General features: G+C 37.2%; 97 protein-coding genes, 2 tRNA genes and 1 riboswitch (2 of these 100 cut by a window edge). Of the genes, 80 read left to right on the top strand and 19 right to left on the bottom strand.

Translation table 11 applies throughout. The annotated features are described in order from the left end of the window. On the bottom strand, positions 1–364 hold the 5' end (the start) of the coding sequence (locus tag F5ESL0260_RS07985) for an AraC family transcriptional regulator (protein WP_122026509.1). 473 nt of this gene lie to the left of the window's left edge; the window shows 364 of its 837 coding nt (coding positions 1–364); the start codon lies at positions 362–364; its stop codon lies beyond the left edge, outside the window. A gap of 138 nt (positions 365–502) precedes the next feature. Between F5ESL0260_RS07985 and F5ESL0260_RS07980 the strand changes: the two genes are divergently transcribed. From F5ESL0260_RS07980 to F5ESL0260_RS07970, 3 genes are read left to right on the top strand one after another with little or no spacing between them, the layout of a single operon-like run. Further along, positions 503–1,759: a PTS sugar transporter subunit IIC gene (locus tag F5ESL0260_RS07980; RefSeq protein ID WP_122026508.1), complete on the top strand. Its 1,257-nt coding sequence runs from the start codon at positions 503–505 to the stop codon at positions 1,757–1,759. Between the two features lie 55 nt (positions 1,760–1,814). Next, positions 1,815–4,034, top strand: coding sequence for a beta-glucosidase BglX (bglX, locus tag F5ESL0260_RS07975; RefSeq protein WP_122026507.1), 2,220 nt, complete (start codon positions 1,815–1,817; stop codon positions 4,032–4,034). A 27-nt stretch (positions 4,035–4,061) separates the two neighbouring features. After that, positions 4,062–5,552, top strand: a complete 1,491-nt coding sequence (locus F5ESL0260_RS07970; protein ID WP_122026506.1) for a glycoside hydrolase family 43 protein — start codon at positions 4,062–4,064, stop codon at positions 5,550–5,552. Positions 5,553–5,594: 42 nt separating this feature from the next. Here the strand turns inward: F5ESL0260_RS07970 and add are convergent, their stop codons facing one another. After that, complete coding sequence (gene add / locus F5ESL0260_RS07965) at positions 5,595–6,614, bottom strand: adenosine deaminase (RefSeq protein ID WP_122026505.1); 1,020 nt, start codon at positions 6,612–6,614, stop codon at positions 5,595–5,597. A 179-nt stretch (positions 6,615–6,793) separates the two neighbouring features. Further along, a complete protein-coding gene (locus F5ESL0260_RS07960) occupies positions 6,794–8,149 on the bottom strand; it encodes a threonine/serine exporter ThrE family protein (protein ID WP_122026504.1) in 1,356 nt (451 codons plus the stop codon). A 168-nt stretch (positions 8,150–8,317) separates the two neighbouring features. On the opposite strand from F5ESL0260_RS07960, the gene F5ESL0260_RS07955 reads away from it, so the two are divergent. From F5ESL0260_RS07955 to F5ESL0260_RS07895, 13 genes are all read left to right on the top strand, one after another. Beyond that, positions 8,318–8,767 carry a MarR family winged helix-turn-helix transcriptional regulator gene (locus tag F5ESL0260_RS07955; protein WP_122026503.1) on the top strand — a complete coding sequence of 150 codons (450 nt, stop codon included), beginning with the start codon at positions 8,318–8,320 and terminating at the stop codon, positions 8,765–8,767. 47 nt (positions 8,768–8,814) lie between these two features. Next, the gene (locus F5ESL0260_RS07950; RefSeq protein WP_122026502.1) at positions 8,815–10,191 is read left to right on the top strand and encodes an MDR family MFS transporter; all 1,377 of its coding nucleotides are present in this window, start codon (positions 8,815–8,817) and stop codon (positions 10,189–10,191) included. Between the two features lie 228 nt (positions 10,192–10,419). After that, the gene (gene eis, locus F5ESL0260_RS07945; RefSeq protein WP_122026501.1) at positions 10,420–11,583 is read left to right on the top strand and encodes an enhanced intracellular survival protein Eis; all 1,164 of its coding nucleotides are present in this window, start codon (positions 10,420–10,422) and stop codon (positions 11,581–11,583) included. A 162-nt stretch (positions 11,584–11,745) separates the two neighbouring features. Next, positions 11,746–12,501, top strand: coding sequence for a DeoR/GlpR family DNA-binding transcription regulator (locus F5ESL0260_RS07940; protein WP_122026500.1), 756 nt, complete (start codon positions 11,746–11,748; stop codon positions 12,499–12,501). Next, positions 12,501–13,415 carry a 1-phosphofructokinase gene (gene pfkB, locus F5ESL0260_RS07935; RefSeq protein WP_122026499.1) on the top strand — a complete coding sequence of 305 codons (915 nt, stop codon included), beginning with the start codon at positions 12,501–12,503 and terminating at the stop codon, positions 13,413–13,415. Before F5ESL0260_RS07940 ends, pfkB begins: the two co-directional genes overlap by 1 nt. 16 nt (positions 13,416–13,431) lie before the next feature. Beyond that, a complete protein-coding gene (locus F5ESL0260_RS07930; protein WP_122026498.1) occupies positions 13,432–15,402 on the top strand; it encodes a fructose-specific PTS transporter subunit EIIC in 1,971 nt (656 codons plus the stop codon). A gap of 313 nt (positions 15,403–15,715) precedes the next feature. After that, positions 15,716–16,603 (top strand): metal ABC transporter solute-binding protein, Zn/Mn family, encoded by an 888-nt coding sequence (locus F5ESL0260_RS07925; RefSeq protein WP_370448591.1) that lies wholly within the window; start codon positions 15,716–15,718, stop codon positions 16,601–16,603. A 13-nt stretch (positions 16,604–16,616) separates the two neighbouring features. Then, a complete protein-coding gene (locus F5ESL0260_RS07920) occupies positions 16,617–17,765 on the top strand; it encodes an SLAP domain-containing protein (RefSeq protein WP_122026497.1) in 1,149 nt (382 codons plus the stop codon). 57 nt (positions 17,766–17,822) lie between these two features. Next, the gene (locus tag F5ESL0260_RS07915) at positions 17,823–18,443 is read left to right on the top strand and encodes a metal ABC transporter ATP-binding protein (protein WP_122026714.1); all 621 of its coding nucleotides are present in this window, start codon (positions 17,823–17,825) and stop codon (positions 18,441–18,443) included. After that, positions 18,443–19,240 carry a metal ABC transporter permease gene (locus F5ESL0260_RS07910; protein ID WP_122026496.1) on the top strand — a complete coding sequence of 266 codons (798 nt, stop codon included), beginning with the start codon at positions 18,443–18,445 and terminating at the stop codon, positions 19,238–19,240. The genes F5ESL0260_RS07915 and F5ESL0260_RS07910 overlap by 1 nt, the downstream gene beginning before the upstream one ends. Positions 19,241–19,398: 158 nt before the next feature. Continuing rightward, positions 19,399–20,628, top strand: a complete 1,230-nt coding sequence (locus F5ESL0260_RS07905) for a lactate oxidase (RefSeq protein ID WP_110446577.1) — start codon at positions 19,399–19,401, stop codon at positions 20,626–20,628. Positions 20,629–20,797: 169 nt separating this feature from the next. Further along, positions 20,798–22,291, top strand: coding sequence for an ABC transporter substrate-binding protein/permease (locus F5ESL0260_RS07900; RefSeq protein WP_122026495.1), 1,494 nt, complete (start codon positions 20,798–20,800; stop codon positions 22,289–22,291). After that, positions 22,284–23,033, top strand: coding sequence for an amino acid ABC transporter ATP-binding protein (locus tag F5ESL0260_RS07895; RefSeq protein WP_110446575.1), 750 nt, complete (start codon positions 22,284–22,286; stop codon positions 23,031–23,033). Before F5ESL0260_RS07900 ends, F5ESL0260_RS07895 begins: the two co-directional genes overlap by 8 nt. 177 nt (positions 23,034–23,210) lie before the next feature. On the opposite strand, the gene pepF is transcribed toward F5ESL0260_RS07895, so the two are convergent. Further along, on the bottom strand, positions 23,211–25,016 hold the full coding sequence (gene pepF, locus F5ESL0260_RS07890; RefSeq protein WP_122026494.1) for an oligoendopeptidase F: 1,806 nt from the start codon (positions 25,014–25,016) through the stop codon (positions 23,211–23,213). A 149-nt stretch (positions 25,017–25,165) separates the two neighbouring features. On the opposite strand from pepF, the gene F5ESL0260_RS07885 reads away from it, so the two are divergent. The 5 genes from F5ESL0260_RS07885 (at position 25,166) to F5ESL0260_RS07865 (ending at position 29,660) form a co-directional block, all read left to right on the top strand. Further along, positions 25,166–26,347, top strand: coding sequence for an LCP family protein (locus F5ESL0260_RS07885; RefSeq protein WP_122026493.1), 1,182 nt, complete (start codon positions 25,166–25,168; stop codon positions 26,345–26,347). 25 nt (positions 26,348–26,372) lie between these two features. Further along, positions 26,373–26,732 (top strand): hypothetical protein, encoded by a 360-nt coding sequence (locus F5ESL0260_RS07880; RefSeq protein ID WP_046325509.1) that lies wholly within the window; start codon positions 26,373–26,375, stop codon positions 26,730–26,732. Between the two features lie 114 nt (positions 26,733–26,846). Continuing rightward, positions 26,847–28,394, top strand: coding sequence for an ABC-F family ATP-binding cassette domain-containing protein (locus F5ESL0260_RS07875; protein ID WP_122026492.1), 1,548 nt, complete (start codon positions 26,847–26,849; stop codon positions 28,392–28,394). 8 nt (positions 28,395–28,402) lie between these two features. Next, positions 28,403–29,179 carry a threonine/serine exporter family protein gene (locus F5ESL0260_RS07870; protein ID WP_122026491.1) on the top strand — a complete coding sequence of 259 codons (777 nt, stop codon included), beginning with the start codon at positions 28,403–28,405 and terminating at the stop codon, positions 29,177–29,179. A gap of 4 nt (positions 29,180–29,183) precedes the next feature. After that, complete coding sequence (locus F5ESL0260_RS07865; protein WP_046325506.1) at positions 29,184–29,660, top strand: threonine/serine exporter family protein; 477 nt, start codon at positions 29,184–29,186, stop codon at positions 29,658–29,660. Between the two features lie 175 nt (positions 29,661–29,835). On the opposite strand, the gene F5ESL0260_RS07860 is transcribed toward F5ESL0260_RS07865, so the two are convergent. Both F5ESL0260_RS07860 and F5ESL0260_RS07855 read right to left on the bottom strand, forming a co-directional pair. Further along, on the bottom strand, positions 29,836–30,546 hold the full coding sequence (locus F5ESL0260_RS07860) for a C39 family peptidase (protein ID WP_122026490.1): 711 nt from the start codon (positions 30,544–30,546) through the stop codon (positions 29,836–29,838). A gap of 99 nt (positions 30,547–30,645) precedes the next feature. Further along, positions 30,646–32,223: a multicopper oxidase family protein gene (locus F5ESL0260_RS07855; protein WP_122026489.1), complete on the bottom strand. Its 1,578-nt coding sequence runs from the start codon at positions 32,221–32,223 to the stop codon at positions 30,646–30,648. A 357-nt stretch (positions 32,224–32,580) separates the two neighbouring features. On the opposite strand from F5ESL0260_RS07855, the gene F5ESL0260_RS07850 reads away from it, so the two are divergent. The 6 genes from F5ESL0260_RS07850 to lacG all read left to right on the top strand — a co-directional run bounded on the left by F5ESL0260_RS07850 (position 32,581) and on the right by lacG (position 38,448). Continuing rightward, entirely contained in the window at positions 32,581–33,126 is a 546-nt protein-coding gene (locus tag F5ESL0260_RS07850) for a hypothetical protein (protein ID WP_122026488.1), read from the top strand. Positions 33,127–33,227: 101 nt separating this feature from the next. After that, entirely contained in the window at positions 33,228–33,854 is a 627-nt protein-coding gene (locus F5ESL0260_RS07845; RefSeq protein WP_110446566.1) for an LVIS_2131 family protein, read from the top strand. A gap of 171 nt (positions 33,855–34,025) precedes the next feature. Next, positions 34,026–34,904 (top strand): PRD domain-containing protein, encoded by an 879-nt coding sequence (locus F5ESL0260_RS07840; RefSeq protein ID WP_122026487.1) that lies wholly within the window; start codon positions 34,026–34,028, stop codon positions 34,902–34,904. Continuing rightward, the gene (locus F5ESL0260_RS07835; RefSeq protein ID WP_122026486.1) at positions 34,894–35,247 is read left to right on the top strand and encodes a PTS lactose/cellobiose transporter subunit IIA; all 354 of its coding nucleotides are present in this window, start codon (positions 34,894–34,896) and stop codon (positions 35,245–35,247) included. Before F5ESL0260_RS07840 ends, F5ESL0260_RS07835 begins: the two co-directional genes overlap by 11 nt. A gap of 19 nt (positions 35,248–35,266) precedes the next feature. Next, complete coding sequence (locus tag F5ESL0260_RS07830; protein WP_122026485.1) at positions 35,267–37,012, top strand: PTS lactose transporter subunit IIBC; 1,746 nt, start codon at positions 35,267–35,269, stop codon at positions 37,010–37,012. A gap of 11 nt (positions 37,013–37,023) precedes the next feature. Continuing rightward, positions 37,024–38,448 carry a 6-phospho-beta-galactosidase gene (lacG, locus tag F5ESL0260_RS07825; protein WP_122026484.1) on the top strand — a complete coding sequence of 475 codons (1,425 nt, stop codon included), beginning with the start codon at positions 37,024–37,026 and terminating at the stop codon, positions 38,446–38,448. Positions 38,449–38,603: 155 nt separating this feature from the next. Here lacG and F5ESL0260_RS07820 read toward each other — a convergent pair whose 3' ends face one another. Together F5ESL0260_RS07820 and F5ESL0260_RS07815 are read right to left on the bottom strand one after the other, a co-directional pair. Next, a complete protein-coding gene (locus F5ESL0260_RS07820; RefSeq protein WP_122026483.1) occupies positions 38,604–40,127 on the bottom strand; it encodes an O-antigen ligase family protein in 1,524 nt (507 codons plus the stop codon). A 108-nt stretch (positions 40,128–40,235) separates the two neighbouring features. After that, positions 40,236–40,550: a DUF2187 domain-containing protein gene (locus F5ESL0260_RS07815; protein ID WP_122026482.1), complete on the bottom strand. Its 315-nt coding sequence runs from the start codon at positions 40,548–40,550 to the stop codon at positions 40,236–40,238. Positions 40,551–40,644: 94 nt separating this feature from the next. Between F5ESL0260_RS07815 and F5ESL0260_RS07810 the strand changes: the two genes are divergently transcribed. The 4 genes from F5ESL0260_RS07810 to F5ESL0260_RS07795 all read left to right on the top strand — a co-directional run bounded on the left by F5ESL0260_RS07810 (position 40,645) and on the right by F5ESL0260_RS07795 (position 43,870). After that, complete coding sequence (locus F5ESL0260_RS07810; RefSeq protein WP_122026481.1) at positions 40,645–41,190, top strand: guanylate kinase; 546 nt, start codon at positions 40,645–40,647, stop codon at positions 41,188–41,190. Positions 41,191–41,371: 181 nt separating this feature from the next. Continuing rightward, complete coding sequence (locus F5ESL0260_RS07805) at positions 41,372–41,863, top strand: C40 family peptidase (protein ID WP_122026480.1); 492 nt, start codon at positions 41,372–41,374, stop codon at positions 41,861–41,863. Positions 41,864–42,073: 210 nt separating this feature from the next. Beyond that, positions 42,074–42,793 carry a C40 family peptidase gene (locus F5ESL0260_RS07800; RefSeq protein ID WP_122026479.1) on the top strand — a complete coding sequence of 240 codons (720 nt, stop codon included), beginning with the start codon at positions 42,074–42,076 and terminating at the stop codon, positions 42,791–42,793. A gap of 153 nt (positions 42,794–42,946) precedes the next feature. Then, positions 42,947–43,870: a C40 family peptidase gene (locus F5ESL0260_RS07795; RefSeq protein WP_122026478.1), complete on the top strand. Its 924-nt coding sequence runs from the start codon at positions 42,947–42,949 to the stop codon at positions 43,868–43,870. A gap of 82 nt (positions 43,871–43,952) precedes the next feature. Here F5ESL0260_RS07795 and hflX read toward each other — a convergent pair whose 3' ends face one another. Then, positions 43,953–45,233: a GTPase HflX gene (gene hflX / locus F5ESL0260_RS07790; protein WP_122026477.1), complete on the bottom strand. Its 1,281-nt coding sequence runs from the start codon at positions 45,231–45,233 to the stop codon at positions 43,953–43,955. 345 nt (positions 45,234–45,578) lie between these two features. Between hflX and F5ESL0260_RS07785 the strand changes: the two genes are divergently transcribed. The 13 genes from F5ESL0260_RS07785 to F5ESL0260_RS07730 all read left to right on the top strand — a co-directional run bounded on the left by F5ESL0260_RS07785 (position 45,579) and on the right by F5ESL0260_RS07730 (position 57,680). Beyond that, positions 45,579–47,012, top strand: a complete 1,434-nt coding sequence (locus F5ESL0260_RS07785; protein WP_122026476.1) for an MFS transporter — start codon at positions 45,579–45,581, stop codon at positions 47,010–47,012. Positions 47,013–47,151: 139 nt separating this feature from the next. After that, positions 47,152–47,439, top strand: a complete 288-nt coding sequence (locus tag F5ESL0260_RS07780; protein WP_046325489.1) for a type II toxin-antitoxin system HicB family antitoxin — start codon at positions 47,152–47,154, stop codon at positions 47,437–47,439. Positions 47,440–47,703: 264 nt separating this feature from the next. Beyond that, positions 47,704–48,270, top strand: coding sequence for an aldose epimerase (locus tag F5ESL0260_RS07775; protein WP_122026475.1), 567 nt, complete (start codon positions 47,704–47,706; stop codon positions 48,268–48,270). Positions 48,271–48,373: 103 nt separating this feature from the next. After that, complete coding sequence (locus F5ESL0260_RS07770; RefSeq protein ID WP_122026474.1) at positions 48,374–49,498, top strand: LCP family protein; 1,125 nt, start codon at positions 48,374–48,376, stop codon at positions 49,496–49,498. Further along, positions 49,498–50,130 (top strand): glycerol-3-phosphate acyltransferase, encoded by a 633-nt coding sequence (locus F5ESL0260_RS07765; protein WP_122026473.1) that lies wholly within the window; start codon positions 49,498–49,500, stop codon positions 50,128–50,130. Before F5ESL0260_RS07770 ends, F5ESL0260_RS07765 begins: the two co-directional genes overlap by 1 nt. Before the next feature lie 21 nt (positions 50,131–50,151). Next, the gene (locus F5ESL0260_RS07760) at positions 50,152–53,124 is read left to right on the top strand and encodes an LTA synthase family protein (RefSeq protein WP_122026472.1); all 2,973 of its coding nucleotides are present in this window, start codon (positions 50,152–50,154) and stop codon (positions 53,122–53,124) included. Between the two features lie 270 nt (positions 53,125–53,394). Further along, positions 53,395–54,660 carry a tyrosine--tRNA ligase gene (gene tyrS, locus F5ESL0260_RS07755; RefSeq protein ID WP_122026471.1) on the top strand — a complete coding sequence of 422 codons (1,266 nt, stop codon included), beginning with the start codon at positions 53,395–53,397 and terminating at the stop codon, positions 54,658–54,660. 100 nt (positions 54,661–54,760) lie between these two features. Then, positions 54,761–54,883, top strand: coding sequence for a hypothetical protein (locus F5ESL0260_RS09575; protein WP_255410403.1), 123 nt, complete (start codon positions 54,761–54,763; stop codon positions 54,881–54,883). Beyond that, on the top strand, positions 54,858–55,172 hold the full coding sequence (locus tag F5ESL0260_RS07750; RefSeq protein ID WP_158593827.1) for an NUDIX domain-containing protein: 315 nt from the start codon (positions 54,858–54,860) through the stop codon (positions 55,170–55,172). The genes F5ESL0260_RS09575 and F5ESL0260_RS07750 overlap by 26 nt, the downstream gene beginning before the upstream one ends. A 75-nt stretch (positions 55,173–55,247) precedes the next feature. Further along, positions 55,248–55,586 carry a heavy metal-binding domain-containing protein gene (locus F5ESL0260_RS07745; protein ID WP_122026469.1) on the top strand — a complete coding sequence of 113 codons (339 nt, stop codon included), beginning with the start codon at positions 55,248–55,250 and terminating at the stop codon, positions 55,584–55,586. 63 nt (positions 55,587–55,649) lie between these two features. Beyond that, a tRNA-Thr gene (locus F5ESL0260_RS07740) sits at positions 55,650–55,722 on the top strand. Positions 55,723–55,962: 240 nt separating this feature from the next. Further along, positions 55,963–56,799: a hypothetical protein gene (locus F5ESL0260_RS07735; RefSeq protein ID WP_122026468.1), complete on the top strand. Its 837-nt coding sequence runs from the start codon at positions 55,963–55,965 to the stop codon at positions 56,797–56,799. A gap of 227 nt (positions 56,800–57,026) precedes the next feature. Next, positions 57,027–57,680 carry an HD domain-containing protein gene (locus F5ESL0260_RS07730; protein ID WP_122026467.1) on the top strand — a complete coding sequence of 218 codons (654 nt, stop codon included), beginning with the start codon at positions 57,027–57,029 and terminating at the stop codon, positions 57,678–57,680. Positions 57,681–57,737: 57 nt separating this feature from the next. Here F5ESL0260_RS07730 and F5ESL0260_RS07725 read toward each other — a convergent pair whose 3' ends face one another. Further along, entirely contained in the window at positions 57,738–58,271 is a 534-nt protein-coding gene (locus tag F5ESL0260_RS07725) for a methylated-DNA--[protein]-cysteine S-methyltransferase (protein WP_122026466.1), read from the bottom strand. Between the two features lie 405 nt (positions 58,272–58,676). Between F5ESL0260_RS07725 and F5ESL0260_RS07720 the strand changes: the two genes are divergently transcribed. The 15 genes from F5ESL0260_RS07720 to F5ESL0260_RS07650 all read left to right on the top strand — a co-directional run bounded on the left by F5ESL0260_RS07720 (position 58,677) and on the right by F5ESL0260_RS07650 (position 73,750). Continuing rightward, on the top strand, positions 58,677–59,357 hold the full coding sequence (locus F5ESL0260_RS07720) for a TIR domain-containing protein (protein ID WP_122026465.1): 681 nt from the start codon (positions 58,677–58,679) through the stop codon (positions 59,355–59,357). A gap of 13 nt (positions 59,358–59,370) precedes the next feature. Further along, the gene (locus F5ESL0260_RS07715) at positions 59,371–59,787 is read left to right on the top strand and encodes a hypothetical protein (protein WP_122026464.1); all 417 of its coding nucleotides are present in this window, start codon (positions 59,371–59,373) and stop codon (positions 59,785–59,787) included. Between the two features lie 205 nt (positions 59,788–59,992). After that, positions 59,993–61,084, top strand: coding sequence for a BMP family protein (locus F5ESL0260_RS07710; RefSeq protein ID WP_122026463.1), 1,092 nt, complete (start codon positions 59,993–59,995; stop codon positions 61,082–61,084). Between the two features lie 119 nt (positions 61,085–61,203). Then, a complete protein-coding gene (locus tag F5ESL0260_RS07705; RefSeq protein ID WP_122026462.1) occupies positions 61,204–62,274 on the top strand; it encodes a BMP family protein in 1,071 nt (356 codons plus the stop codon). A 74-nt stretch (positions 62,275–62,348) separates the two neighbouring features. Further along, positions 62,349–63,884, top strand: a complete 1,536-nt coding sequence (locus tag F5ESL0260_RS07700; RefSeq protein ID WP_122026461.1) for an ABC transporter ATP-binding protein — start codon at positions 62,349–62,351, stop codon at positions 63,882–63,884. Continuing rightward, complete coding sequence (locus tag F5ESL0260_RS07695) at positions 63,877–65,022, top strand: ABC transporter permease (RefSeq protein ID WP_046325477.1); 1,146 nt, start codon at positions 63,877–63,879, stop codon at positions 65,020–65,022. Before F5ESL0260_RS07700 ends, F5ESL0260_RS07695 begins: the two co-directional genes overlap by 8 nt. Continuing rightward, on the top strand, positions 65,022–65,978 hold the full coding sequence (locus tag F5ESL0260_RS07690; RefSeq protein WP_046325476.1) for an ABC transporter permease: 957 nt from the start codon (positions 65,022–65,024) through the stop codon (positions 65,976–65,978). Before F5ESL0260_RS07695 ends, F5ESL0260_RS07690 begins: the two co-directional genes overlap by 1 nt. Before the next feature lie 9 nt (positions 65,979–65,987). Next, positions 65,988–66,923 carry a nucleoside hydrolase gene (locus F5ESL0260_RS07685; protein WP_122026460.1) on the top strand — a complete coding sequence of 312 codons (936 nt, stop codon included), beginning with the start codon at positions 65,988–65,990 and terminating at the stop codon, positions 66,921–66,923. 72 nt (positions 66,924–66,995) lie between these two features. Next, on the top strand, positions 66,996–68,699 hold the full coding sequence (locus tag F5ESL0260_RS07680; RefSeq protein ID WP_122026459.1) for a glucose PTS transporter subunit IIA: 1,704 nt from the start codon (positions 66,996–66,998) through the stop codon (positions 68,697–68,699). After that, the gene (locus tag F5ESL0260_RS07675) at positions 68,686–69,681 is read left to right on the top strand and encodes an ADP-ribosylglycohydrolase family protein (RefSeq protein WP_122026458.1); all 996 of its coding nucleotides are present in this window, start codon (positions 68,686–68,688) and stop codon (positions 69,679–69,681) included. The genes F5ESL0260_RS07680 and F5ESL0260_RS07675 overlap by 14 nt, the downstream gene beginning before the upstream one ends. Before the next feature lie 159 nt (positions 69,682–69,840). Beyond that, positions 69,841–70,452, top strand: a complete 612-nt coding sequence (locus F5ESL0260_RS07670; RefSeq protein ID WP_046325472.1) for a hypothetical protein — start codon at positions 69,841–69,843, stop codon at positions 70,450–70,452. Beyond that, positions 70,445–71,188, top strand: coding sequence for an energy-coupling factor transporter transmembrane component T (locus F5ESL0260_RS07665; RefSeq protein WP_122026457.1), 744 nt, complete (start codon positions 70,445–70,447; stop codon positions 71,186–71,188). Before F5ESL0260_RS07670 ends, F5ESL0260_RS07665 begins: the two co-directional genes overlap by 8 nt. Continuing rightward, a complete protein-coding gene (locus F5ESL0260_RS07660; RefSeq protein ID WP_122026456.1) occupies positions 71,185–72,021 on the top strand; it encodes an energy-coupling factor ABC transporter ATP-binding protein in 837 nt (278 codons plus the stop codon). Before F5ESL0260_RS07665 ends, F5ESL0260_RS07660 begins: the two co-directional genes overlap by 4 nt. Further along, positions 72,018–72,812, top strand: a complete 795-nt coding sequence (locus F5ESL0260_RS07655) for an energy-coupling factor ABC transporter ATP-binding protein (RefSeq protein WP_122026455.1) — start codon at positions 72,018–72,020, stop codon at positions 72,810–72,812. The genes F5ESL0260_RS07660 and F5ESL0260_RS07655 overlap by 4 nt, the downstream gene beginning before the upstream one ends. After that, entirely contained in the window at positions 72,812–73,750 is a 939-nt protein-coding gene (locus F5ESL0260_RS07650; RefSeq protein ID WP_122026454.1) for a nucleoside hydrolase, read from the top strand. The genes F5ESL0260_RS07655 and F5ESL0260_RS07650 overlap by 1 nt, the downstream gene beginning before the upstream one ends. 98 nt (positions 73,751–73,848) lie before the next feature. Here F5ESL0260_RS07650 and F5ESL0260_RS07645 read toward each other — a convergent pair whose 3' ends face one another. Continuing rightward, on the bottom strand, positions 73,849–75,165 hold the full coding sequence (locus tag F5ESL0260_RS07645; protein ID WP_122026453.1) for a C1 family peptidase: 1,317 nt from the start codon (positions 75,163–75,165) through the stop codon (positions 73,849–73,851). A gap of 138 nt (positions 75,166–75,303) precedes the next feature. Then, entirely contained in the window at positions 75,304–75,726 is a 423-nt protein-coding gene (locus tag F5ESL0260_RS07640; protein WP_046325466.1) for an Hsp20/alpha crystallin family protein, read from the bottom strand. A 209-nt stretch (positions 75,727–75,935) separates the two neighbouring features. Here F5ESL0260_RS07640 and greA point away from each other — a divergent pair, with 209 nt between their 5' ends. From greA to F5ESL0260_RS07620, 4 genes are all read left to right on the top strand, one after another. Next, on the top strand, positions 75,936–76,397 hold the full coding sequence (gene greA, locus F5ESL0260_RS07635) for a transcription elongation factor GreA (protein WP_122026452.1): 462 nt from the start codon (positions 75,936–75,938) through the stop codon (positions 76,395–76,397). A 78-nt stretch (positions 76,398–76,475) separates the two neighbouring features. Beyond that, positions 76,476–77,789 carry a Y-family DNA polymerase gene (locus tag F5ESL0260_RS07630; protein ID WP_122026451.1) on the top strand — a complete coding sequence of 438 codons (1,314 nt, stop codon included), beginning with the start codon at positions 76,476–76,478 and terminating at the stop codon, positions 77,787–77,789. After that, positions 77,782–78,138 carry a hypothetical protein gene (locus tag F5ESL0260_RS07625; protein WP_122026450.1) on the top strand — a complete coding sequence of 119 codons (357 nt, stop codon included), beginning with the start codon at positions 77,782–77,784 and terminating at the stop codon, positions 78,136–78,138. The genes F5ESL0260_RS07630 and F5ESL0260_RS07625 overlap by 8 nt, the downstream gene beginning before the upstream one ends. An 88-nt stretch (positions 78,139–78,226) precedes the next feature. Then, on the top strand, positions 78,227–78,889 hold the full coding sequence (locus F5ESL0260_RS07620) for a CPBP family intramembrane glutamic endopeptidase (protein ID WP_122026449.1): 663 nt from the start codon (positions 78,227–78,229) through the stop codon (positions 78,887–78,889). 124 nt (positions 78,890–79,013) lie between these two features. Here the strand turns inward: F5ESL0260_RS07620 and F5ESL0260_RS07615 are convergent. Continuing rightward, positions 79,014–79,084 (bottom strand) — tRNA-Gly (locus F5ESL0260_RS07615). A gap of 156 nt (positions 79,085–79,240) precedes the next feature. Further along, a complete protein-coding gene (locus tag F5ESL0260_RS07610; protein ID WP_122026448.1) occupies positions 79,241–79,846 on the bottom strand; it encodes an SOS response-associated peptidase family protein in 606 nt (201 codons plus the stop codon). Between the two features lie 97 nt (positions 79,847–79,943). Here F5ESL0260_RS07610 and trpS point away from each other — a divergent pair, with 97 nt between their 5' ends. The 11 genes from trpS to glmU all read left to right on the top strand — a co-directional run bounded on the left by trpS (position 79,944) and on the right by glmU (position 92,068). Further along, positions 79,944–80,963, top strand: coding sequence for a tryptophan--tRNA ligase (gene trpS / locus F5ESL0260_RS07605; protein WP_122026447.1), 1,020 nt, complete (start codon positions 79,944–79,946; stop codon positions 80,961–80,963). A gap of 5 nt (positions 80,964–80,968) precedes the next feature. After that, positions 80,969–81,448 carry a deaminase gene (locus F5ESL0260_RS07600; RefSeq protein WP_045928576.1) on the top strand — a complete coding sequence of 160 codons (480 nt, stop codon included), beginning with the start codon at positions 80,969–80,971 and terminating at the stop codon, positions 81,446–81,448. After that, complete coding sequence (locus tag F5ESL0260_RS07595; RefSeq protein ID WP_370448590.1) at positions 81,378–82,034, top strand: TPM domain-containing protein; 657 nt, start codon at positions 81,378–81,380, stop codon at positions 82,032–82,034. Before F5ESL0260_RS07600 ends, F5ESL0260_RS07595 begins: the two co-directional genes overlap by 71 nt. A gap of 57 nt (positions 82,035–82,091) precedes the next feature. Then, positions 82,092–82,258, top strand: a riboswitch (M-box (ykoK) riboswitch). A 91-nt stretch (positions 82,259–82,349) separates the two neighbouring features. Continuing rightward, the gene (gene mgtA / locus F5ESL0260_RS07590) at positions 82,350–85,040 is read left to right on the top strand and encodes a magnesium-translocating P-type ATPase (protein ID WP_122026445.1); all 2,691 of its coding nucleotides are present in this window, start codon (positions 82,350–82,352) and stop codon (positions 85,038–85,040) included. A gap of 116 nt (positions 85,041–85,156) precedes the next feature. Continuing rightward, positions 85,157–87,133 (top strand): methionine--tRNA ligase, encoded by a 1,977-nt coding sequence (gene metG, locus F5ESL0260_RS07585; RefSeq protein WP_122026444.1) that lies wholly within the window; start codon positions 85,157–85,159, stop codon positions 87,131–87,133. Continuing rightward, complete coding sequence (locus F5ESL0260_RS07580; RefSeq protein ID WP_122026443.1) at positions 87,133–87,900, top strand: TatD family hydrolase; 768 nt, start codon at positions 87,133–87,135, stop codon at positions 87,898–87,900. Before metG ends, F5ESL0260_RS07580 begins: the two co-directional genes overlap by 1 nt. Further along, positions 87,887–88,453 (top strand): ribonuclease M5, encoded by a 567-nt coding sequence (gene rnmV, locus F5ESL0260_RS07575; protein WP_122026442.1) that lies wholly within the window; start codon positions 87,887–87,889, stop codon positions 88,451–88,453. Before F5ESL0260_RS07580 ends, rnmV begins: the two co-directional genes overlap by 14 nt. Then, positions 88,443–89,336 (top strand): 16S rRNA (adenine(1518)-N(6)/adenine(1519)-N(6))-dimethyltransferase RsmA, encoded by an 894-nt coding sequence (rsmA, locus tag F5ESL0260_RS07570; RefSeq protein WP_122026441.1) that lies wholly within the window; start codon positions 88,443–88,445, stop codon positions 89,334–89,336. Before rnmV ends, rsmA begins: the two co-directional genes overlap by 11 nt. Before the next feature lie 84 nt (positions 89,337–89,420). Then, entirely contained in the window at positions 89,421–89,666 is a 246-nt protein-coding gene (locus F5ESL0260_RS07565) for a Veg family protein (protein WP_034978009.1), read from the top strand. Between the two features lie 122 nt (positions 89,667–89,788). Beyond that, a complete protein-coding gene (gene purR / locus F5ESL0260_RS07560) occupies positions 89,789–90,619 on the top strand; it encodes a pur operon repressor (protein WP_122026440.1) in 831 nt (276 codons plus the stop codon). A 63-nt stretch (positions 90,620–90,682) separates the two neighbouring features. Further along, positions 90,683–92,068: a bifunctional UDP-N-acetylglucosamine diphosphorylase/glucosamine-1-phosphate N-acetyltransferase GlmU gene (gene glmU / locus F5ESL0260_RS07555; RefSeq protein WP_122026439.1), complete on the top strand. Its 1,386-nt coding sequence runs from the start codon at positions 90,683–90,685 to the stop codon at positions 92,066–92,068. A gap of 107 nt (positions 92,069–92,175) precedes the next feature. On the opposite strand, the gene F5ESL0260_RS07550 is transcribed toward glmU, so the two are convergent. Then, positions 92,176–103,101, bottom strand: coding sequence for an SLAP domain-containing protein (locus F5ESL0260_RS07550; RefSeq protein WP_158593826.1), 10,926 nt, complete (start codon positions 103,099–103,101; stop codon positions 92,176–92,178). A gap of 410 nt (positions 103,102–103,511) precedes the next feature. On the opposite strand from F5ESL0260_RS07550, the gene F5ESL0260_RS07545 reads away from it, so the two are divergent. Then, a complete protein-coding gene (locus F5ESL0260_RS07545) occupies positions 103,512–104,864 on the top strand; it encodes an MFS transporter (RefSeq protein WP_122026437.1) in 1,353 nt (450 codons plus the stop codon). A 145-nt stretch (positions 104,865–105,009) separates the two neighbouring features. Continuing rightward, on the top strand, positions 105,010–106,566 hold the full coding sequence (locus F5ESL0260_RS07540) for an SLAP domain-containing protein (RefSeq protein ID WP_122026436.1): 1,557 nt from the start codon (positions 105,010–105,012) through the stop codon (positions 106,564–106,566). 193 nt (positions 106,567–106,759) lie between these two features. Here the strand turns inward: F5ESL0260_RS07540 and F5ESL0260_RS07535 are convergent, their stop codons facing one another. Genes F5ESL0260_RS07535 through F5ESL0260_RS07520 form a run of 4 tightly spaced genes read right to left on the bottom strand, consistent with a single transcriptional unit; the run spans position 106,760 to position 111,181 of the window. Continuing rightward, positions 106,760–107,731, bottom strand: coding sequence for an aldo/keto reductase (locus F5ESL0260_RS07535; protein WP_122026435.1), 972 nt, complete (start codon positions 107,729–107,731; stop codon positions 106,760–106,762). Continuing rightward, positions 107,715–108,689: a carbohydrate kinase family protein gene (locus F5ESL0260_RS07530; RefSeq protein WP_122026434.1), complete on the bottom strand. Its 975-nt coding sequence runs from the start codon at positions 108,687–108,689 to the stop codon at positions 107,715–107,717. The genes F5ESL0260_RS07535 and F5ESL0260_RS07530 overlap by 17 nt, the downstream gene beginning before the upstream one ends. A gap of 10 nt (positions 108,690–108,699) precedes the next feature. Then, positions 108,700–109,752, bottom strand: a complete 1,053-nt coding sequence (locus F5ESL0260_RS07525) for an NAD(P)-dependent alcohol dehydrogenase (RefSeq protein WP_122026433.1) — start codon at positions 109,750–109,752, stop codon at positions 108,700–108,702. Then, on the bottom strand, positions 109,745–111,181 hold the full coding sequence (locus tag F5ESL0260_RS07520; protein ID WP_158593825.1) for an MFS transporter: 1,437 nt from the start codon (positions 111,179–111,181) through the stop codon (positions 109,745–109,747). The genes F5ESL0260_RS07525 and F5ESL0260_RS07520 overlap by 8 nt, the downstream gene beginning before the upstream one ends. A 239-nt stretch (positions 111,182–111,420) precedes the next feature. Here F5ESL0260_RS07520 and F5ESL0260_RS09500 point away from each other — a divergent pair, with 239 nt between their 5' ends. The 4 genes from F5ESL0260_RS09500 to F5ESL0260_RS07505 form a co-directional block, all read left to right on the top strand. Continuing rightward, a complete protein-coding gene (locus F5ESL0260_RS09500) occupies positions 111,421–112,797 on the top strand; it encodes an MFS transporter (RefSeq protein WP_199700512.1) in 1,377 nt (458 codons plus the stop codon). Between the two features lie 15 nt (positions 112,798–112,812). Next, positions 112,813–113,889: a zinc-binding dehydrogenase gene (locus tag F5ESL0260_RS09495; protein WP_187156730.1), complete on the top strand. Its 1,077-nt coding sequence runs from the start codon at positions 112,813–112,815 to the stop codon at positions 113,887–113,889. 18 nt (positions 113,890–113,907) lie between these two features. Then, a complete protein-coding gene (locus tag F5ESL0260_RS07510; RefSeq protein WP_122026431.1) occupies positions 113,908–114,762 on the top strand; it encodes a class II fructose-bisphosphate aldolase in 855 nt (284 codons plus the stop codon). A 163-nt stretch (positions 114,763–114,925) separates the two neighbouring features. Beyond that, on the top strand, positions 114,926–115,343 hold the 5' portion of the coding sequence (locus tag F5ESL0260_RS07505; RefSeq protein ID WP_046325443.1) for a DeoR/GlpR family DNA-binding transcription regulator. Its footprint extends 335 nt past the window's final position; the window shows 418 of its 753 coding nt (coding positions 1–418); it begins with the start codon at positions 114,926–114,928; its stop codon lies beyond the right edge, outside the window.

Genomic DNA, 115,343 nt, shown 5'->3' with positions numbered 1-115,343 from the left:
CCTGGTCATTTCTTGATTTTTTAGTACATGAATTGGCGTTAAACACATATTCATGTAAAAACTTGCTATTAGTCATTTCAGTTAAAAATGGTAATGGTAATTGAATGCACAATACCCAGTTCTTTTGCGGGCTTTGCGTAGAATGAATCTGATAGGGATTAATTACCATAAAATCATTTTTGCCTAACAAGTAACTTCGATCTTTTAGTTTTACTTCCAGTTTACCTTGAGCACAGTATAGTAATTCGGTACTTTGATGCCAATGTAAGGGAATCACCCTGTTTAAATTATGAGCATGAAAATTAAAAATTTTGAATGGTAGTTTTTCGGAATTGCTGATTTTTTCATGTTGGATATAAGACATTGTCCTCTCCCTTCCTTACAAAATATTACTTCAAGGTCATTATTTTACAGCTTTTTCCTTTAAAAAATGTATTTTATCATAACTGAAATCGCTTTACTATAGTTATTGAAATAACGGGAGCAAAAAGGAGGAGTTTTTATGAAAGAGAAGATGACAAAGTTTTTTCAGAAAATGCAACCGTGGTTTGACCGGGTAGGAAATAATAAGTATCTGCAAGCAGTTATGGGAGCAATGATGGCTACTTTAGGGCCGATGATTATCGGATCCTTTGCTACTTTGATTGCGGTTTACGCTAGCAAGTGGAAAATGTTACAGCTGGCAAAAATTATGGGTTTTGTTAACTCAGTCACTATTGGTGCTATTGCTTTATATGTTGCCTTTTTAATGGCTAAACATATTGCAGAGATGTTTCTTAAAGATGATGACGGCACCAGCGCAGGTATTATTTCTTTAATGTCATTTTTGATCATTACGCCACTTGGAAGTATCAAAAATGTCACAGCAATTCCAGTTACCTGGATTGGCGCAGATGGTCTTTTTTCAGCAATTATAGTTGGTATTGTTGTAGGTAGATCATATGTTTACATGAAGCAGCACAAATGGACTATTAAAATGCCAGCTGGGGTTCCGCCGATGGTATCTGATACTTTTGCCGCTTTAATACCTACTTTACTATTAGGTGTATTCTTTGCAATTGTTGCCTTAGGCTTTAGTGTTACTCCATTTGGCAGTTTTCACCAACTAATTTTTACTATTATTCAAGCACCTTTACAACATATTGGTGGTTCATTCTGGGCCATGGTTCTAATCTGTTTGATTGAACAATTAGTCTGGTTCTTTGGTATTCACGGTACAAATGTAATTACACCTATTGTTGTTCCTATCTGGATGGCACTTGATATGCAAAACTTAACAGCATATAAAGCAGGTCGTCCTGTTCCTAACATTTATGGCTATGCTTTCTTCAATTTCTACACTTGGGGTGGTACGGCTTTAGGTCTGGTTTTATTGATGCTTTTTATTGCTAAGAGTCAGAGGTACAAGACTTTGGGTAAAATTTCAATTGTTCCTGCTTTGTTTGGAATTACTGAACCTGTAATTTTTGGTACTCCATTAGTTCTTAATTTTGATTTCTTTGTACCATTTGTTACTAATAATGCTATTGTTGTCATGATAGCTGGCTTATTAACCAAAGTAGGCATAGTTGCCAGATGTACGGGTGCTCAGGCAGTATTTGGATTACCACTGGGCGTTCACGCATTATTAGGGGGACACATTTCAATTGTTATTTTAGTTCTGCTGATCCAGTTAGTAATTTCACCTATTCTGTGGTATCCATGGTTTAGAAGAGCTGACAAGAAAGCTTTAGCACAGGAACAAAATGCAGCTAAATAGACTATATAATAGAAGAGGTTGCAATAAACCTCTTTTTCATTAGAAGGTATATATTATGGAAGAAAAACAATTAAAACTGTTGCTGAAGGATATGAGCCTTGACGAAAAAATTGGTCAGTTGATCCAATTATCAGGTGAATTTTTCCAAGCAAACGATATTTCTTATGGTCCAAGAGATAAATTAGGTATTTCACAGGAAATGGTCGACTTAACCGGCTCGGTTCTCAATGTTGCGGGAGCTGAGGCTACTCGGAAAGTACAAGAGCAACAGATGGCAAGGCAACCACATCATATTCCTGTGATGTTTATGTCTGATGTGATTTATGGTTATAAAACAATTTATCCTATTCCCTTAGGCTTAGGCGCAACGTGGAATCCGGAAATTATAAAGAAGGCGTTTGCTACAGCAGCGGATGAAGCTTCAGCTGCTGGTATTCAAGTTGCTTATGCTCCTATGCTTGATACCGTGCATGATGCTAGATGGGGCAGGGTTTTAGAATCACCCGGTGAGGATCCATACCTTAATTCTAGATATGCTGAGGCCATGGTTGAAGGCTTTCAGGAAAAAATAAAGGACAATAAAGGAGTAGCTGCTTGCTTTAAGCACTTTGCCGGTTATGGCGGAGTTGAGTCTGGCAGGGAATACAATACCGTTGATATGTCAATTAGCAATCTTTGTCAGAATTATTTGCCTGCTTATAAAGCAGCGGTAAAAGCTGGTGCCAAATTAGCAATGACTTCCTTGACGGCTTTAAACGGTGTTCCGTCAACTGCAGATAAGAAATTGTTAGATAACTTGCTTAGAAAAGTTTGGGGCTTTAAGGGCATCATTATCTCCGATTATGCTTCAATTTATGAACTGGTTAAACATGGATTTGCTGCAGATGCTGTTGATGCATCCTATAAGGCTTTGGATGCTACTGTCGATATAGATATGAAATCGCCTTGTTATGCTAACGGTTTAAAGCAGTTGGTAACTAATGGTCAATTAGACGAAAAGAAAATTGATGCAGCAGTTTGGCGAGTTCTATCATTGAAAAATGACTTTGGTTTGTTTGAAGATCCTTATCGGGGTACATCGCTAGCTAGAGAAAAGGCTAGTGTTTTATCGGTAGATAAACGGAATCTAGCCAGAAAAATTGCTACAGAAGCCGTGGTATTACTCCAAAATAAAAATAATGTTTTACCACTTAACAAAAATGAGAAATTTGCGTTAATAGGACCATACAGCACTGAACATTCTTTGCTGGGAATGTGGGCTGTACATGGTGAGCCTAAAGACAGTGTTTCAATCTATGAGGGACTGAAACGTTATGTGCCCGATATTAAAACCGCTAAGGGAACAGATATTAATCGTAATCGCCAGATGCTAAAAGAAATGGGCTTTCCGTCTGATGAAGCAATTTCTCAAGTCATTTCAACTGAAGCGGAAGAAAAGAATAATAACAAATTGGCACTTCAAGCAGCCCAAGAATCAGATGTTGTGATCTTGGCAATGGGAGAGAGTACTCTTGAAGCTGGAGAAGCGGGTTCAAAAACGAATCTTTCTTTACCGGCTAATCAGTTAGATTTGATTGATAAAATTTCTGCTTTAGGTAAAAAAGTAGTCCTACTAATTATTAGTGGCCGCCCACTAATGTTAACAAACGTTAAAGACAAAGTTGACAGTATTCTTGAATGCTGGTTCCCCGGTACCGAAGGTGGAGCAGCAATTGCTGATATTTTATTCGGCAAAGCCAATCCTTCTGGAAGACTGACAATGTCGTTTCCGTACAGTTCTGGTCAAGAACCGCTTTATTACAATCACTTGTCCACCGGCCGTCCTGTTCATGATTCACAACATGTTGGCCGCTTTTTATCAAAATATTTGGATGCTCCTGCTGAACCTCTGTATCCATTTGGTTATGGCCTATCTTATGGTCATATCAGCTATGAAAAGATGACATTAGATAACAAAGAACTGCGTCATGATGAACAAATTGAAGCTAAAGTAGTGCTTAAAAATGACAGTGACTGGGATTGTGAGGAAACAGTTCAGCTTTATATGCACGACAAAGTAGCCACGATTGTGCAGCCGGTAAAAAGGTTAATTGATTTTAAGAGGGTAGATATCAAAGCGCACACAGAAAAAACTGTCAGCTTTAATATTAGTTCTAAGCAATTGACTTTCTTTGATAATACAGGTGAAAAAATTTTAGAAAACGGAGAATTTACTCTATATATCGGCAGTAATTCACAGGACTGTCTGGCACAGGATTTTACCTTAGTTGATTAGTAAAAAGTTAATTAAGAAAGAATAACTATGAAATACCAAAATCCAGTTTTAAGAGGTTTCCATCCTGACCCCAGTATTTGTAAAGTTAATGATACCTACTATTTGGTCACCTCAACATTTGAGTTTCTTCCCGGTTTACCTGTTTATCAAAGCAAGGATTTGCTAAATTGGCGATTGGTAAGTCATGTGATAGATAAAAGTACTGCCAGACATTATCCGTATAATAATCTTAAAAACTCTCTTGGTGTTTTTGCTCCTACTATTCGTTTTCATGATGGTGTTTTTTATATCGTTTGTACTTTTGTACCGAGAGGCACTTTTATTGTCAAAACCAGGAATCCCAGTCAAGGCTGGTCGCAGCCTATTTGGATAAAAGGGGGAACGGGCATTGATCCTTCCTTAACCTTCTTGAATGATAAGTGTTATCTACAAATGACAGAAGATGGTAAAATAATGCAATTTTTGCTAGATCCGGACTCTGGAAAAATATTAAGTGAGGAAAAAATAATTAGTTATGGCACTGGTGGCCGCGATCCTGAAGGTCCGCATATCTATTATCAATATGGCAAATTCTGGCTTCTTTTAGCAGAAGGAGGAACTCGTTCAGGTCATATGGTAACAATGCAAGTTGCTGATAACATTGATGGGCCTTACCACAGCGTCCTAAATAATCCCATTTTGACAAACCGCGATTACAAAAATGAGCTTCAGTGCGTTGGTCACGCGGATATAGTTCAAATAGATGAAGAAAGATTCTGTCTGGTTGCTCTTGCTACCAGACAGCCGCCTCATATTCACCGCACCTTACTAGGACGTGAGACGATTTTATTGCCTGTGAATTGGGATGCCAACAAAATTGAGGTTAATAAAAAAGAAAAAGTTGGCAAGGCGACAGTTAATGTGGACGCTCCATTTAAAACTAATTTGCAAGTGCACAGTGAAGAAAACTTTAGTGCAGATAATTTGCTTTCTGTGGCGGGATTACCTGATTACCAGCTTGTAAGAAACAAATTAACATTAAAGGCCAGTATGCTACCGCTTAAATTACCTCAGGTGAGCCGACTTGCACCTTCTTTTATGGGGTTTGCGCAAACAGAATTTAACGGTGAATTCTCCTTTTGCTTAAAAGTTGAAGAGCTGAGAGCGAGTTTAGCCGGATTAACTGTGTATAAAGATGACACACATTATTTTGCAGTTTTGTATAATAATGAGCAAAATACAATTCAAATAGGCAAACGAGATAGCGACCTGAAAATTGAGCAGAAGCTAAAGGTAAAACTAAAAGGCAAAATAATCAGATTTATTTTAAAAATGAGGCAAGAAAATTATTGTGTGATTTTAAAGGATGATGAAACTGAAATTGCTAAAACCAGTATGCTAACCAGACATTTTACTAATGAAATTAGTGATTCTCCTTTTACAGGTGTAGTAATCGGTTTAAGAGCAATTGGTCAAACTGACGTTAAATTTAATTCAATTAATTTAAGGTATGAAAATCGTAGTAGCAAAAAAAGGTAGAAAAAACTCTACCTTTTTTTGTGTGATATTTACAGTCGAAACTTAATTAAATTGTGCTACAAATTGGTCTACTTCAGCTAAATATAATTGCTTTTGGCGCTGACTGATCCAAGAGGTCTCAAAAGAATTTTTAGCAAGTTGCACGATTTGATCTTGTGACAGATCAAATTTTTGTGCTAAAGCATAATAATTATCACTGATGTAGCCTTTGAAGTAAGCAGGGTCATCTGAATTAATGGAAACTTTTACTCCCGCATTCAAAAGATCGATTACTTCTTTACCCTTCATTTCCGGTGAAACAAAGCTGTTAGATAACGGACAAGAAGTTAAGCCAATCTGTCTTTTGGCAGCTAATTCAACCAGGTCTGGGTCTTCCACAATGTTCGTGCCATGGTCAAGCCGCTCAACTTCCATAATTTCTAAAGCCTGACGAATATGTTCAATTGAATCTTTTTGATCAATGTCACAGTGAGTAGTGATGTGCAGTCCAGCAGCAACTGCGTCTTCAAACTGGCGGGCAAATTTTAGTGGCGGATTGTTATGCTCATCAGAGTCAAGTCCAATGCCAATTATCTTATCACGGTACTTGAGACCTTCCTGTAGGGTCTTTCTAGCAGATTCTTTAGAAAAATCACGTAAAAAGCACATGATCAGATGAGCATCAACGTTTAATGCCCGTGCATCAATAGTAGCTTGATAAAGACCATTGAGTACAACTTCGAATGGGATGCCGCGGCTAGTGTGAGCTTGGGGGTCAAAAAATAGTTCTACATGTCGAACATTGTTGGCAGCAGCCTTAGTTAAATAAGCCCAGGCCAAGTCGTAAAAGTCTTCTTCAGTTTGTAGAACATTCATTGCTGGATAATAGACAGCTAGAAATGATGCTAAATCATGGTAATTATAAGTCTTTTGGACATCTTCGATTGTAGTTTGTCCTATATCCACATGATTACGTTTGGCTAACTTTAACTTCAATTCCGGTTCTAATGTTCCTTCGATATGCAAATGCAATTCGGCTTTAGGCAAGCCCCGGGTAAATTCTGGTGTGATGACTGAACTCATGTAATCCTCCTTAGACAATGTTCTTAATTTTTGCTTGTTATTTTAGTTTAGCACAATTTTTATAATAAAAATAGAGTAAAAAACGAACAAATTAAGTAATATTAGCTTATATGTTCCTAATAAAATACCTAACTAAGAATCTAGTTAGGTAAAATAATTAAAAATTCCAATTAAGTATTTTAGTCGCAATGGCGCCATTTTGCATCTGTTAAAATGCGGGCTGTTAATAAGCCGATTGGCAGGGCAGTAATAATCATCAAAGCATCCATAATCCAATAAGCACCGACATTAATGTTAGTAATGCCAAAATTAAAGACAGCGCGGTACATGTATAAGCCGGGAACCATTATGACAATTGCGGGAACAGTGATCGCAATACGGGGAAAGCCAACTTTATCGCGGACAAAACTGGCAATTAGTCCTGCTAATAATGCCCCAATGAATGCTGCTAGAGCGGCCGGAACATGGTTGAATTCAACTAGACTTAAACGCAGGGTATTTGCCAGAGCACCAATCACGGCAGCAACTGTTGCCATTGATAATTTAGCATTAAACATAATTGAAAAGCCAAAAACGCCACAAAAACTGGCAATTATTCTAAGCACTGTCAGTAAAGCAGGATTAAGATTTAGTTTTGGCATAGCACCCGGTGATAAGTTGAGCATGGTAGCCGTACCCCAGCCTACCATGGCAGCAATCATAACGACTAAGATAGCATAGGCCAGTCTTTCAAGGCCTGAACGCATATCAAGTTTCGACATATCAAGACCAGATGTGATAAAAGGAAAGCCGGGAATGACGTAGAGCATTGAGCCGATATAGCCATAAGCATGATTACTACTCCAACCGCAAACTATTTTTCCTAATTTAAAGCAAAGGAAATATACAGCACAGGAAATCGCCACACCGACAGTTATTTTGGCAACAAGTGTAATTTTCTTTTTACCCATTAGTTGACGTAAATAGTTACCAACAAAAGCACCTAAAAATGTACAAAACATTTCTGGCAAGCCACCACCAAGTAAAAAAATAAAACTAGCACAGGCCAGGCCGGCACTCAAAGCGGAAATGATTAAAGGATAATTTTGAGTGTGGCGCTCAATTTGATTCAATTTATGGTGAACTGCTCCAATTGTCCAGTGACCATTTTCAGCTTCAAATTTACGGACAAATTCTTCCATTTCATTTAACTTATTCATATTGACTTCTGTAGTTGGTAAGGAAAGAGTCTGTGAGTATGACTTGTTGTCAACGTCAAAGCAGGTATAGCTGATAGTTACTAAACCAATGTCGGCTGAACAAGTGATTTTGAGTGCTCTTGCAATGGTATTCATTGAATCGCGCACACGCCAGGCTCCAGTGCCACATTGCAGCAGCATTATACCTATTCTGCCGACTAAAGATCCTTTTTCTACCAGGGTAATATCCTTGACTAAAGTATCATCTGAACTTTTAAAAAACTGTTTCCAGTGAATTCTCATGTGATGCTTACTAGAAATCTTGGAATATGATGCTGGAGCTTGTTCGTCTGTCATAACTGCTTTTTGACCTTTCTTTTATTAATATAGTGTTTTAATTTTACCACACTCGTGGTTGGACCAATTTTATAGAATTGAGTTTAAAAAAGATGTTAATTACAAAAAAGTGTAGTATACTACAGTATGATAAAATATTAGTATGAGATTTACTTCTAAGGAAATTATATGACAGCTTTTTTGAACCGAATTGGTCCCAAAATTAAAATTGCGAATACTTTGATTGAAAAGGAATTAAACAAAGAGTTCGGTGAAATTTTCAGGGATTATTCTTTAACAGGTGCCCAAATTTCTCTGATGATTTATTTATATGAATCAAAAGCACGGCAAATTACCCAAAAAGAAGTGGCAGATGCATTTGTGCTAAGTCATCCTACAATTCGAGGAATAGTTAAACGATTAGAAGCAAATAAATTAATTGTTACTTCACGTCTTGAAAATGATCAAAGACAAATTGTGTTAGAACTTTCAAATGAAGGCTTTAATTTAATTGACAAAAATATTTTTAAGATCCGGACAATTATGACAAACATTAATAAGCGCATTACTAAGGACTTGTCAAAGCAAGAAATTTCAGAACTTGAACAAGTCTTAAATAAAATTTCTGCAAATTTCTAATTATTATTAGCAAAAATGTAGCATGCTACATTAAGGAAGGAACTAAAATGATCAAAAATATTTCTAATAAAAAAAGAGCTTTAATGATGGCCGTTTTACTATTTGGAGCATTTGTTTCGCTACTAGCGGAAACTTTTCTCAATAACGCGCTCCCCACAATAATGGCTACGTTTAAAGTTAATCAGGTAACGGCTCAATGGCTTACTACCTCTTATTTATTGGTCGTGGGATTGATGATTCCCATGTCAGCTTGGGTCTTTGAATCCTTTAAGTTGAAACAGAACTTTCTAACAATGATGCTAATCTTTTTTACGGGATCAGTCATTTGTATTTTTGCTCCTAATTTTGCCACATTACTAGTCGGCAGAATTATTGAAGCTGTGGCGGCCGGTAGTTTAATGCCATTTATTCAAAACGTCATTTTGATTATGTTTCCTCCTGCAAAAAGAGGCATGGCAATGGGAATCACTGGCTTGGTAATTGGATTTGGTCCAGCTGTTGGTCCCACGATTTCGGGATTAATCTTAAAGTATGCAGACTGGCAAATGCTTTTTATTATTTTAAGTATTGCCAGTGGGTTGGTAGCTATTTGTACTGTATTTTGTATTCAAAATATCACTCAACCGCGCAAAAGCAATACTGATTTAATATCGTTTATTGAATCTATTTTGGGCTTTGGCTTAATCTTGTATTCCCTGTCTGATATCGGGAACACTGGCAAAATTACAATTGCAATAGCAGTTCTTTTTACACTTGGTATACTAATTATTTTGTTATTTTGTCGACGTCAGTTACATATGAAGAAACCTTTACTTAATATTAGAGTTTTTCAAAATTTACAGTTTGACTTGGATACTTTACTAAGTACTATCAGCAATATTTCAATGGTAGGAATTGAATTAGTTTTACCATTATATTTACAAACTACTAGACAAGAGAGTGCATTAACTTCTGGTTTAGTAATGATGCCAGGGGCTCTATTAATGATCATTTGCAATCCGGTTTCAGGAACGTTATTTGATAAGTTTGGTATTAAAAAATTGGCACTTTTTGGTTTTACTATGCTTTTATTAGGCACATTACCAATGGTTGTTTTTAATAGCAATACTAGTCTTGTTTTAATTAGTTTATGTTACGCGCTACGTATGGTGGGAATATCATTTACCATGATGACCACTTTTACTGCGGGTATAAATGTTGTAGAACCTCACATGACGGCACATGCAAATGCGGGTTCATCTACAGTCAGACAAATAGGTGGCTCACTTGGCACAGCATTATCAATGCTGGTAATTAGTTTGTGTGCAGGTGGTACATCGACTGCGAATCTAGCAACTGGATACCGTTGGGGCTTTGTTTTAATGCTGGCTTTTGCAATTATTGGCTTTTGCAGTTCGCTATTTTTGCCTCAAAAAGAAAATTAAATAGTTTTTATTAGTTCAAGTGATAAGCCGTTTAAAATAATATTATTCTGCTTAGATAATTATGTGTATAGTTAAAGTGACATTGACCAATTAATTTAAGCTAGATCAATTTTTATGAAAACGGTATTATAAAACTGCTGGTTACTTATAGTTAGGAATTGACTGGCAAACATTGAACTGTTCTATAAAGCACGTAAAAATAAATATTAGCTGAGGAAATGAAAACTAATGAAACTAGATAAAACTAATGAAATATTAGATGAGGTTGTCCCTTTAACTCAATATGCTTTTTTAAAAACTAATGATCTGAAAAAAGATAATAATTTTATGAGTTGTTATCAGCACAGTGACAGTTATGGCATTTTTCATGATGGTAAACTTGCAAGTTATATTATGGCAATCCATTTTGCAAGTCAGATTTTTGATCATCAAATTAAAATGTCAGGAATTGGTTATGTCTCCTCATATCCGGAAAATCGCGGCCATGGAGATATTTCCAGGCTAATGAAAGAAATACTGGAAGATCTTCATGACGAAGGTGTTTCGCTATCTAATTTGGCACCATGGTCAGAAACGTTTTATCGGCAATATGGCTATGAAAATACTATTTATCAAAAAACCTATAGTATTGAACCTACAATGTTTAAGTATTTCAAGCTACCCCAGGCTGGTAAAATTTTAAGAGGCAATTGGAGTAATCCGACATTAAGTAGTTTGATAATAAAGCTATACCAAAAGCAAATTGATGCAGGTGAGGAGCGTAATACGATTGTTAGAGCAAAATGGTGGTGGCACAGACTCGAAACATATTATCCTGGCAGATATGTTGCTATTTATGTTGATGAAAATCAGGCTCCTCAGGCCTATATGTTTTATCGTTTTGTAAATAAAAAATTTCAGGTTGACGAAATCTATTATACAAACGCGACTGCTATTACTGCATTACTTAATTTTATTGGTGGTCATATATCTTCCTGTACTGAGTTTGAAATTACAGCACCAGAAGAATCATTGCTTGAGGAATATTTTCCTGATCAAAGCGGCTTAGGCATTAGTGTCCGGCCTTACATGATGTCGAGAATTATTGACTTTAGGAAAATTGCGTCTAGCGTAAAGTTTGCTGGTGAAAAAACTGCCAATTTAGAAGTTACAAAGGATGAGATTTGTCCGTGGAACTGCGGTGTCTGGCATCTGATGAATAATTCTGGTGAAATCAGTTGCGCTAAAACCAGTGCCAAACCTGATTTTACTGGGTCAATAACTAACTGGACGAAGGTTTTACTAGGCCATTTAACTTTAAGGCAAGCAGTAAAGTTAGGGCTAATTAAAAAATTGAGTTCCAGTAAATTGGAATTTTTATCTGGTAAAGTGAGTTTTTATGACTATTTTTAACTGAAAATTGTTTCTAATTAACAAAGTAGCAGCTGCATAAATTATGCGACTGCTATTTTTTTTGCTTAAAATGAATGATTTTGCAGGAAAGTGACAAATTATGATTGAAAATGATTGCTTTTAATTATCAAAGCGCATAAAATACTCGCTGGGGTGAAATATATGTTAACGCCTGAAAGGCAAAAAGTGATTGAGGATTTCGTGAACCAGCATGGTTTATGCCGTGTTAGTGATCTCTGCTCAATAACTTCAACTTCAGAGTCAACCATTAGACGAGATCTTAATCAAATGGCAGAAAAAGGTTTGATTAAACGGGTGCATGGCGGTGCCCAGTCAGTCAAAAGTTTTACTCATGATGTGTCGCAACATATTCGGTTTTCAATGAATCATAATGATAAAAAGCTGATTGCTCAATATGCTGCTGCAAATTTTGTGCATCAAGATGACTATATTTTTATTGATGCAGGAACAACAACATATGAGATGGTTCCTTTTATTGCTGATATTCCACAAGTAACCGTTGTGACTAATGGCTTAGAAACCGCACTTTGTGCTATTAGCCATGGAATTGAGACTATACTTTTGGGTGGTCGAATCAAAGAAAATACTCATGCGGTAGTGGGACAAACTGCTCTGAAGCAACTGCAGGGGATGAACTTTTCTGCCGGTTTTGTAGGCACAAATGGACTTGATTACCATGGCAATCTAACCACACCCGATACTGAAGAAGCCGCAATTAAAAAAATAGCAATTGCTCAGGCTAATCAGACATATATTTTGGCCGATACTTCTAAAATTGGCGAGTGTAGTTTTGCCACTTTTGCCCAAGTCAAAAACGTCACAGTTCTTACTACTGCGTTAGGTGCAAAAGAAAAAGAATTACTGCCTACCAAAATTAAACTGAAGGAGATTTGCTAATGATTTATACGGTTACCGTTAATCCTGCCTTGGATTATGTAATTCAATTAAAGCAGGTTAACCGTGGTGAAGTTAATCGCGCTCATAACTGCTCGTTTTTGGCGGGTGGTAAAGGGATTAACGTTTCACAAATACTTAATCAGCTGGATATTGATAATACTGCCTGGGGCTTTGTGGGTGGCTTTACTGGCAAAGAGCTGGTACGCCAACTTAATCAGCGCCGCATTGTTAACGATTTTGTTACTATTTCTGATGTGACCCGCGTCAATGTGAAGGTGCACGCGGAGGAGGAATCGGAAATTAATGCCGCTGGGCCTAATATTACAGAGCAGGAAATAACTGCTTTTAAAGCGCGGCTAAATGACTTGCAAAAAGGCGACATAGTAATTTTAAGTGGTTCATTAGCTCCTAGCTTACCAGTAGATTTTTACAAAGAACTTTTGCCTACTATTAAAGAAGCACAGGCAGATTTTGTGATTGATACTACCGGTCAGGCTTTGCTCGATACTTTGAGCTACAAACCACTGGTAATTAAACCCAACCATCATGAACTGGCTGATTTGTTTAATACTACTTTTAATTCTGATAAAGAGATGCTTGAGTGTGCGCGCAAATTGCTTGACATGGGTGCGCAAAATGTTATGGTCTCCATGGCCGGCAAGGGCGGTTATTTGATAACCCCTAAGCATTTTTATCATGCTAAAGCAGCTGTTGGAACAGCAGTCAATTCGGTTGGTGCAGGAGACTCCATGATAGCCGGCTTTGTTGGCACTTATGTGAAAACAAATGATCCGGCCGCAAGTTTCCGTATCGGTATGGCCTGTGGTGCAGCCACAGCCTTTACTAAAGATATTGCCGTTAAAAGTCAGATTGATGCTGTGCTGCCGCAAATTAATGTTGAAGAAATTTCGTAAATTGAGGAGAATTTAAATGAAAATTAAAGATATTTTGGCTCCTGAATCCATGATTATGGCGCTTAAAGCGACTAACAAAGAAGATGCCGTTAAAGAAATGGCTGACTTAGAGGTCAAAACCGACATCGTCAATGACGAAGATGAATTCATTAAGTCAATTTGGGCTCGTGAAAACGAATCTACCACCGGTATTGGTGATGGAATTGCGATGCCACATGCTCGGAATAAGACAATTAACAAAGCGCGTGTACTTTTTGCTAAAAGCGAAAAGGGGATTGACTACAATTCGCTTGATGGTCAACCGGTTCATTTATTCTTTATGATTACTGCACCAGATGGCGCCGACAATACTCACTTACAAGCTTTAGCTAAATTGTCCGGGTTGTTAATTGATCCTGATCTGGTTAATGCTCTCAAAAAAGCCCAAACTCCGGAAGAAGTGATCCAGCTTTTTGAAAACGCAGAGCAACAAAAGGATGAGGCTAAAAAAGCCGAAAAAGAACAAGCTGCAAGTACCAGTGAAATTAAGAAGGAAGAAAAGCCTTTAATTGTCGGCGTTACTGCATGTATTAATGGTATTGCCCACACTTATATGGCCCAAGAAGCTTTAATCAAAGCCGGTAAAAAACGTGGCGTTGATGTGCGCATCGAAACCAATGGTTCAGAAGGTGTCAAGGACAAATTGACCGCCGCTGAAATTAGCCGTGCTCAAGGGGTTGTTATTGCGTCTGACAAGAAAGTTGACATGCCTCGTTTTGATGGTAAACCGTTGATTTCTCGTCCAGTAGTTGACGGTATCAACAAGCCTGATGAATTGATTGATGACATTTTGAATTCTAAAGCCAGCGTTTACCATTCAAACGGTGAAAAGAGCAGTGATGATAGTGACAATGCTAAAGAAGGCGTCTGGGGTTCAATTTACAAGAACCTCATGAACGGTGTTTCCCACATGTTGCCATTTGTTATCGGTGGCGGTATCTTAATGGCAATTTCCTTTATTGTGGAAAACTATGCCGGTGGTCCTAAATCTCCTGCATTTATTTTCTTGAATAATGCCGGTAACATGGCCTTTGCCTTCATGGTGCCAATTTTGTCAGGTTACATTGCTGAATCAATTGGGGATCTGCCTGCCTTAATGCCCGGTTTTGTCGGTGGGTTTATGGCCACAGTTTATAGTGGCGCCTACGGCGGTGCTTATGTTGCTAATGTGGTAACTAATGCTAAGTCACCTGCCGGTTTCTTAGGCGGACTTGCTTCTGGATTTATTGCTGGTTATTTAGTAGTCGGCTTAAAGAAACTGTTTGCCAAGTTGCCGAAGTCTCTTGAAGGGATGAAGCCAATGCTCATTTACCCAATCTTGAGCCTGCTCTTCATAGCCCTGATTATGTACTACATTGTTAACCCAATCTTTAGTGCCGTTAACTTTGCCATTACTAACTTCTTAAACCAAATGGGTACGGGCAACTTAGCTGTTTTGACCACTATTTTAGCTGCCATGATGTCAATTGATATGGGTGGACCTTTCAACAAGGCTGCTTACGTCTTTGCCTCTGGTGCTTTTGCCAATGATCCTCATTCAACGGTTGCTGCTGTAATGATGGCTGCCGTAATGGTTGGCGGTATGGTACCACCATTTGCGACTGCAATTGGTACGACTTTCTTTAAGAATAAATATACTTTAGATGAACGCCGTGCAGGTTTAACCAACTGGATTTTAGGTTTTTCCTTCATTACTGAAGGTGCAATTCCGTTTGCTGCAGCTGATCCTGGACACGTTCTGCCTTCATGTATTATTGGTTCGGCTGTCGGTGGCGCTCTAGTCGGCTTATGGCGCATTGGTGTTCCCGCACCTCACGGTGGACTATGGGTATCTCCGCTTGCTAACCACATTCTACTGTACTTTGTTGCTACTATCATTGGCTCCATTGTTGCAGGTGTCATTTTAGGTTTGTGGAAAAAGCCTGTTGACAAACAAGATCAAAAATAAATTCGACTTCAGATATTATTGAGAAATAAAAAATATGCACTAAGCTGTTAATTGGCCTAGTGCTTTTTTTCTGGCTAAATTATCTACTTACTCTAAAAGCGCATGCTTTTTAGAGTAACGGGAACAGCAATACTATCTGCTGCTAGCAATAAAACTGTAATATAACTATAATGGTACGCTATTTTAAAGCAATTCGTTTTTAGTGTATAATGGTTATTAATTGTAAGTAAGTTTGGCTTTTTACTGCAATTAATTAAAAAGTTGCCGTGTTAATTAAAATAACACTTCAAAATGAAAAGGAATGACAACATTAGTGAAATTTACTAGATTAAAAAAGATATTTGCTGCAATTACCTTATTCGGTTTAGTTCTTTTGACGTTAGGTGCTTGTTCTCAGAAACCACATAAAAGTAATAAAATTACTATTATGACCACTACAAATATTTATTCTGACATTGCTCAAAATGTAGTGGGCAAGTACGGTAAGGCAGAAGCAATAATTACTAAGTCATCTGTTGATCCCCATGACTTTCAACCTACCACAAATGATGCTAAAGCATTATCTAATGCTGACATAGTAGTGGAAAATGGGTTAGGTTATGACAGCTGGATGGACAAATTGGCTTCTTCAGTTGATAAAAAGCCGGTGCGCGTTGGTGAAGACCTAATGGGCTTAAAAAAAGGTGATAATCCTCATATCTGGTTTGATTTGACTATGCCGACTAAGTATGTTAATTACTTAGTTAAGCGGCTCAGTAAAAAAGATCCGCAGCATGCTCGTTATTATCGTAAAAACGGGAAAAAGTATTTAGCCCAGATTGCTCAAATTCAGAGATCAGCGGCTAAATTAAATCATCAGGTTAAAAAACCAATTTATGTTAGTGAGCCTGTTTTTGATTATGCCTTAGAATCTGTTAATATTAAAGTGGCAAACAAGGATTTTGAGAAGGCAATTCAAAACAATACTGACCCTAGTCCAGCTTCCGTTCAAAAAATGACTGAAGGGATCAAAAAACAAAAAATTGCATTTTTTGTGGACAATGAACAGACATCTAGTTCAACTGTTACTAACTTTTTGAAATTGGCTCAAAAACAAAATATTCCTGTTTTAAAAGTAAGAGAAACAATTCCGGATAATACAAATTATTTAGATTGGATGAAGGATAATTATCAAAACTTGGCTGAAGTAGCCCGAAAGTAGTTATTATGAGGCGATGAAAATGAAGAAATTAATTGCTGTTTTGGCATTGGGAGCAACTGTTACAACCATGGCAGTGCCACAGCCGGTGACAGTTCAGGCTGGTACAATTAATGACACTGCAAAACAAAATAGTTATAGCGGTGTAACATTTGCGGAACAAATATTGGCGCAAGAAGGTATTAAATATAATGACTTTACTGCTGCCAATCCAATTAATTATCGTAACGGCAAGCCCGAAGGTGTGGTTATTCACGAGACTGCTACGCCTAATGCTACAGCACGCAATGAAGCTATTTATTTTAATCGTGAGTGGATGAATATTTATTCCTATGTTCATGCTTTTGTGGATAAGACTGGCGTTATTCAGATGACAACTCCTGATTATGGTGTTTGGGGTGCAGGCCCTGTAGCTAATAATCGTTTTATTCAAGTGGAATTATGTGAGGAAAATAATCTTGCTGATTTTGCCAAAGGTGTCAACAATGATGCTGTTTATGTGGCGCAGCTTTTGCACAAATATAACTTGGTACCGGATAATGCCGTTCATGATGGTAAAGGTACAATTTGGTCTCATCATGCTGTATCTACATTTTTAGGCGGAACTGATCATACTGATCCAGATGGTTATTTTGCCAAATGGGGTTACTCAATGGATGACTTCTTTGAGCTGGTTAAATATTATTATGATCAAGGGGCATCAGCAATACCAACTGCTCCTATTGGTAGTAGTCCGGTAGCTACACAGGTTCCAGCACCGACAACACCTGTTGCCCCCGCTAAAAAACCTGCAGTTTTGCCTAAGCCGGTTGCTACCAGGACTTTGATGCATAATGCGCTTATTTATGATGAAAACGGGGTAGCAACGGATTTACCAACTAAAAAAGCCGGTTCCAAGCTAATTATTTATGGTAATCTAACAATTAATAAACGGAAATATTTACAAATAGGTATTAATGAATACGTTGTAGCCAGCAATGTAGAAGGTAAACTTCGACTCTTAGGGCATAATGCCTATATTTATGACGGTAATGGCCAGCGAGTTGGCACAAATAAACTATATCGTGGAAACTATGTCCGCACGTACGGCGGCCGTGTAAAAATTATGGGTCGTAAATATTACCCCGTTGATGTTAATCAATTCGTCAAGGTGGGCAATTTTTAATAATAAAAGTGGGAATAATGCAAATTGTCTGATATTTTAGAAGTCACTAATCTCTCAATGAGATTTGACAAAAATACTGTTTTCAATAATTTGAATTTTAAATTAGAAAAGGGTTCACTTACTGCCCTTTTAGGCCCAAACGGCACAGGAAAAACGACTCTAATTAATATTTTAATGGCTATTTTGACACCTAGCGCAGGTAAATTTAAGTTTGCGGATGGTGTTCGGCTGGGGTATGTGCCTCAGTTTCGCAACATAGATGCAGAATATCCGTTATCAATTGAAGCTTTTGTGGGTCTAAATGCCCCTGTTATCAAAAATAGTGCAACTAAGAAGGCAATAAAAAAGCAACTAGAGGAAACTAATCTGTATCAAATTAAAGATACTCGGATGGGTGAGGCTTCTGGTGGTCAAAAGCAAAGAGCTTATTTAGCACAAGCTCTGCTAGATAATCCGAACATGATTATTTTAGATGAAGCTACAGCAAGTCTTGATCCCGTTGCTAAGGATGAATTGATGAAATTAATCAAGCATTTGAATGCAAAACATAAAATAACTGTCTTGTTTGTGACGCATGATGTGTCATTAGCTCACAGGTATATGCAAAATTATTTATATTTAAACCATGGTCAAATTGAGCATGGCGAGATGTCTCAATTTAAGGAGGCATATGAATAATGTTTGCCTATGGCTTTATGCGTAATGCCTTTCTGGCGAGCACCTTTATTGCCATAACTTGTGGTACGGTTGGTGTCTATGTGGTTGCGCGCAATTTTAGTTTTTTAGCACATACGCTGTCTGAAATTGGTTTTGCTGGAGCTGCGTTTGCAGTTTGGCTTGGAATTGGCCCTTTGTGGGGCATGCTGTTATTTACTCTGTTGGGTTCAATTAGCGTAGGGGAACTGTCGCTTCACAGCGAGCAAAAAGAATCCTCAATCAGTGCAATTTCAGCTTTATTTACTGGCTTGGGAGTTCTTTTTCTGGCAATATCCGGTGCAAACAGCAATTATGCTACTAACATTTTGTTTGGTAGCATTATCGGAGTTGACCATCAAGGCGTAATTCAACTAATAGTCTTATCCGTAATAGTGCTACTAATGATTTTTAGTATTCAGCGCCCGCTGAACTTTGATTCCTTTGATCACATTGGTGCTCTTGCTCATGGGGTAAAAACCGGAGCAATCAGCGTGATTTTTTTAATAGCTTTAGCAATGTCCGTTTCAATTGGCGCACAAATAGTGGGGTCTCTTTTAGTATTTATTTTATTGACTTTGCCACCTGCTACTGCTAATTATTTGGGCAAAACTATCCCGTCAATGATCGCTTGGTCTGTCTTTTTTGCTTTAATTGGCGTTTGGCTCGGGTTATATCTGGGTTATATTACTAATTTGCCTGTAACCTTCTTTATAGCTGTGATTGAAGTAGCAATTTATCTTGTTACTTACTTCACTCACATCATTAAGCATAAATTATAGTAAAACTGGTTAAAAGGATAAAACAGCTATTATTTTTGTGAAAAAATTATAGTATAATCCCTGTTATTTAAACTTTTCTTTTAAAAATTCACTAACTTTTGTATGCATTTACATGTATAATAAAAAGCGGAAATAATAATAAAGAAGGAGTCTTAATAATGACATACTATTATAATGGTTTTCCACAAAGCGAACGTAATGAAGCTTTAAATATGGTCAACCTCGATGAACTTGAGGAACGGGCAAAGGAAGTTATGCCTGAAGGAGCATATTACTATATTGCTTCGGGATCTGAAAATGAATGGACTTGGCGTAACAACACTACTGCTTTCAACCATTTTCAAATTGTACCACGTGCTTTAACTAATATGGATCATCCGCAGTTAGATACTGAATTTATGGGCATGAAACTAAAAACACCGGTGATGATCTCACCTATTGCTTGTCACGGTATTGCTCATAAGGATGCAGAAATTGCTACCCAAAAGGGTGCTGCAGCTGCTGGTGCACTCTTTTCATCCAGTACATATGCAAATAAGAGCGTTGAAGATATTGCTGCTGCAGCTCCAGATGCACCGCGCTTTTTCCAGCTTTACCTCAGTAAAGACTGGGACTTTAACCAAATGGTCTTTGATGCGGTTAAGAAAGCCGGCTATAAAGGAATTTTCCTGACAGTTGATGCGCTGATCTCTGGCTTCCGTGAAGCTAACCTTAGAACTAACTTTGCTTATCCTGTACCCTTAGATTTCTTTACTCGTTATCAAGGTGCTAAAGGCGAAGGTCAAACTGTTGCTCAAATGTATGCTTCTTCGGCGCAAAAAATTGGCCCGCAGGATGTTAGACGCATCAAGGAAATGTCTGGCTTACCTGTATTTGTTAAAGGTGTTGTTTGTGCTGAGGATGCTTATATCGCTATGGGTGCTGGTGCTGATGGTATTTATGTTACCAACCATGGTGGTCGTGAGGTAGATTGTGGCCCTGCAACAATTGACATGCTGCCAGGAATTGCGAAAGCTGTTAATCATCGGGTTCCGATTGTCTTTGACTCCGGTGTTCGTCGTGGTTCGCACGTCTTTAAGGCTTTGGCACTTGGAGCTGATATGGTGGGTATTGGCCGGCCATATCTATATGGTCTAGCACTTGGTGGTGCCAAGGGTGTTCAATCAGTTATTGAACAACTTAATCAAGAACTGTTAATTGACATGCAATTAACTGGCTGCAAGACAATCGACGATGTTAAACATGCTAAGATTACTCATATTAATTATACGGCTGATAACTTAAAGTCAAATACTGATCCTTCAAGAGTTAAGCCATATCCTGTAACTGCTGAAAACCAATTGAAGAATAATGGTTCAGATGCTGTAACTGGTGCTTCTCAAGCTTAATTAATTTGGAAATTTAAATAGTAAAATCGCTCTATATACTAGTTGCTCTTACTAATAAATAGAGCCTTTTTTTATTACTTAAAAAAATATTATTATTAAGTAATAGTTGTAATTCTATTTTTATATCTTTATAATTGTCATAATAAAAATAAAATTTAGGAGGAAAATTATGAAGAAAGCGTGGAAATTGCTTGAAACTTTGTTGATAGCAGTCATAATGCTAACCCTGTTACCCCAAACTGCAGTAGCTGCTAAAGGACAAACTGAACAAAGAACTGACAATTATCTACGAAAAGTCCGACAAAAAGGTGAGCTAGTCATGGGGACTAGTCCGGATTATCCTCCTTATGAATTTGTCAAAAATATTAACGGCAAATCTAAAATAGTAGGTATGGATGTTGAAGTAGGGCAAAAAATTGCCCATGATATGGGTGTTAAACTCGTAGTGCGGTCAATGGACTTCGACTCTCTTTTGGTCGGACTTGAAACTGGAAAAGTTGACATGGTCATTGCCGGAATGAATGCAACACCTAAAAGGGCTCAAAGTGTTGCCTTTAGTCAACCATATTATAGAAGTGATCAAAAATTACTGATAAGAACAGAAGATAAGGGCAAATATCATAATTATAAGTCTTTTGCCGGCAAGTCAATTGGCGCTCAAACTGGTAGCATGCAAGCGACAATGCTTAAAAAGCAGGCCAAAAATGTCAAACTTAAAACTATGGATAAAGATAACGACTTGGTTTTAGGATTAAAAACGCATAAGGTTGATGCTGTGTCTGTTGACAAAGCAACGGCTGAGGCTTTTGCTCAAAACACTGACGGCGTGATGGTAATTCCCGCAGGTCTAAAGACCGAGTCATCTGCAACCTCTATTGCTTTTCATAAAGGAGCTAATAGTTTAGTCAAAGCTGCTAATAAATCAATTGCGGAGATTAAGCAGAAAGATTTAATCAATAAGAAGTATTTGCCAAAAGCCGGCAATTACTTAACAGGTGGTAAGACGAAAAAAGAAGTTAAAGCCTCCAATTCAATGTGGGCATATAAAGACTTCTTTATTGCGGGAGTTGGCTATACCTTACTTATTTCCGCCATTTCTGTCTTTTTCGGTTTCTTATTAGGTGCGATACTGGCGTTTATGCGGCTAGGACACAATCAAATTGCCCGTTCGCTTGCGACAGCGTATGTGGAATTTATCCGTGGTACACCGTTAATGGTGCAATTACTCTTTATTTATTTTGGCTTAGGGGTAGTGATCAATATTCCGGCTTTACTGTCCGGTATAATTGCAGTTTCTCTTAACTCTGCAGCTTATGTAGCGGAGGTAATTCGCTCGGGTATTAATTCGATTGCAGTTGGCCAGACAGAGGCTTCTCGTTCTTTGGGTTTGTCACGGACAGCGACGATGCGTTACGTTATTATGCCGCAAGCAATGAAAAATATTTGGCCGGCTCTGGGAAACGAATTTGTTTCTCTAATCAAGGAAAGTTCTATAGTTTCGGTAATAGGCGTCAAAGATTTGATTTATCAGTCACGGGTAGTCCAGGCTGATACCTATCGTGGAGTTATGCCATTGGTAATCACAATGATCTTATACTTTATCATTACTTTTGGTTTATCCAGCCTAATGAAAGTATTTGAAAGGAAAATGAATCATGACTAACGCAAAACCCGTAATTAAAGTTGAACACTTGCAGAAAAAGTTTGGCAGTAATGAAGTCCTAAAAGATATTAATGCCCAAGTAAATGAAGGCCAGGTTATCTGTTTAATTGGTCCTTCAGGAGCTGGTAAAAGTACGTTTTTACGGTGCTTAAATTTGCTAGATCAGCCATCTTCCGGCAAAGTGATTTTTGAAGATAAAGAATTAACTGCTTTAAGTGAAGACCAACTTGATAAATTGCGTGAGAGAATGGGCATGGTTTTTCAGCAGTTTAACTTGTTTCCTCATATGAGCATTATTGAAAATATCAAGTTGGCACCTATGAAGGTAAAAGGAATGAGTGACAGTGATGCTAAAGCTAAAGGACTTGAGCTATTAGATCAAGTAGGCTTGGCTGACAAGGCAGATGCTTTTCCCACCAGCCTTTCTGGTGGTCAGCAACAAAGGGTTGCTATTGCCCGTGCCTTGGCAATGGATCCTGAAGTAATGCTCTTTGACGAACCAACTTCGGCGCTTGATCCAGAAATGGTAGGCGAGGTATTAAAGGTAATGCAGGATTTGGCCCAAAAAGGGATGACAATGGTCGTTGTAACTCACGAAATGGGCTTTGCCAAAAATGTTGCGGATGAAGTATGGTTTATGGCAGACGGCTATATTCAGGAAAAAGCTGCACCACAACAATTCTTTGCGCAGCCACAAACTCCGCGTGCCCAGGACTTTTTAGCCAGAGTATTGGAAGCATAAACATTTAAAAATTAACCTACCTGCTGGCAATTTAGCCAAATAAGGTAGTATCAAAGGTAAAGCGTAAAAATTTTTACAATTTAAAACCCACTTTCAGTTAAAGAGAAAGTGGGTTTTGATGTAAGAAATTATGATTTACATATCAGTTATATTATTTGTCAGCGAAACTTGCAAGTGTTATTTAAAATTATTTTGGACAATTTCCTTAAATTCAGCTAGCCGCTTGGCAAAAGTGGCGAAAGCGTCTTCCAAATAATCAGGCTTAGTCATGTCAACTCCTGCTTTTTTCATGATTTCAACCGGGTAGTCGCTGGAACCTGCTTGCAAAAAGCTGATGTATGCTTTTCTTTGCTCAGCAGTACCATGCACAACATTATTGGCCAGAGCAGTGGCAGCAGCAAAGCCTGTAGCATACTGGTAAACGTAGAAATTATAATAGAAATGAGGAATTCTGGCCCATTCTTTAGCAATTGCTCCTCCTGGCTCAACTGCATCACCATAATAGCGCTCATTTAATTTACCGTACATATCGTCTAAACGGTCGGCAGTTAAAGGTTCACCTTCAGCATCCAGTTCATGAATGCGCTGTTCAAACTCAGCAAACTGCGTTTGTCTAAATAAAGTTCCTTTGAAAGAGTCCAAATAATAATTTAGAACAAAAGCGCGGGTTTTAGGGTCAGTGATATGTGCTAAAAAGTATTCTGTTAGAATATTTTCGTTCGTAGTTGACGCAATTTCAGCAACAAAGATAGGATAATCACCATAAACATATGGCTGGCTTTGTCTGGTATACATACTGTGAACGGAATGACCAGTTTCATGAACCAGTGTATATAAGGAATCAACGTTATCTTCCCAGTTGAGTAGTTCATATGCATCAGTATCATAGCAGCCGCCAGAATATGCACCTGTAGCCTTGTTCTGTGATTCAACTACATCGATTACCCGATTGTTGAAAATGTAGTCAACCTGCTTTAAATAATCCTCACCTAATGGCCGTAAAGCTTTTTTAGCTTCTTTTTTGGCTTCATCAAAGGTGTAAGTTAAAGCCGGTTTGCCAGTTAACGGAACATATATATCCCACATTTGCAAATCGTTCAAGCCTAAAATTTGTTTGCGTAAAGCTACATAGTCATGAAGAAGGCTTAAATGCTGGTCTACCTCATTAATTAAAGTATCGTAAACAACTGTTGGTACACCATTTTCGTTCATTGCACATTCACGTGCTGATTGATAATGATGAACACGGGCATTATAGTTATGTTCCTTTACTGCACCAGAAAGGGTAGCAGCCAGAGAATTTTCAAACTGGCCGTATGTGGCGTACATTGAATCAAATGCATCTTTTCTTACTGTACGCTTTTGAGATTGAATCAATAAAGAATACAAGCCGTCAGAAAGCTGCACCATTTCCCCGTCATCATTTTGGGTGTAACCATACTCCATGTCCGAATTGGTCAACACGTTATAAGTGTTGTCAGAAGCAGACAATGCATCTCCAGCATCTGCAATCAGTTTTTCTTCTTTGGCGGACAAAGTATAAGGCCGCATTCTGGTAATCTGATCAAGTAAATGATTATAATTGACCAATCTTGGTTCTTCTTGCTTAAAGGCCGCTAATTTTGCGGCAGAAACACTTAAAATTGCAGGATTCATAAAAGCGGTGGCTGCTTCAAATTGACTGGCTAATCCTTGTACTTGAGCAACATAACCTAAATAGTGTGCGTTTCCAGTGTCAACATCACTGGCTAAAGTAGCATAAGAGTAAACTTTTTCCAGTCTTCTGCTAAGTGCTAAAATTTTAGTTATCCCATTATATAATGATGTACCTGATGTAACAAAATTTTCTTTCAAGGTGCTTAAAACTGGTATTTCTTTTTTAAGACGTGTATATTCATCTTCCCAGTCAGCATCTGATTTAAATATTCTAGTTAGGTCCCATTTTAGATTTGCGGGAACTTCACTTCGTTTAGGAATTGACATTTAAAATCTCCTTTTTTGATATATATAATTAAATTATACTAAAGAATAAAAAATAAGATATTATTAATTATAATTGATATTATTTTAATTCAAGTTTGAAAGTGTTAAAAATAATAGATGGAAAAATACGAAAGGGATTAAATAGAGGAATGGATCCAAATTCAAAACGCAGAGAAGATTACCATAAAGGACATTCTTCTCTAAATCTTCATCGTAATCATGCTTTAGCAGAACCAACTAAAGTATTCAAGGGCAGCGTTTTCGCACGGATTTGTGGTATTGTGGCTGTTTTGGGTGTTTGCCTGGGTCTGGCTTGGGCAGCTCACATGTATTTTGCTTTGCACAGCGCAATTGATGGTGATAGTGGTAACTATGCCACATCTGCTCGTATTGCTAATAGGCAGCCAATCTCAGTTTTGATTCTTGGGGTTGATCAAGGACTTGAAGGAAGACATGATAAGGGCAACTCGGATACTCTGATTTTGGCTACTGCTAACCCGGCTAAGAATAAAGCAACAATGACTTCTATTCCTCGTGATACCCTTGCTAATATTTTAGGTGATCCGGGAAACAAGTACAATATGTTTCGGGTTAATTCAGCCTATGGAATTGGCGGCAGTTCTGCTTCTATGAAAACTGTATCGGCTTTAATTGGTGTTCCCATTCATTATTATGTAGAAGTTAACATGAAGGCGTTAAAAAGCTTAGTTGATGCTGTTGGCGGTGTTGATGTTAAAGTACCGTTTAAGTTTTCGTATGATTGGTGTGATTTCCATAAAGGAAAGCAACACCTAAACGGACGTCATGCTGTGGCTTATGTTAGAATGCGCCATGATGATCCGCGAGGCGATTACGGCAGGCAAATGCGCCAAAGACAAGTAATTACCGCAGTTGTCCACAAGGCTATCTCCGTCGATTCAATAGCTAATTACCGCAAGCTGGTTAAGATCTTTTCGAAGTATGTTAAAACCAATCTTACCTTTAATGATATGTTAGCCTTAGCTTTGACATATCGCGGTTGCTCCCAAAATATTTCAAGCGGTTATATTCAAGGACATGATGCTTGGATTAACGGTTCTTCTATTCAGGTGGCGTCTACCAAAGAATTACAGAAGGCCTCTGACAAGATCCGGACCAATCTTGACTTGGATAAAAAAATATTGGATAATGATGAAACGAAGCTCAACAGGCTAAATGAACAGAACAATAACATTAAATGGCAGGATCCAAGTCCGTTTACTAACTATCAGATTTACCGTTCAGTAGTAACTGATGAGTCAAGTAGCAGTTCGGGTGGAACTGGTTCAAGTGGGACTAATTTGGGTCAATAATTGTTCTCGGCAAAGGAGGATAAATATGCGTAAGCAATCTGTAATTTTAGTTGTTTATGGTGTGATATCAGCTTTTATTGCTTTTATTGCCGCAATTTTCATCTGCTTACGCACATTGCACTGGTCTTTACCGGTTGCTGTTTTGGTGGCTAGCATATTTGCCTTATTTTTCTTTGCTCTTTCATGGTTTCGGGGTCATGCTTCCGTTGAAATAAAGCGGATTGCTAGTAAATATCACTTATCTGATAAGGATTTAGCCGAAATTACGGGAATGAAAGCAAGTGATTTTCCAATATATAATAACAAGCTGCAATTAATCTTGCCTAAGCGCTATTGGCCAAAAATATTGGATGCCTTGCAGAAATATGAACAAGAAAGAATGTAAAAGTGGGCAACTGCCCACTTTTTTATTGCATGCGTTTACAAATTAAATTGATAGACAAAACAACTGCTTTACTTTTTACAGTACTACTTATCTTACTATTTAGGGAGATGCATAATGAGTTTATTAACAGTTAAAAATTTAGGACAAGGCTTTGAGGATAAAACTTTGTATGAGAATGCCAGTTTCGTTCTCAATAAAGAAGACCATATGGGTGTCACTGGCCAAAATGGGGTTGGCAAATCCACTTTGATTAAAATTTTAACTGGTGAAATACTGCCTGATGAAGGTCAAGTTAAATGGCAAAATAAGGTAGCAGTCGGCTATCTCGACCAGTATGCTAAATTGCAGCAAGGCGTGACAATTCGGCAGTTTTTGCGCACGGCTTTTACTCCTCTTTATCAAAAAGAACAAGAATTAAATTCACTTTATGAGCAATATGCAACTGAAGGATCTGATTCCCTACTCGCAAAAGCGGGTAAGCTGCAAACTTACTTAGAGGAAAACAACTTTTATAATATTGATACAGAAATTGAACGCGTTGCTTCTGGCTTAGGCCTAGCTGAGTTAGGGTATGATCATGATGTGAGCCAATTGTCAGGTGGTCAAAGATCAAAAATCATTTTAGCTAAATTGCTGCTGCAAACTCCGGCTGTTTTGCTGTTAGATGAGCCAACCAACTACTTAGATGTTGTTCATATTGATTGGCTGGTTGATTATTTGAATGATTTTGAGGGTGCTTTTATTGTGGTTAGTCATGATTATGACTTTTTAAACAGAATTGCTAACTGCATTATTGATATTGATCTGGGCACAATCACGCGTTATACCGGTACACTAAAGCAGGCAATGAGGCAAAAAGAGGCTAATCGGGATACTTACATGAAGGCCTATACTAACCAGCAACGCAAAATTGCTAAAACGGAAGCATACATCCGTAAAAATAAGGCTGGAACCCGGTCGAAAATTGCCAAATCACGGGCGCGCCAGTTGGCAAAGATGGATGTGCTAAATCCACCCAAAAGCAATCATAAACCGCATTTTGCATTTCCTTATGTAGCGACAGCAGCCAATTTACTTTTGCAAACACAGGATTTGGTAATCGGCTACGACCAGGCGCTGGTAAAAGAAGCTTTTAATTTTTCAGTTGGAAATAATGAAAAAGTTGCCATTACTGGCTTTAATGGGATTGGTAAAACCACGCTATTAAAAACGTTGCTGGGGCAATTAGCACCTATTTTTGGCACCTATAAATTATCAGAAACTGCCAAGATTGCTTACTTTAAGCAGGAATTGACCTGGACTAATAATAATATGACCCCTCTGCAATATCTGCAGGAAAATTTTGAACAGATTAAGCCTAAAGAATTAAGAAGCGCTCTGGCAAAATTAGGTGTTACCGCTCAGCAGGCAATGAGTCCTTTGAAAAAATTATCGGGTGGTGAACAAGAAAAGGTTAAACTGGCCAAAATGTTGTTTGAACCTGCTAATTTATTATTTTTAGATGAGCCTACCAATCATTTGGATCGCGACGCAAAAGATGCACTTAGGCAAGCTATCGTTAAGTTTCCTGGCGGAGTCATTATCGTTAGTCACGAACGAGACTTTTTCCAAGGTAACTGGGTTGACAAAACTATTGATATTGAAACGATGAATAAACTTTGAGGTGAAAAATGAGTGCTGAACAAAGTGAATTGTTTTACCAGGATTTACTCGATACCTGTTTAACTGCCGGTGAGCTAATGATAGAAGGGGGCAGTGAAATGTATCGGGTTGAAGATACAATGCTGCGGATTGCCAAAAGTGCTGGTGAACCCGATCCGCGAGTCTTTGTGGTGCCGACAGGCGTTTTTATGAGTCTCGACCACGGCAATTACTGTCAGAGTATTTTAGTACATGAACGCAATATTAATCTTGAGTTAGTTGACCGGATTAATTCATTATCGCGCGCTTTTGCGGATAAAAAAATCACTTTGCAAGAAGTTAAAAGGGAAGTGGATAAAATTGCCCACGGTGGTTTTCCCACATTTCCCTTATGGCTGCAAACTATTGGTGCTGCGGTTTTAAGTGCCACGCTGATGGTAATGTTTATGAATAATTATGATTGGGTTGATTTTCCGGCCGCAGCTATAGTTGGAGCAATCGGATTTCTCTCTTTTTATTATTTTAAACGTTTTACCAACGTTAAATTTTTGGCTGAACTGGTTGCTGCCCTGGTTATGACAGTTGTCGCAGCTGGATTAGTTAATCTTTTTCCCAAAATGATTATCGACAATATCTTAACTGGTGCTTTGATGCCATTAGTACCTGGTTTGGCATTGACTAACGCTCTGCGGGATTTGTTTAAGGGCGATATTCTTTCAGGAATGGCGAAAATTTGTGAGGCCTTGCTCACAGCCTTTGCGTTAGGCGGTGGGGTTGGTATTGTGTTAAAGTTTTTAGGAGCGTAAAAAAATGCCTTTTTGGTTAGAAATAGTAATTAACGTTGCCTTTGCTTATTTAGCTTCTGTTGGTTTTGCCCTAACAATTAATGTTCCGCGGCGAGTGCTTAATTTAGCTGGTGTGAGCGGTATTATTAGCTGGATTATCTATTGGCTGGCAATGAGAGCATCTATGGGACGGCTACTTTCAAACTTGCTTGGTTCTTTTGCCATTGGCATTTTAGGAATAGTTTTTGCCAGGATAAAAAAGTGTCCGGCTACTGTCTTTTATATTCCGGCAATTGTGCCCTTAGTACCCGGAGTTCCTGCTTATCAGGCGGTGCGAGAACTAACCTCGGGCAACTTGAGTGGAGCTAATGATGCAGTTTTAAGAGTAATAATAGTAACAGGCTCAATTGCTCTCGGGATGCTCTTATCAAGTATGTGTGTGGAAATCTTTTTCAGGATAAAAAAATTTTACAAACATCATTCGAATAAGTATAATAATTAATGCGAGTCGACAAAAACGCGAGATGCGTATTTGTGTGAGGACACCCGCCTTAAGTGGCAGGCACGGGAAGTGCTGGTGGTTGACCAACCTGATGTGAACAGAAGTAGTCACCTGTTATTAATAACGGGCCTCGATTTGAAAAAGAGCAGATTCTTAATTGAATCTGCTCTTTTTTCTATTCTAGATATAATGCCTGTTTTCCTTGCTGATTATAACTTTTCTCCAGGTTTTGCCACGAAACCTTTTTATTTTTAGTGCCAAAAGGATCATTTACGTAAACAATACGTGCTTTTTTGTCAAAGCCGGTAATAACACAAGCATGGGAAGATGGTGTTACATGAACTTCACCTTGAGCTGTTTGCCATGTTTGCATATCATTAACGTGATTAAAGTTTGTGGTAGTTATGATTAGCACAGGATGGCCATCAGAAACTAGTTTCATTACTTGAATAAAATCATGATTAGTAAAGTTTTTAATCCGATTAGTGTATTTTAGTCCTATTTGTTCTAAAGGCTCATTATAAACGCACCAGCCAGCATTTGCCTGGCTCATATAACCAACAAAACCTACATGGGGATTACCCCGGTATTTGCCATCATCCGTATAAGAAGATACATGCTTGATATTTTCGGATAAGTTTAGTTTATTTACCTTAATACCATAATACTGTAATAGCATTGACAAGGAAGTTACTTCGCAACCATTTGGCAGTTCCGGGTACTGGTTTTCCAGGGGAACATCCAGTTTTTGAGCGGATTTGAGGGTCACCCAATCATAGCGATCTTTAAAACTATTAGAATTAAGGCCGCTAAAAATTACACCTAAGAAAACGAGACCTAGGAATATCAATAAAATAGCTTTAATGGAAAATCTTTTCTTTTTCATAAAGCTATTTAAACATAGATTCTTTCTTAAAAGCAAAAAATCGTTCAAATTAATGAACGATTTTTGTAAAATTAACTAATTCTTTAGTGAAAGTAATAATTAGTGGTGAGTTGCGCCTGACAAAGCGTCAAGACTGTGATCTTCACCTTTAACTGCCATACCTTCAACGTCCATACCTGGGCAGAAGACTTCATCTTCTGGCACGCCTCTTTCTTCAGCAAAAGCCTTAGTCAGAGTTTCCATGTCCATCAAATGATATTTCTTGTCTGGGTGTTTTGGATCAACAATTTGAATTTGCGCCATCATACCAGCATCTTCGTGCTCGATAATGTGGCAGTGGTACATAAAGACACCAGTGTTTTGGAAGTAAACCTTTATGCGAACTGTTTCTTGAGGTGCTACTTCGATAGTGTCCTTATAAACGCCTCTTTCGTTTGGATATGGTTCTTTACCGTTACGTGATACAACCAGGAAGTGGGCACCGTGAGTGTGGAATGGGTGCAACATACCGTTAACTTTATCGTTAGTGTTAGTTACGTCCCAGTATTCAGCATTCATCAATTCCTGCTTCATATCAATTCTTTCCATTGAGAACAGCTTACCGTTGATCATGTTGTGGTTATCCATAGTAACATGAGGAACTGGTGAGTTAGGGTTAACAACTGGATCATATGGTTTGAATAAAGTATCAGGAATTACGCTGTCATCTTTTTCATAACTGTGAATTCTGAATTCAACCAGCTTGAAGTCGTCAGTGTAAAGGTTGACAACATCGCCTTCTTTATAATTGCTGAAATCAACAACTACTTGTTGACGTTCACCTGGTCCAATTAAGACTTTGGTCAATTTAACTGGGTGCTCCAAGAATGAGTCGTCGCCAGCGATTTGGGTCATTACCAAGTCATCGCTAAAGTGCAGGCGCCATTCACGACGGTTAGAACCACCTAAGAAGAGCAAACGTACTTTTTGAGTAGTGACATCAACGTATGGCCGAACAACACCATTGATGATTGGAGTGTCGCCAAAGATACCCATTGCGTTGTAGTCTGCCTTGTAGTCAAATTGGTTGTCTTCGTGGAAAATACGGTCTTGCAAAATAATTGGGAACTCGTCCTTGCCGTAAGTCTTAGGAATTGGCAACTTAGCTTCGTTGGCATCAGTAATAACAACGCCCATAGCTAGTCCCATCCAAACTTGCATGGCAGTTGATGGACATGGGTGAGCATGAAGCCAAGTCAAAGCTGCTGGTTGTTTAACTATGAAGTCAATGTGCTTTTCTTCACCAGGGTAAACCGGTGAGTGACAAGCACCATCGTTACCAGGACCTGAAAGTTCCATACCGTGCCAGTGGTAAGTAGTCAATTCTGGCAAGCTGTTCTTCAAAGTTACGTGAACATGTTGACCTCTGGTTAAAACCATGGTCTTACCAAGAACTGGGAAGTTGTAGCCCCATGTATGAGTCTTTTTCCCTGGCAAAAATTGGAAGTCGCCTTCTTGAGAATCGATTGTATACCAAACATCGTTATTTTCTTGTTTATCAGGTTCTAATACTGGAGGAACAATCAAAGGCTGAGCTTCAACGCCTTCAGGAATATGAAGATCTTTGTATCCCATTTCGTGGTTTTTATCAAAATCTTCAGAATTATAGAAATAATCTGTGTAAACTTTATCTGACATATTCGTCTACCTTTCAGTTAAAAAATTTAGTGAAAAATTTTTAGTTACATGTTAAATTTACTCTATGTGAAAACGCTTGTAAAGTAGATAAGTCTATGTTTTTTTGATAAATTTTTATAAAAGCGCTTTTGCAAAATTTTAAGGACTAAAGCGTTATTTAATATTTACAAAAATAGTGCGTAGCTTTCGTTTTCTTTCAACTAAATAATTGCAAAAATATTATAAAATAACTCTGAGCAGAAAAAATGTTTTTTAAAAATTATTTTTAAAAGAAATAAAATAAATTGTTTTTAAACCAAAATTTGAGTATCGTATAAAAGATGATAAATATTGATAAATTAGATAAGGATTTTTAACTTGAAAATAAGCTTAACAGATTTCACTACCAAAATAGAAAAGCAAGATTATATTGAAGACTTAGAAACTACTAAATATGCTGATGTCAGCAAATCCAAAACCAAATTGCGTGAACAGGCAGCTAAATTAATTAAGGAAACTAAAGCTGCCCTTAAGCATAACTCACTGAGTCATATTGCTCTTGAAATTACCGGTCAAAGACCCATAACTTTTGCGTTAGAGACCAATATGATCAACTTGCCATATAGTAATTATAAGAAGAATGCCAATTTTTTTGAAGAGGGCAAAAATTATCCGGTTGCGGTATACTTTGAAACGCAGTCGGAATATTTGAATGCATCGGGATTCCGAATTGATCAAATCGCGACAGAAGCAGAAATTGAACAAAATGAAACCGAAGTTGTTGCCAACTTAACAGATGCTATGCAGGAAAAAATAAAACAAGTACGTGAGTTCCAAAAGCCTGCTGCTTCTGCTAAAAAGAAGACCACTGTTAAAAAGCCTAAAACAAAAAAGTCACAAAAAGAAACAAAGTCTAAGAAATAAAATATCTGAGACTTAGTAGGTGAAAATTAATGCAAATTTGAACGTAACTATTCAAAAGGTGTTTTTTACCATATAATGGAAGAAGATGCAGGAGGTCCATTATGATTAGCTGGAATCTACTTGGAGTATTGTTATGGGTAGTAGTTATTCTTTATTTCGTTTTTGTTGTGCAAAACATTCGTAAGCGCCGCATCACAATGATTATTAAGAAGCACCGACAATTTAGCTGGCCCAATTTTTTGATAGATATCATTGAAGTAGCCGCTCTTTTAGTTGGAATTGTCTGGTTATTCGGCAAGACTATGCTGGATAACCCGGATCTTGATGATACGACTAAGATTAAGTCTCATATTACCTATGAACCGATTGTCATGAACCCGGGAGAAGGCAATTCAAGTTACGTTACAATTGATTCGAAAAAGAAAAGGATTAGTACCCAGACTTTCACTTATTACAGGCCGGGTAAAAAGATTAAAGTAGCCAGTGATTTCGCTACGGTGGCTTATGGTAAAAGTCCTCTGGATCTTAATGCGGCCAAAATTCCATACGACAAAAAGCAACTGCAGACAATGGACCGCAAATATCAGCGAGCTTACGTTGCTATTTACACCGCTAACTATAAAAAGGTCTGGCAAAATGGCATTGGCATGCATGCAGGACACAATGCTACTCGTTATTACTTAATTAGAATTCCAGATTCATCGTTTATCAGGGAGAAAGAAAAATAAAATAAATAAAGCGTTTGCATAATTGTAAAAGTGTGGTATGCTTTATCTGTGTTGAAAATTTAAGTAGATTGTTACTATCAAATTAGGCGAGACTACTAGTATAACTGATGAATTTTATTGTTCATCGGCTATTACTAGTAGTCTCTTTTTTTTGCAAAAAAGGAAGATGTTATGCGCCTTAAGAAGATTTTTAATAATAACAGCATTTTGGTTGATGTTGGGAAAGGACAGGAAGCTATTGTTTTCGGTAAGGGAGTGGGATTTGAACAGGGCAAAAATAGACTAGTTGATACTAAAAAAATTCAGAAAATATTTTATTTAGACAATAAGAAGGATAAAGAGTCGTTTAATTATCTTTTCCATAATATTCCTGCAGATATTATTGCAGCAGTTTTTGCAGTTATTGAAAATGCGCGAATCAGTTATCACTTTCAGGTTTATGATTCGATTTATCTCACCTTAAGCGAACATGTCAATGGCGCCTACAAATTACTGCTAGCAGGAAAATATCGGGAAAATGAAATTCCAGATTTAAGTGAAAAATATCCAAAAGAATATCAAATTGCAAACGAAGCTCTGGGAATTATTAACGATAAATTAGGCGTTGATTTTCCACTTTCAGAGGTTAAAAGTATAGCGCTTCATTTTATCAACAGCAAGATTCCTACGGGTATTGCCAAGCACGAAGGTAAATCAAAATATATTTTTAACACATCTAAACTAATTAATGTCGTTCTTAATGTCCTGGATAACAATAACATTTATCAAAATGGTAAAAATCGGGACAGCTTTAGACGATTTCTAATTCACTTGCAGTATCTGGCCAAAAGGCTCTGGCGTCCGCCAGAAAAAAATGAATCTATCGATAAAAAGATTGAATGTGACATGATCAAGGCCTATCCGCGATCTTACAAAATAACTCAAGAAATTTTTCAGGCTCTTAATGCTGAATTTAATTTTCAGCCGTCAGACGCAGAGAGGGTTTACTTTATCATTCACATTCATCAAATTTTAGGACCAAAAGAAAAGGAGAAAAAAGATGGCAACTAAAGAAGAAATTTCAATGGCCGGCTTTGAAATAGTCGCTTATGCTGGCGATGCGAAGACTGCGTTAATCACAGCACTTGATGAAGCTAAAAAAGGCAATTATGACAAGGCCAGAGAGCTGGTTAAAAGTGCAGACAGCTCTTTAAACGATGCTCATAATGCACAAACAAAACTAATGAGTAAAGAAGCTAGTGGTGAAGAAATGGAAACCACTTTTATCATGTCACACGGGCAGGATACTTTAATGACTACGATGTTGTTAAGGGATGAAGCTAAATACTTTATAGATTTGTATGAAAAGTATAATTCCGCTTTGAAGGAATTGGATGAACTAAAAAATAAGTAAATGAAAAAGGAGTTTAAAAATGAATGCTGTAATTAAGCAAATTGAAAAAGCACAGCCATTCTTTCAAAAAGTCGCCGCTAATAAATATCTGCGCGCGGTCAGAGATGGCTTTATTGCTTTAATGCCGATAATTATCTTTTCCAGTATATTTTTACTGATAGCTAACGTGCCTTTGATTTGGCACTTTGCCTGGCCAACCAAAGTGGCTAATGCATTAAACATGTTTTACAACATGTCCATGGGAGTTTTAGCACTGATGGCTTCTTCATCAGTCGCTAAGGCATTAACCGATTCGTTTAATCTGGATTTACCAAAAACAGATCAAATTCCAACTGTAGGCGTGCAGTTTACCGCACAGGTTTCTTTTGTCTTGGTAGCTGTTGATACTTTAACTGATAAAATGAACAACCTGTATTTTGCAGTTGCAATGATTGGTACCAAAGGACTAATTTGTGCCTTTCTGGTAGCATTTATAGTTCCTAATGTATACTACCAGTGTTTTAAACATAATATTACGATTAAATTGCCAGATGCTGTACCCCAAAATATTGCGGGAGCCTTTAAAAACATTATTCCTTTTGCAATTAGTACGTTTTTCTTCTGGATCTTTTCATTAGCTTTTAGAGCTGCGACTGGGACAAATTTAGCTGCCTGGATTATTCAAGTTTTATCTCCATTATTTACCGCAGCAGACGGTTATTTTGGTTTGGCAATAGTTTATGGTGCGATGGCGTTCTTCTGGTTTATCGGAATTCAGGGACCATCAATTGTTGAACCAGCGGTTACTGCCATTTATTTAAGCAATGTTGAATTAAACTTAGCAGCTTGGAAAGCTGGTAACATTGCAGGCGCCAACAGAATTTTGGCTCAAGGTACACAGTACTTTGTTGCTACTTTAGGTGGTACTGGTGCCACTTTAGTAATTACATTAATGTTTGCTTTCATGTCTAAATCAAAGGAATTAAAAGCAGTAGGCCGTGCTGCATCAATTCCAGTTTTATTTGGGGTTAATGAGCCAATTTTATTTGGTGCACCATTAATTTTGAACCCAGTCTTCTTTATTCCTTTCATTTTGACACCAATTGCCAATGTCTGGCTTTTTAAAATATTTGTTGATGTCTTCCACATGCCTGGCTTTATTTATAATCTTCCTTGGACTACACCAGGAACACTCGGCTTGATAATGGGTACCGGCTTTTCGATTGGGTCAATTATCTTAGCAATATTACTTCTAGTAGTTGATGTTGTGATGTACTACCCGTTCTTTAAAGCATATGACATGCAAAAATGTGCTGAAGAAGCAGCAAAAGTAACTAATGACACAAGCGATTCTACTAGTGCAACTGCTACTAATACCAGTACTGAACCAGCAGCTTCTGTTTCTGAAAGTAATACTAATAAAACTGCAAGTGAAAGCAAAATTCCACTGTCCAAAACAAAAGATGGTAAAAGTCTGAATGTGCTCGTACTTTGTGCTGGTGGTGGTACCAGTGGTATTTTGGCCAAAGCCTTAAACAAGTTAGCTGCTGAAAACAATTTGCCTTTAGCAGTGGCTGCTACTTCATTTGGTGCTCACCACGATTTGCTTTCAGGAATGGACATCGTTATTTTGGCGCCGCAAATGAATGCGATGAAAGATGAACTGAAAAAAGAATGTGATAAGAATAACGCTAAGATGATTACGACTACTGGTAAGCAATATATAGATATGACCCAGCACGCTGACAAGTGTCTGGACCTGATAATTGCTAATATTTCAGAATAAAGGAGATTAAAATGACTTTACTAAATAGAGTACAAAAATTACCTCACGATTTCGTGTGGGGTGGTGCCACTGCCGCTTATCAAGTTGAAGGCAGCACTCAAGTTGATGGCAAGGGCAAAACAATGTGGGATGATTACCTTGAAAAGCAGGGCAGATTTTCACCAGATCCTGCCAGTGACTTTTACAACCGATATCCAGAAGACATTGGGCTTGCCAAAAAATATGGTTTAAATGCTGTGCGCGTTTCAATTGCTTGGACCAGAATCTTTCCTGAGGGTTACGGTCAAGTAAATCAAAAAGGCGTGGAATATTATCATAAATTATTCAAAGAATGTCTTGATAACGGCATTGAACCTTACGTTAGCCTGCATCATTTTGATAGTCCTAAAACTTTATTTGATAATGGTGACTGGTTAAATCGCAAGAATATTGATTATTTTGTTGACTATGCCAAGTTTTGCTTTAATGAATTTAAAGAGGTAAAAAACTGGTTTACTATTAATGAACTAATTTCTTTAGCATATTCACAGTACATTGCCGGTACTTTCCCGCCAAACTATCATTTTGACGTTACTAGGGCAATTCAGGCTGAACATAATGAGTTAGTGGCACACGCCAGAGTGGTTAATTTATATAAAGAGCTGGGTTTACCAGGTAGAATTGGTCTAATTCATGTTATTCAACCAGTATATCCCATATCAACCAGCACTGAAGATAAACATGCAGCTAAATTGCAAGATGCGTTTTTGAATAAATTTTTGCTTGACGGGACGTTCTTAGGCTATTACTCAGACGATACCATGGCATCAATTAATGAAATATTGCAGTTAAATGATGCTCATTTGGATATTCAAGACGGTGACCTCGCTATTCTCGCTAAAGCTGCATCACAAAATGATATTTTTGGTTTAAACTATTATCAAAATCAGTTTATTAAAGCATATCATGGCGAAAGCGAAAATCACTTTAACGGTACTGGTGACAAGGGTACTTCTTCCTTTAAGTTTAAGGGAGTAGGAGAAACTGTCAAAAAGCCAGGGGTACCGACAACTGACTGGGACTGGAATATTTTCCCACAGGGTCTCTATGACACATTAAAGCGTATCAGTCATGATTATCCTAACTGCAAGACAATTTATGTGACTGAAAATGGTTTAGGTTATAAGGATAAATTTGTCAGCCCAGATAAGATTATTGATGACACTCCCAGAATTGATTTCATTGATCAACATGTCGCAGCCCTTTTAAAAGCTCGCAGTGAAGGAGTGAATGTCCAAGGCTATTTTGTATGGTCTCTGCAAGATCAATTTTCCTGGGCGAATGGCTACAACAAACGTTATGGTCTGTTTTATGTAGATTTCAAAACGCAGAAGCGTTATGTTAAAAGGAGTGCCTTATGGTTTAAAGAATTAGCAGATACAATGAATAAAGAATAAAATTTAAGCAACTAACTTAGTTTAAACCCCGAAATTGAATAAATTGCGGGGTTTTCTAATGGTCAGAAAATTTTTAAAAAATAAAAGAACTAAATCTGTTTGTGACAGTTAGTCCTTTATCTAAAATTAAAACTATGATAAATCTACATTTTACATTAATTGAATATTGCTATTGTTTCCTTTTTACGAACCTGAACTAATAGATTTCCTTCAATGAAGGCGAGAATAAAGCTGGCTGTCAAAAAGTCAACCACATTACCGGAAGAAAAGGCAGCGAGCAGGATGAAGCCACTGGCAACGATTAAGGAACTGACTAAATAAGTCCGTGCCGCTTTATACCTGAGCCACCTGTAAGCACCATAAATTAACACTGCCAAATATGGTCCAACATACAAGAGCATTCCCAGCCAGCCTAAGGAATATATTTGGGCAGTAAAATCTCGTTCTAAATTAAAAATATTGTTTTCTCGGATGTAAGAAATACCAAAAAGCTTGTCTAGTTTGTTGTTATTGGTTTTGACTACTTGATTAAGCATAGCCTTTTCAATTTGGCGGTTTTCCATGCGCGACTGGCCCGGTTCGTTCATAATTTTGAGCCAAAATTCCGGGTCATATTGGTAGGGATAGCTTTTAAAGACAAATTTGGGATTAAGCGCATATTCTTGATAATTTTTCTTAATGAAGTAACGTAAAAACTCTTTTCTTTTTTCGCCCTTAGGGTATTTTTGTAAACCAGCGGCTAATTCCTTTTTTTCGCCTGCTAAATCATGGTCAGACTGCTTGGCCAGATAAATTTCATAATTGTAACGCTGGATTGCAGGGCCGAAAGGCAATATCACTAGGGATCCTGCTTCTATTAAGACAGCAACTAAAAACGCTTTGCCGCCCTTTTTTACATCTTTAATCAGATATTTATGCAGGCCAAACAGGATGAGACCGATTATGATTCCGCCAATCAGACCAATAGCAGCAACTTTAGTGCCGATTTCAATCATTGCCAGAGCCTGCACCACATTTAACAAAATGGTATGCCAGTTAAATGAAGTGAAAAGATAGTAGAGCATAAGTGGCAACAACATAAAGAGAACGGCCGAAATCATGTTGGTAAAATTGAAGAAACCTTTAGAAGCCATGTGAGAATAACCGATATTGGGATTAAAGAACCATTCAAAAATGTTGGCGCTGATAGTTCCTGTTTCGTATGATTTCAGAGAAATGACGAAAAGGTTAGAAAGTACAATAGTGCCGGAAAAAAGTCCTGAAATGCCTTCAATCACCATTTGTAATTGCCGGAATCCAAAATCTAATTCATCAGTCAAATAAAGCACTGTTAAGGGTAATATCATTCTAATTAAATAGAAGATTTCTCCAATAGGGGAATAACCATAATTGTTGGGACTCACGCTGGTAAAATGCTGCACGTGCATTAAATGTAGTGCTGAATAGATGACTAACAGCATAATATAAATTAGCAGCCATTTTTCCTGTGATAGTTTCTGCCAAGAATTTTGCGAGCTAAAGTAAAGGCAAACCAGGCTCGCCACAGCCAAAATACGGATAATTGTAGGCAGTGTAAATGGTAAAATATTAGCCAGAGTGCCATGATAGAACCAATATAAATCTAGAAACGGTTGTATTAAAATGAACCAAAATAAAATGGTTCTTGCTTTTTCTTTCACTTTTTTCTCCATATCATAAATATTTTCATGGTTTAATTTTAGGCAAAAATAAAGCAAAAAAAAAGAGCAGTGAACATTAATCACTGTTTCTTAATTAAAAAATAGTTATTATTCTTTGTTTGTGTCAGTAGTTGCTTTTTCTGTGGCAGATTTTTTGATCTTTTCTACTTTAACGTCACTTTTTGCTAAAGCCTGAATTTCCTTCATTTTCTTTTTAGAAACGGTTTTTAAATTCTTAAAGTTGACCACTATTTTTTGATTGAGGTCACTAACTGCAGTTTTATCAGCTTTATCATAATCGATTATTTTTAGCAGAACAGAATTTTCATAAATTTTTTCTACTTTGCCCACAAATGGTTTGGTCAGTTCTTCATCAGACTTGGCACTGAGAATGTCATCTGCTTTGACGTCAGCTTTTTTCATAATAAGTTTTACTTCCTCTCTTAGCCATGTTTCACTATAATAGAAAGATATTATTATAAAAGCGAATAGTTTTCAAGTAAAGGAAGCTCGGATTTTGCAAAAATTAATTTTAATTGCTGGCCCCAGTGGTGCTGGTAAAACTACTATTTCAGAATACTTGGCAAATACATTCGCCATTCCCAGGGTATTGACCCACACCACCCGGCCAATGAGGCCGGGAGAAAGGTCAAAAGAATCGTATCACTTTGAAAGTGAAGCCAGTTTTAAGAAACTGCATTTTTTTGAACATGTCAAATACGGTTCCTACCAGTATGGTTCAAGTAAAGAAGCTCTAGACCAGGCTTGGCAGGATCGTGATCTAGTGTCTTTGATTGTCGACATTAAGGGAGCGCAATCTTACCTAGCAAAGTTAGAAAAACAGGTCTATTTTTTATACGTTACTGCCAGTTCGAAAAAGATGCTGGCTGAACGTTTAATAAAGCGTGGAGATGATCCAAATAAGATTAAAGAACGGTTAACTGGCAGTGAACTAAACGTCCTGCCGCCAACTCTACAAAAATACGCGCACATCTTGGTTAATGACGATTGGAATCAGACTAGGCGTGAACTGAACGATATTGTTAAAGAACTGAGTAAGTAACTTGTCTGGGCAATTACTTTTGTAAAAATGGTTTCAAATTAAAATTCTTAACATTTTGTAGCTCGTTTGACACGAATGTGTAACATTAAATGAGTAAGATAGAAAATGTCGGAAGAAATAGATAAGTAGTTTTAACTCTGCTTGCTAAAATTAATAAATATATTTAGAAAAGAGTTTAATTTTGAAACACGGACACTCGAAAGGATTAATTAAGTTAATAATTGTTATTGCCCTCTTTTTCACTGGTGCAACTAGCGTAACGGTAGTTAGTGCTGCTACTGCCGATGATGTTAGTGCTAGTAGTGTAACCAAGAAGCGTACAGCTGTAGCTAATTTAGCTAAAAAGCAAGTTGGCAAAGGCTATGTATATGGCGCTGCGGGTCCTTATTCTTTTGACTGTTCCGGTTTAGTACAATATGTCTACAAGACAGCTGGAAATAAAATTTTACCAAGAACTACATATTCACAAGTTTTACAAGGTAAAAAGGTTTCACTAAAAAAATTAAAGAAAGGTGATTTACTTTTCTGGGGATCTTCAGCTGCCCCAAACCATGTCGGTATCTATGTGGGTGATAACCAGTTTGTACATGCTGCTACGCCAAGCCAGGGTGTTTTAAAGCAGTCAATTAGTGCTTATTTTTATCCTTCCGCTGCTAAACGTATTTTAGATTAAGCACTCTTTTCTAATTTTCCCCAAATTTGCTAAACAATAGAATAAATTTGAGCGTCCTTTTACTGCTAGTTTTGTGAAAGGGCTTTTTTACGTACCGGTATTATTTTTGTAACCTTTTTGTAATACTTTGCGTGTAAAATTGATTTTGTAATATAGAAGTAGAGCTTATTAATATAAATAGTTTGATGCGAATACGGGGGGATTTTGATTTTGAAGATTAAAAGTAACTTAGTTAAATTTACTACTGCTGCGGCGCTTACCATCACTGGCTTAGGTGTTGCCAGTTTAGCCAATAACAATTTGACAACTGCTAATGTTAAAGCTGCCACTAAAAAAGTAAAAATCAATTATGTTCCCGGTTATGGTATCAACATTTGGGATAACTATGAAAATCCTACTTTTACCGGCCAACGGATAAAACACGGTAAAACAGTTAATGTTATAAGCAGTGCTATTGACCAAAAAGGCAGAACCTGGTATCAAATTGGTGAAGGTCAATGGATTCAAGCACGTTACACTGTTAAACCTGGTGTTAAAATAAAGTCTGCCAAACCCCAAAAGTCTGTTAAGCAAGCCGAAAAGGTTGTTAATTTGGCTAATGCTGAAGTGGGCAAAGCATATGCTTGGGGTGGCAATGGACCTCAAGGATTTGACTGTTCAGGTTTGGCTCAGTATGTATTCAGTGAAGCTACTGGCGTGAACCTGAGTCGTAGTACTTATTCACAAGTTAAACAAGGTAAACAGGTTTCGATACAGGACTTAAAGCCTGGCGATCTTCTGTTTTGGGGATCAGCAAGTGCTCCATACCATGTTGGTATTTATGTTGGCAATAACCAATATGTTCATGCTGCTTCTCCTTCACAAGGCGTTGTTAAGGATAGTTTAAGCTCATACTTCTATCCCTCAGTTGCAAAGCGTGTTCTTGAATAGGAATATACTAAAATTTAAAACACTTAGAAAATTTTCTAAGTGTTTTTTTAGTACCATTTGATTAGTGTAACTTGATTAAAAATCTGAAGCGTTTAAAATGAAGTTAAATACTAGTTTTTGGTCACATTATGCTACCAAAGGAGAAATGATTTGATGAAGCGTAATTTTTGGAAAATGAGTCTTGCTGCAGCATTGACATTAACCGGAATTGGTGTTGCTTCACCACAAAAGACTGTAGATGCTGCTACGTTTAAGACACCTATAAAAAGAATACAAATCAATTGTCTGCCAAATAAGAGTGTGAAAATATGGACAGATTATAATGGAGGGCAACTGATCAGTTTTCGTGCAAAAAATAAAAGTAAATGGAATGTTGCCAAAACGGCTGTTGATCGCAAAGGTAAATTATGGTACATGATTGGCGACAGTGAATGGATTGAAGCACGTTACACGCAAGATTTAACGCAGGATTCTAATGCCCAAACTGTGCACGAGCAAGTTAAGAGTGCAGTAACCAAAAAGAAGAATAAAAAGGCTAAAAGCAAAATTAAAAAAATAGCAGTTGGGCCGAATAAGCAGAAGACAGCTAAGCCAAAGGCGCAGGAGCAAAAGACAGTTGTACCTAAACTTAATAATGCGATCCAAACAAAGAGTGCCGCTAATGTAACCCCAATAACACGTTTGAGTAATAAAGTTTCTGCTGATAATGTTTCTAAACGTGCACAAGACGTGGTGAACTTAGCAGAGAGTCAAATTGGTAAAGGTTATGCCTGGGGTGGAAATGGTCCAGATAATTATGACTGCTCGGGACTGGTTCAGTATGTTTATAATCAAGTCGGTGGCGTGCAATTGCCTCGCGTAACGACTGACCAAGTAAAAGTTGGAGTAACTGTAACGATGGACCAGCTGCAGCCAGGCGATCTCTTATTTTGGGGTTCAGAAAATGCGCCTTATCATGTCGGAATTTACGTTGGTAATAATCAGTATGTTTGTGCTGCAACGCCAGAGCAGGGGGTAGTATTGCAGACAATCAGTTCATATTTTTATCCTTGTGTAGCCAAGCGCGTTATTCAATAATAAAATGGTGGTTTTGAGGCTAAGATGCTTTGAGTAAATGAAAAAAGATTCTCACAATAATAAAATATGCGAGGATCTTTTTTTAGTTAATATAATTGGCTAAGCGTGCTTGTTCTTGGGGTGAAAGACGCGCAACAACATGAATACCATCATTTTGATAGTTTTCTTTTAATACTTGAGCATTTTCATGCAGGTAAGCTAAAATCTTTCCCGCAGATAAGGGTAAAAGCAGATTAATTTGCTTATAACTGCTAAAAATATGCTTGGTTATTAAATCAGCAAGGGTTGCGATAGACTTGGTATCAATTGCAGAATATAGAATACCGCTACCTTCAATTTGCGGATAATTGCGCTCTGACTTGTCAGCCTTATTATAGGCAGTAATCATCGGCGTGTTTTTGACGCCAATTTCATTAAGCACGTTTTGTGTGGTGCGGATCATCTGTATCATATTGGGATCAGAAGCATCAACGACGTTAATTAATAAATCGGCATCTTTTACTTCCTGCAGCGTAGCTTTAAAAGATTCAATCAGGTTATGGGGCAATTTAGAAATAAAACCAACTGTATCTGACAGGATAAAGCTAAAATTATTATCTAAGTCGATACGACGAACATTTGTATCCAACGTAGCAAACAGCATGTTTTTAACAAAAACTTGTTTAGCATTATGCTTGGAAAATTCTGTTAACAGCCCATTCATAGTGGTTGATTTGCCAGCATTAGTGTAGCCGACTAGTGCTACTTTAGGGATATGATTTTGATTGCGCCTTTTGGCTTTAATTTCTTCTTGTTTACTAATAGTTTGTAATTCCCTTTTTATAATAGAAATTTGTTTGCCAATTGTGCGCCGATTCAATTCCAGTTTCGTTTCCCCGGCCCCACGGTTGGCAAAGCCACCACCAGTGGAGCCGCCATTACCGCGTTGTTGATCCAACGAGTTCTCAGAGGGATGCAGGCGCGGTAATTCATATTGTAATTGCGCCAGCTGCACCTGCAATTTTGCTTGCTTAGTCCGGGCGCGATTTGAAAATATTTCTAAGATTAATTCAGTGCGATCAACTACCCGCAGCTTAGTCAGTTTTTCTAAATTACGTATTTGTACAGGTGTTAACTCATCATTAAGTACTAATACTTTTGCTTTTAGGCCCCGTGCCATATCTTTAATTTCATTTATTTTTCCCAAGCCAAAATAAGTACCAGCTATGATGTGTTCCGCATTTTGTCGTGCCTGTCCCACAACCTGCATGTTTGCGGCTTCTGTAAGATTGGCAAGTTCATTCATGTAATAATCAAAATTAGGGTCATTTAAATTAACTCCTGCAATAAATGCCTTTGTTTTATGGGGAGTATTTTCAATCATTTAATTCTCTTTCTGTATGTGAAGTTATTAATAGTGATCTTATAAATTAATATTTTTTAATCCTCATGATTCATACCTCTTTTGCTTTGCTATTAGTTTAATTTTAATACATCTATGTCTCATTACCAAAAAGAAGATTAATTGTCCGCCAATTTTAGTGGCAAAAATAAAGCTTTTTAGGATAACTGTCCCAATTGATTTATCCTAGAGCCGGCTCTTTTACCTGCTAGGTTTTGCAAAAATTACTGCCAATAGTTTTTATTACTTGGCAGAAAGAAAAAAAGGAGTATAATTCAATCTGTTAAGGTACCTAACTAATTTTGTAAAAACGGAGATATTTGTAAAATGGCACAAAGAATAAGCTATCAAACTAATCAAAAGGTACAACAGAATCGCTGGTGGATTCTGGTTGCCGTGGGACTTTTCACGTTCATGTCAACTTTAGATGGCACAATTGTTAATATTGCTTTGCCAGTAATCAGTAAAGATTTGCGGATTCCAATGAGCCAGTCCGAATGGGTAGTTTCGCTGTACTTAATTGTAGTCTGCAGCTTTATTTTGTTTTTTGGCAAGTTAAGTGATATCTTGGGCAAGATTAAAATTTTTCGCTTAGGCGCAATCTTTTTTATTGCGGGGTCACTTTTATCAGGTTTTAGAATCAATCTATTGTTTTTGCTGGGCGCAAGGGCCTTGCAAGCAGTTGGTGCCGCTATGACTATGGCTACTAATAATGGTATTATCACAGAAATTTTTCCCACTACAGAAAGGGGAAAAGCGTTAGGAACTATTGGCTCCTTTGTTGCTCTGGGCTCAATCGCTGGACCCGGTTTAGGTGGATTAATATTAAGTCACCTGTCCTGGTCTTACATTTTTTGGCTTAATGTGCCGGTGGGAATCATTGCTGCATTAATTGGCGCCAAGTTTTTACCACAAGACATTACTTTTACCAAAGCTCCTCTGGATAAAATGGGCTCGTTCAGCTTTGCCTTCGGTATGATTACTCTATTTGGTGGTGTTTTCTTAGGTCAGCAATTAGGTTTCAGTTCTTTACCGGTTTTATTAATGTTAGTAATTGGTCTTGTAAGTTTTATTTGGTTTGTTTATGTGGAAAATCATGCTGCTAATCCATTGTTACAATTCAAATTGTTTAAAAATCCGGATTTTTCAGTTAGTCTGCTTTGTGCATTATTAATTTTTATTACCAACTTTTTCTTCAATGTGGTCACGCCTTTTTACTTGGAAAATGCGCGTCACTTACCTCCGAGCCAAACTGGTTATATCTTGATGATCTTACCTGTAGTCCAGCTGGTTGCCGCACCGGTTGCAGGATCTCTTTCTGACAAGATAGGTCCTAAACTGATCACATTTATAGGTTTGGTTTTACTGTTAATCAGCCAGGTGGGTTACACATTGTGCAACTTAAATTCACCAATTTGGCTGTTCATTATCAGCATCGCTTTAATGGGATTGGGAAGCGGCATTTTTAGTTCTCCTAATAATTCACTTGTCATGGGTTCTGTTGAACAAAAGGATTTAGGTGTTGCTGGCAGTATTAACTCTTTATCCCGTAATCTAGGTATGGTTATTGGTATTTCCAGTGCAACTACCGTATTATTTGCGGCAATGAGCAAAGCAAAAGGAGCTAGAGTCACCGCATATTTACCCAAGCAACCTGAAATTTTTATTTATGGTATGCATGTAGTTTTCATTATTTCAATGATAATTTGTCTAATTACTGTTATCTTAAGTGGCTGGAGACTATTCAAAAATAATAAATAATAACTTGTAAATAAGTGTCGAAAATAAAAATTTTCAACACTTTTTTGCTTTAAAAAATAATTTTTTAATAATTTTTTCTTCTTTTTACTTATTTGGGTATATTATTGTAGAGGGAAAGTGCAAAACGAGGAGGTTTAGGATGAACCATAAAGTTGTGACGTATCCAGCCATTTTTAAGCCACTGGAAAATGATATATATGTAATTAGTTTCCCTGATGTTAAAGGGGGAATAACCGAAGGGCAGGGTCTGCGTGAAGCAATGAAAATGGCTGCTGATACACTTGCGAGTCGTTTATACAATAAAGCGGTATTGCCGAAGGCTAGCAAAGCTAGTGATATTAAGTTGCCAGATGATGGTTCCTTTGTTGCACCGGTTTCTGCAGATTTAACTGAGGCGTCGCGCGATCGGATTAATTATGAAATTTGATTTACAAAAAAAAGCACCCCAATTTCTTGGGATGCTCTTTTTATTAACTTGTTCCAAAAACTTTCTTTTAATTCTCGGGAACAAGTCTATTATAATATATCTAACTGAATTTTGCTAATACTTTTAGCTTGTTTTACTAAAAAGTGCTTGCAAATAAGCCCCTAATTAAAATTATATAAAAGTATTTTAGATATTCGATGCAAATTGACAATAACATTATTTGAGTGCTATTTTTGAGGAAGAAAAAAAGTGTGGGAGTAAATTATGCAAACAATTGAAAGTTCTGTTTTGCGAATTTCTATCTCTGAAAAGGGTGCCAAGTTAGTTAACTTTATTGCCCAAAATAATCAGACTGATTATTTTAAAGATGAGAATGTGCAAAAACAATTAGAGATTATTTTTAAGGGAGCAGGTCAAGGGGAAAACCTGGCTGACAATCTGCCATGGACAGTTGTAGATAAAGGAGATTCCAGAGTAAGTTTAGCGTTAATTGACGACAACTCAAGCTACAAAAAATTTCCTTACCATTTTGAGGCAATTCTGACATACGCTTTGGAGGGAAATAGAATTGATATTAAGTTTTATTTGAAAAACAATTCGCATAAAGATTTGCCATTTTCGTTACAATTCTTAATGCCTGTTTTTACAGGCTGGTCAATCACTACCAACGCCAATGAACTTGAGCTGAGTAGGGACGATACTACTTTGACTTTGGCCTCTGCTCATTTTGCGTTAACTGCTTCTCATGATCAAGTTAAGGCTAGTATAGACCAATCCAGTCTTGCCAGTGATAGTGATGAAGAATTGACGTTGACCTTAACATTGAGTTAAACAAATTAATGTTTTTAATAAGATAAAATTGACAAACCGTCGTCGGTTTGTTTTTTTGCTATAATATACTCATTGTAACTAGATTTTAGGTAAGTAAAAAGTTATGGATCACAACGAGAATCACCCGCATAAGAGTCGGGTCGAATTGCACGCAAAGGACTATCACAGAAGAAAGCGGATTTTAGCTTGGGTGTTAAGCCTTGCAGTCCTGTTGACTGTGGCGGTTGGTGCATATTCCGCATATATTTATTTGCGCACGAAAGATGCAGTTGATAATGCCTACGATGACCAAAATAGTGTGCAGATCAAAAATGGCGAGTTTGATGGCAAGAAAAAATTTGCTGTATTACTAATGGGCACTGATACCGGGGCACTTGATCGTAAAGAAAAAATAGGTAATACTGATACTATTATTATTGCTGTCGTTAATCCGCAGAAAAAGCGCTATTCATTGATGTCGGTACCAAGAGATACAATGGCCCAAATGATAGGAGCAGAAAAATTCCAAGTTAAAAAAATTAATGCTGCTTATCCTGTTGGCGGAGCAGCCATGTCCATGGCAAGCGTGTCCAAGTTAGTTAATGTGCCAATTAAATATTATGTTTTGGTAAATATGAAAGGTATTATGCGGCTAATCCGCTATATCGGTGGCATTAATATCAAACCCACTTTGAGTTTTGAATATGGTGGTTACATTTTTAAGAAAAATCAGTTGACTCACATGGGTGGCGGCGGAGCTCTGGCCTATTCACGTATGCGCTATGACGATCCAGAAGGTGATTATGGCCGTCAGAAGCGCCAGCGCCAAGTGATAACTACTATCATCAAGAAGTCAGTGTCAATCAATACTTTAGCCAGGTTAGATTCAGTATTGTCCGCAATTTCTGATAACATTAAAACTAATTTACCCTTTGATGCGCTGCGTCAAATTGCGTTTAACTACCGTGATTCTACTAAGAATGTCAAAAATGATTATCTTCACGGACACAATGCGACAATTGACGGTGCGTCTTATCAGGTGCAATCAACTAAGGAATTGCAGCGAGTATCAGATTATTTACGAACGGAATTAGGCTTGTCTGTTGTAGCAGTAGACAATAACGAAACCTACCAAAATAAACGTAATAAAAATCAAGGGTTTGATTTTAAAAATCCTGAAAATCAAGACTATCATATTTACGAGGATTATCAAGATCAAAGTTACCAGGAAGAAGGCGACAATTGGTAATGCGTTTGTGGTCAATCGCTATCGGATATGGATTTGGCTGCTTGCTGTCTGCGGTTTTAATTTGCCGCTTTGCTTTACACGAGGATCCCACAAAGGTGGGTTCGGGTAACCCAGGCACGGCAAATGTCGGAGCAGTGTTTGGGAAAAAATGGGGTATATTAACTTGTATTGGTGACTTGTTAAAAACTTTCATCTGTCTTGTTATCGTACACTATCTTTTCTCAGACAATATTGCTCTTTTGTATGCGGGCTTAGGCTTGGAGCTGGGGCACTGCTTTCCCTTTTGGAACCATTTTGATGGAGGAAAGGGCGTAACGGTAGCCGTGATAGTAGCGGCGCTGTATGATACTCCTGCTGCTGCGGTGACACTTCTAGTTTGTTTAATACTACTGATACTATTACAAAATTTGACGATTCCGCCGATAATTTTTATAATATTGTTCAGTTTGTATGAACTTTTTAAAGTTAAAGAAGCGGGAATCGTATTATTAATAATGACTCTGGTCATGACTTTCAAATTTAGATATGACCTACGTGACTTTTTTACTGGCAACGGGAAAAAGGTTGATGTTTTATACTCAATTAAGAAAAAATTGGGTCTATTGCATGATAGTCAACAGCATCATTTTTAGTGAGGAATATAACTTAGGAATATGAATAAAAATAAGAAATCTTTAAAAGCTATTCAGATAATTTTCCTACTGGTGGCAACTCTGTTTATGCTAGTGCAAATGTTTAATTTGAAAGGATTTGCTGCCAGAGCGCACTTTTCATTTATTCACTTTATGCCTAACATGTTGCACAACGCGACTTTAATGATAGTGCCTATGGTATTCGGTGCTGTTTACAGTAAGAAAAAGCAAAGTGTTAGTGAAAGCTTTAAATATTGGCTGTTAGCCAGTGTCACTTTAATCGTTTACTACATTTTCTTTTTCTTTATAGTTCCAACCCGTTTTAATATGTGGCGCGTTTGGGGAATGCTGTTTCCTATCATTACCAGTACTTCAGTTTTGTTCTCCGGCCTGGTTTTCTGCTTGCTAATCCAGCCACACCTATATGATTTTTTGCATAAATTAACTGTTAAGCAAAATCTCTTAGTACTAAGTTTGCTGACATTACTAGGTTTTGCCTTAAGTGCTGGTAATTTATCTTTTCAATACTCGCTTTATGGCTTGTACTTAGTACTTTTCTTTGCCTGGGGCATGTTTTTAGCCAATGTTCCCATCAATAATAAGTTGCTGACATTATCTTTAATCAGTGGTTTTTTGTCCTTCTTCATTGTAGTGATTGGCGTTTCCGGCTTTGACGCTGTTTACTGGTCTCAGATAATTTCCGGTAATGGTGGTGGCGACTGGAACAGGGAATTTTTAAATAATCCTACGTCACCATTTATGTTTTTACTGGTGGTTGCCGTCTTTTTATTGTTTAAGAAGTTAATCTTAACTTTTAACAAAAAGCAGATGCGCTACTTTATACCAGTAATCATGATCATGGATGCACCTATTTCACCCAGATTTATGAGAGCTTTTAGCTTTACAGGATCATCCATTATTGACAAGCTGATTTTGCTGCTAGTGATGACAATCATTGTGGTTGTCTGGTATCAATTGCTTGAGCGCTATTTGTTCCAAATAAATCCATTTGCTAAGATTATCAATTACTTAGATTATGAACCTAATCTGGCCAAAATTTGTGAAAAGGGTTGGGCAATATTTACCAACTTTGTTATTAAAAACAGGGTTAATCTGCTAACTTGGGCCTGGTTCTACATTTTAAGTTTTGGCTCTTTCCTAATTGAATCCGATAACTTACGAATTCAGATAAGCACGGCGGCAACGATTAATGCGATAGTTTATCTTCTTGGCACTAAGTTCTTTGCCATGATTCTAACCACCATTTTTCTAGATGCATTGTTCTCAGTATTTTATTTCGTAACAACGCGTTACTGGACTTCGAATATTCTGGTAAGTCTGATAGCTATCGGCTGGGCTATCGCAAATAAAATTAAGCTCTTACTCCGTGGTGAACCAATCTACCCCACTGAATTAAGTGAGATAGTCAACTGGAGAACCTTGATTCCAATGATTGGTAAAACAACTGTCATTGTAATTTTAATTGCATTGGTTGTAATAATTGCGCTGGATATTTTCTTAGAATTAAAGTGTCCAATCAAAAAGCGCGGATCATGGAAACGGCGTGGAATTTGGGCACTGTTAAGCCTGTTACTATTTGTTACGCCGCTGCGTTTTAACCATGATGGTGGCGTAATCTATCATATTAATCGCGGTTTTGACAACAGACAGAGATTCCGTAACCCAGAGCGTGATATTCAGGTTAATGGGCCTGTCCTTAATTTCTTGAATTACATTGACCTGCAAATTATGGATCAGCCTGAAGGTTATTCAGAAACAAGCATTAAGCAACTAAATACCAAGTATGAAAAAGTTGCTGCCAAAATTAATAAGAAACGTAAAAATGATCTGAAGAATCAAACCATTGTCTTTAATCTGAGTGAAAGCTTTGTTGATCCAAGCACCTTCCCTACGATTAGATTCGATCGTGATGTTCCAAATCCAGTTAAATTTATCCAGTCGATGAAGTCACGCTCAACCTACGGTAATATGTTGAGTGCTGGTTATGGTGGTGGTACTGCCAACATGGAATGGGAAACCTTAACTGGTTTGAATATGGGTATGTTCAAGTCTACTTTGACCCCTTACGTTCAAATTGTGCCAAATTATGACTTCTACCCAACAATAGGGATGAACTTTGATTATAAATCTGCAGTCCACCCATTTATCGGTACATACTACTCACGTCAGGAAGACTACCATAGATTTAAGTTTGATAAGTTTATCTATGTTGGTTCAAAATATAAAATTATTGACCAAAAGAAGCTAGGTAAAAGCGGTTATAACTCTGACTTCACTACCTACGCCAACGGACTAAAAGAAATCAATTCCCGTAATGGCGGCCAGTTTATCAACCTGATATCAATTCAAAACCACATGCCATACAATAACTGGTACCCCAACAACGAATACATGGGTAAGATTTCGGGAGAGTTGTTCAAGTCTCCAGCAGTACGTGATCAAATGGCTACCTATGTCAAGGGTACGCAATATACTGACAAGGCAGTTGAGCAATTTATCAAGCAGATTGATAAAATTCAAAAGCCTATTACTCTAGTCTTTTATGGTGATCACTATCCAAGCATTATTTCTCAAAACTATACTGCTAAGTATCCGGTACAAATGCATTCAACGCGCTACTTTATTTACTCAAACAAGTATGCTCGTCAACATGGTGCTAAGACTAGGTTGCCGCGTAGGGCTAATAACTTTGTCAGCTCGAGTGACTTTATTGCTATGATGCTAGAACAGACTGATTCGAAAGTTACCCCTTACCAAGCGCTGCTGACTGAAGTACATAAGAAATTGCCGGCAATTACGATTAACTTTAAAGGAGATAAAGGCTTCGAATTAATTGGCCGGCAAGGACAAGTAATTGATCCAAAATATCTCACCAAAAAACAACAAGAAATTTTAGCTGACTATGAAGCTATCCAATATGATATGACAGCAGGTAAAGCATATGGCTTAAAGATTAAAGGCTTCTATAAGTAATAAAATTATATTGACTTATTAAGAAAAAATGAGTATTATCATTTATAACAATTTTAAGTAGCACCTTGATTCAGCGTTCAGAGAACTAGCGGTTAGTGTGAGCTAGACAGGTCAAGAGTAGCGAAATACTAGTTGGGTGGTTCCCGTAAAGACCATGGTTAAGGCACTTGTGATTAAGTGTAAACGTGGGTGGTACCACGGCTGAAAAGGTAATTAGTCGTCCCTAGATTCAAAAATGAATCTGGGGACTTTTTTATTGGAGGAAAAAAGATGGCAAACTTTGATATTTTAGCAGACTTGAAGTGGCGCGGAGCGATTAACCAGCAAACCGATGAGGCTGGCTTAACCAAGTATTTACAAGAGCACGATGATTTAGCCCTTTATTGTGGTACTGACCCCACAGGTGATTCACTACATATCGGCCATCTTATTCCTTTCATGATATTAAAAAGATTTCAATTGGCTGGTTATCATCCTGTGATTGTTATAGGTGGTGGTACGGGAACAATTGGCGATCCTTCTGGGCGTAAATCAGAGAGGGTTCTTCTTAGTGCAGAAAAATTGCATGAAAACGAGGTAGCTCTGACTAAACAAATGGAAAAGCTGTTTGGCACTGACAACTTTGAAATCGTTAATAACGCTGAATGGCTTGATAAATTAAGTTTAATTGAATTCTTGCGTGAATATGGCAAGCACTTCCAAGTTAATAACATGATTAATAAAGATGTAGTTGCCAGTCGTTTGGAAAATGGTATTTCCTTTACTGAATTCTCCTACCAAATTTTACAAGCCATTGATTTTTACCAGCTAAATAAAAATTATGGTGTCCAAATGCAAATTGGTGGTAGCGATCAGTGGGGTAATATCACAGCTGGCATTGATTTAATTCACAAGTTAATGGGATCAGACAGACAGGCATTTGGTTTAACAATTCCGTTAATGTTAAAAGCTGATGGCACTAAGTTTGGTAAATCAGCAGGTGGAGCTGTTTGGCTTGATCCTGAAAAAACCAGTCCTTACGAATTTTACCAGTTCTGGATCAATCAGGACGATCGTGACGTAGTTAAGTATTTGAAGTACTTTACTTTTCTTAGTCATGAAGAAATTGATGATCTGGCTGAACAAGTAAAAACCGAACCATGGAAACGGACAGCACAAAAAACACTTGCAAGGGAAGTAACCAAGTTTGTTCACGGCGAAGCAGGACTAAAAGAGGCAGAGATGATCACAGACGCCCTGTTTTCCGGTGATATTAAAAACTTGTCGGTTAAACAGATTGAGCAGGGACTTAAGAGTGCTCCTGCAGCCGCAGCACCTTCTCAGAGCAAAAATATCATAGACTTCTTAGTTGATACCAAGATTGAGCCCTCTAAGCGTCAGGCACGAGAAGATGTTGTTAACGGAGCAATTTATGTTAATGGTGAGCGCGAGCAATCAGTTGACTTTGAGGTCGATCCTGCTAAAGCCTTTGACGGTAAATACGTTATTATTAGAAAAGGCAAAAGAAAATATACTTTGGTAACAATTAAAGACTAGTTAAGAAAAAATCTGTTGCGCTCGGTCTCGGTGCAACAGATTTTTTGGTTGACAAAAGGGTATATAAGAAAACATTATTTTTGCGGAAGGAGTGGTTGATATGCGTGCACGTGTAATTCTTTATAATTCTGAAAATGATGCAATTTTATTAATTCATAGATTAAAAAATGGTCGTAACTACTGGGTAATACCTGGTGGTGGAGCTAAAGGGAAGTGGAGCTAAAGGGAATGAAACCCCAGTTGAAACCGCAATCAGAGAAATTAATGAAGAACTAAGTATTCAACTAAAACCAGCTGCCTTAAACCAGCTATTTGAATACAAAAGTCAAGAAGATGAACATTTCTTTTATGCTGAAATTTCCTTTATAGCTGCACCAGAAATTAGTGGAGAAGAAAAAGAACGCTCAAATAATGCAAATGTTTATCAGCCTGGCTGGGTAGCTGTTAAAGACCTAACTCAGATTAATTTAATGCCTCCTAAAATTGCTTGTAAAATAATAAATCTGATTTGACTAATTTGACAAAAAAGTTATGGGATTTCATACTATTAATTTAGTAACGTATAACCATACTGCTAGGAGGGCAAAATGGCACAAAAAGAAATTTTAATAACAACTACAGAAAATATACCTGGTAAAAAATACGAACTTATCGGAGAAGTATTTGGTCTGACTACTCAGTCCAAAAATTTTGTTAAAAATTTTGGTGCGGGGCTAAAATCAGTTGTTGGTGGTGAAATTCGCAGTTACACCAAGATGCTGGAAGATTCTCGCAATCAAGCTTTAGAGAGACTGCGTCAAGCTGCAGAGGATAAGGGCGCAGATGCAATTGTGATGATGCGTTTTGACTCTAGTTCAATCAGTGGCGACATGCAGTCAGTGGTTGCCTATGGTACCGCTGTGAGATTTATTGCAGACAACGAATAGATATAGTATTATTTGAAGTATTCGCTTTATGAAAAGTGAATGCTTTTTTATTGAATTTAATTCGCCACTTTAGCTCAGAAGGTAGAGCACCGCCGTGGTAAGGAGGAGGTCCCCAGTTCAAATCTGGGAAGTGGCTTAATTTTTAATATCAGTAATTTATCAAAATATTGCTGTGATAGGTTAAGGACTATTTTGCATTAAGTGTAGTAATCAGTTTTAGAGATAAAATTGTATCGAAAAATTGAAAATTAAAAATCATTATTATCTAATTTTTATATTGCTTAATTTTATTATTGATTATATAACTAATAGTGTCAGGTAAATAATCTATTATAAAAGGTCAAACTGTATCTTACAGAAAGGATGTCAATTTGCTATGAAGAAAACCAAATTATTCCAAAAAATCATAATTGCGGGAGTGTTATTGACTGCTGGCATCACTACACTAGTTTGTTTAAACTCTCAAACCGTTGCTGCTAAGTCACTACCGGTTGCGACAACTAAGGATTATAACAAGCTTCAGAAACTTTCTAAAAAGTCTGGTGTCCACTACATCAAAAAAAGAAAATGGTACGCTAGTTTTATTCCAGGCGACAATGTTGAAGCATATCGTGATCTTAAATCACTAAAATTAATAGGAACTAAGTCTGATCCTGGAATTGATGACTGGGATGTCTTTATAGGTGCTGGCACAATCAACGGCACACGCTATTTTATTAGTAATATTAAGGAAAAAGATGGCAAAAGAAAATATATTATTCCAGCCGCATATTGCCAGGTCCCATATGGTTACCAACTTAAAAAGGGACACGCGGTAGTTCATGATTACAATGGCTCTTTGGCTAATGCTTATAATGGTTACAGTGAATCAGATCATAAATATGGTAAAACGCTAACTAATGAAAACATTATATATAGTAATAAGGAAGACGCCACGTTTACAGTTTCCCTGAAGCAAGATGGTCAAACAAAGGGCAAACATAAGGGTTTTTGGATTGGACGCACACCGATTAAGTTCAGAGTTGACGGTACTAATACCTATGAAAATTATTATCCACTATACAATTATGTGCCAAATGGTGAACTAATTGTGACTTATATTAAGACGGAAGATTTAAGTCAATTTAAACCAGCGACAGTAACTTATAATCATATTGGTACTATAACTAAAAATCATAAGTTCAAACCAGCCCATAAGAAATTAAACATTTAGCATTGATATTTGGTAAGAATTATCTCAAAAGCTAGTGTTTCTTTAATCTTTGTGACTAACATAAAATGGTTTGGTTAAATTAATCAAAAGAGATAGACTATTAAACAAGTAGTAAAAGCTATGAATTTGTAGTCTGTCTTTTTTTAGTAAAAAAGCGGTAAAATCGTCATTAAGTTGTATTTTGAGGTAATGCAGGCTTAATAGTTGGATGGGGAAAGGAAATTAATTTGGATTTAGCTAAAGTAACAGAATTTGTTAAAGAGCAGCTGCAAGATGAAAAAACTGGTCATGATTTTTATCATGGCCAGCGGGTAGCGCATTTGGCCAGCAAAATGTATTTGCAGGATAATCCTGCTGCACATAAAGACAGCCGTATGGTTGCAATTATCGAGGCGGCTGGATATTTGCATGATACTATTGATGAAAAAATCTGTGCAGATCCTGATCAGGTTCTTGCCAGTATTAAAGAATTGTTGCCACAAGCAGGGTTTACTGCTTTAGAAGTAAAAGATATTTTATTTACAATACAGCACATGTCTTTTTCAGCCAATATCGAACACCATTATCATTTGCCAGTTTCTGGAGAATACGTCCAAGATGCTGATCGAATAGAAAGCCTAGGTGCAATCGGTATTGCACGCGCTTTTACTTATGGTGGGGCCCATGGCAATGTCATATATGATCCCAGAATTAAACCACAAAAGCTTGTTAGTCATGATCAATATCGAAAGCACACGGAAACAACAATCAATCATTTTTATGAAAAATTATTCCATTTGGCTGACTTAATGAATACAGTCGGAGGGAAAAAGGAAGCGCAAAAAAGAACTGAATTTATGCGTGACTATGTCAAAGAATTTATGTCTGAATGGAATGTTTAAGTTGCGTGGAGCTCCATGCAGCTTTTTATTTTGCTTTAAAACCGAATATTAAATGCTTTATCGCAAGTCTAATTGGCTGGAAAATTTGATTTGGGGATTTTCCATTTTTAATAATGCCCTTTTGCGGTCGAGACCTCCAGCATAACCCGTTAAAGAGCCGTCACTGCTAATTACACGGTGGCAGGGAATGATTAAGCTAATAGGATTGTGTCCAACAGCATTGCCAATTGCACGAGCCTTATTTACTTTATTCTTTTGCCCTTTTTGCACTCGAGCGGATAATTCTTTATAAGTGACAAGTTCGCTGTAAGGCACTTTTTGCAGTTCCTTAAGTACTTTTTGCCTAAAGGCTGACACGTCAGGTTTCACGGGGACGGTAGATGGGTCTGGTTTTTGCCCAGCAAAATAAGCAGTCAGCCATTTTTGGGCCGATTTAATCGGGCTACTGGGAAAGACTTTGACAAGACTCAAATCATAGCCAGCACCAAAATGTTTTTGCCCGTTAAACCATAATCCTAAGAGATAGCTGTCATCGCTTAAAAGCGTTAATGTTCCTAATTTTGATTTAAAAAAAGCTTTATATAATTTCATTATATTACCTTTATCATTGACGAACATTTTACCGTTTATTTTATTATACGTTAGTTTATGAACAAAGGTTGCTTAATGGCGCCAGATTAACTTAATTAACACCTATACGAAAATTTTAACTTTTTTCTTTGTGGTATACAAATCATTATGAGTAAAGTTCAGTTTCGCTTTCATGAAAAAATAGGAATGTTGTTAGATCAATACTATATATTGTAGTCATTATTTGACATAGCAACTAAATATGGTATGTTAAACATTGAGATAGTTAAAGGTTTTGATTTTTGTAGTTGTTACATAAAAAGTTGTCTATTTGAAATTTACAGAAATTTTGTTATCTTAATATTTTATATTATGTAGCAGACACTAATTTCAAAACTTATTTATATTTAAGAAAGGAATTTGCAAATGGGTTATAAAGTATTCGTTTCATATAAGTATTGTGACAATAATGTTGAAAAGATTGAGGGTGGCAAGTTAGGAACGGCTAGAGATTATGTAGATTATTTACAAGAAAATAAATTTAGCGGTGATGACTTAAATAAAGCAGAGAATGCGGATGAGGATTTAAGCAGCTTTAAGGATGAAACAATACAAACACATTTAAAGGATAAAATATGGGATTCATCAATTACGCTTGTTCTGATATCTCCGAACATGGTTGACTGCTTTAAAGAACAAGACGATCAATGGATTCCGTGGGAAGTTTCATATTCTTTAAGAACTCAGACTAGATTTAAAAGGCGCAGCTTGCCAAATGGAATTATTGCTGTTGTATTACCAGATCGTTTTGGTAACTATAACTATTTCATAAATTATTGGAATTATATCGATAAAAATAACGAGAAAAAACAAGTACAAGAGTTGTCAACTGATAAAACATTTAGAATTATTTCTAAGAATATGTTTAATCAAAAAAATCCTTATACAGAAATCATAAATGGTAGAAAAGTTTATTTTGGGGATTATTCCTATATGTATACAGTTAGTTGGATAGATTTTATAAATAATATGGATTTTTACCTTAATCAGGCTAATGATCTGAGAGATAATATTAGTGAATACAATATACATATAAATGTAAATTAAGAAAGATTTTTTTATGCCAAAAGAAACAACCGGTGAAAATAAAAGATTACACTTAAAGATGGTCGAAGATACTATAACAAGAATGAGTTCAAACTCTTTTTTGATAAAAGGCTGGTCGCTAACAGCAATTGGTGGTTTAGTTACATTATATTTAGCGAATATAAATGAAAAATGGGCCTGCAATATATTATATTTGTGTTTATTCGCAACTATACTCTTTTGGATAAGCGATGCTTATTATCTTTGTCAAGAACGTAGATACCGTTCTTTGTATGATGAAGTAGCAAAAAAAGATGAAGCAGATATTGATTTCTCAATGAAACCTAATTCTAATGAAACAATGTTTAAATGTATGTTTAGACCAATTTTTTTACGTAGTTATTTAATAATTTTGCTGGCTTTAATAGTTTTAATAAAAGTTTCCAAGTAACTATAGTTTTAAAAGTTTAACCAGTTCTATACGAAAATTTTAACTTTTTTCTTTGTGGTATACAAAAGAGGTTAGCATGTAGTTTACATTCATTTTCATAAAAAATAGGAATGTTGTTAGATCAACACTCTATGTTGTATCACTTTTTTGACATAGCCACTAAATGTGGTATGTTAGGTATTGTGATATTTACAGGAGGTACAATATGAGGTCAAAAATTAAAAAAATCTTTTCCATCAGTGCGATAGCGGTTGCTGCAGGGTTAGCGCTTACTGCTTGTTCAGGTAAAAAGCAGGGTGGCGCCAGCAATTCAAGTAGTAGTGCCAAGCACTCAATTGCGCTAATCACTGATACTGCGGGTGTTAATGATAATTCTTTTAACCAGTCTGCTTGGCAAGGCTTTAAGGAATATGGCAAAGATCATAATCTTAATCGCGGGCGCAATGGCTACCAGTATTTTCAATCAGGCAGTGCGGCGGATTTTGAGCCTAATTTTGATCAGGCAAGTAAAGCCGGCTTCCAGACAATTTTTGGTATTGGCTATAGCTTAAAGGATGCAGTCAAGGCTGCTGCTAAAAAGAATCCTAAAAAGAACTACGTTATTGTCGATGAAGTAATAAAGGGGCAGAAGAATGTAGCTTCTGCCAACTTCAAGAGTGAGCAGGCTTCCTATTTGGCAGGTGTTGTTGCGGCAACAGAAACAAAGACGAATGTCATCGGCTTTATTGGCGGTGCCCATGGCAATATTATTGATTTATTTGATGCCGGTTTTACCAAAGGCGTTCATGATCAGGCGCAAAAATTGCATAAAAAAATTACACTCTTAAACCAATATGTGGGCGACTTTAAGAGTGCTGATAAAGAAAAGGCAATTGCCCAGTCAATGTATGCTAAAAAAGCCGATATCATTTTCCACGCTTCTGGTTTAGCTGGCAACGGCTTGTTCCAAGAGGCTAAATCAATTAACCAGACAAGAACAGCTGCTAACAAAGTTTGGGCTATTGGCGTCGATTCCGACCAGTCTCATTTAGGTAACTACAAGTCTAAAGATGGTAAAAAGGATAATTTTGTTTTGACTTCAGTTATTACCGGTGTAAATGTAGCTACACGGGACATTTCTAATCGCGCTTATCACGGGAAATTCCCTGGCGGTCAACAACTGGTTTATGGTTTAAAAACTAACGGAGTTTCGATCAAACGCGGACAAATTAGTGCAAAAGCTTGGCAATATTCACGTCAAGCTCGTACAGAAATTATTAAGGGTAATATCAAAGTGCCAATTCATCCAAGTAAATAGTTCGCAATACGCCAACATTTTTACCTATAATCAACCACAAAAAAATATTTCTTGAATTAATGCGTATTTTATTATAATATTAACTATGAAAAGTTCGTATTTTGTGGAGGGTAAAATCAATGGGTAAGAAATTTACGAAATTTTTGTCATTAGGATTTTTAATGGCATCATTTACTTTAGTTTTGAATGCTTGCTCGGGAAAAAAGCAGGGAACAAGCAGTCAGAACAAAAAAGACAGTATTGCTTTAATTACTGATAGCAATGGTATTAATGACCAATCCTTTAACCAGGCTGCATGGGCCGGTTTTAAAGATTATGGTAAAGAACATCATTTCAAGCAAGGTAAAGGCTATCAGTATTTCCAATCTAGCAGTGCTACTGACTATACGCCTAACTTTAACCAAGCTGCTAAATCTGGTTACCAAACAATATTTGGTATTGGTTATATGTTAAAAGATTCGGTTAAAGCAGCTGCTAAAAAGAATCCTAAGAAAAATTTTGTAATCGTTGACGATGTGATTACTGGTCAAAAAAATGTGGCTTCAGTAACTTTTAAGAGTAATGAATCATCATATTTAGGTGGTGTGGCTGCTGCTTATTCTACTAAAACCAACAAAGTTGGTTTTATCGGAGGAGCTAAGTCAGCTATCATTGATACTTTTGAAGCTGGTTTCAAGCAAGGCGTAAAAGACGCTGCTAAAGCTCAGCATAAAAAGATCAATGTCAGCGTACAGTATATCGGTAACTTTACTTCAAACGATAAAGCTAAATCAATTGCACAGTCAATGTATGCTAATAAATGTGATATTGTGTTCCAAGCTGCAGGTTCAGCCGGTAGCGGAGTCTTCCAAGAAGCTAAAGCCCTAAATCAAACTAAACCTGAAAGTAACAAGGTTTGGGTGATTGGTGTAGATGTTGACCAGAAAAATCTTGGTAACTATAAAACGAAAGATGGTAAAAAGGCTAACTTTACTTTAACTTCAGTATTGAAGGGACTAAACGTTGCAACTAAATCCTTGGCTGACGATGCTGCTAAAGGAAAATTCCCAGGAGGAAAGCATCTTGTCTATTCCTTAAAAGGCAATGGTGTTTCAATTACTAAAGGCAACCTTACACCAAAGGCATGGCTGGCAGTAGAAAAGGCTAAACAACAAATAGTTGCCGGAAAAATTACTGTAGCGCAAAATTAAAGTAAATTATTGATTAAAACTCTTTGTGTATACTTATGCAAAGAGTTTTTTACGAAAAAGGAAATTTACATAAAATGGAAAATATGACGAACGTAATAGAAATGCGCCATATTGTTAAGGATTTTAATGGCTTTAAAGCTAATAACGATATTAATCTGACTTTGAAAAAAGGTGAGATTCTGGCGTTATTAGGGGAAAACGGTGCTGGTAAATCAACTCTCATGAGCATTCTATCAGGATTGATTCAGCCAACTTCAGGTACAATCAAAGTTCGCGGAAAAAAGGTTAATATTAAAAATCCAACTGTTGCCAAAGATCTAGGTATCGGTATGGTGCACCAGCACTTTATGTTGATGGAATCCTTTACAGTTTTGGAAAATATTATTTTGGGTCATGAAACAACCAAGGGACCTAAACTAGATTTCAAAAAAGCTGAAAAGCAGATTATGGCCTTATCTGAGCGCTATAACTTAAATATTGACCCTCAGAAAAAAATCAGTGAGATTACTGTGGCACAGCAACAGAGAGTGGAAATTCTGAAAGTTTTGTATCGCGGAGCTGATATTATGATTTTTGATGAGCCCACTGCTGTTTTAACGCCACAAGAAATTACGGAATTTATTCAAATTTTGCGTGGACTGGCTAAAGAGGGAAAATCGATTATTTTAATCACGCACAAGCTGGAAGAAATTGAGAGAGCTGCTGATCGTGTCACTGTTATTCGTGCTGGTCAAAGTGTAGGAACTTTTAATGTTGCTAACGTTGATAATAATCGTTTGGCGGAATTGATGGTTGGTCGTCATGTTAACATGAAGCTTAATAAGCCAGTGGCAAAAATTGGTAAAACGATGCTGCAGGTTGAAAATTTGCAAGTGAAAAATAAGCAAAACGTGGCTGTAATTAAAGGAATGTCTTTTAATTTGCATGCTGGCGAAATTTTGGGTGTTGCCGGTATTGATGGTAATGGTCAAGATGAACTTGTCAGGGCTTTAACCGGCTTGCAACATGTTCATGCCGGCAAAATTATAATTGCCGGCGAAGACATGACTAATCGCAAGGTACGCCAGATAACTGAAAAGGGCGTGTCATATATTCCTGCTGACCGGCAAAAATATGGCTTAATTTTACCTTTTTCAGTTTCAGATAATTTAGCTCTGCAAACTTATTATCAAGAGCCATTTTCACGTCACAACGTCATGCATTATGACGTCATTCACGAACATGCCAGGAAGTTGATTAAGCAATTTGATATCAGAACGACCAGTGAAAAAATGCCTGTGAGTGATTTATCTGGTGGTAATCAACAAAAAGTGATAATTGCCCGTGAACTAAGCCGCAACAGCAATTTAGTTATTGCTTTCCAGCCGACACGCGGACTTGATGTTGGTGCTATTGAATACATTCATAATCAGCTTTTAAACGAAAGAGCTCAAGGTAAAGCAATTTTGTTAATTTCATACGAGCTTGATGAAATTATGCAGTTGTCTGATCGGATTATTGTTCTTCACAATGGCAGTATTTCAGGTGAAGTCAAACCGGAAAACACGAGTGATGAGGAGTTAGGGTTGTTAATGACTGGTGTTAAGAAAGAAGGCAGCGCTCTTGCTTAAAGTAACACTAAAAACTAAGAAAATTTTAGTACCAATTATTTCAATTTTAGCAGGCTTTTTAGTTGGGGCAATCATCATGCTGGTCTGGAGTTACAACCCGTTTCAAGCATATGCTTCAATGTTTTCCAGCGCCTTAGGCAACATGAATGGTATAGGTGAAACTATTCGTGAAGCAACTCCCCTGATTTTTACTGCTATTGGATTTGCCATTGCTTCTACAGCCGGCTTTTTCAATATTGGTTTACCAGGCCAGGCGCAAGCAGGCTGGCTGTCATCTATCTGGGTAGTGCTGGCAAATCCGAATATGCCTAAAGTATTTTTACTGCCATTGGCTGTAATTACCGGTATTATTGCCGGTGCACTTGTTGCCGGAGTTGCTGGCTGGCTGCGTGCTCAATTTGGCACTAACGAAGTAATTACAACCATTATGATTAACTATATTGTGCTTTATTCCTGTCAATATTTGATGCAGCAGGTAATGTCAGCGAAATTACGTATTGATACTGATACTACTAAAACAATTACTGCTAACGGTAGTTTAAAGATTAACTGGCTTAGTTCAATGTTTGGTGATTCACGGATTAATGCGGGAATTTTTATTGCTTTAGTCGCCGTCTTTTTGTATTGGTATTTAATGCGGAAGACTACCACCGGCTTTGAAATTCGTTCGGTTGGTACTAATGCTGCAGCTAGTCGTTATGCCGGAATGTCTGCTAAAAAGAATATTATGCTATCGATGCTCCTGTCTGGCGGTTTTGCCGGTTTAGGTGGAGTTGTTCAGGGACTTGGTACTTATCAAAACTACTTTACCCAGACGACTAGTTTGGATATTGGCTGGGATGGCTTGTCTGTTGCCCTTCTTGGTGGCGGCACAGCTGTTGGTATTTTGCTAGCTTCATTATTATTTTCGATATTAAAAATTGGTGGTCTAGGGATGCAGACCATTGCCGGTATCCCTTATGAGATCGTTTCGATAGTTATTGCCGCTATTATTTTCTTTGTTGCTATTCAATATGTTATTGGACTACTATTTAAAACTAAAAAAGCCCAGGCAATTCAAAGAGACACCAAAACCGCTGATACGGATTCAGACAGTGCGGTGGCGGATTCTACTAAAACTCAAGGAGGACAAAATTAATGAATTTAGTTACGATTTTAGCGTTAATTGTATCATCAACTTTTGTCTATTCGGCTCCGTTGATTTTCACCGCTTTAGGTGGCGTTTATAGTGAAAACTCAGGTATTACCAATATTGGCCTGGAAGGAATAATGACTATCGGTGCCTTTTCTGCCATTGTGTTTAACCTGACTTTTGCTTCTACTTTTGGTAAAGCAACGCCATGGCTTGGCTTATTGATTGGTGGAATTGTGGGTCTGCTCTTTTCATTACTACATGCTGTTGCCACTATTAATTTTCATGCTGACCATATTATCAGTGGGACTGTACTTAACCTCATGGCACCGCCTTTAGGAGTATTTTTAGTTAAAGCTATTTATGATAAAGGGCAAACTGAAAACATTACTCAAAGCTTTGGTTATTTTAGTTTTCCTGGCTTAGCTGATATTCCTGTAATAGGGCCTATTTTCTTTCAAAATACCTCAGCACCAGCATGGCTGGCAATAGTGGTGTCCGTAGTATTGTGGTGGATTTTGTATAAAACCCGCTTTGGCTTGCGCTTACGCTCATGTGGTGAAAATCCGCAAGCTGCTGATACTCTGGGGATTAATGTTTATGGCATGCGTTATGCTGGAGTATTAATATCAGGCTTTTTAGGTGGAGTTGGCGGTGCAGTTTTTGCAGAGGCAATTTCTGGTAACTTTTCAGTTTCTACTATTGTGGGCCAAGGTTTTATGGCTTTGGCGGCCATGATCTTTGGTAAATGGAATCCGTTAGGTGCAATGATGGCTTCGCTTTTCTTTGGTTTTGCTCAAAGTATTAGTATCATCGGCAATCAATTGCCGTTCTTCAGCCACATACCTGCTGTTTACATGCAGATTGCTCCTTATGTAATTACAATCATAGTTTTAGTTCTGTTCTTCGGAAAATCGGTTGCTCCAGCAGCTGATGGTCAAAATTATATTAAGTCAAAATAGGGAGTATTAATGAAAACAATTTATTTTAACCATGATGGTAATATTGATGATTTAGTAGCTTGCTTGCTGTTTTTGCAAGCCCCAGATATTAAATTAATTGGCGTTAGTGCAATTGATGCGGATGGCTATGTTGATCCGGCTGTTGAAGTATGTCGTAAGTTGACAGATCGCTTTAACTTGCGCGGTGATCAATTGGAAATTGCCAAATCAAATTCTCGCGCTGTTAATCAGTTTCCGGAAGATTGGCGTAAAGCGGCATATTCTTTCAATTATCTGCCGTTATTGAATCGTTCTGGCAAAGTGATTACCAAGATGGCGGACAAGCCGGCTCATTTAGATATGATTGAGAAAATTATGACATCAGAGCAGCCTGTAACTTTAGTTATGACAGGTCCTTTAACGGATTTAGCGCGCGCACTAGAAACTAATCCTCAAATTGCGGATAACATTGAAAAGCTGTATTGGATGGGTGGTTCCCTTGATGGTCATGGTAATGTTGTTCAGGTTAATGCTGACGGTACTCAAGAATGGAATGCTTTCTGGGATCCTTTTGCGCTTGAAACTGTCTTAAAATCAAGTATTCCCATGCAGGTTATTGGTCTTGAAAGCAGTGAAGAACTGCCTTTAACTGATGAGTTAAGAATGCACTGGGCCAGTTTAAGTGAACATCCAGCTATGGATTTAGTTGCACAAGGATATTGTCTTCTGGTTAATCCGCCAATACCAACTGCGCAATTATACTTCTGGGATGTTTTAACTGTCATTAGTGCCCTGTATCCCGCAGTTGTTTTGACGACTGAAAAACACAAGGTAAGAGTAATTACCCAAGGCTTGGCAGCAGGCCGTCTGGAAGATGATCCCGCTGGTCGTGAAATAACTTTAGTGACTAAAGCAGATAAAAATTTATTCTTTAAAAAGTTTGATGAATTATTATTGCGTAGTTAAGTAATACTTATAATAGATAAAACCCTCGATTTTCGAGGGTTTTCTTGTAATTAAAATTTATAGTGAACAATTATGAACAGCAAGAATTTAATTGCAAATTTAGGTGGAAAAGATAATATTGAATCAATTTCACACTGTATGACTAGGATTCGTATTAAAGTCAAAAATCCGCAATCTGTCAATAGAAGGCAAATTGCAAGTGAAAAAAATGTGATTAAGGAACAGTTTGTTGGTCATGAATACCAGATTATAGTGAGCAATAATGTGGAAAAAGAATTTGCCAGTCTGCAAAAGCAGATGCATTCAGGTGGGAATGATTTTACAGCTATTGAGTGGAAAACCATACCAAGTCAAATTTTAGTTCCTATACTACCTTTATATACAACCGCGGCTATTTTTCAAGGTGTTTTAGTATTAATTAAATTGTGCAATTTAGTTTCCGCTGATAATTATCAATTTCTATTAAATTTAATACGACTTCCCGTATTTTGTTTACCAATAATTATTGGTTATAGCACCGCCAAAAGTATCAAATTGAACCCACTTGCTGGAATAGGCTTTGGTATAGAATTAATGGCAGTACATCATTATTTCAAAGCTTTTCCCAATTATGTTGGTTCTTTTATTCCTGTGATTTTGGTATGCCTGGCAAGCAAAATTATTTTTGTGTTTTTGGATAAAAAAATCAGGGGAATCATAGGTGCTACTTATAATTTTACATTGGGCTTTATCATTACCAGTGTAATAGGAATTTTATTTTTAGCACCAATTGGCCTATTTTTAGGCAAATTATTTTCAGATACTATCAAGTTAATTATGCTAAAAGTGCCTGTCATTGCAGCGTTAGTAAGTTCTATACTTTATTTGTTTTTAGTTGTCAAGGGTCAGCATTGGTGGTTAACGTTACTTGCTCTGAACAACTTAGGAGCCTTAGGCTATTCTTGGCTTTTTGCTTTTACTTCAACTGCACAGTTTGGCCAATTGGGAGCAGTTTTGGGAATTGCGACGAAGCACAAAGAAATAAAAAATAAAAAAGTGAAGGACACTGTGAAAAATTGCCTTTTTTGCATTATTGAGCCCGCACTATATGGCTATACCACGTTAAAGAAAAGCAGGTATATTTCAAGTCTTGTTGGACTAGCTCTCAGTGCAATTTATTTAGCCATTGCTAACGCTAAAATGTATGCTTTTCCAAGCAGCATCTTTTCCCTGGTTAATCCGGAACAGCCGACCTGGGATTCACTAATAACAGGTTTAATTTCGATTTTAATTGCTATCTTCGCCAGCTTCATTGCTGCTTTAGTTAGCGAACAGAATAACAGTTTACCTAAAATTAAAGTGACGGCCCCAATTGCGGGAACATACTTTGATATTGCACAATCTAAGGACCAGACATTTGCCAGTAAGGTACTGGGAGATGGAATAGCAATTACTCCCTTATCCTCGACTAATGCTGACATTTATGCTCCCGTAAATGGGAAAATCATTATGATCGCGCCCGACCAACATGCATTTGGTATTAAAACTACTGCAGGTGTTGAACTATTGGTACATGTCGGAATTGACACGGTAAAATTAAAAAAAGCAGCTGTTAAACTAAATTTAAAAGTAGGACAATTAGTTGCAAGAGGAGACAAAGTCGGAAATGTAAACATCAATAATATTATCCAAGCTGGCTATAATCCAGAAACATTGCTGATTGCATTGAAAAATCCAGAATATTATTTTGATAAGAATAATTTATACTTAATTAAGAGGAAAAATGAAACCAGATAAGAAAAGAGTTTTAGGAATATTGCAGGGAGTATCACTAGGTGATGCTATGGGGATGCCAACAGAAGTATTGTCACAAGAACTTATTCGCGAAAAATTTCCTAACGGTATTCATGAATTGTTAAGCCCTGTAAGTGGCGGACCGTACAAGAGAGATTTACCGGCTGGCTCTATCACTGATGATACCGTTAATACCTTATTAGTCTGCAAAATGTTAATTAAAAATAATGGCAAAATAGACAGCAGGCAATTTATTGAATCCTTAATAAGATGGACACAGGATTCCAATATGGCACAGTATGTTGCGGGTCCATCAACTAAAAGTGCTATTAAAGCTATTCAAAACGGGTTACCACTTGAAAAAGCGGGAATTACTGGTACTACTAACGGAGCAGCAATGAAAATTTCTCCGGTTGGTATTGTGTTTGACTATAAAAATGCTAGTGCACTGCTAAAGGCTGTTTCGGCTATTTGTATGCCCACCCATAACACAAGTATTGCCATTGCTGGAGCTAGTGCGATAGCAGCTATAGATAGCTATGTTGTAAGGGGCGGCACAAAGATCAGTACAATATGGCAAATTGCCGTAGATTTTGCTCAAAAGGGCTCAATGAATGGCTTTAAATTTCCATCCGCCGATTTAGTTTTTCGCATTAATCAGGCAAAAGCAATTGTTCAGACTTCCAGAACAAGAACAGTATTGCTTTCACGGCTTTATCAAGAAGTGGGCAGTGGAATGGAAACGATAGAAACTATTCCCTGCGTTTTGGCCATAGTTGACTTTGCCAAGGCAGATGCTTGGAAAGCGGCACAATTAGCTGCAGAAATTGGCTGGGATACAGATACAATTGGCTCAATTGCCACTGGTATATGTGGTGGTATACGTCCTGACAGTATACCAATTTCCAAAATTGCTCAGATTGAGAAAGTAAATAAGATCGAGCTTAATTCTATATCCGAACAATTATTTAAGGTGGCAAAATAAAATAAAGTTTGTAGTATTTACTTGCTAACGCAAAACTTTCCCTATATTTAAATAAAAGTAGCCTTGAAAATCACAATAATTTCATGTATTCTTAAATTGAATCATACGTATAAATTTATGCGTATATCATTATATTATTCGTTTTTTAAGGAGGAAAAATTGAAACGAGGACTTAGGTATGATTTCGATTTACTGGCACTATTATTAATACCAGTTGGCGTAGCGTTAAATTTTGTCGGTTATCAGTTATCTGCGGCATTAAAACTGCCCGTTTGGATTGATCAGGTAGGAACATGTTTTGTGTCTATGATTGCAGGTCCGTGGGTGGGAATGGTAATGGCTTTATTAGGCAATATCATTAACGGTATGTTAATACCAACTGCGATTCCATTCGCCTTGGTAGCCATGACTAACGCATTATTTGTTGGTTATTTTTCACGGTTTAAGTTTTTTAGCAACATTTTTACGGCAGTTATTGCATGTGCAATTGTTAATGTTGCAACTGCAGTACCTTCAGCTATAGTAACAACTTTTGTGTTCGGTGGAGCAACAGGAGCTGGTAGTGATTTGCTTACAGCTGTATTTTTAGCAGCAGGCAAAGCTTTGCTTTGGTCAACAATTCAAGCAAACTTAGTTGGGGGTACTTTTAGTGTGGCCTTTAACTTCACTATTGCATGGCTTTTAGTAAGACGTTTACCCGATAGATTTTTAATAAAATTAAATTATGGTCGTCCATACATTAAAAACAGAAAGGCTCTAATCTATGCTTAAATGGTTTAAATCACTATATCCTTCAACTAAGGCATTAATTGTTTTGCTTCTTATTTTACTTAGTATGATGAGCTCAAAGTGGCAGGTTCAATTGTGTTTAATAGCTGTAACAATGATTCTGGCATTATTTTCTGGTACATTAGTCAGGCTAATTAAATTGTTCTTTGAATCTTTAGCATTAATTGTGGTCTTTTTATTTGTATTGCAAGTGTTTTTCATCAGCTATCCTGATTCACAAAAAATTTGGTGGGTCATTAAGTTTTCACAAACAGGTCTTAATACTGCAATTATGTTGGCAAGCAGGATAATTGCTATTTCGTTACCAATTATCTGGTATTTTTTAGTTACTCCCAGCGATGTTATCATCCAAGCTCTGGATCAAACTAAGTTGCCTAAAAAAGCTATCTTTGTTTTAGCTTCAACTATTCAGGTTGTTCCCCAATTAATGTGGCAGTCAAATATCATTAATGAGGCACAGCAAGCAAGAGGAGTAGAAACTACGGGTTCATTATGGCAAAGAATAAAGACATTTATACCAATGATGGGTCCCTTGGTTTTATCTTCTGTTGAGCAAAATGAAGAAAAAGTTTTAACGTTACAGGCACGTGGCTTTTCTAATCCAACTCCCAGGACAACTTTGCATCATATTTCAAAAAAGAGAATCGATTATTTATTAGACATAATACTCTGTTTAATCTTGGTTGTTTTTGTTATTTGGGGAGGTAAATTTCTATGAGCTTAATAGAACTGCAACATATCAATTATCGCTATCCGTTAACTTCAGACCTAACGATTAAAGATCTGTCATTAAAGGTTGAGCCGGGTGAAGTATTGGGTGTTATTGGCAGCAATGGTTCTGGCAAAACGACTGTGTGCAATATAATGCGTGGCTTTATTCCTGCTTTTTATAAAGGCGAGCTTGAAGGAAAGGTTATCTTTGAAGACAAACCGCTGGATACTTCTAACCTGGGCAGACTGGCACAAAAAATTGGCTATGCTTTTCAAAATCCGTTTACACAAATAACTGGTGTTAAATATACAGTTTATGATGAAATAGGTTATGGACTGGAGAACTTGTCTGTTCCTAGAGCAGAAGCTGACAATAAAGTTGAGCAAGTCATAGAATTATTAAACTTAGAAAAAATACGTAATCAGAATCCTTATGATTTATCTGGTGGTCAAAAACAAATGGTAGCTCTGGCTTCAGTTATTGTATTAGATCCAGAATTAATTATTTTAGATGAGCCTACTTCACAGCTAGATCCCAGCTCGACATTAGCTGTGTATAATATTGTCAAAAACTTGAAAAAGCAAGGTAAGACCATAATTATTGTTGATCATAAAGTTGATTTACTAGCACAAGTTTGTGATGAAATTGCAGTGATCCAAGACGGACAACTTGTGGTTAAAGGAGAAACACATCATGTTTTTAGTGATGAAAAAGTAGTAGCTGCAGGTGGACAGATTCCAGAAGTATCAGCTTTCTATTTAAAAAAATATCCTAAATCAAAACAAGTTCCTGTTACGGTTGATGAAGCATATGAAATGTTAAAGGAAGCTAGAGCATGAGTTACTTAAGTCTGGATGATGTCAGTTATTCGTATGATAATAAAAATAATGCAGTTGAAAGTGTCAATTTAGAATTTGAACTAGGTGAGGCAGTAGCTATTATCGGACAAAATGGTGCTGGTAAAACTACTACTGTAAAAATGATGAACGGATTGATTAGACCTGATAAGGGTCGAGTTTTACTCGATGGCAAAGATACTAAAGGAATCAGTGTAGCTCAATTATCTCACCATGTTGGGTATGTGTTTCAAAATCCTGATGAGCAGATTTTTCAAGATTCAGTTGAAAAAGAAATTGCATTTTCGCTAAAAAAGCAAAAGCTGCCACAAACGGAAATAATTACCAGGGTAAAAGACGCTGCTAGACTGTGTCACTTGGATAATAAATTAAATGAACATCCATATAATTTACCTTATTCTCAAAGAAAATTTGTTACAATTGCGGCAATTATAGCTATGAACCCAGAAGTTATGGTCTTTGATGAACCAACCGCAGGGCAGGATCATAACTCAATTATACGTTTAAATAAAATTATCAAAAAACTAACAAGCATGCATAAGCTAGTGATTACAATTACACACGACATGAGCTTTGTAGTTAATAATTTTAAACGCCTGATAGTTTTTGCTCAGGCTCATAAGCAAAAAGAAGGTTCTCCTGCAGAAATTTTTAGTGATGAGTCTCTTTTACGTAAGAGTAAATTAGAACCGCCAGTAATTGGTCAACTGGCAAAAAAACTAGGGTTTAGCAACGTCTTAACAGTTACAGATCTACTAAGAGTGGTAAATTAATGGATATTTTATATGACTGCGATCCTGGTCAAGATGACGCGATGGCTTTATTAACTGCTTTAGGTAATCCTGATAAGGTAAAGGTTTTATGTGTTTCCACAGTTGGCGGCAATCAGAATATTAATTTGGTAACGCAAAATGCGGGCTACTTACTAGCCTTTTGTAAGCAACACATTCCGTTAGTTCAAGGACAAGCAGGGCCACTGCTTAATCAATTACACGTGCAGGCAAAAGCTCATGGCAGCACTGGTATGGATGGCTCAGATAGTTTAAATAAATATGCTTATCCGGTTGAAGATGACAATGCAATTTGTTTTATGGCAAATATGTTGAAAAAGCAGTCTCAAAAGGTGACTATTGTTGCTACGGGACCGCTCACAAACATCGCGTTATTAATTAAAACTTTTCCCGAAATTATACCTAAAATAGCTAAAATAGTTATTATGGGCGGAGGTATAGATCACGGCAACGTTACTGACTTAGCTGAATTCAATATTTGGACTGACCCTGAAGCGGCGCAAATTGTCTTTAGTTCATCTTTGGAAGTGATCATGGCGGGTTTAGATGTAACTGAAAAAATTACTATTACTAAAAAGGAAATAGCAAGTCTTCAATTTGGTGGTCCAGCATCTAAATTGGCAGGGAACCTGTTACATTTTTATCAAAAATCAGGTGAACAATTTGGTTTTACGGCTGCACCTGTACACGACCTAGTTGCAATGGAGTATGCAATTTGGCCAGAATTTTTTGAGGCCGTTCCAGCCAACATTAAAGTTAATACTAATCACGGAGATGCATATGGGCAAACGTATATTGCTAAGGGAAAAGACGAGAATAAAGCAGCCCATAATGTACTAATTAAAAAAATGACTAAAAAGCTATTTTTTGCTCTTTTACAAAAAAGTTTGCAGTTTTTGGACCGAAAATTAGTCAATTGAAATTAAAAGCAGTCAATTTTACTAAATAATTGTTTTAAGATAGACAAAAGACGAAATTCTATTGTGAATTTCGTCTTTTTTATTAGGTATAAATTAATTTAAGCGAGTGAATCCCAAGCTGGCAAATCAGTAATTGGACCTTCTGCTATAGCTACTTGCTCTGGTGTCAGGTACTTCTTGTGGACAACAACTTCGTAAACATAATCTTTAAACCAGTCGTTGTTCATAACAAAGAATCCTTTGTCGCCATTCTTTTCGCCCCAGGAGTTTTCAACCTTCCATTGGCGAACATGTCCACCGTCTTCATCTCCACCAACTAAAGTCATTGCGTGAGTAGAAGCGCCTGCACCAGTGCGCAAACGATCAGCCTTGGACATCTTAAGGTCTACGCCAAAGAGTTCGCTTAGTTGATACAAATCACTGTCAAGGTAGCCCTTCTTGCGGTCGCTTTGTTCACCAACATCATTGCCAAACCAGACTGCTTCGCCATCTTTTAACTGGTTAACAGCTGCAGTTTCCAAATACTCCATTGGCACGTTTAAGAATTTGATGCGGTATGACCCCTCAACGTTATCTTCAAAAGGTAGACCATATAATTTATCATATTCATGGTCTGGAGCATTAGACAATACGACATAGTCGTTGAAGTCAACGTCACCCATGTATTTATGCAAAAATTCCAGTGGAGTTAAATCTTTATCCAAGTGGTATTTCTTATCGTCATCACGATATTCCAAGTCAAATTTCTTAGGTGGTTCACCGACTGCGATTGCAGTCATCTGGTAAACTTCACTTAAGAATTGCTTGCGGGCTTTTTCGATCTCATCGTCTTTACCGGCCTGCTTTAATTTACGCAAGACCAGAGCATCCTTCTTCAGCTTATCACCCAAAGCTTTGGCGAAGCCGTTAGTATTATTGGTATTAAAACTTTCAGGCATTGCATAAGAAGGAACAACACCATACTTTTCAATTAAAGCAGCGCCCATGTGGAATTGACCACCATCTTCGCCTGCACCATCTAGGTGGGCTTTAACAGTACGTGAATCGAGTGGTTCGTCTGCTGTGTCTAAGATATTGTCATAAAAAATATTTGCCCGTTCAATTTTATCCCAGAAGAAGTTGTAGCTTTGTGAGAAAGTAAAATTCTTGCAGTGATATTTTTTACCAAAATTGTGGCGTAAGATGTTTAAAGTGGCAAATTCCCAGCAGCGACCTGATTGACGTTGATTAGTAACATTTTCTGTGTCAAGCTCGGTTGAAAATACACGGGTCAATTCACCTTGAACGCGTTCATTGTAAGCAGCTGTTAAAACACCACTTTTTTGAGCTGCTCGGGCAACAACTTGATTTTGTGGTTTTTCATTAAAGTTTGCGGCAAATTCTTCCAACTCTTGGACAGTTAATTTATGAGCCATAAAATAAATTCTCCTTTTTTAATCTATTTTTAAATTACTATATATTTTAAGCTAAAATAAAAGCGAGTTCAATAGCTGAACTCGCTTTAGAGAATTGTATTAGTAACTTATTTAAAATTTATGCAAGATGGTAATAAGTTAATCAATTTGGATTGAGTTATCATTTGCACCAGCTTGCTGCTTTGGCAAGGTAATAGTCAATACACCGTTATCGTATTTGGCGTGAATGTCACTTGCAACTACATTTGGTAATCTGAAGCTGCGTGAAATGTGACCTTCGCTTCTTTCACGGTGGATAATACTGTTATCCTTAGACATATCCTTAAATGATTTTCTTGAGCCGGATACGCTCAAAATACCATTATTATAATTTAGGTGTATCTTATCCTTGTCCATTCCGGGCATATCAACTTTGATCACATATTCTTTGTCGTTTTCAACAACATCTGATTGCATTAATTTTGCTACTTCGTTATCGTCAAAAAATTTTCTCGGAAGATCAAACCAATCGTTCATCGCATCAAATAGGTCATTGTGCCGATTCATCATATCATTTGCCATAGTAAAAAACTTCCTTTCGAAATTTATATATTTGTATCAGAAGACTTTCATTTCTTCCTTACAATTATTATTATAGTATGCAGATTCATAAAAAGGAAATAATTAGCACTATTATTTTTAGAGTGCTAAACAATTAGCTTAGATACCTTGAAATTGGTATTTATAGCTTGTGGATAATATTTTTAAGAAAATAATTAGGAGAGAATATTTTGGTTTATTATCAAAAAATGACGCCCCAAGGTTACCAAAAAATTAAAGATGAAATAGCCAGTTTAAAAAAGGATAGACCCAGAAGAATTAAAATTTTACAGGAAGCCCGCTCTTTAGGCGACTTATCGGAAAATACCGAATATACGGAGGCCAAGCGTGATTTAGGTCATCTTCAAAGTCGTCTGCGTTATCTGGAAAAGCAGTTGAAATATGCCGAAATTATTGAAAAGAAGGCCGATGGCAAAGTAGATTTAGGCAAGACGGTCACACTAAAATTTGCTGACGATCCGGAGACTGAAACATACCAGGTTGTCGGCCGCATGGAAGCTGATATTGAAGCAGGAAAAGTTGCGTTTGACTCACCTCTGGGTCAAGCAATTATGAAAAAAGAAGCTGGTCAAACTGTAAGTGTTGCAGCACCTGCCGGTGAGTATCAAGTTACTATTGCAAAAATCGAATAAATTTTTGCTTGATTATTCGAACTTGTGTTTGTATAATTTATTTTAGCGAACGTAAGTTTGCAATAGGAAGTGAAAGCAATGTATGATTACCGTTATGAACCACACCGGTTAATTTTTATGATTGATAACAAATCATTCTTTGCTAGTTGTGAGGCACTTCAATTAGGTCTAAATCCAATGAAAGCTGTGTTGGCAGTAGTTTCGCATCAGCCGCATACAAATTACGGCTCGGGGCTAATTATGGCGGCTTCACCATTAGCGAAAAAGAAATATGGGTTGACTAACGTCATGAGAGTACGTGATTTACCCACCAAAAAAGAAGCGCCGGATTTGATTTTAGTAGAACCTCATATGAACTTATACATCAAGCGCAGCATGCAGGTATTGGCAATTTTTCAAAAGTATGCTGCTGATGAGGATATCCATGTCTATTCTATTGATGAAAGCATGATTGATATGACTAAGTCATGGCGTTTGTTTGGCAACGATCCGTATCTGGTAGCACGCAAAATTCAGGTAGAAATCAAATCAAAAATTGGACTTTACACTACTTGCGGAATAGGAGAAAATCCATTGCTAGCCAAATTAGCCATGGATATTTCTGCTAAACACCGTTGTTCAATGATTGATTATTGGCATTATATTGATGTACCTGATACTATTTGGCAAATTAAAGATCTGGAAGATGTTTGGGGGATTGGCAAAAGAATAGCTGTCCGTTTGCGTCGGTTACATATTAATAATATGTATGAATTGGCACATACTGATCCAGCAATCTTAAAAAAAGAATTTGGCGTGATTGGTGAGCAGTTATTTGCAATCAGTTGGGGAGTGGATCGCAGCATTATTAGCGAAAAATATTTTCCCATAATGAAAAATTACGGCAATTCACAGATTTTAAACCGTGACTATACAGATCAGCGGGAGATTGAGATAGTCTTACGTGAAATTGGCGAGCAGGTAGGTGCCAGAATACGGGCACACCGCTTGCAAGCTGGCTGCATTAGTTTATTTGTCGGCTTTTCCAGGTATGAACAAGATGGCAGGCGCAAGGGCTTTAATGTGCAGCAAAAAATTTGTCCGACCAATGATAATGACTTGTTAGTGCAAGAAATACTGGCACTTTTTCGTAAAAATTGGCATGGCGAAACAGTCCGTGCTTTAGGGGTTAACTGCAGTCGTTTAGAGCCGGATACCTGCCAGCAATTGACCTTTTTTGTTCCAGTTTCTGAGCAGATAAAAAAACGGACTATAAATATAACTATTGATAGAATCAGAAAGAAATATGGCTTTACCAGTTTAGTTAAGGCATCTAGTTTATCTAAAGGTGCAACAGCAATCAGGCGCAGTAGTTTAGTTGGCGGGCATAATGGCGGAAATGCATATGAATGATTTTGATAAAATTGTCACAGATTTTTTTAAAAACTATCAAGATCGCAAAATGAAAAAGTGGCAAGGTTTCTTTTTAAGCGATCATACAATGGCAATTAATAAAGATAAGCAAAAGCGCAGCGTGCAGCATTCGGCAAAAGAAACTATGAGTATGGAAGAAATAAGCCTGCAACTCCTTAAGGCGTATGGTAATCACCGCATGGTTCACCTGCAAGTCAAGGTCATGAACAATGATGATCAGCTGCCCGCAGATATAGTTGGTTTTGTCAGTGGCTATAGTGATGATGGTATTATTGTTGCTGGCCAAAAAATTGCGCTAGAAGATATCAATAACATCAGTATCGATTGAGAAAAATTTTCTTGATATTTTATATAGGTTGCTTTTTTTGCTATAATATGGAACTTGTAAGGTACATAATAGTATAGAGGTAATTTTTGTGAATACACCAGCATCGAGGCAAGGCAACATTATACGCTATTTTGTTTATTTTATTAGCTATTTGATGGTTGTCGGCGTGATTAAGCTAGTTACTGCTAATTCACCGATTCATATTTGGGATTTAATCTTATTTGCAACTATCTCGCTGATGGTTTCATTGTTTTTTATTTATCGCTTTAATAGAGAACAGCGCTTTTTTGACCGTAGTTTTGGGGGCTCCTGGCTAAACAATTTTGGCTTAATAATTGGTTTGACTGCTGTGGTAACGGCATTACGTATTAGTGTTTCCTGGCTCCAGTCCTACGGCAGATTAAAATTATACAATTTTCAAATTGCTTATTTGCACCAGGAGGCAAGTTTGACTTACTGGTTTTTACTAGCTGCAATAGGGATAGTTTTACCAATTCTGCAAGAATTTTTAATTACTGGGTTTTTATTTAATTATGCATTTAGAAGTAACACTGTCTTAACAGCAATTCTAGGAATACTAACTTCTGGTATCTTGTTTGGCTTACTCAATTGGCAAAATTCACTGTTACTGTTAGTAGTTAACGTTGTACTTGGTGGGCTTTTTGCTTGGTCTTACCTTTATACTCAAACTTTATGGATGCCAATTTATTTAGCGGTGCTAAATGGCATTATCTTAATAATTATGACTTAAAATAAGAGCTTAGCACATGAAATAATTCCCTAAATTTTGTCCGAAATTTGGGGAATTTTTTTGGTTTCAATTATCTGCGTAGAGTAAAAAGGCAACGACTATCGAAGCCATTGCCTTTTAATTAAGCGGATAGCGTGAATCGAACCCGCATCTTCAGCTTGGGAAGCTAACATTTTACCATTAAACTATACCCGCATTACTCAAACAGTTTACCATGTTTCGTTTGCGAAACCAAGTTTTGTTTTTTGATTTTTAAAACTGGCTAGATAAAATGTAGCTAAAGCCCTTAATATTTTCGCGTGTTTTAGCTTTATTTGCGTAATAATAAGTGATCGAAAAATTTAAGAGTAATTACTTTCTATGGGGCATTTTGACAGAATCAAGCTCCAACTGGCTGCGATCAACTAAAGACGAGAAGTTTTGAAACAGCCATTGGCGCAATTCATCTGGTTGAATAACTAGGGGCATACGGTCATGAATTGGGGCATAGGACGCGTTAGGTTTAGTAGTAACCATTGAAAAATGGTCTTTTTGATAGATTCCGGCGATTAATGTCAGTGCGGCATTCGCATTTTTAAAACTGAAGCGTTCGTGATAACTATGGTTATTTTCCCCCAGATAGGTTTCATGACTAGATTCAAAAAATTGCTTGGCGATTATAATGCAGCGAGATTTGGCAAATGAAGAATCCCACATTGATCTTTTTTCTTCAAAGAAGCGTTCAACCCGGGCATTAAAAACCACTTGTTTGTGGTCGAATGGACTGGGATAACCCCAGGATTTAGGCAGTAACTGTAATTGCTTATTCGAATATACTAGTACAGGAGCAATTCCTTGTGGGAAAATGTTCTGATTTTGGGGTAAGTTACTTGCGGGTTCTATTAAAGGCAAGTTTAAGTCGTTTGCTAAGTATTTTTTAATTTCGGCCAAACTTGGCAGTTGAAATTGATTACACATTTTTTCCTCCGTGTTTAATCATTGCTTGATTTTTGGTAGAATTATTATAAATTATTATATTAAAAAGATTTTAATTATTTAAGGAAGGAAAACTAAATTGAAAAAGAAAATTATCCTGACAGGTGATCGACCAACGGGAAAGTTGCATGTGGGTCATTACATTGGTTCATTAAAGAATAGGGTAAAATTGCAAAATTCGGGTGAATATCACCCATTTATCATGATTGCTGATACCCAGGCTTTAACTGATAATGCCCGTAATCCTGAAAAGATTCAAAAAAGTTTAATTCAAGTAGCATTAGACTATTTGGCAGTGGGGATAGATCCTCAATTTTCAACCGTTTTCGTTCAATCCCAAATACCCGCCTTGTTTGAACTGACAGCCTATTATATGGACTTAGTCACAGTCAGCCGCTTAGAGCGTAATCCAACTGTTAAAGCTGAGATCAAGCAAAAAGGTTTTAACGATTCCATTCCCGTGGGTTTCTTAAATTATCCAGTATCACAGGCAGCTGATATCACAGCCTTTAAGGCAACTTTAGTACCCGTTGGAGATGACCAAGAGCCCATGCTAGAACAAGCACGTGAAATTGTGCGGACCTTTAATCGTGTCTATAACTGCAATGTCTTAGTAGAACCTAAAGGCTACTTTCCAGAAAAGGGTGAGGGGCGCTTGCCTGGTTTAGATGGTAATGCCAAAATGTCCAAATCCTTAAATAATGCTATTTATTTGTCTGATGACGCCAAGACCGTTGAACAAAAAGTAATGTCAATGTATACTGATCCCCAGCACATCCATGTTGAAGATCCAGGCAAAGTAGAGGGCAATACTGTCTTTACCTACCTTGATATTTTTGATCCTGACAAGAATAAGGTAGCGCAATTAAAGGCAGATTACCAAAAAGGCGGCTTGGGTGACGTTAAAATTAAGCGTTACTTAAATACGGTGTTGGAAAAAGAACTGGCTCCAATACGTGAGCGGCGTGCTCAATATGAACAGAATATATCTGCTGTTTATGAGATGCTGATTGAGGGCTCTAAAAAAGCAAACGAAGTAGCTGATCAAACCTTACAAGAGGTACGAGACGCAATCGGTTTGAATTATTTCAAGAGGTAAAAAAAATGCGTAAGCGAATTCCCTGGAAACAGTACTTTATGATGCAGGCCTTAGTGATTGCTCAGCGTTCAACATGTGACCGGGCTTTGGTTGGCAGTGTTTTAGTAAAAAAGAATCGTATTATTGGAACCGGTTATAACGGTTCTGTTACGGGTCAGCCTCATTGCGATGATGTAGGTCATCAATTAGTTGACGGCCATTGCGTGCGGACAATTCATTCAGAAATGAATTCACTTATTCAGTGTGCACGTAACGGTGTTTCAACCGATGATACTGAAATTTATGTTACGCACTTTCCCTGTTATAATTGTGCTAAAGCTTTAGTGCAGGCTGGAGTTAAAAAAATCAATTATTATTTTGATTACAATGACAGTCCGCTGGCGATTAAACTTTTTAAAGACTGTGGGGTTCCTTATGAACAAATTAAAATCGATCGGCAATATGTGGAGCAATTGGCCCATAAACTGGAAGACGCTGAAAACTAAATTAGCGTTATTTACGGCTTTAGTCGGTATTTTTCTGATGCTGACGGGCTTTGCAAGTCCTAACATTAAAGATAATAGTAATTTGCTCGAGCGTGAAACCAGTAAATTGATTTTGGCCAAAAATGACCGGTATTTTCAAACCAGTGAACAACCACAAATCATTGTCAAAACGGTAAACCGGGTTGACCATTTAACGCCCGCTAAATTAAATAAATATAAACGGACAGTTTTTATCGTTGTAGGTACTAAAAACAAGAAGCGTAACGTACAGATATATTCCAGTAAAGATCTTCACAGTGCGTTTTCTGCTGATGTCCGGACAAATATAATTCGGTCTCAATCTGACAAATTGCGTAGTAACAATAAAAAGAAATTTAATGAAGGATTACGCTTTGTTTTTAGGGCATGTGCCACTACCATTGATCAGCGTTACCAATATTCACTTGATAAATATGACTTGTCCAGTGATGAACGTGCGCAACTTTCCCACCCTCATAGGCTGGCTTTACCTATCGCTTTAGCCTTGGCACTAGTAATCAGCGGTTTAGTTTACTTTTTTAAAAATAATTTGAACATAAAAAGGTAAAAATGTTGACTTTATCATGTGTTATGTATTAAACTCACAGTGCAAATTAAATAAGAACAAATAAACTGTTAGGTGAGACTCCTACGTGAACAAATGCTATCGCCCGGAAACATCCAGAGATGCCAACGGGTCAAATAGTTTTCGTCGATATAAGGCGCAAACCAGATAGCTAGCAGCACAAGCTTACGTCACGTAGTGTTAAAACTGAACGATGAGTATAATAATACCTGTTGAAAAGGGGACGCCAAGCGGTTAGCTAGGTGGCTCCTTTTTTAGTTTGTTTGAATTAGTTGTGTGATGAGGAGAGTGGGGAAAATGCTGAAAAAACCAAATGGTACTACCAGCAACAAAGACTTAGAACTGGTAAAAGCAATAGCTAAAGAAAGCAGATCAGAGACTTTAGCAAGACTGCATGCAAGCAGTGATGGTTTAACTAGCGAGCAAGCTGAAAAAAACCGGGAGGAATATGGTTCTAATACTATTGCCACAAATAGACATAATTCTAAACTCCGCTTTTTGGCGGAAGCCTTCATCACGCCTTTTACTTTAGTATTGCTGGTCTTAGCCACGTTGTCTTTATTTACTGACTATATTTTTGTGCCAGCAGGAGAAAAGGACCTAACTACTGTAGCAATTATGGTCACGATGGTTTTGATTTCTGGAATAACCAGTTTTGTGCAAAATGTCAGGTCATCTAATGCTGTGGATTCCTTACTTAAGCTCGTTTCTGTTACGACAGATATTATTCGCGATGGTAAGGACCAGGAAATTGATACCAGTGAAGTGGTTGTAGGTGATGTAATTCGGTTGGCTGCAGGAGATATGGTACCGGCTGATATGCGCCTTTTAACCAGTAAGGATCTCTTTTGTTCTTCCAGTTCTTTGAATGGTGAATCAAATCCGGTAGAAAAAATTGCCACTGCCAAGCCAAAAATTGGGGCGGACCGTGATTATCTGGATTATCCTAATATTTTATATGAAGGTACAACAATCGTTTCCGGTTCGGGCTTAGGAATTGTTTTTGCAACTGGTGAAAGAACCATATTCGGCAAATTGGCTCATGATATTTCACATCACGATGTTAAAAATACGACTTTTGATGTTGGTATCAAAAATGTTTCCAGATTATTAATAATTATGACTGCCATCATCGCACCTTTAGTTTTCATTATCAATGGTATTACTAAGGGCGATTGGGTTAATGCTCTAATCTTTTCAATTGCGACCGCAGTCGGCCTAACACCTGAAATGCTACCTGTAATTGTAACTACCAATCTGGTGAAAGGCTCAATCGAAATGTCCAAAAAGGGCACGATTGTTAAAAAGATGAATTCAATTCAAAACTTTGGTTCAGCTGATATTTTGTGTACTGATAAAACCGGTACCCTTACTCAGGACAAAGTGGTTCTGGAGCGTCATTATGATTTAAATTTACGGGAAAATCCGCGGATTTTAGAGTTAGGCTATCTTAATTCCAATTACCAAACGGGGATGAAAAACTTAATTGACAAAGCAATCATTGAAGCTGCTGGGGATGAACTGGATATCAGTGAAATTCAGCGTGATTACAATAAGATTGATGAAATTCCGTTTGACTTTTCCAGAAGGCGCATGAGCGTGGTGGTGGAAAACGCTGATGAACAGCACGGCGAACACCTGTTAGTAACTAAAGGTGCTTCAGAAGAAATGATGGCTGTTGCTACTAAGCTTGAAGTTGACGGTCAGATTTTACCTTTAACACCTGAACGTAAGCAAAAAGTAATGGCTAAAGTAAATGACATGAATGATGATGGCTTGCGCGTGATCATGCTGGGATACAAACGTAATCCTGCACCTGTCGGTGAATTTTCAGTAAAAGATGAAAATGACCTTATTCTTTGCGGCTATCTTGCTTTCCTTGATCCCCCTAAAGAGAGTGCCAAAGACGCTTTAGCTCGTCTAAAGTATGATGGTATCAACGTTAAAATTTTAACAGGAGATAACGAGGCTGTTACCAGAACTGTTGGCTTACAAGTTGGTTTAAATGTTGATACAGTTTATTCAGGTGCAGATCTTGAAGGCAAGAAACCTGAAGAGTTGGCAAAAATGGTGGAAGAATGCAATATTTTTGTCAAATTATCACCGGAAGATAAAACTAAAATTATTAATCTGTTAAAGCAAAATGGTCATACTGTAGGCTATATGGGTGATGGCATCAACGATGCCCCAGCAATGAAGGCAGCTGATGTCTCTATTTCTGTTGATACTGCTGTGGATATCGCCAAAGAATCTGCTGATATTATTCTGCTGCATAAGGATTTGAATGTACTAGAAGAAGGCGTGAGAATCGGTCGAAAAGTATTTGGCAACACTATGAAATATATCAAGATTACACTTTCTTCCAACTTTGGTAATATTTTATCAATTATGGTGGCTTCTTCTTTCTTGCCATTCTTGCCAATGCTGCCATTGCAACTCTTGGTTTTAGATTTACTCTATGGCACTAGTTGTCTGGCGCTACCATTTGATGACATGTCTGATAAGTTCTTAAAAGAACCACGGACATGGTCAACCAAGAAGTTGCCTAAGTTTATGTTTTACTTTGGTCCAACTTCATCTGTCTTCGATATTCTGACTTTTGCCTTATTATTCTTTGTTATTTGTCCACAATTGACAGGTGGTAATTACAGCGCTTTGGGAGCAACCCAAAAAGTTGCATTTGTCGCTCTTTTCCACACTGGTTGGTTCATTGAATCGCTGTGGACTCAGGAAATGGTTATTCACGCTTTGCGCGATCCGCGTTTGCCATTTATTAAGCAGCACGCTGCACCCGGAGTCACGCTAGCAACATTTGGCGCTGGTGTAATTGGAACCTTGATTCCATTTTCATTCTTGGCAACAAAACTGGGCTTTGGCAAGATGCCAATTAAATTTATGTGGGTAGTATTCGGTATACTTGTTCTATATATTTTATTGACTACTGTTGTCAAGTATTTCTATTTAAAGAGCGAAAAATTTTTAATCTAAAAATAAGTACAGAATGCTAAATATCTACTAAAAAAGAGAACTCCGTAAGGAATTCGCTTTTTTGTTAGTGTAGTATAATATAGTATAATTAAGCAAAAATTAAGGAGCAAATGAATATGGCTGATAAAAAAACTTTTTATATCACAACACCAATCTACTATCCATCCGGCCGATTGACTATCGGCAATGCTTATACCACAATCGCAGCTGATGTAATGGCACGCTACAAGCGCAGCCAAGGCTACGATACCTTCTTTTTAACTGGTACTGATGAGCACGGATTAAAAATTGAGCAAAAGGCTGAAAAGCAAGGAGTTAAGCCGCAAGAATTTGTAGATAAAATGGTGGTTATTTATAAAAAGTTGTGGCAAAGCCTTGATATTTCATACGATAAATTTATTCGGACTACTGATAAAGAACACGTTAAAGGCGTTCAAAAGATTTTTGAGCAGCTGTTAAAACAAGGTGATATTTATCTGGGCGAATATACAGGCTGGTATTCTGTAGAAGATGAAGAGTATTTCACAGAATCACAATTAGCTGAAGTTTATAAAGACGATGATGGTAATGTAATCGGTGGTAAGGCGCCATCCGGTCATGAAGTTCAACTGGTGAAAGAACCATCATACTTTTTCAAGATGAGCAAATACGCAGACAGACTTTATCAGTACTACCAAGACCATCCTGATTTTATCCTGCCTCATTCTCGCGAAAAGGAAATGGTCAATAATTTCATAAAGCCTGGTCTGGAAGATTTATCAGTCACCAGAACGACTGTTTCCTGGGGTATTCCTGTTCCAAGTGATCCTAAACATGTCGTGTATGTTTGGATAGATGCTTTATCTAACTATATTACTGCATTGGGCTATGGCTCAGACGATGATTCTTTGTTTAAAAAATACTGGCCGGCTGATATTCACTTGGTAGGTAAAGAAATTGTTCGTTTTCACACAATATACTGGCCGATTATGTTAATGGCTTTAGGTTTGCCATTACCTAAGCATGTTATTGGTCATGGCTGGGTTTTGATGAAAGACGGCAAAATGTCCAAGTCGAAGGGCAACGCAGTTTATCCTGAATCTATTATTAACCGTTATGGCGTGGATGCATTGCGTTACTACTTAATGCGTGCCTTGCCATTTGGCTCTGATGGCGTCTTTACGCCAGAAGATTTCGTTGAGCGCGTTAACTATGACTTGGCTAACGACCTAGGCAACCTGCTCAACAGAACTGTTTCCATGATCAATCAATATCAAAATGGCAAAGTTGAACCAGTTGCCCAAGAGCAGGATGACTTAGGTAAGGACTTGGCCCAAACGGCAGCAGACGTTATTGCCAGCTATAAAACAGAAATGGATACTTTGCACTTTACTCAGGCAATTGAAGATATCTGGAAGTTTATTAATCGTGCTAATAAATATATTGATGAAACAATGCCGTGGAAATTAAATAAGGAGGGTAAAGCTGCAGATTTAGCGCGCGTAATGTCGAATTTGGCAGAGAGTTTACGTATCATTGCTTTGCTGATTGCTCCAATTATGACCAGGACTCCAGTTGAAATGTACAGACAATTAGGTCTTGACTGGCAGAGTGATGAGTACAAGCAACTTGAATTTGGTAACTGCGCTTGGGGGACTCAAGTCATTTCTGATCCTAAGCCGATTTTTCCAAGAGTTAAACCTGAAGAAGAAATTAAATACATTAAAGACGAAATGGCTAAAGCTAAGCCGAAGAAGGCAAGCCGCAGCGAACAAGGTAAGGATAAAGAAATATCGATTGACGATTTTGCTAAGGTTAAAATCCAAGTCGGTAAAATTCTGTCTGTTGAGCCAGTTCAAGGTTCTAAGAAATTGCTTCAGTTCCAAATGGACTTTGGCAATGGCGATGAAAGACAGATTTTAAGTGGTATTAGGCAGTATTACCCTAATGCCAGTGAATTACTGGGCAAAAAGGTTTTGGCAGTAACCAACCTTAAACCACGTAAAATGTTAGGTCATCTAAGCCAAGGCATGCTTTTGTCCAGTGAGAAAAATGGGGAAGTTAAGTTAGCCTTGGTTGGCGCTGAACATGCAGTTGGGGCGCAATTAAGTTAATGAAATTAATTGATAACCATACTCATTTACAAGATGAACCGTTTCGGGGCAAAGAAGAGTTTTATTTGGATCGAGCTCAAAAATTAGGTGTGACCAAAATAATTTGTGCAGGACAGGATCCAGAGTTTAATAAGCGCGCAATTAATTTAAGCCAGCGTTTTACCCAAGTCTCTGCGATGGTGGGTTATTGCCCTGATGTGGCCAAAGATTATAACCAAAAAGCAGAAGACTTGCTAATTGAACAGTTGCAGCTTCCTGGCGTTGTGGCGTTAGGCGAAGTAGGGCTAGATTACTATTGGGATGAATCTCCGCGTGATAAACAAAGAGAGGTTTTTGCCAGACAGGTTGAACTGGCTCATGAATTAAAAAAACCGGTTGATATTCATACGAGGGATGCTTTTAGTGATTGCTATGAGATATTAAAAAGCAGTAACTTAGAATATGGTGCAATTTTGCACAGCTTTAATGGCGATATTTCATGGCTGACTAAATTTTTGGATTTAAATGTATATTTTTCTTATTCTGGTGTTGTTTCCTTTACTAAGGCAACTGCAGTCCATGAAGCGGCCAGAAAAACTCCGTTAGAGCGATTGCTGGTAGAAACCGATGCTCCCTATTTAACTCCTAAACCATATCGCGGCCGACAAAACGAACCGGGCAATGTTTATTATGTAGCTCGCGCCATTGCGGAATTAAAGGATCTCCCGTTAGAAAAAGTTGCTCAGGCAACATATGCGAATACGATGAGGGTCTATGGTCTTAACTAAAAAACAATTTAATGCCGTTGTTGTCGTTGAGGGAAAAGACGATACTATTCGTCTTAAACAATTTTTTCCCGGAATTGAAACCATTGAAACGAATGGCTCGGATGTGCCTGATACAGTGCTTACTGCGTTGCAGGAATTAGCTCATAAAAGAGAAATTATTGTCCTGACAGATCCCGATTTAAACGGCGAACGAATCAGACGCTTAGTTACTAAAGCAGTGCCAACAGCAAAGCAGGCTTTTATAACGCGTAAAGAGGGCGAGCCTCATAAAAAAGGTTCACTTGGCGTTGAGCATGCATCAAAAAAGGCACTGGTGAGGGCACTAAGTGCTTTACATGAAAAGAAGCTGCCCAGCAGTGATTTAACCATGAAAAAATATCAAGAACTAGGTTTAGCCAGTGGCCCTAATTCACGCAAATTGCGGGAACAAGTGGGGATAAAGCTGCGTGTTGGCTATGGTAATGGCAAACAATTCTACCATCGTTTACAAACTTTTGGTATTTCACTTGCGGAACTTAAACAGGCTGTTGAGGAGGTTAAAGATGAACACTGAGATTCCTATTGGCTCTCCAGTTAGAACTCAAGCAATTATCAATCGCTATTTTATGAAGGCTAAAAAAAGCTTGGGTCAAAACTTTTTAGTAGACTTGGATGTACTTCAAGGTATAGTTCAAGCTGCCGCAATTAAACCCGGTGATCAGGTGATTGAAATTGGACCGGGAATTGGTTCTTTGACTGAACAACTGCTCAACGCCGGAGCTAAAGTTTTTGCTTATGAAGTTGATGAAAACCTCCCAGAAGTTTTGCAAAATGAACTACCCGCTAAAATAAATGGTATGCCATTGAAACAATGCTTTAAATTAAAAATGAAAGATATTTTAAAGGCTGATTTTGCAACTGATCTGGTTGACTTTTTTGATTTAAATAAACCGGTCAAGGTTGTTGCCAATTTACCTTATTACATTACAACTCCAATCATTTTCTTTCTTAACAATTCTCAACTGGAATTTACCAGTTTAACCTTAATGATGCAAAAAGAAGTGGCAGACCGTTTGCATGCTCATGTCGGAACAAAGGAATATGGGCCTTTAACAATCGCGGTTCAAGCCGAAATGAGTGTGCAGCCTTATTTGACTGTCAAAAGCAGCTCATTTATACCCCAACCCAAAGTTGACTCAAGCGTCGTAGTTTTAAAACCTTTAGCGGCAGCGAATAAACCTGATATAGCTAACCTTGAACACTTTAAACGGGTAGTTAAGATGTGTTTTGCCCAAAGACGTAAAACATTAAATAATAACTTAAAAGTTCTTCTGCCAGATGAAAAACAGCGCTTAGCTCTGATTAAATCTTTGGGTGTTGATTCACGCATTCGTCCAGAACAACTGACACTAGAGCAATTTGTTAAAATTGCACATAGTGTGTCGGTTAAAAATTGACGAAAATATTCTGGGGTAGTTTTTAAAAAGAATTGAAAAAATAATAATAAAGTGGTATAATACAACTCAAAGGAGTTGTTTTCATTGCCAACATCTATTATGACCATTAAGAGTAAGCTGGATTCACATTTAGGTGATTCATTAACTGTAGTTGCAAGAGCTGGACGTAAGAAGGTAACTAAAAGACGTGGAATTTTGAAGAACACATTTCCTGCAGTTTTTGTAGTTGATTTAGATCAAGATTCAAATAACTTTGAACATGTTTCTTATAGTTACACAGATTTATTAACCAAAAATATAACATTAAAATTTGATAACGCTGTGCAATAAGATTAAGGCGTCATCTTAAGATTACTTTTTGGCAATAACATTTGGTAAAATGTTAGTGCCTTTTTTTATGGTTGAGTGTATAGTAGTAACTGGCAAAAAGCAAACAATAGGAGGTAATTTCTATGAAACGTTCAGAGAGATTAGTTGATATGACTAAATATTTAATGGAACGACCACATGACTTAATTCCGCTGCCATTTTTTGCAAAGAGATATGGTGCAGCCAAATCTTCAATTTCTGAAGACCTGGCAATCTTGAAGCACACCTTAGCAAGTAATCAAGACGGAATTTTGGAAACAGTCGCAGGTGCGGCTGGGGGTGTGCGTTATATTCCTTTTTGGGGTAAAAAGCACGCCCAGAAATATTTAAATGAATTGGCTAGTCGCATTGAGGATCCTGACCGCATTTTGGCTGGTGGATTTGTTTACCTGTCTGATATTATTGGCAACCCACAAGACCTGGATAAGATCGGTAAATTAATTGCTACTAGGTATGCATATTCTAATATTGACATTGTGATGACTATCGAAACCAAGGGCATTGCTTTGGCTCAAGCAGTTGCGCGCTATTTAAACGTACCTTTTATCATTGCTCGTAAACGCTCAAAGGTAACTGAGGGAGCAACAGTTTCTGTAAATTATATTTCTTCTTCACTTGATCGTGTTTCTAAAATGGAGTTACCCACAAGGGTGTTAAAAGAAAACTCAAACGTATTGTTGATAGATGATTATATGATGGCTGGCGGAACGCTGACGGGAATGCAACAACTGGTAAAAGAATTTAATGGCAACATTGCCGGTATTTGTGTTTTATGTGAAGCGGATTTTGATGATGTTAAACTAATTGAAGGTCATCTTTCTTTAGTAAAAATTAAAAAAATAGATGATAAGAGGAAAGTTATCATGGCAGAGCCAGGCTCGTTGATTGCTCATACTGATTTTGGCAGCTTTTAGTTTCTGCGCCAGTATACTAAAATATAAATAGTAATTTAAGAATATAAAAGAGGCTAAAAATCTATGAGAAAATTTGTAATTGTTCTAGCGGCTGGCAAAGGAACACGTATGAAGTCCAAATCATACAAAGTTTTGAACAAGATATGTGGGAAAACTATGGTTGAATATGTGGTCGAAGCTGCCCAGGCCACTGAACCGGATAAAATAGTTACAATTGTTGGCATTGGCGCTGAAGAAGTTAAAAAAGTCCTGGCCGGTGAGTCCGAATTTGTTTTGCAGAAAAAGCAACTTGGTACAGGGGATGCTGTTTTAACTGCCGCCGATGAATTGGCAAAAGAGAATGGTGCAACTCTTGTGATTACTGGCGATACTCCCTTATTTACAGGTGAAACCTTTCAAAAATTATTTGATTACCACCAAAGTAAGGGAAATGCAGCTACAGTTTTAACTGCTCAAGCTCCTAATCCTTTTGGCTATGGCCGCATTATAAGGGATGACCAGAATAACGTCTTAAGGATTGTTGAGCAAAAAGATGGCACAGCAGAAGAATTGGAAACTAACGAAATTAATACTGGTGTTTTTTGTTTTGACAATCAGAAACTGTTTAGTGCCTTAAAGCAGGTTAACAACCATAATGCCCAAGGAGAATACTATTTAACTGACGTCTTGGAAATCTTGCGCAATCAAGGTGAAAGAATTGGTGCATATAAAATGCCTGATTTCAGTGAAAGCCTTGGGGTCAATGATCGCTTAGCATTAGCACAGGCTACTAAAACTATGCAGAAGAGAATCAATGAAAAGCATATGGCTAATGGCGTTACTTTTATTGATCCGGAGACGGCATATGTAGATGTGAATGTAAAAATTGGTTGTGATACTCAAATTGAGGGTAATGTAGTTATCAAGGGTAATACCGAGATTGGCAATAATTGTGTAATTACCTCTGGAACCAGAATTGTTGATTCAAAAATTGGCAATAATGTGACTGTGACTTCATCCACGATTGAGCAGGCCGAAATGGATGACTTTTCAGATATAGGGCCAAACTCACATTTGCGTCCCCAGGCTATTATTAGAAAGGGCGCCCACATTGGTAATTTTGTTGAAATTAAAAGTGCTGAGATTGGCGAGAACACCAAAGTTGGTCATTTAACTTATGTTGGTGATGCTACATTAGGTAAAGATGTTAACGTTGGTTGTGGTACTATCTTTGCTAATTATGATGGTGTAAAAAAAGATCACACTAACGTTGGTGATCATGCGTTTATTGGTTCAGGTGCTACCTTAGTGGCACCGGTTAATATTGCTGACCATGCTTTTGTAGCAGCAGATTCAACAATTACTAAAGATGTAGCTAAATATGATATGGCAATTGCGCGTGGCCGACAGGTAAATAAGCCTGATTACTGGCATAAATTGCCCCTGTCTAACGATTCTAACTGGAAATAATAATCAAACAGAGCTGAATTCAATTTTCAGCTCTGTTTGATTTTGCAGAATAACTAAAAATAGCTCCTGAGTTCTTTAAACTCAAGAGCTATTTTAGTAAGCTACACCTATTTATTAAAATTAGTTTCTTTAACAAACTTATTTTTAGCAATGATAAAGTACTTTTCGTGGTTAATTTTGACAGGACTGCCATAAGTTTTAATTACTTGCTGTTTCCTTAAAACTTTTTTGCTAATTAGATTACCATGTTGGCTATAAACATAAGCATTATGCCTTAATTTAAGCATTTTAGAATCAATATTGTTAGTGGCAATGAATAAGCCATCATCCAGTTCGTAGTATTTTTTACCATTGATGAATTGCTGGTTAACCGTATTAACAATTGAACCGGCCAGTATAACGATCTTGTTAGCACGTTTACCGTTTTGATCATATAGATAGGAATTGTGCATAATAGTTTTGGCAGCTGCTGGTCGCGCATTTTCCGTTACGAGTTCGTTGAACGGAGCTGCACTAGCGGGTTTTTGCAAAGCAATATTTGCGGCCTTAATAAAGCGGTTTGGTGCAATAATGTAATATTTTTTACCCCGAATTGTGACTGCATTGCCATAGGTTTTAATATTATTGCCTTTTCTTAATACACCAGCTTTCTTTATGCGATTGCCATGTTTATTGTAAACATAGGCATTATGTTTTAATTTCTGACTTGTAGGAATAACATTACCCAGAGCAATATAGTAAATTTTATTCTGATTGCCTTTATCGACCAAGACGTAATAGCTCTGCCCGTTAATCTCTTTGGTGCCGTAAGAAGTAATGATTGAGCCGGCACCAAGAATAACTTTGTTAGCACGTTTGCCATTTTCATCGTAAAGGTAAGCGTTGTGCATTAAGGTTAATTCTTCGCTGCTGGTTAAATCAAGTTTTGACTCTCTGTCTTCTTTGCTTGATGTATTAACAGGCGTATTGTTAGCAGGGGCAGGAACGGAATGATTGCTAGAACTAGGTTCATTTTTGTGATTAATATCATGAAGAATACGGTCTATGGTGGCAGAATCCGTAACATTAAGATACATTTGCTTAATAGCATCATCACGTAATTTGGTAATTGTCTGACTGTCATTAACCTCAGGCTGTTTGAGAGCAGCGTTTGCCTTGGCCATGTCTGTCTCAATTTGGTTAATAATAGCTTTCTTTTCCTGCTCAGTGTATTTGCTTGATGACTGAATTTCACTTGTAGCTGCATTTTGTGCGTCTGCCAGAGCTCCAGCAGCTATTTCTTTTTCACCAATTAACTCTGTTGCGGCCAGCTTATCTGCGTTAGTAGAATTTTTGAGAGCATCTTTGGCACTTTCGTATGCTTGATCAATGCCGGTCGTATTTGCTTTATCCTTAAACCTGTCTTTGAGAAGTTTAACAGCGGAATCATAGGCAGCTGTTAGTCTTTCTTCTTGTACTTTGCTATCGTTGTTTAAAACATTCTCAAGTTCTTGACTATCACTTACAATAATTCTGCTTATCTTGTCAACTGCATTCTTTCTGGCAGTTTCTATTCCAGTTGAATCTTGAGCTTGATCAATAGTGCCCGTTTGATCCGAGTTAGCTTTAGCTGCTTCTTGGTCAATGTAATCTTTAATTGCCTGCTTTTCAGCACTAGTATAATCGCTGCCATCTTGATGCTTTAATTTATCAACTTGGTTTTTAGCATTGGCAGCAGTGTCAGCTACTGAGCCTTTAGCTATTTCTTTTACAGCTGCAATCTTAGCTGCTGTGATATCTTCAATTGAGTCACCATTCACCTGTGAGTGCTCGTGATATGCTTTATCAACATTGGTGGTGTCAGCATTTTCACCAAATTTTTCTTTTAGTTCAGCAACTGCTTTTTGATGTTCAGCAGCTAATTCATTGTTGGCTTCTGCTTTAAGCGAACTAATAGATTCGTCTTTAGCGGCATTACCAGCACTGCCAATATCGGATTTAGCGGTTTCTGTGATTTTAGCAATCTGGTCCTTTTTGCCTAATGTATCGCCTTTAGGAGCATTAACTGCATCAATTTGATCCTTGGCTTTCTGGCTATCATCTTTAATTTGCTCTTTCAGCCTGTTCTTTGTTTCAGCAGCTAATTTATCGTTACTGTCGATTTCTGCAGTTACTTTTGCAGCTTCTTCGTCGATGTCAGCCTTAGCCTGTTCCTTGTTAATGATGGTCATAGCCTCATCATAAGCGGCACTGGTAGTCTGGATATCAGTAGCATTATTAATAGCTTTAATTTGCTCGTCAATATGATCTAGCAATTCTGGTGACAGCTTATCTTTCAACCTGTCTTTTAATCTACTATATGCATTGTTAATGCCGTCTACTCCTTCAGCGCCCTTAAGGGCATTATTTTGTTCATCATTGAACCATTCTGGTTCAGTGCCAGTTTCAGGCTTAGCCAACAGCCGATCAATGTTTTGCCCAATATTAGTTTCTTCTGGGATGTCGGCACTTGTTGCAGCACTTTCGATATCTTGGTAGCTCTGTTTGTATGCATCATCAATTGCTTTTTTAGCTGCTGCCTTTTGCTCGGCAGTTAATTGAGATTGATCAATTACAGCATGAGCTTTGGTCTGTGTATCTTTCAGAACACTCTCGGCTTTCGTCTTTTGTCCAGCCAGGGCTGTTTTTTCTTTAATGCTGTTGATATTAGTAATAGCTTGTTTTCTATTATTATCTATTTGGTCTTTAGCGCCAGCTTCAGATTGCGAAACAGAATTAATGTCAGTTTTTGCTTGTTCAACAAGTTTTTGAACTTGTTCCTTCTGCTTTTGCTGGTCTGCTGGGGACAAACCAGATTTTTCTATGGCATCATTTGCTTCTTTTTGCGCTTGTTCGATCTGAGAGATTGCCTCTTGTTTAGCTTTAACTATTTCGGCTTTTTCTTGTGCAACTTGGAAAATACGGTCGATTTCTTTCTCACCAAAATTAGCAGTTTCACCTTCTGGCACTATACCTTGTTCGGTATTTTCAACTTGTGTTTTAGCATCTTCGTAGCGGTTTTCAAGCTTAATAGCGGCAATGTTAGCAATGGTTTTGTTAATGGCTTCTTCAAGTTGCTTTTGAAGCGCGTCAATTTGACCTTGCTCCAGGTTGGTTGCCACACTGGCAATTTCACCTTTACTGTTAACATAGTCCTTAAACTTGTTAATTTGTTTATTCTTTTCTGCAGTCAGTTTGCTTGGCAATTTCGCCTGATCAATGTTTGTTTTGGCATCTTGTTCTAACTGCGACAGCTGCTCGCTTGTCCCGCCATAAATTGAACTAATACCATCATTTAAAGCCTGGTCAATGTCTTGATAGCCGCTAGCGACATCGTTGCCAGCTAAGTCTAAACTATCAATGTCAGTTTTGGCACTTGCGGCGTGTTCTTTTAAGCTCTTAACGATTTGATTTTTACGATCAAAATCATCACCTAATTTGTTAATTGTGGTAATGCCATCATCTGCAGCTGTTTGAATTTGCGTAATGGTGTTCTGCTTACTGCTCCTAGCGTTAATAATCTTTGCTGCTGCTTTTTTTTGTTCCTGATCTATTTGTGCTTTCATTTGGTCAGCAACGGTGCTGTCTTCAGTTTCAGCAGCCTTAGCTTTGGCGTTGGTGGCTGCAGTTTGTAAATCATTGAGAGCTTGGGCTAGAGCTTCTTCGTTAGCAATATTATTATTGACCTTGTTAAGAGCTGTCTCACCATTACCTTTGGCAGCATTAATTTTATCCAGATCAGTGGCAGCAGAAATCTCGGCTTTAGCTGCACTTAAAGCGTCACTAATAGCCTTACTTAAGTCATCATATTGATTTTGATCAACTTTATTGTGCAAACGGTCATCGCTTAAGCGCTGGCTCAGTTTTTTAGCCTGCTCAACCAATGAGTTGTAGGCGGCATTTTGTTCCTGCAGCAAAGCGGCGTTATCTTTAGCATTTTGTACAATACCGGTAATGGCATTTTCAGCGCCTTGTTTGGCTTTTTCTACCTCGTCTGGACTTTGTGCCTTGTTAATATTTTGGATAGCTGTCTCTTTATTTGAGTTGATTAAGTCAATTTGCTGGGCTTTCTCAGTATCACTTAGAGCTGACTGTTCGATCTTCTGGATATTATCTGCAGCTGTTTGGGCAATATTCTCTAAGTATTTATTGGCATTATTCTTAGACGCTTGTAATTGGGCAGCGCTTAAAGCTTTGTCAATATTGATAATACCAGTAGTCTTAGCGGATGTAATATCGTCTGTTGTTTGCTGACCGTTAACCTGACTAACGGCTTTATTTTTGGCAGCAGTTGCCTGACTCTTATACTGAGCTTTTTCTTCAGCACTTAAGCCTGTAATTTGATCAATTTGAGCTAAAATTCCCGGAGCACCAGGATTATTAGTTTGACCGTTTAGTTCCGCTGTCAATGCTTTAATTGCTTCGTCTTTAGCATTTTTTATTTTGGCAGCATCATTAGAATCTGCTGTAGTCTTAATTCCTTTGATGTGATTAATGGCAGAATCTCTACTGCTCAAAACAGTGCTACTATCCTCAGCAGCAGTAATGGCTGAAGTGGCATTCTCTAGAATAGAATCAACACTGTCTTGATCCTTTTTATCTTTTAAGTTGTTTTTGATTTCGTCTGCGACATCTTTAATAGCTTTTCTGGCCTGTGTTTTGGTAATTGCTAAGTTACCACTTGCTTCCGCTTTATTGATTGCATTAATGGTATCAGTAGTGATTTTATTGATACCATCTTTTGTCTGGCCATTTTGTAATTTACTCTTGGCATCCGCAACAGCCTGATTAATATCAGAGATTGCCTGCTCATATTGGGAACTAGCTTCTTCTTTTTCTTCAGCGCTTAGAGTGTCATATGAAGATTTTAATCTGCTAATTGCTTCTTGAGCAGCTTGGTTAATAGCCTCTTCACTGTGATGTTTAGCATTCTCCAAATCAGCTGTCATAGCTGTGGCTGCAACCTGACCAATAGCATCTTTACCATCATTTTTGGCTTTGTCTACGGCATCATTATTTTTTTGCAATTCAATATTTTGCTTAGCTTTAGCTCTTTCATCGTTGATTTTTGCAATGGTTTGAGTTTTATCAGCGTCAGACATCGCAGATTGATTAATGGTAGAAATTGCTTGATCAGCCTGCTTGTCGACTTCTTGCTTAGCATGATCAATATTGGTATCAAGGCTTTGCGCATCCCTAATAACTGTGTTCATATTATCAATGCCTTGCTGCTTTTCAGAATCAACTTGAGCAGCAGGAACATTCTTTACTTTAGCAACTGCATCATTATAGTAATCGGTTAACTGTTTAATTAATCCGTCTTTAGTAGTACTGTTAACATTCTGTAAGTTGGTAATTTGATTAGAAACATCGGTGCAGGTGTTCAACAATTCTTTAAGGGCAGCGCTTCTACTTGATTGCAATACTACTTTAGCAAGAATTTTATTTAAAGCTTCCCGACCGGCGTTTGCTGCAGTAGCAATTTCATCTTGAGAATGAGCATTTTGAATATCAGTTTTGGCTGAAGTTAAAGCAGAACTAATTTCGTCATAGTAATCACCTTTTTCTTTGCCGGAAAGGTTAGGATCTTTTTCGATACTTGTCCAAATTTTTTCTGCTAGAGCATTTAGGCCAGTGTCTTTATTGGTTAAAGCATCATCTTTTTGTTGCTCTAAGTATTTTGCTTCTTCACTGGCAATACTGCTAGCAACGCTGGCCATAGCAGCAATGCCATCATCTCTATCTTTAGCCACTTGTTCAGCAGTCGAGTCGTTGTAAACTTTGCTGGTTGCCGTTTCGTAGAAGCTATTAATTTTGCCTGTTAAGGCGTCTTTTTGCTCGCTATTAATTTTATTATCGGTAAAAGCCTGATTAATAGTATCTATGTCTTTTTTCTTCTCATCTTGCAACGCTATATTTGCCTGAGATTTTGCGACTATTAATTGACCAGCCGCCAAATCCTCATTGATACTAGTTTTACCAGCTTGTCTAGCGGAATTAACACCATCATTGTCTTTAGCTGCATTAATTGCTGCTTTGGCATTAGCTAAGTCTTTATTAATAGTTTCTTGATAATGTTGTTTATCTTCTGGACTTAAAACAGTATCGTCAAAGTCGTCAATTGTACTTAAAGCGTTATTAGCTGCTTCTTCAACTTCCTTAATTGCATCTTGACGCTGCTTATTTAAATTAGTAGAGCCGGTATTAGCAGCATTTTCTTGATAACCAGTAATATTTTTAATGGCTCTGTCTTCATCTGTTGCAATTGCAGTTTCATTTTCATCTTGCGTGATTTTAGCAACACCAGCAGCAGTTGCGTTATTAATTAGTTCTTGAAATTTGGTTTTTTCTTCATCGCTCAGGTTTTTATTATTTGTAATCTTAGCAATGGCTTTGTCTTTTGCATCCTGAATTGCTGCAATAGCTTGATTACGTCGACCACTTAAGTTTTGCTCATCAAGTAAATTGTTTAATGCGGCAGTGCCTTCTTTAGTAGCTGTATTAGTATCAGCTATAGTTTCGGCATTATCAATGCGGCTAATATAGCCTTGACTTCCGGTAAGCAATTCACTGGCTTTATTGGCAGCATCGTCTTTATTCTTGGCCGTTAAATTAGGATTATTCTGAATTTTGTTAACAATGTCTTGTTTAACTGTTTCCAGTTGCTTTTTAGCAGCAGCCTTATAAGCACTTAAAACGTTCTGCTTACCGTCAATAATATCCTGGTTAATAGCGGTAAGTGAGTCATGGCTAGCAATCGTGTTGGTAGCATTAGTGGCAGCCTCATCAATATTAGCTTCTTGTTCAACTCCTAAATTGTTTTTAGCTTCAGTTGCATCTTGCTCAATTTGTGCTTTAGCAGCAGCCTTATAGGCATTTAAAACGTTCTTTTTACCGTCAATAATGTCTTGTTTGATGTCAAAAGCAGAGCTATGACTGGCAATCGTTTTGGTAGCATTAGTGACAGCCTCATCAATATTAGACTCTTGTTCAACTCCTAAATTGCCTTTAGCTGTCTCTGCGTCTGCCTTAACTTGAGCTTTAGCATTTTCTTTAAAAGCATTTAAGATATTTTCTTTAGCTGCATTTTCTGCTTTGGCAATATTTGAACTACTTGCAGCATTATCCTCAATTTTATCAATTGCCGCTAGGGCATCTGTCATGGCGGTTTCGGCTTGGCCAACTTGACCAAGGACATTCTCGTAGCCCTTAGTATAACCAGCAATTTCAGCTTTGGCAGCTGCTTTGTTAATTAAACTTTTAGCAGCAGCTTTTCTCTTATTGATAATTTCACCGTCATCAGTGCCATAAATAGATTTGGCAGTATCACCAGTAGTAGCTGTTGCAGCAGCAACTGCTTCATCTATTTCATCAAGGTATGTTTTTTGTTCATCCGCTGTTAAATCAGAATTTTGAATCCGTTCTTTAGCTTGAGCAGCTGTCTCCTTAATATCTTTTGCTGCTTGGTCTTTTACTTTATCCGTATGTGTGCCATTAATCTTATCAATACCATTGTTAAGATCATCTTTAGGATTATTGCTGTTAATAATATCTTTGATAGCTTGATTTAAAGCAGCTTGAATTTCAGGTCGATCATCACCATACTGTGCTATTTGCTTTTTAGCAGCAGCTTCTAATGCATTAATTGCATCGACGGTATCTTGTACACCTGGGAGTAGAGCTTTGGCTTCTTTTTGATGGTTATTAATAGCCGCTTCATCTTCGTCTTGATCAAGATCACCGTCAGGAGCAACAATTTCTTTTGGCCGCTTGAGCTTGTCTTTTATGCCGTTAATTAACTCGTCTACCGGTGGTTTAACATTTTCATCTTTAGCGGCTGCGTCAATAGCATTTTCGACTTTTGTAATTGCCTGGTTAATATCAGTTTTTACATTATCTCGGTAATCTTTTCCTGCTTGATTAATGGCATTAATACCGTCATTAACAACCTGATCGATGTTAGTGTTATTTGTGGCAGCAGCCTGCACTTTACTAATAGCTTGGTTTTTAGCGGCAGTGATAGATTGTTCTTGTGCAGGGAACTTTTTAACTTGCTCGTCGGCTTGCTGAGTTAATTTGTCAATTGCAGCCGCTTTAGCTTTTTCATATTCTCCTTGACTTTGGGCTGTTTGTATAGCCTTATCAACCAAGTCTAAAGCCGTCTTTTTCCTATTATTTATTTCACTGATTGCCGTCTTGGAAGATTGGACGCCATAAACTGATTTTTTAGAATCATAATTGCTATTTTTATTGGTAGAAGCATACTGGGCGGCTTCATTCAGTGCATCAGAGAATGCTTTTTCCTGATCTGCAGTCAAATTAGCCGGCTTTTTAGTTTTAGCAGCATTAATAGCATCAGTAATTTCCTGAGCTGCTTCTTGTTGTACTTCGCTAAACGGTTTGATGCCGAGACTAACTATAGTAGGGCGGTCGCCACTGGCAATGTCTAACGGACTATATTCAATGAAGTTTGCATGTGGAGTTAGTTGAATTGTGGCGTCTTTAGCCATCCTGGTAGTAATTTCGGCAGGGATGGTAATGGTGAAGGAGCCATCAGGAGCAACTTTAGCGGCAAATTTGGTAGGTAATGCTGCCAAATCATTTGCTTCACCGCGATAAGTATCAACAGTATCAGCGTAGGGATTAGCGATTGTTGAATCAATAACAGCTTGACCATTTCTGTATACACCACTATCTTTAAACCTGGCTAAAACATAGGCTTCGGTACCACCAGGTAAGATGTTTTTAAAAAAGCTGTCACTATCAGGACCATCTTTTGCAGGATCATAGTATAATACATGACCTTTGACCAGCTTGGAACCATCGTCTTGATTAGTTACCGTCACGTCTTCTGGGTCTATGTCTAAGAAGCCGCTTTGATTAGCCGGTGTAAATCTGATGTTATTGTAGCCTGGGTTATCTTTATTGGAAAAAGCTGCTTCCACGATGGCTCGAAAGAGCTGGTCATAGCTTTGATGATTGTAATTTTGCAGCAATTTCTGGAAGTTTTCAGGTGCTTTACTGAGAATGGCGCTAAGCTGGGGGCTATCTTTTTTGACTTTTTCTAAGTCGAAGATCCTTTGACCGTTTAATACTTCCAGTTTGCTAACTGCGACAGTTTTAGCGGCTTTTTCGACTTGTAAAACATGAAAAGGCGGCAAGACTAAGTTGCTGCCAAGAGCAGATCCATTTAACAGTTCACCAAGGTTTAAGGACTGGCGAACATTTGTGACCGTAATTTTATTATCACCGATAATGCTGGTACGGTCATTGTTGTTCAGATGAGCATCTAATACAAGAGAAGTAGGGTTATTAACAATTAGTTGCCCGGTATTGGCCACATCAACCAATTTTATTGCACCAGTACCGGCATCACCAACTAATTGGATTTCAAAGCCGCCGTTTTGCACGTTAGCTTTACCATCAATTTGCACTAGCGAACCAGTATAATTGCCCATGTTTTGCCCAGTAATTTTGAGAGCACCACCTGAGTTAATGGCAAAATCGCCCCCAATATAAATCAGGTTTTGCTTATTTCTAGTTGAAATATTTCCATTCGTGTTAACGGTAATAATACCGCCTTTTCCAATGTTAACTTTTGATTTGGCGCTATCTAGGTAAATTGCTCTGGCTTGCCCGTTATTTTGCTTGCCCACATAATTAATTCCTTCACTTTGTCCGATGTTAATGTTCACTTGACCGTGAACAGTTACTTGCGCATCGTCACTAATAAAGATGGCACTGATTGGATTGCCGTGTTCACCATTATTAGCACCATTTGTACCATCATATGCCTTAAGTGGGGTTAGGTTAACAACTGCTCCTTGTTCAACAGTGAGAGAATTGCCTTCCCCTCTCATTTCAATCAAGGTACCACCAAATGTCGAACCGTCAAAGTGGCAGCCTGCTTTAAAAGTAATGCTATTATTGCTGTTGGTAAATTCTAAAAGCTGCTGATTATTACCGTCAAACCAACCGCCAATGTTGCTTGGAATTTTGACAGTTTCCGCGTGAATTTGACCTTCAAAAATAATGTCAGTATTGTTTTTGGTATAAGCTAATTGTGAACCATAAAAGATAATGTTTCTAAAAGTGATTTTAGCCGTTTGCCCTCTAGTCATATTGTAAGTGTCAGCGACACCATAATAGTCGGTACTTTTAAGTATTAAGTTTTCATAAGTAATATCTAAAGAAGAATTACCGGTAAGAGTAGGGTGGTTACTCTTGAAATCAAGAGTATATTTCGCATTACCTGCAGACTTAATTAATAATTTTCTACCTTGAAAAGCCTGGCGATTATGACCTGTCTCTCTGTCAGCAATAATATTATTGGTAATATCAATTTCACTTACATTACTATTGGTTAGGGCGCTAATAAAATCCTTCCAGTTACCAACGCTTACTTTTTTACCAGCGTCTTTTGCATCTTTTGCGGTGATCTTAGACTTTGCGGCGTCATTATTTTGATCTGTTTTGCCAGTTTCCTGCTTAGCAGTATCGTCTGCATTGGGCTCTTCCTTGTCAGAATTATCAGTGTTAATATCTGTTTTATCTATATTGCCCTTGTTAATTTCATTGTTATCTGTACTGTTTGCGTTAGGCTCTTCTTTGTCTGGCTCGTCATTATTGGCAGGAGTTTGATCTGTTTGAGCAGTGTCATTTTGTTTACTGTTACTATTATTCTCCCTCAAAAACGAACTCAAGCCAGAAAATGCGGTTAAATTTGCTTCCCCTTCTGGCTTGTTTGTTTTGTATGTAGTAGTAGATATATCTCGTGCGGTATTTTTGTTGCTGTCTTGCGAAAAGATTTCCCCTTGAGAATAGGCCTTCTTCTCAGTTAGTTGAGGTGGAACAACTGTATCAGCCTTAACTGTTTTGCTGTTTAAGCCTAAAAAAGTAAAGCCAAGCAATACAGAAGTAGTACCGATACTCAATTTACGAATTGAGAAATGGTCTTGCTTAGCCTGCCTTGCCATTTTTTTCACCCGTTCATTGTAATTATTCTTTCCTAACATAGAAATTTCCTTTCTAATTTCCATTTACTATATAATTATCAATTTAGTAGATGATGATATAAATGTCAATTATTGCGTTTTATAAAGTATTAGTTTATAAATAACAAGTTTTGCAAAAATAAGACAGCGTAAATTAAATAAAGATAACGCTAGCATTAAATTTTAGATAACAATAATTGGCTTTTATAGGCAAAAATTAGATGATGATATTAAAAAAACTGTTCAAAATAAGACAGCTAAAATTTATATATATATTTAAATAATATTGTTATATAATTTATTTAATTTGCTAAAATACGAAGGAAAAATGCGGTTGCCGCAATGCATGATTTGTTATGTTTCAAATTAGTTGCACCATTTTAAGTATTGAGAAAGTTCTATGATATCCTGAAGGGGAGGAGGCATTTATGATGTTTAAATGGATTTTAAAACAGCCTGATTCGAATATGCTAGTTCCTAAAGAAAAAGTGGCACAAACATACAGATGGCGGCAATTAGGGGTTTTACTAGCAACTTGTATTGGCTATATTGGGTACTACATCATTCGCCTTGTATTTACCACAGAACAAAATGATATTATGAAAGAATATCATTTCTCTACAGCTAATATTGGTCTCATTTTGTCTTGTTTTGGTATTGGCTACGGCATAGCAAAACTCTTTATGGGGGTATTGGCAGATAGGTGTGATTCCAACCGGTATTTAATGGTAGGACTGTTATTGTCTGCAATATTAAATATTTTTTTAGGTTCAACTCACAACCTTTATTTAATGATGTTGTTAATGTTTTTAATGGCAGTCACACAAGGAATGGGGGCTGCAGCTTGCCAAAAAATGATTCAGCTCTGGTGGGGACCAAGAATGAGGGGAACAATGTATTCCATTTGGTCTTCAGCACATAATGCCGGCTCATTTATTTGTGTGGCCATAGTGCAACTGGCGGTTTTCCTTTTTTCAGGTTCAATTCCAGCTGTCTTTTATACATCCTCAGCAGTTTCCTTTATCATTTGCATCTTAATTTTAGTTTTGGGTGCTGATAGACCTAAGGTGGTCGGGTTACCTGATATTTCTACTTATACAGGTGACAAAGTTATTCTGGATAATGGCCAAGTTTCGACTGCGGATCAGACTGATTTGAGTGTTAGCCAAATTTTTGTTAAGTATATCTTGCAAAATAAATTAGTTTGGGCAGTTACTCTGACTTCAATGTCACTTTATCTGGTTCGCTACGGCATTCAGAGCTGGATCCCATCTTATTTGGTCCAGAATAAGGGCTTCGATCCTGCAGCTGCTAAATGGATTATCGGCATTTTTGAATTAGCATCAGTTCCGGGAGTAATTATTATTGGAGCGATTTCAGATGCTTTAAAAGGTCGCCGAGCATTAGTTTCAATCGCTTGCGTAATTGGGACGTTAATTTGCTTAACGCTATATTTTTTCAGTAATAATCATGCTCTGATAATTGCCGCTTTAATCATAATGGGTAATTTAATTTACGCACCGCTGACACTTGTGGGACTAATGATTAATGAGGTTGTCCCGAAATATGCAGTAGGTGCGTCAACGGGCTTCATGGGCTTTTTCCAATACATTTTTGGTGAAACTCTAGCAACAGCTTTAATCGGGATACTAGTTGATAAATTTGGCTGGATCGCCAGCAACTCGGTTCTTTACGTTGCCTCATTTGCGGCATTAATTTTCTTAATTTATACCGCTATTAGTGAAAACAAGATGCGTCAAGAAGCAGAAAGTAACAATAATTAGATTAAAAGAATTTTGCAGACATTTTACATTGATGCAAGAGTGTTAAAAAAAGGTAAGTAATGCTTTAAGCTATTTGAATTAGCGATTTTTAAGTATACAATATTATGTACCGATATAATTTTAAAAATAACGAGGTTGGAAACAAATGAAGATTAGTCGAAAATTATTAATGGTATCTGCTGCTGCATTAATAGGTGTCAGTCCTGTGCTTAGTGCAAGTCAAGCTGTTGTGGTTCAGGCCGCTAACAAGACTACCGCTAAGAAAAAGACGACAAAGAAGAATACCATTAAGTTGGGTCATAATGCTTATGTTTATGATAAAAATGGTAAACGCTTGAAGACCTACATGGGTAGTGCTAAAAACACTAAAATCGCTAAGGGCATTACTCTATCATTTAGTAGTAAAGTAACTATTAATAAGAAGGATTATTACAGTATCGGTAATAATGCTTTCATTAAAGCTACTAATGTTGGCTATGTTAATGGTAAAAAGGTGACTAAAAGTGCACCAGTAGCTACTGCAAAAATTAAGCATAATTCATATATTTATAATGCTAAAGGCAAAACAGACAAGAAGAAAATTAAGAAAGGTCAAACTGTTACCGTCGACCAGTTAATTTATATTGGTAAAAAATTGTTTTACAGAATTGGTGGTCAAAGTAATCAGTTTATAAAAGCCGCAAATGTTGGTAAAACCAGTGGTGCTAAACTGAAGCCAGTAAATAAAAAGCCTGGTAAAAATGAAAATGTACCAAGCGATAATCAAAACGACCCAACTGTAATTCTTCTTAATCACAATGCTTATGTCTATGATAGTAACGGTGACACCACCAAGACTCTGATTAGGAGTGGTGAAAAAGTCACAGTTGATAAATTACAATATATAGGTAAAAAGCTTTATTATCATATTAATGACGCTAATTACCCAGGTAATGATCAATGGGTTAAAAAGAATAATGTGGGAATTGTTACTGGTAAGCAACTTGAGCCTGCAAATTCAAAGCCTGAAAGTGACGAAAATGTGACCACTGTTACTTTAGCTCGCACCGCTAATGTCTACAACAATAAAGGTGTTCTGCAATCAACTAAGACTTTTGCTAAAGGCCACACTGCACGTGTAACAGAATTACGTTATATTTGGGTAGCAGCTGAAAACCAATCTGCACTGTTTTACAAGTTGCAAAGTGATAAAAATGGCTATCTGAGAGAATCAGATATTAGTAATGTTAATGGTGTTAAATTATCACCAGTCAACACTCCAGAAGCAGCTAAGAATGAAAATACTTTTGCTTCAGCAACCGATAAAAAAGCTTTGCAGGATGCTTTGAGTCAAGATACAACTGTTAAAGCCAGTGATGCTTATAAGCTTTCTGCTAAATCGTTGCGTGATGCTTATGACGCGGCTATATCCAGTGGAAGTCAGGTTAACACTGCTAAGTCAACTGTTACTCAAGTAAATGATGTTTTAAGTAAAATTAATACTGCTAAGGCAGCTTTAAATGGTAAAAAGATAGTTGTTAGTGATTTAAAGAACTTGTCATTAACTGAAGCCAGTCAAATTGTTGATTTAGTTGCCAGTGTAAATGGTGTAGACAAGAGTGCTGTACAATTTAGCAACAATAATACGATACTGACAATTATTAGTGCTAATGGTTTCCAAAAACCTGTAACTATCACTGATTACGTCACGACAAATAAATAAAGTGTAAATAAAATCAGATAAACTAAAAAGAACGCAATTCACTGAAAATGTGAACTGTGTTCTTTTTTTATTTACACAAAGAGAAACATCTCTTAAAGCGTAACTAATTTAGTTTCTTGAAGTTTAGGAATACATATTTTTAAATTGAAAGGTGTTTTTTGTAAAAAGCGCGTTAATAAAAGTAGTTTATACCTTAATTGTCTAAGTCTTCTGCCATTTCTCTCATACGTCTCAGGTCATCTGGTTCAATTATAATTTTCATAGCTTTACTATTTTCATCAAGTTGATCAATCGAAGTCGAACCACTTAAGACGTTAATGTTATCGCTTTGATTTAATACCCAAGCGATAGCCAAATTGGCTAAAGTACAATGATATTTTTCACATAAGGGTTTCCAGGAATCAAGCATGTCGTCTACTTTTGCCAGATTTTCTGGTTTAAACCATTTCTTACCATTACGTGCGGAACCCTTAGGTGGGACATAATCACGAGGAACAGCTCCAGATAAAATGCCCATTGATAACGGAGAATATGCTTGTAAAACAATATTATTTTCCTTGCACAATGGCAGCAGTTCATCTTCAACTTCTCTGTCGAGTAAACTATAACGACATTGAATAATATCCAATTGTCCGTACTTGAGGTATTCGCGTACGTCGTCAGCGTTAACATTAGCTGCACCTATTCCTCGAATAATTCCTTTATCTTTGAGTTCCATAAGGTACCTCATGGTCTCAGCTATTGGAGTTTTGTATGGCTCAACAGCTTGCCAATGAGTCATATAGATATCAATATAATCAGTTTGTAGTCTTTTTAAAGTATCAAATAGTTCTAACGAAATAGATTCAGGAGTTAGGTTCTTATATAGTGATCTATCTCCAACTTTATTGAAGAATGCTCCTTTTCTTTCCCACGTAATACCACATTTAGTAATAATTTTATATTTTTCTCTATTGCCCTTAATAGCTTCACCAACTAATTTCTCACTTTCACCAAAATTATATCCTGGCGCAGTATCAATCAAGTTGATATCGTATTTCAAGGCTCCTCTAATAGTATCTAGTGCAGCTTGATGGTTATCATAATCGGTAAAAGCTGGACCTCCTCCTAAAGCCCAAGTACCTAATCCTATTCTTGAAACTTGCATATTATCTCCTAATTTCATTATTATCTCCTTTTTGATAATTTTTAAGTAATTGTTCTACTTGATGTTCATTTTTTACACCATCAATAGCACCCAGTTTTCTCACAGAAAGTGAAGCTACAGCATTACCAAATCGAGCACAGTTTTCAAAACTTTGTCCTTCAGCTAACTTAGAAATAAAACCAGCAGCAAAGTTATCACCAGCACCTGTTGTATCTATATCGATATTTGATGGCACCTCGTAAGATGGTAGATATTTTCTCATTTTCTTATTTTTAATGAAACAGCCATTTGCCCCGGTTTTAATAACAACATTTTTAACACCAAGTTTCAGTAGCAGATCTGATTGTGAATCTAAATCAGGCTGGTTTGTCAGATCCTTTGCCTCAGAATCGTTTGGAAAGAAGTAGTCAATGTAGGGCAGGATATTTTTAATATTATCAATCGTTTCTCCTAAACGGGGAGCATCAATATCGGCACAAATTGTCATCTTTTCCTTTTTGGCTTTTTGGAAAATTTTTAATATAACTTGATCATCAATTAATGGATTGTTGAAAATACTTGCCATTGATAAGATTTTACTGTTGGAAATTGCCTTAAAATCTATATCATTTTCATTCATTTTCCAAAGACTACCGTTTTTATTTGTCAGAAAAGTTCTTTGACCATCTGGTTTAACTAAGCCGATATTGATTGAGGTAGTGAGATTAGGGTTGACTTTTACAGAAGAAATATTAACTTTATTTTTTTGAGCAATTTTTCTAATGTAATTTCCAGCTCCGTCGTCACCAACAGCACTGATTAGAGCAACCTTTTTACCTAGCTTGGATAAGACAATGGCCTCATTTATTGCATCTCCACCTATTTTCATAGATATATCATTTAACGGGAAAGATACTTTATTTAATGTTTCTGAGCTAACAGGGTATAGTGGTATGTCAACTAAAGCAGTACCCACACAAATTACATCTTGCGTCATATAACTCACCTTATTTATAAGATTTGTCAACTATTACTACGCCTTTGATAAATTCGCTTTTATGTGTTGTAGCAAATTCAAACGCTTCTTGAATATCTTTATACATGAAATATTTATCTACAATTGACATTACATTGAATTTTCCGCTTGATATCATTTTAATAGTTTTAGGATAATCGTTGACGTAACGAAATAGAGTATGAATTGTTACTTCTCTGTTAATTTTTAGAAATTCTACTGGCGTTGCTCCTGGTATAGTACCCAGAATAAAGAAGGTTCCAGTATGCTTAACAATCTTTAAACCAATTTGTGCAGTCGCATTGCTACCGGCACATTCATATACAAAATCAGTGCCATTGGTTCCAACTACTGCTTTGATTTTTTCAACTATATCCGGATCATCACCTTTAAACGTAGCATTTGCACCAAGTTCTTTGGCTTTTGCCAAGCGATTATCGACAATGTCTATTACAACAACTGTAGAGGCGCCTGCCATCTTGACTGCCATTGTCGTAAGTAAACCTTCGGCTCCTGCACCTAATATGACGACTGACTTACCAATTAAATTGCCAGCGGACTCGGCAGCGTGAATTGCCACAGAAGCTGGCTCTGTCATGGCTCCTTCAACCAGACTCATATTATCGGGTAAATGATAGGTCCACTCGGCTGGATGATTAATATAGTTTGTTAAAGAACCTTTATAGTTAGGAGCAGTTGCCAGGAAATCTACATTAGGGCAGACATTATAATGACCTGATCTGCAAAATTCACAGGTGCCATCAGGAACACCAGGTTCCATAGCTACACGATCACCAACTTTAAAGTTAGTAACATTTTTTCCTACTTTAGAAATTATTCCGGCAGTTTCATGACCCAAACCGATTTCTTGGTTTGGATCTTCAGGTGGTAAATAAGGTCCATCAGTAAAGCCGTGCATGTCAGAGCCACAAATACTAACATCACAGACTTTTATTTGTACTTCGTTATCTTTAGGATCTTCAATTTCTGCATCTTTAATGACCATTTTTCCTGGCTTTTCCAGTATTGCTTTTGTATTATGCATGATTAACCTCTCTATTACTTTCTAAATTAATGGAACTATCGATTTCATTAATTGTTTTCTTTCTGGTTTCAATACCAAATAAAATAATAATAAGTGCGCAAAGTCCTAAAAGAATTCCTAAAGTGATAAAAACAGCAACTACTCCAAAATCTGTAAGTATCCAAGCGATTAAATATGGAGATGTAATAGCTACAAATCTACCAATAGCGTTTGAAATACCCAAGCCCCGCATTTTAACTTGTGTAGGCCAAAGTTCAGTTGCATACACTGCAGAAGAAAAGCTATTGTAGATGTATAAGATAAAAATCATAATAAAGCCGATTATTAAAATACTCGTCTCAGACCTTTGTTGTGCATAAATATAGCCTAAAATTGCAATAGCTATAATAAAAATTCCTCCGAACAACTTTCTGGGTAAAAATTCAATAATGAATGTTGAAAAATAAGTTCCCAAAGGTGCCGCAACGATCATAATAGTGGTCATAAGAAGGGACTTGGTGACTGTTATACCGTTGTTGACAAAAATCGTGGGTATCCAATTATTTATCGTATAAAGCGCTAGGTTCATTGCAATCAGCGTAGTGGAACAAATTAATGTTCGCCTTCCTAATGCACCAAAGAAAAAATTCTTGAATGGTATTTTAACTTTTTGGCTTGAATTAAGTTTTCTGTTGTCATTTTCATTAACTGAAATATCAATTTTATGGCCTTGCTCTTTTTCTACTCTTTTAACTATTTCGTTAAGTAAGCATTCTCCTTCCTCTTCATGTCCGTTTTGTAATAACCAGTGTGGCGATTCCTTAAAAAATTTGTGGAAAAAGAAAAGTATAATGAAAGCACTAACCGAACAAATTATAAAAACTGATCTCCATCCAATAGTTGGAATTGCTATTAAGCAAAGCAGGGATGCAATTAAAGGTGAAAAATTGCCGAAACAAGAAAGCATGGCTTGCCATTTTCCCCTGAATTTGGCTGGCAATAATTCAGTAAATGAACCATATCCTAGTTCTATTCCAGCTCCCATACCAACTCCCATTAAGCCTCTGCTAACAATCAGCAAGAACATGTTGGGTACAAGTGCAGCAACTAAAGAAAACACAGCAAAAGTCAAAATGGAAATTTCATTTGACTTTTTTCTGCCAATTTTATCGCCTAACCAGCCACCTATAAGTGATCCGATAAAAAAGCCAATCATCATAGCAGAAGAAAAGGCTGCGTTTAAATAGTTATTAGACCAACCCTTATGAATTAAATCAGCTAAGATTGAATTTCCTGAAGAATTAAGAACACCGTTTATTTGAAGTCCAAACCCTAAAAGGAAAAAGTTTTCTAAATGCCATTTTGAAAAAGGCAGTTTATCGAGAACTTGATCTGATTGCTTTAGTTCTTTCATGTCAATCCCCTTTTCTATTTCTGAAATCGCTAACATAATAATACACCCATTAATGTTCATTTGAAACATAAAATGTAAAAATAAAAAAATAATTATTTAGTTCACAATTTATAAAATGCTTTTAAATCAGCAATATAAGCTATAAATATTGAATAAAAATGTTACAAAAGAAAATTTAAATTATAAAAAAGATTGACTTTTAACATTTTCGGCTTAGTATAATAGTTGAGTCATGACTCGATCGATAGTAAGGACTTTCTTGTAAGGAGGTCAACATGAAAAATGACAATTCGCCCTTTGCCGGGGCAAGATTAGATAGATTGCCAACTAGTAAATTTCATTGGAAAATTTTTGCAATAGTTGGTTTTGCATTATTAACCTGCTGGAGTAATGCAATAGGAGGGCTGGTCCTTGCACAATTAAAAGTAATTGGTTGGACAAATAACAGTCAGACTGCATTGTTTACTTCATTAAGCACTGCCGGCATGTTCTTTGGAGCTTTAATTGGTGGTTCTATTGGTGATAAATATGGCAGGAAAAAAACTTTTTTGCTTTTTGAAGTAATGCACATAATTACTATGTTAGTTGCAGCTGTTTCTCCGAACATGAATTTCTTAATGGTAGTTAGGTTTTTCATGGGACTGGCTTTAGGGGCGCTATTAACTATACTTTTTGCCAGTTTTACGGAATACATGCCTTCAAGAAGTAGAGGTACTTGGTCATCCCGAATTTCATTTGTGGGAAATTGGTCATATCCTATTTGCTCATTGATAGCAATGTTATTAACAGAAATTGTTGCTCCGGAAATGAACTGGAGACTGCAATTTGTAATTCCTGCGTTACTTTCAACATTCATTTCTCTAATTGCTTGGAAAGCCTTTCCCGAAAGTCCCAGATGGTTAGAGTCAAAGGGGCGTTATGCTGACGCAGAAAAAGTTTTAACCAATATTGAAAATGAGGTTTCAAAAGAGACTAATAGTGTTTTGCCTGAAATTCATAAAGACAAGACTGAAAAAAATGAAGAAGAAAAACAAAATATTTCTTATACGGAATTTTTTAAAGGAAATTTGCTTAAAAGAGTAATACTTGGTTCATTTGCTTTAATTGCTATGAATGTTACGCAATATACCTTAATAAACTGGTTACCAACTATGTTCCTCGCTCAAGGAATAGATCTTAAGAAGTCTGTTTTTCTTAATACTATGAACATGTTTGGTGCACCTGTAGGTATTTTTATTGCAACGCTAATAATGGATAAAATACCGCGCAAAGTTATGGGGATTGGTCTCTTGAGCATCATGGCCGTACTAGGCTATATTTACTCTTTTCAAAGGAGTATGTTAATGATCTCGATTTTGGGCTTTTTCCTAATGATTTCTGTTTATATGTTTGTTTGTTATGCCTCTGCTGTATATGTCCCTGAAATTTGGCCAACCTATGCCAAATTAAGGGGATCTGGCTTGTGCAATGCCATAGGAAGGATTAGTGGAATAATTGTTCCTTTCATTGTTGCCAAGTTGCTTGATTCAGTTGGTATTACTGGAGTATTCATATTACTTGGAATCACGTGTTTAATAACGGCAATTATAATTGGTATTTTTGGCATTGAAACAAGAGGAAAATCTGTAGAAGAAATTGGTTCAATAAAATAGAAAGAGGATATTAAAATGAAAGCTTTAGCTCGTTATGGTAAAGAATTTGGTGGCTATAAGATGATTGATGTCCCTGTGCCAGAAGTTGGCCCAGAGGATGTCTTAGTAGAAATTAAAGCTGCCACTATTTGTGGTGCGGATATGAAGCACTATAAAGTTGATAATGGTTCAAAAGAATTTAACTCTATTCGTGGCCATGAATTTGCTGGTGATATTGTTAAAGTTGGCGACAAGGTAACAGATTGGAAAGTAGGCGACAGAGTAGTTTCTGACAATACAGGCCATGTTTGTGGTGTATGTCCAGCCTGTGATGATGGTGACTTTCTCCTGTGCCCACATAAGGTCAATTTAGGTTTAGATAATAATCATTGGGGTGGTGGCTACACTAAATACTGTTTAGTTCCCGGTGAAATACTACGTATTCACAAGCACGCTTTGTGGAAGATTCCTGATGGTGTCAAATATGAAGAAGCAAGTTGTCTTGATCCTATTAGTAATGCATATAAAGCTGTTGCAGAACAATCTGGCTTAAAACCTGGTGATGATGTAGTCGTATTTGGTACAGGACCATTGGGATTATTTTCAGTCCAAATTGCGAAGTTAATGGGAGCATTGAAGATTGTAATGGTTGGTCTTGATGCAGATACAAAATATAGATTTGATGTCGCTAAGAAATTAGGTGCAACAGATTGTATTAACGGTTCTAAAGAAGATGTTGTAAGTCGCTGCAAAGAGATTATAGGAGAAGACAATCTGGGCACTGTTATTGAATGTTCAGGTGCTATGGTCGCATTACACCAAGCAATTGAGATGGTACGTCCAAATGCTACGATCGTACGTGTCGGCATGGGTTACCAGCCATTTAACTTTCCAATCAATCGTATTACTGAATGGAATATTGATATTAAGGGCCACCAGGCATACAGTTCATCTACTTGGCGTCGTACAATTAAGCTGCTGGCAGCTCACAAAATTGATGTTGAATCAATGATTACTCATAGATTTGGACTATCGGAATGGCAAAAAGGCTTTGATGCTATGGCAGATAAATCGGCCATCAAAGTAGTATTTCATTATGACTATGATGATTAAGATTGGAGATAATTTGGTATGTTAGCAGATATTAGATATTGGGAAAAAATTGCACAGAAACATCATTTTGCTATTCCACACTTTAACGTTTGGAACGTCGAAATGCTCGAAGGAGTTATGGATGCCAGTGAACAAGAAAATTCTCCGGTGATTATATCCTTTGGTACTGGTTTTATTCACAATACAATATTTGAAGAATATGCTGGAATGATGGTTTCAATGGCTAAACATTCCACACTGCCTGTAATAACTCACTGGGATCATGGTCGTAGTTTTGATATCGTAAAAAATGGCTATGATTACGGGATGAATTCTGTTATGAGAGATGCTTCGAAATTAACATTTGAAGAAAATATTGCTGAAACTAAAAAAGTAGTAGATTACTTTCATCCATTAAATGTTGGTGTTGAAGCTGAACTTGGTCACGTAGCTGATCCTAATAAGTATGAAAAAGCAATGGAAGATTATCAGTATACCGATCCTTCAGTAGCTAGAGAATTTGTTGATAAAACTCATTGTGACTCATTAGCTGTAGCTATTGGTCAGGTACACGGTGTCTATACTTCTACTCCTCATCTTAATTTTGAGGTTTTGGAAAAAGTAGCTAAAGCAGTTCCTGTACCATTAGTTTTACACGGCGCTTCTGGGATACCAGATGAGCAGGTATCTAAAGCTGTATCAATGGGAATTTGTAAAGTTAACATTCATACTGATCTGGGTATTGCTGCAATGAAAGCTGCTAACGCTCATAGTGATCAACTTTATCTAGAAGTTCAAAAGTATGTCCGTGAAGCTATAAAAGATGAAGCAGTTCATAAGATTCATGTTCTGGGCTCTCAAAATAAAGCTGACTTAAGGCTGGAAAACTATTAAGTTATATTTTAAAATTTATTTTATTGTCAGAATTATATAAAATAGACCAGGTTGAAAAACTTGGTCTTATTTTATCTTTTTAAAAAATGTGAAACAATTTCATATTATATGAATTAAACATTTGCTAGAATAGTCTTATAGAACGGCGGAAGTGGGAACTAATATGGAACGAATAGAACTTATAAAAAAAGAATTAATGAACAATCACACTGTGAATATTTCAGAATTAAGTGATAAGTTTAATGTTACCAATCAGACTATTAGAAGAGATTTAAACCAATTAGAATCTGAGGGCTTCATTAATCGTACTTACGGAGGAGCGGTACTTAATGAAGCAAAGGTTGATTTTGCAGTTCCATTTTATCGGCGTTTATCTAAGAATAAAGATGGTAAGGATAAAATTGCTCTGCAAGTGATACCACTTTTGGTAAATTGCAATAGTATTTTTGCTGATTCAAGTACTACTGTTGTTAATGCAGTGAAATATTTACGTGACTCTGATTTAACTGTAGTTTCTAATTCCGCCGAGGTTCCAAGACAGCTATATACGGGAAGTGCAAACTTTATTTGCTCAGGAGGAA

It is taken from the genome of Lactobacillus sp. ESL0260 (assembly GCF_003692935.1).
In the GTDB taxonomy this organism is placed as follows: Bacteria; Bacillota; Bacilli; order Lactobacillales; family Lactobacillaceae; genus Lactobacillus; species Lactobacillus melliventris.
Note: the sequence above shows the minus strand (reverse complement) of the source record. Positions and strands in the feature narration are given on the sequence as shown.

What these genes read in the sequence shown, in the direction of transcription:
- F5ESL0260_RS07980 (WP_122026508.1), top strand. Translation starts at nt 503, where the DNA reads ATGAAAGAGAAGATGACAAAGTTTTTTCAGAAAATGCAACCGTGGTTT.
- F5ESL0260_RS07690 (WP_046325476.1), top strand. Translation starts at nt 65,022, where the DNA reads ATGAATTTAGTTACGATTTTAGCGTTAATTGTATCATCAACTTTTGTC.
- add (WP_122026505.1), bottom strand. Translation starts at nt 6,614, where the DNA reads ATGAGTTCAGTCATCACACCAGAATTTACCCGGGGCTTGCCTAAAGCC.
- F5ESL0260_RS07625 (WP_122026450.1), top strand. Translation starts at nt 77,782, where the DNA reads ATGAATGATTTTGATAAAATTGTCACAGATTTTTTTAAAAACTATCAA.
- F5ESL0260_RS07815 (WP_122026482.1), bottom strand. Translation starts at nt 40,550, where the DNA reads ATGAAAAAAGCTGACGTCAAAGCAGATGACATTCTCAGTGCCAAGTCT.
- pfkB (WP_122026499.1), top strand. Translation starts at nt 12,501, where the DNA reads ATGATTTATACGGTTACCGTTAATCCTGCCTTGGATTATGTAATTCAA.
- F5ESL0260_RS07920 (WP_122026497.1), top strand. Translation starts at nt 16,617, where the DNA reads ATGAAAATGAAGAAATTAATTGCTGTTTTGGCATTGGGAGCAACTGTT.
- F5ESL0260_RS07785 (WP_122026476.1), top strand. Translation starts at nt 45,579, where the DNA reads ATGGCACAAAGAATAAGCTATCAAACTAATCAAAAGGTACAACAGAAT.
- F5ESL0260_RS07930 (WP_122026498.1), top strand. Translation starts at nt 13,432, where the DNA reads ATGAAAATTAAAGATATTTTGGCTCCTGAATCCATGATTATGGCGCTT.
- F5ESL0260_RS07960 (WP_122026504.1), bottom strand. Translation starts at nt 8,149, where the DNA reads ATGACAGACGAACAAGCTCCAGCATCATATTCCAAGATTTCTAGTAAG.
- F5ESL0260_RS07765 (WP_122026473.1), top strand. Translation starts at nt 49,498, where the DNA reads ATGCGTTTGTGGTCAATCGCTATCGGATATGGATTTGGCTGCTTGCTG.
- F5ESL0260_RS07840 (WP_122026487.1), top strand. Translation starts at nt 34,026, where the DNA reads ATGCGCCTTAAGAAGATTTTTAATAATAACAGCATTTTGGTTGATGTT.
- bglX (WP_122026507.1), top strand. Translation starts at nt 1,815, where the DNA reads ATGGAAGAAAAACAATTAAAACTGTTGCTGAAGGATATGAGCCTTGAC.
- F5ESL0260_RS07720 (WP_122026465.1), top strand. Translation starts at nt 58,677, where the DNA reads ATGGGTTATAAAGTATTCGTTTCATATAAGTATTGTGACAATAATGTT.
- F5ESL0260_RS07630 (WP_122026451.1), top strand. Translation starts at nt 76,476, where the DNA reads ATGTATGATTACCGTTATGAACCACACCGGTTAATTTTTATGATTGAT.
- F5ESL0260_RS07880 (WP_046325509.1), top strand. Translation starts at nt 26,373, where the DNA reads ATGCGTAAGCAATCTGTAATTTTAGTTGTTTATGGTGTGATATCAGCT.
- F5ESL0260_RS07950 (WP_122026502.1), top strand. Translation starts at nt 8,815, where the DNA reads ATGATCAAAAATATTTCTAATAAAAAAAGAGCTTTAATGATGGCCGTT.
- F5ESL0260_RS07650 (WP_122026454.1), top strand. Translation starts at nt 72,812, where the DNA reads ATGGATATTTTATATGACTGCGATCCTGGTCAAGATGACGCGATGGCT.
- F5ESL0260_RS07855 (WP_122026489.1), bottom strand. Translation starts at nt 32,223, where the DNA reads ATGTCAGATAAAGTTTACACAGATTATTTCTATAATTCTGAAGATTTT.
- F5ESL0260_RS07715 (WP_122026464.1), top strand. Translation starts at nt 59,371, where the DNA reads ATGCCAAAAGAAACAACCGGTGAAAATAAAAGATTACACTTAAAGATG.
- F5ESL0260_RS07875 (WP_122026492.1), top strand. Translation starts at nt 26,847, where the DNA reads ATGAGTTTATTAACAGTTAAAAATTTAGGACAAGGCTTTGAGGATAAA.
- F5ESL0260_RS07900 (WP_122026495.1), top strand. Translation starts at nt 20,798, where the DNA reads ATGAAGAAAGCGTGGAAATTGCTTGAAACTTTGTTGATAGCAGTCATA.
- lacG (WP_122026484.1), top strand. Translation starts at nt 37,024, where the DNA reads ATGACTTTACTAAATAGAGTACAAAAATTACCTCACGATTTCGTGTGG.
- F5ESL0260_RS07660 (WP_122026456.1), top strand. Translation starts at nt 71,185, where the DNA reads ATGAGCTTAATAGAACTGCAACATATCAATTATCGCTATCCGTTAACT.
- F5ESL0260_RS07865 (WP_046325506.1), top strand. Translation starts at nt 29,184, where the DNA reads ATGCCTTTTTGGTTAGAAATAGTAATTAACGTTGCCTTTGCTTATTTA.
- F5ESL0260_RS09500 (WP_199700512.1), top strand. Translation starts at nt 111,421, where the DNA reads ATGAAAAATGACAATTCGCCCTTTGCCGGGGCAAGATTAGATAGATTG.
- F5ESL0260_RS07610 (WP_122026448.1), bottom strand. Translation starts at nt 79,846, where the DNA reads ATGTGTAATCAATTTCAACTGCCAAGTTTGGCCGAAATTAAAAAATAC.
- F5ESL0260_RS07870 (WP_122026491.1), top strand. Translation starts at nt 28,403, where the DNA reads ATGAGTGCTGAACAAAGTGAATTGTTTTACCAGGATTTACTCGATACC.
- F5ESL0260_RS07910 (WP_122026496.1), top strand. Translation starts at nt 18,443, where the DNA reads ATGTTTGCCTATGGCTTTATGCGTAATGCCTTTCTGGCGAGCACCTTT.
- F5ESL0260_RS07845 (WP_110446566.1), top strand. Translation starts at nt 33,228, where the DNA reads ATGATTAGCTGGAATCTACTTGGAGTATTGTTATGGGTAGTAGTTATT.
- F5ESL0260_RS07520 (WP_158593825.1), bottom strand. Translation starts at nt 111,181, where the DNA reads ATGTTAGCGATTTCAGAAATAGAAAAGGGGATTGACATGAAAGAACTA.
- F5ESL0260_RS07525 (WP_122026433.1), bottom strand. Translation starts at nt 109,752, where the DNA reads ATGCATAATACAAAAGCAATACTGGAAAAGCCAGGAAAAATGGTCATT.
- F5ESL0260_RS07735 (WP_122026468.1), top strand. Translation starts at nt 55,963, where the DNA reads ATGAAGAAAACCAAATTATTCCAAAAAATCATAATTGCGGGAGTGTTA.
- F5ESL0260_RS07725 (WP_122026466.1), bottom strand. Translation starts at nt 58,271, where the DNA reads ATGAAATTATATAAAGCTTTTTTTAAATCAAAATTAGGAACATTAACG.
- F5ESL0260_RS07860 (WP_122026490.1), bottom strand. Translation starts at nt 30,546, where the DNA reads ATGAAAAAGAAAAGATTTTCCATTAAAGCTATTTTATTGATATTCCTA.
- F5ESL0260_RS07905 (WP_110446577.1), top strand. Translation starts at nt 19,399, where the DNA reads ATGACATACTATTATAATGGTTTTCCACAAAGCGAACGTAATGAAGCT.
- F5ESL0260_RS07940 (WP_122026500.1), top strand. Translation starts at nt 11,746, where the DNA reads ATGTTAACGCCTGAAAGGCAAAAAGTGATTGAGGATTTCGTGAACCAG.
- F5ESL0260_RS07595 (WP_370448590.1), top strand. Translation starts at nt 81,378, where the DNA reads ATGAACAAATTAAAATCGATCGGCAATATGTGGAGCAATTGGCCCATA.
- F5ESL0260_RS07885 (WP_122026493.1), top strand. Translation starts at nt 25,166, where the DNA reads ATGGATCCAAATTCAAAACGCAGAGAAGATTACCATAAAGGACATTCT.
- glmU (WP_122026439.1), top strand. Translation starts at nt 90,683, where the DNA reads ATGAGAAAATTTGTAATTGTTCTAGCGGCTGGCAAAGGAACACGTATG.
- F5ESL0260_RS07540 (WP_122026436.1), top strand. Translation starts at nt 105,010, where the DNA reads ATGAAGATTAGTCGAAAATTATTAATGGTATCTGCTGCTGCATTAATA.
- F5ESL0260_RS07770 (WP_122026474.1), top strand. Translation starts at nt 48,374, where the DNA reads ATGGATCACAACGAGAATCACCCGCATAAGAGTCGGGTCGAATTGCAC.
- hflX (WP_122026477.1), bottom strand. Translation starts at nt 45,233, where the DNA reads ATGATTGAAAATACTCCCCATAAAACAAAGGCATTTATTGCAGGAGTT.
- F5ESL0260_RS07680 (WP_122026459.1), top strand. Translation starts at nt 66,996, where the DNA reads ATGAACAGCAAGAATTTAATTGCAAATTTAGGTGGAAAAGATAATATT.
- F5ESL0260_RS07915 (WP_122026714.1), top strand. Translation starts at nt 17,823, where the DNA reads ATGAGATTTGACAAAAATACTGTTTTCAATAATTTGAATTTTAAATTA.
- rsmA (WP_122026441.1), top strand. Translation starts at nt 88,443, where the DNA reads ATGAACACTGAGATTCCTATTGGCTCTCCAGTTAGAACTCAAGCAATT.
- F5ESL0260_RS07580 (WP_122026443.1), top strand. Translation starts at nt 87,133, where the DNA reads ATGAAATTAATTGATAACCATACTCATTTACAAGATGAACCGTTTCGG.
- F5ESL0260_RS07775 (WP_122026475.1), top strand. Translation starts at nt 47,704, where the DNA reads ATGCAAACAATTGAAAGTTCTGTTTTGCGAATTTCTATCTCTGAAAAG.
- F5ESL0260_RS07895 (WP_110446575.1), top strand. Translation starts at nt 22,284, where the DNA reads ATGACTAACGCAAAACCCGTAATTAAAGTTGAACACTTGCAGAAAAAG.
- F5ESL0260_RS07600 (WP_045928576.1), top strand. Translation starts at nt 80,969, where the DNA reads ATGCGTAAGCGAATTCCCTGGAAACAGTACTTTATGATGCAGGCCTTA.
- F5ESL0260_RS07530 (WP_122026434.1), bottom strand. Translation starts at nt 108,689, where the DNA reads ATGACGCAAGATGTAATTTGTGTGGGTACTGCTTTAGTTGACATACCA.
- F5ESL0260_RS07835 (WP_122026486.1), top strand. Translation starts at nt 34,894, where the DNA reads ATGGCAACTAAAGAAGAAATTTCAATGGCCGGCTTTGAAATAGTCGCT.
- F5ESL0260_RS07655 (WP_122026455.1), top strand. Translation starts at nt 72,018, where the DNA reads ATGAGTTACTTAAGTCTGGATGATGTCAGTTATTCGTATGATAATAAA.
- F5ESL0260_RS07710 (WP_122026463.1), top strand. Translation starts at nt 59,993, where the DNA reads ATGAGGTCAAAAATTAAAAAAATCTTTTCCATCAGTGCGATAGCGGTT.
- rnmV (WP_122026442.1), top strand. Translation starts at nt 87,887, where the DNA reads ATGGTCTTAACTAAAAAACAATTTAATGCCGTTGTTGTCGTTGAGGGA.
- F5ESL0260_RS07535 (WP_122026435.1), bottom strand. Translation starts at nt 107,731, where the DNA reads ATGAAATTAGGAGATAATATGCAAGTTTCAAGAATAGGATTAGGTACT.
- F5ESL0260_RS07705 (WP_122026462.1), top strand. Translation starts at nt 61,204, where the DNA reads ATGGGTAAGAAATTTACGAAATTTTTGTCATTAGGATTTTTAATGGCA.
- F5ESL0260_RS07955 (WP_122026503.1), top strand. Translation starts at nt 8,318, where the DNA reads ATGACAGCTTTTTTGAACCGAATTGGTCCCAAAATTAAAATTGCGAAT.
- tyrS (WP_122026471.1), top strand. Translation starts at nt 53,395, where the DNA reads ATGGCAAACTTTGATATTTTAGCAGACTTGAAGTGGCGCGGAGCGATT.
- F5ESL0260_RS07645 (WP_122026453.1), bottom strand. Translation starts at nt 75,165, where the DNA reads ATGGCTCATAAATTAACTGTCCAAGAGTTGGAAGAATTTGCCGCAAAC.
- F5ESL0260_RS07700 (WP_122026461.1), top strand. Translation starts at nt 62,349, where the DNA reads ATGGAAAATATGACGAACGTAATAGAAATGCGCCATATTGTTAAGGAT.
- F5ESL0260_RS09575 (WP_255410403.1), top strand. Translation starts at nt 54,761, where the DNA reads ATGCGTGCACGTGTAATTCTTTATAATTCTGAAAATGATGCAATTTTA.
- F5ESL0260_RS07685 (WP_122026460.1), top strand. Translation starts at nt 65,988, where the DNA reads ATGAAAACAATTTATTTTAACCATGATGGTAATATTGATGATTTAGTA.
- F5ESL0260_RS07675 (WP_122026458.1), top strand. Translation starts at nt 68,686, where the DNA reads ATGAAACCAGATAAGAAAAGAGTTTTAGGAATATTGCAGGGAGTATCA.
- F5ESL0260_RS07745 (WP_122026469.1), top strand. Translation starts at nt 55,248, where the DNA reads ATGGCACAAAAAGAAATTTTAATAACAACTACAGAAAATATACCTGGT.
- F5ESL0260_RS07545 (WP_122026437.1), top strand. Translation starts at nt 103,512, where the DNA reads ATGTTTAAATGGATTTTAAAACAGCCTGATTCGAATATGCTAGTTCCT.
- F5ESL0260_RS07665 (WP_122026457.1), top strand. Translation starts at nt 70,445, where the DNA reads ATGCTTAAATGGTTTAAATCACTATATCCTTCAACTAAGGCATTAATT.
- eis (WP_122026501.1), top strand. Translation starts at nt 10,420, where the DNA reads ATGAAACTAGATAAAACTAATGAAATATTAGATGAGGTTGTCCCTTTA.
- F5ESL0260_RS07970 (WP_122026506.1), top strand. Translation starts at nt 4,062, where the DNA reads ATGAAATACCAAAATCCAGTTTTAAGAGGTTTCCATCCTGACCCCAGT.
- F5ESL0260_RS07780 (WP_046325489.1), top strand. Translation starts at nt 47,152, where the DNA reads ATGAACCATAAAGTTGTGACGTATCCAGCCATTTTTAAGCCACTGGAA.
- F5ESL0260_RS07760 (WP_122026472.1), top strand. Translation starts at nt 50,152, where the DNA reads ATGAATAAAAATAAGAAATCTTTAAAAGCTATTCAGATAATTTTCCTA.
- F5ESL0260_RS07510 (WP_122026431.1), top strand. Translation starts at nt 113,908, where the DNA reads ATGTTAGCAGATATTAGATATTGGGAAAAAATTGCACAGAAACATCAT.
- pepF (WP_122026494.1), bottom strand. Translation starts at nt 25,016, where the DNA reads ATGTCAATTCCTAAACGAAGTGAAGTTCCCGCAAATCTAAAATGGGAC.
- purR (WP_122026440.1), top strand. Translation starts at nt 89,789, where the DNA reads ATGAAACGTTCAGAGAGATTAGTTGATATGACTAAATATTTAATGGAA.
- mgtA (WP_122026445.1), top strand. Translation starts at nt 82,350, where the DNA reads ATGCTGAAAAAACCAAATGGTACTACCAGCAACAAAGACTTAGAACTG.
- F5ESL0260_RS07795 (WP_122026478.1), top strand. Translation starts at nt 42,947, where the DNA reads ATGAAGCGTAATTTTTGGAAAATGAGTCTTGCTGCAGCATTGACATTA.
- F5ESL0260_RS09495 (WP_187156730.1), top strand. Translation starts at nt 112,813, where the DNA reads ATGAAAGCTTTAGCTCGTTATGGTAAAGAATTTGGTGGCTATAAGATG.
- metG (WP_122026444.1), top strand. Translation starts at nt 85,157, where the DNA reads ATGGCTGATAAAAAAACTTTTTATATCACAACACCAATCTACTATCCA.
- F5ESL0260_RS07640 (WP_046325466.1), bottom strand. Translation starts at nt 75,726, where the DNA reads ATGGCAAATGATATGATGAATCGGCACAATGACCTATTTGATGCGATG.
- F5ESL0260_RS07830 (WP_122026485.1), top strand. Translation starts at nt 35,267, where the DNA reads ATGAATGCTGTAATTAAGCAAATTGAAAAAGCACAGCCATTCTTTCAA.
- F5ESL0260_RS07550 (WP_158593826.1), bottom strand. Translation starts at nt 103,101, where the DNA reads ATGTTAGGAAAGAATAATTACAATGAACGGGTGAAAAAAATGGCAAGG.